The sequence below is a fragment of the Agrobacterium sp. T29 genome, from assembly GCF_006970545.1.
In the GTDB taxonomy this organism is placed as follows: Bacteria; Pseudomonadota; Alphaproteobacteria; order Rhizobiales; family Rhizobiaceae; genus Agrobacterium; species Agrobacterium leguminum.
The window spans coordinates 57,672-172,344 of sequence record NZ_CP040640.1 but is presented as its reverse complement, the minus strand read 5'-3'; the positions used below and the strand labels follow the sequence as shown (position 1 = coordinate 172,344).

General features: G+C 60.1%; 105 protein-coding genes, 4 tRNA genes and 1 riboswitch (2 of these 110 only partly in view). Of the genes, 39 read left to right on the top strand and 70 right to left on the bottom strand.

From position 1 onward, the window contains the following. A protein-coding gene (locus tag FGF54_RS00845) for a hybrid sensor histidine kinase/response regulator (protein ID WP_142778659.1) crosses the window boundary here: on the top strand, window positions 1-2,443 show its 3' portion. It extends 1,067 nt beyond the left edge of the window; only the last 2,443 of its 3,510 coding nucleotides appear in the window; its start codon lies off the left edge, out of view; it ends in the stop codon at window positions 2,441-2,443. A 56-nt stretch (window positions 2,444-2,499) separates the two neighbouring features. Here FGF54_RS00845 and FGF54_RS00840 read toward each other — a convergent pair whose 3' ends face one another. From FGF54_RS00840 to FGF54_RS00780, 13 genes are all read right to left on the bottom strand, one after another. Beyond that, window positions 2,500-4,347 carry a methyl-accepting chemotaxis protein gene (locus tag FGF54_RS00840; RefSeq protein WP_080817891.1) on the bottom strand — a complete coding sequence of 616 codons (1,848 nt, stop codon included), beginning with the start codon at window positions 4,345-4,347 and terminating at the stop codon, window positions 2,500-2,502. 143 nt (window positions 4,348-4,490) lie between these two features. Then, window positions 4,491-5,192, bottom strand: coding sequence for a transcriptional regulator VisR (gene visR, locus FGF54_RS00835; RefSeq protein WP_003522758.1), 702 nt, complete (start codon window positions 5,190-5,192; stop codon window positions 4,491-4,493). 53 nt (window positions 5,193-5,245) lie between these two features. Continuing rightward, the gene (gene visN / locus FGF54_RS00830; RefSeq protein ID WP_035262791.1) at window positions 5,246-5,977 is read right to left on the bottom strand and encodes a transcriptional regulator VisN; all 732 of its coding nucleotides are present in this window, start codon (window positions 5,975-5,977) and stop codon (window positions 5,246-5,248) included. Window positions 5,978-6,347: 370 nt separating this feature from the next. Then, window positions 6,348-8,030 (bottom strand): flagellar basal-body MS-ring/collar protein FliF, encoded by a 1,683-nt coding sequence (fliF, locus tag FGF54_RS00825; RefSeq protein WP_035262795.1) that lies wholly within the window; start codon window positions 8,028-8,030, stop codon window positions 6,348-6,350. A 129-nt stretch (window positions 8,031-8,159) separates the two neighbouring features. After that, window positions 8,160-8,543 carry a hypothetical protein gene (locus FGF54_RS00820; RefSeq protein WP_003522761.1) on the bottom strand — a complete coding sequence of 128 codons (384 nt, stop codon included), beginning with the start codon at window positions 8,541-8,543 and terminating at the stop codon, window positions 8,160-8,162. A gap of 14 nt (window positions 8,544-8,557) precedes the next feature. Beyond that, a complete protein-coding gene (cheD, locus tag FGF54_RS00815) occupies window positions 8,558-9,103 on the bottom strand; it encodes a chemoreceptor glutamine deamidase CheD (protein ID WP_003522762.1) in 546 nt (181 codons plus the stop codon). Further along, window positions 9,100-9,489, bottom strand: a complete 390-nt coding sequence (gene cheY2, locus FGF54_RS00810; protein ID WP_003503467.1) for a chemotaxis response regulator CheY2 — start codon at window positions 9,487-9,489, stop codon at window positions 9,100-9,102. The genes cheD and cheY2 overlap by 4 nt, the downstream gene beginning before the upstream one ends. After that, window positions 9,489-10,544 carry a protein-glutamate O-methylesterase CheB gene (gene cheB, locus FGF54_RS00805; RefSeq protein ID WP_003522763.1) on the bottom strand — a complete coding sequence of 352 codons (1,056 nt, stop codon included), beginning with the start codon at window positions 10,542-10,544 and terminating at the stop codon, window positions 9,489-9,491. Before cheB ends, cheY2 begins: the two co-directional genes overlap by 1 nt. Next, window positions 10,541-11,449, bottom strand: a complete 909-nt coding sequence (cheR, locus tag FGF54_RS00800; RefSeq protein ID WP_003522764.1) for a protein-glutamate O-methyltransferase CheR — start codon at window positions 11,447-11,449, stop codon at window positions 10,541-10,543. The genes cheB and cheR overlap by 4 nt, the downstream gene beginning before the upstream one ends. 13 nt (window positions 11,450-11,462) lie before the next feature. Continuing rightward, the gene (locus FGF54_RS00795) at window positions 11,463-13,730 is read right to left on the bottom strand and encodes a chemotaxis protein CheA (protein ID WP_142778658.1); all 2,268 of its coding nucleotides are present in this window, start codon (window positions 13,728-13,730) and stop codon (window positions 11,463-11,465) included. Between the two features lie 16 nt (window positions 13,731-13,746). Then, window positions 13,747-14,112: a chemotaxis response regulator CheY1 gene (gene cheY1 / locus FGF54_RS00790; protein ID WP_003493773.1), complete on the bottom strand. Its 366-nt coding sequence runs from the start codon at window positions 14,110-14,112 to the stop codon at window positions 13,747-13,749. Beyond that, complete coding sequence (locus FGF54_RS00785) at window positions 14,109-14,408, bottom strand: STAS domain-containing protein (protein WP_003503483.1); 300 nt, start codon at window positions 14,406-14,408, stop codon at window positions 14,109-14,111. Before FGF54_RS00785 ends, cheY1 begins: the two co-directional genes overlap by 4 nt. Continuing rightward, window positions 14,408-15,952: a globin-coupled sensor protein gene (locus FGF54_RS00780; protein ID WP_142778657.1), complete on the bottom strand. Its 1,545-nt coding sequence runs from the start codon at window positions 15,950-15,952 to the stop codon at window positions 14,408-14,410. Before FGF54_RS00780 ends, FGF54_RS00785 begins: the two co-directional genes overlap by 1 nt. Window positions 15,953-16,520: 568 nt before the next feature. On the opposite strand from FGF54_RS00780, the gene FGF54_RS00775 reads away from it, so the two are divergent. The 7 genes from FGF54_RS00775 to mnhG all read left to right on the top strand — a co-directional run bounded on the left by FGF54_RS00775 (window position 16,521) and on the right by mnhG (window position 23,005). Next, window positions 16,521-16,898: a hypothetical protein gene (locus FGF54_RS00775; protein ID WP_142780088.1), complete on the top strand. Its 378-nt coding sequence runs from the start codon at window positions 16,521-16,523 to the stop codon at window positions 16,896-16,898. Window positions 16,899-17,004: 106 nt separating this feature from the next. Beyond that, the gene (locus FGF54_RS00770; RefSeq protein ID WP_142778656.1) at window positions 17,005-19,923 is read left to right on the top strand and encodes a monovalent cation/H+ antiporter subunit A; all 2,919 of its coding nucleotides are present in this window, start codon (window positions 17,005-17,007) and stop codon (window positions 19,921-19,923) included. Continuing rightward, window positions 19,923-20,258, top strand: a complete 336-nt coding sequence (locus FGF54_RS00765; RefSeq protein WP_020810384.1) for a Na+/H+ antiporter subunit C — start codon at window positions 19,923-19,925, stop codon at window positions 20,256-20,258. Before FGF54_RS00770 ends, FGF54_RS00765 begins: the two co-directional genes overlap by 1 nt. Beyond that, on the top strand, window positions 20,255-21,901 hold the full coding sequence (locus tag FGF54_RS00760; protein ID WP_035239397.1) for a monovalent cation/H+ antiporter subunit D: 1,647 nt from the start codon (window positions 20,255-20,257) through the stop codon (window positions 21,899-21,901). Before FGF54_RS00765 ends, FGF54_RS00760 begins: the two co-directional genes overlap by 4 nt. Then, window positions 21,898-22,386, top strand: a complete 489-nt coding sequence (locus tag FGF54_RS00755; protein WP_020810386.1) for a Na+/H+ antiporter subunit E — start codon at window positions 21,898-21,900, stop codon at window positions 22,384-22,386. The genes FGF54_RS00760 and FGF54_RS00755 overlap by 4 nt, the downstream gene beginning before the upstream one ends. Further along, window positions 22,383-22,664 (top strand): K+/H+ antiporter subunit F, encoded by a 282-nt coding sequence (locus FGF54_RS00750; RefSeq protein ID WP_078051276.1) that lies wholly within the window; start codon window positions 22,383-22,385, stop codon window positions 22,662-22,664. Before FGF54_RS00755 ends, FGF54_RS00750 begins: the two co-directional genes overlap by 4 nt. Beyond that, window positions 22,661-23,005, top strand: coding sequence for a monovalent cation/H(+) antiporter subunit G (gene mnhG / locus FGF54_RS00745; RefSeq protein ID WP_003522773.1), 345 nt, complete (start codon window positions 22,661-22,663; stop codon window positions 23,003-23,005). The genes FGF54_RS00750 and mnhG overlap by 4 nt, the downstream gene beginning before the upstream one ends. Window positions 23,006-23,014: 9 nt before the next feature. Here the strand turns inward: mnhG and FGF54_RS00740 are convergent, their stop codons facing one another. Beyond that, a complete protein-coding gene (locus FGF54_RS00740) occupies window positions 23,015-23,347 on the bottom strand; it encodes a helix-turn-helix domain-containing protein (RefSeq protein WP_142778655.1) in 333 nt (110 codons plus the stop codon). Between the two features lie 78 nt (window positions 23,348-23,425). Here FGF54_RS00740 and FGF54_RS00735 point away from each other — a divergent pair, with 78 nt between their 5' ends. Both FGF54_RS00735 and FGF54_RS00730 read left to right on the top strand, forming a co-directional pair. After that, window positions 23,426-23,704, top strand: coding sequence for a hypothetical protein (locus tag FGF54_RS00735; protein WP_142778654.1), 279 nt, complete (start codon window positions 23,426-23,428; stop codon window positions 23,702-23,704). A gap of 53 nt (window positions 23,705-23,757) precedes the next feature. Further along, a complete protein-coding gene (locus tag FGF54_RS00730; protein ID WP_142778653.1) occupies window positions 23,758-24,018 on the top strand; it encodes a helix-turn-helix transcriptional regulator in 261 nt (86 codons plus the stop codon). On the opposite strand, the gene FGF54_RS00725 is transcribed toward FGF54_RS00730, so the two are convergent. From FGF54_RS00725 to FGF54_RS00695, 6 genes are all read right to left on the bottom strand, one after another. Beyond that, on the bottom strand, window positions 24,019-24,609 hold the full coding sequence (locus FGF54_RS00725; protein ID WP_142778652.1) for an alpha-ketoglutarate-dependent dioxygenase AlkB: 591 nt from the start codon (window positions 24,607-24,609) through the stop codon (window positions 24,019-24,021). It lies immediately after the preceding gene. A gap of 159 nt (window positions 24,610-24,768) precedes the next feature. Then, a tRNA-Phe gene (locus tag FGF54_RS00720) sits at window positions 24,769-24,844 on the bottom strand. 239 nt (window positions 24,845-25,083) lie between these two features. Continuing rightward, entirely contained in the window at window positions 25,084-25,509 is a 426-nt protein-coding gene (locus FGF54_RS00710) for a hypothetical protein (RefSeq protein WP_142778651.1), read from the bottom strand. A gap of 155 nt (window positions 25,510-25,664) precedes the next feature. Then, window positions 25,665-27,881, bottom strand: coding sequence for a 3-hydroxyacyl-CoA dehydrogenase NAD-binding domain-containing protein (locus FGF54_RS00705; RefSeq protein WP_142778650.1), 2,217 nt, complete (start codon window positions 27,879-27,881; stop codon window positions 25,665-25,667). A gap of 144 nt (window positions 27,882-28,025) precedes the next feature. Continuing rightward, window positions 28,026-29,234, bottom strand: coding sequence for an acetyl-CoA C-acetyltransferase (locus FGF54_RS00700; protein ID WP_142778649.1), 1,209 nt, complete (start codon window positions 29,232-29,234; stop codon window positions 28,026-28,028). A 36-nt stretch (window positions 29,235-29,270) separates the two neighbouring features. Next, window positions 29,271-31,067 carry an acyl-CoA dehydrogenase C-terminal domain-containing protein gene (locus tag FGF54_RS00695; RefSeq protein WP_142778648.1) on the bottom strand — a complete coding sequence of 599 codons (1,797 nt, stop codon included), beginning with the start codon at window positions 31,065-31,067 and terminating at the stop codon, window positions 29,271-29,273. Window positions 31,068-31,444: 377 nt separating this feature from the next. On the opposite strand from FGF54_RS00695, the gene podJ reads away from it, so the two are divergent. From podJ to FGF54_RS00670, 4 genes are all read left to right on the top strand, one after another. Next, window positions 31,445-35,179 (top strand): cell division protein PodJ, encoded by a 3,735-nt coding sequence (gene podJ, locus FGF54_RS00685; RefSeq protein WP_142778647.1) that lies wholly within the window; start codon window positions 31,445-31,447, stop codon window positions 35,177-35,179. A 264-nt stretch (window positions 35,180-35,443) separates the two neighbouring features. Further along, complete coding sequence (locus FGF54_RS00680; protein WP_003522786.1) at window positions 35,444-36,370, top strand: sulfite exporter TauE/SafE family protein; 927 nt, start codon at window positions 35,444-35,446, stop codon at window positions 36,368-36,370. Next, window positions 36,367-37,194, top strand: a complete 828-nt coding sequence (locus FGF54_RS00675; RefSeq protein WP_035265149.1) for a TIGR02186 family protein — start codon at window positions 36,367-36,369, stop codon at window positions 37,192-37,194. The genes FGF54_RS00680 and FGF54_RS00675 overlap by 4 nt, the downstream gene beginning before the upstream one ends. Window positions 37,195-37,354: 160 nt before the next feature. Then, on the top strand, window positions 37,355-37,792 hold the full coding sequence (locus FGF54_RS00670) for a universal stress protein (protein ID WP_003522788.1): 438 nt from the start codon (window positions 37,355-37,357) through the stop codon (window positions 37,790-37,792). A gap of 49 nt (window positions 37,793-37,841) precedes the next feature. Here FGF54_RS00670 and pdeM read toward each other — a convergent pair whose 3' ends face one another. Together pdeM and FGF54_RS00660 are read right to left on the bottom strand one after the other, a co-directional pair. Then, window positions 37,842-38,570, bottom strand: coding sequence for a ligase-associated DNA damage response endonuclease PdeM (gene pdeM / locus FGF54_RS00665; protein ID WP_065654494.1), 729 nt, complete (start codon window positions 38,568-38,570; stop codon window positions 37,842-37,844). A gap of 34 nt (window positions 38,571-38,604) precedes the next feature. Continuing rightward, window positions 38,605-41,124: a ligase-associated DNA damage response DEXH box helicase gene (locus tag FGF54_RS00660; RefSeq protein WP_142778646.1), complete on the bottom strand. Its 2,520-nt coding sequence runs from the start codon at window positions 41,122-41,124 to the stop codon at window positions 38,605-38,607. A 121-nt stretch (window positions 41,125-41,245) separates the two neighbouring features. On the opposite strand from FGF54_RS00660, the gene FGF54_RS00655 reads away from it, so the two are divergent. Continuing rightward, window positions 41,246-41,749, top strand: coding sequence for an Rrf2 family transcriptional regulator (locus FGF54_RS00655; protein ID WP_142778645.1), 504 nt, complete (start codon window positions 41,246-41,248; stop codon window positions 41,747-41,749). A 106-nt stretch (window positions 41,750-41,855) separates the two neighbouring features. After that, window positions 41,856-42,317: a carboxymuconolactone decarboxylase family protein gene (locus FGF54_RS00650; RefSeq protein ID WP_006698962.1), complete on the top strand. Its 462-nt coding sequence runs from the start codon at window positions 41,856-41,858 to the stop codon at window positions 42,315-42,317. 26 nt (window positions 42,318-42,343) lie between these two features. On the opposite strand, the gene FGF54_RS00645 is transcribed toward FGF54_RS00650, so the two are convergent. From FGF54_RS00645 to FGF54_RS00635, 3 genes are all read right to left on the bottom strand, one after another. Next, on the bottom strand, window positions 42,344-42,985 hold the full coding sequence (locus FGF54_RS00645) for a YitT family protein (RefSeq protein ID WP_142778644.1): 642 nt from the start codon (window positions 42,983-42,985) through the stop codon (window positions 42,344-42,346). Window positions 42,986-43,058: 73 nt separating this feature from the next. Next, the gene (locus FGF54_RS00640; RefSeq protein WP_035236585.1) at window positions 43,059-43,670 is read right to left on the bottom strand and encodes a YitT family protein; all 612 of its coding nucleotides are present in this window, start codon (window positions 43,668-43,670) and stop codon (window positions 43,059-43,061) included. A gap of 134 nt (window positions 43,671-43,804) precedes the next feature. Then, a complete protein-coding gene (locus tag FGF54_RS00635) occupies window positions 43,805-44,746 on the bottom strand; it encodes a class I SAM-dependent methyltransferase (protein ID WP_168207959.1) in 942 nt (313 codons plus the stop codon). A 168-nt stretch (window positions 44,747-44,914) separates the two neighbouring features. On the opposite strand from FGF54_RS00635, the gene FGF54_RS00630 reads away from it, so the two are divergent. Beyond that, complete coding sequence (locus FGF54_RS00630) at window positions 44,915-45,181, top strand: DUF6460 domain-containing protein (protein ID WP_003493739.1); 267 nt, start codon at window positions 44,915-44,917, stop codon at window positions 45,179-45,181. A 1-nt stretch (window position 45,182) separates the two neighbouring features. Further along, window positions 45,183-45,680, top strand: coding sequence for a CAP domain-containing protein (locus FGF54_RS00625; RefSeq protein WP_142778643.1), 498 nt, complete (start codon window positions 45,183-45,185; stop codon window positions 45,678-45,680). 190 nt (window positions 45,681-45,870) lie between these two features. Here FGF54_RS00625 and FGF54_RS00620 read toward each other — a convergent pair whose 3' ends face one another. Together FGF54_RS00620 and FGF54_RS00615 are read right to left on the bottom strand one after the other, a co-directional pair. Continuing rightward, window positions 45,871-46,962 carry a quinone-dependent dihydroorotate dehydrogenase gene (locus FGF54_RS00620; RefSeq protein WP_142778642.1) on the bottom strand — a complete coding sequence of 364 codons (1,092 nt, stop codon included), beginning with the start codon at window positions 46,960-46,962 and terminating at the stop codon, window positions 45,871-45,873. Next, window positions 46,962-47,315, bottom strand: a complete 354-nt coding sequence (locus FGF54_RS00615; protein WP_142778641.1) for a DUF952 domain-containing protein — start codon at window positions 47,313-47,315, stop codon at window positions 46,962-46,964. Before FGF54_RS00615 ends, FGF54_RS00620 begins: the two co-directional genes overlap by 1 nt. Window positions 47,316-47,558: 243 nt before the next feature. Between FGF54_RS00615 and FGF54_RS00610 the strand changes: the two genes are divergently transcribed. Further along, on the top strand, window positions 47,559-48,209 hold the full coding sequence (locus tag FGF54_RS00610; protein WP_035265127.1) for a response regulator transcription factor: 651 nt from the start codon (window positions 47,559-47,561) through the stop codon (window positions 48,207-48,209). A 112-nt stretch (window positions 48,210-48,321) separates the two neighbouring features. Further along, complete coding sequence (locus FGF54_RS00605) at window positions 48,322-48,972, top strand: helix-turn-helix transcriptional regulator (protein ID WP_003519935.1); 651 nt, start codon at window positions 48,322-48,324, stop codon at window positions 48,970-48,972. Window positions 48,973-49,027: 55 nt separating this feature from the next. On the opposite strand, the gene FGF54_RS00600 is transcribed toward FGF54_RS00605, so the two are convergent. After that, window positions 49,028-49,780 carry a polysaccharide deacetylase family protein gene (locus tag FGF54_RS00600; protein ID WP_142778640.1) on the bottom strand — a complete coding sequence of 251 codons (753 nt, stop codon included), beginning with the start codon at window positions 49,778-49,780 and terminating at the stop codon, window positions 49,028-49,030. Between the two features lie 26 nt (window positions 49,781-49,806). Then, window positions 49,807-51,102, bottom strand: coding sequence for a Wzy-type polysaccharide biosynthesis protein UppY (gene uppY, locus FGF54_RS00595; RefSeq protein WP_142778639.1), 1,296 nt, complete (start codon window positions 51,100-51,102; stop codon window positions 49,807-49,809). Between the two features lie 287 nt (window positions 51,103-51,389). Here uppY and uppX point away from each other — a divergent pair, with 287 nt between their 5' ends. Continuing rightward, on the top strand, window positions 51,390-52,682 hold the full coding sequence (uppX, locus tag FGF54_RS00590) for a Wzx-type polysaccharide biosynthesis protein UppX (RefSeq protein WP_168207958.1): 1,293 nt from the start codon (window positions 51,390-51,392) through the stop codon (window positions 52,680-52,682). A gap of 37 nt (window positions 52,683-52,719) precedes the next feature. Here uppX and FGF54_RS00585 read toward each other — a convergent pair whose 3' ends face one another. Then, window positions 52,720-53,481: a transporter substrate-binding domain-containing protein gene (locus FGF54_RS00585; RefSeq protein WP_035265120.1), complete on the bottom strand. Its 762-nt coding sequence runs from the start codon at window positions 53,479-53,481 to the stop codon at window positions 52,720-52,722. Between the two features lie 170 nt (window positions 53,482-53,651). On the opposite strand from FGF54_RS00585, the gene FGF54_RS00580 reads away from it, so the two are divergent. Further along, window positions 53,652-55,574, top strand: coding sequence for a glycosyltransferase family 2 protein (locus tag FGF54_RS00580; protein ID WP_168207957.1), 1,923 nt, complete (start codon window positions 53,652-53,654; stop codon window positions 55,572-55,574). Window positions 55,575-55,786: 212 nt separating this feature from the next. Here FGF54_RS00580 and FGF54_RS00575 read toward each other — a convergent pair whose 3' ends face one another. From FGF54_RS00575 to FGF54_RS00560, 4 genes are all read right to left on the bottom strand, one after another. Then, on the bottom strand, window positions 55,787-56,080 hold the full coding sequence (locus tag FGF54_RS00575) for a hypothetical protein (RefSeq protein ID WP_168207956.1): 294 nt from the start codon (window positions 56,078-56,080) through the stop codon (window positions 55,787-55,789). 52 nt (window positions 56,081-56,132) lie between these two features. Beyond that, entirely contained in the window at window positions 56,133-56,858 is a 726-nt protein-coding gene (gene aqpZ / locus FGF54_RS00570; protein WP_142778636.1) for an aquaporin Z, read from the bottom strand. A 137-nt stretch (window positions 56,859-56,995) separates the two neighbouring features. Next, window positions 56,996-57,069, bottom strand: a tRNA-Gly gene (locus tag FGF54_RS00565). Between the two features lie 56 nt (window positions 57,070-57,125). After that, a complete protein-coding gene (locus FGF54_RS00560) occupies window positions 57,126-58,223 on the bottom strand; it encodes a 2'-deoxycytidine 5'-triphosphate deaminase (protein WP_080818826.1) in 1,098 nt (365 codons plus the stop codon). A 73-nt stretch (window positions 58,224-58,296) separates the two neighbouring features. Then, window positions 58,297-58,375: riboswitch (SAM riboswitch) on the top strand. Between the two features lie 43 nt (window positions 58,376-58,418). Between FGF54_RS00560 and FGF54_RS00555 the strand changes: the two genes are divergently transcribed. Beyond that, entirely contained in the window at window positions 58,419-59,603 is a 1,185-nt protein-coding gene (locus tag FGF54_RS00555) for an O-succinylhomoserine sulfhydrylase (RefSeq protein ID WP_003519978.1), read from the top strand. 233 nt (window positions 59,604-59,836) lie between these two features. Continuing rightward, a complete protein-coding gene (gene apaG / locus FGF54_RS00550; protein ID WP_107674989.1) occupies window positions 59,837-60,229 on the top strand; it encodes a Co2+/Mg2+ efflux protein ApaG in 393 nt (130 codons plus the stop codon). Window positions 60,230-60,278: 49 nt separating this feature from the next. Here the strand turns inward: apaG and FGF54_RS00545 are convergent, their stop codons facing one another. The 3 genes from FGF54_RS00545 to FGF54_RS00535 form a co-directional block, all read right to left on the bottom strand. Further along, complete coding sequence (locus FGF54_RS00545) at window positions 60,279-61,268, bottom strand: Hsp33 family molecular chaperone (protein ID WP_065654528.1); 990 nt, start codon at window positions 61,266-61,268, stop codon at window positions 60,279-60,281. Window positions 61,269-61,510: 242 nt separating this feature from the next. Continuing rightward, the gene (gene argF / locus FGF54_RS00540) at window positions 61,511-62,428 is read right to left on the bottom strand and encodes an ornithine carbamoyltransferase (RefSeq protein WP_142778635.1); all 918 of its coding nucleotides are present in this window, start codon (window positions 62,426-62,428) and stop codon (window positions 61,511-61,513) included. 58 nt (window positions 62,429-62,486) lie between these two features. Further along, window positions 62,487-63,686 carry an aspartate aminotransferase family protein gene (locus tag FGF54_RS00535; protein ID WP_035265073.1) on the bottom strand — a complete coding sequence of 400 codons (1,200 nt, stop codon included), beginning with the start codon at window positions 63,684-63,686 and terminating at the stop codon, window positions 62,487-62,489. 431 nt (window positions 63,687-64,117) lie between these two features. On the opposite strand from FGF54_RS00535, the gene FGF54_RS00525 reads away from it, so the two are divergent. Further along, window positions 64,118-64,651, top strand: a complete 534-nt coding sequence (locus FGF54_RS00525; protein ID WP_003519984.1) for a GcrA family cell cycle regulator — start codon at window positions 64,118-64,120, stop codon at window positions 64,649-64,651. Between the two features lie 381 nt (window positions 64,652-65,032). On the opposite strand, the gene phoB is transcribed toward FGF54_RS00525, so the two are convergent. The 7 genes from phoB to phoR all read right to left on the bottom strand — a co-directional run bounded on the left by phoB (window position 65,033) and on the right by phoR (window position 72,967). Then, window positions 65,033-65,716 (bottom strand): phosphate regulon transcriptional regulator PhoB, encoded by a 684-nt coding sequence (phoB, locus tag FGF54_RS00520; RefSeq protein ID WP_003493692.1) that lies wholly within the window; start codon window positions 65,714-65,716, stop codon window positions 65,033-65,035. Between the two features lie 30 nt (window positions 65,717-65,746). Next, on the bottom strand, window positions 65,747-66,472 hold the full coding sequence (gene phoU, locus FGF54_RS00515) for a phosphate signaling complex protein PhoU (RefSeq protein ID WP_003519985.1): 726 nt from the start codon (window positions 66,470-66,472) through the stop codon (window positions 65,747-65,749). Between the two features lie 96 nt (window positions 66,473-66,568). Next, window positions 66,569-67,384, bottom strand: a complete 816-nt coding sequence (gene pstB / locus FGF54_RS00510; protein ID WP_003519986.1) for a phosphate ABC transporter ATP-binding protein PstB — start codon at window positions 67,382-67,384, stop codon at window positions 66,569-66,571. Between the two features lie 14 nt (window positions 67,385-67,398). Further along, the gene (gene pstA / locus FGF54_RS00505) at window positions 67,399-68,721 is read right to left on the bottom strand and encodes a phosphate ABC transporter permease PstA (RefSeq protein WP_142778634.1); all 1,323 of its coding nucleotides are present in this window, start codon (window positions 68,719-68,721) and stop codon (window positions 67,399-67,401) included. Continuing rightward, window positions 68,718-70,202, bottom strand: a complete 1,485-nt coding sequence (gene pstC / locus FGF54_RS00500) for a phosphate ABC transporter permease subunit PstC (RefSeq protein WP_142778633.1) — start codon at window positions 70,200-70,202, stop codon at window positions 68,718-68,720. Before pstC ends, pstA begins: the two co-directional genes overlap by 4 nt. A gap of 263 nt (window positions 70,203-70,465) precedes the next feature. After that, window positions 70,466-71,500, bottom strand: a complete 1,035-nt coding sequence (locus FGF54_RS00495; protein ID WP_035265067.1) for a substrate-binding domain-containing protein — start codon at window positions 71,498-71,500, stop codon at window positions 70,466-70,468. A 195-nt stretch (window positions 71,501-71,695) separates the two neighbouring features. Next, complete coding sequence (gene phoR / locus FGF54_RS00490; protein WP_142778632.1) at window positions 71,696-72,967, bottom strand: phosphate regulon sensor histidine kinase PhoR; 1,272 nt, start codon at window positions 72,965-72,967, stop codon at window positions 71,696-71,698. Between the two features lie 233 nt (window positions 72,968-73,200). Between phoR and ppk2 the strand changes: the two genes are divergently transcribed. After that, window positions 73,201-74,082, top strand: a complete 882-nt coding sequence (gene ppk2, locus FGF54_RS00485) for a polyphosphate kinase 2 (protein WP_080855890.1) — start codon at window positions 73,201-73,203, stop codon at window positions 74,080-74,082. Window positions 74,083-74,131: 49 nt separating this feature from the next. On the opposite strand, the gene FGF54_RS00480 is transcribed toward ppk2, so the two are convergent. Then, the gene (locus FGF54_RS00480; protein ID WP_142778631.1) at window positions 74,132-75,277 is read right to left on the bottom strand and encodes a hypothetical protein; all 1,146 of its coding nucleotides are present in this window, start codon (window positions 75,275-75,277) and stop codon (window positions 74,132-74,134) included. A gap of 255 nt (window positions 75,278-75,532) precedes the next feature. On the opposite strand from FGF54_RS00480, the gene FGF54_RS00475 reads away from it, so the two are divergent. The 4 genes from FGF54_RS00475 (at window position 75,533) to FGF54_RS00460 (ending at window position 78,134) form a co-directional block, all read left to right on the top strand. Further along, window positions 75,533-76,495, top strand: a complete 963-nt coding sequence (locus FGF54_RS00475) for a nitronate monooxygenase family protein (protein ID WP_020811427.1) — start codon at window positions 75,533-75,535, stop codon at window positions 76,493-76,495. 136 nt (window positions 76,496-76,631) lie between these two features. Then, window positions 76,632-76,707, top strand: a tRNA-Thr gene (locus tag FGF54_RS00470). A gap of 312 nt (window positions 76,708-77,019) precedes the next feature. Then, window positions 77,020-77,745, top strand: a complete 726-nt coding sequence (locus FGF54_RS00465; RefSeq protein ID WP_210247425.1) for a hypothetical protein — start codon at window positions 77,020-77,022, stop codon at window positions 77,743-77,745. Next, entirely contained in the window at window positions 77,742-78,134 is a 393-nt protein-coding gene (locus FGF54_RS00460; protein ID WP_142778630.1) for a DUF5615 family PIN-like protein, read from the top strand. Before FGF54_RS00465 ends, FGF54_RS00460 begins: the two co-directional genes overlap by 4 nt. Before the next feature lie 42 nt (window positions 78,135-78,176). Here the strand turns inward: FGF54_RS00460 and FGF54_RS00455 are convergent, their stop codons facing one another. Continuing rightward, window positions 78,177-78,488, bottom strand: coding sequence for a hypothetical protein (locus FGF54_RS00455; protein ID WP_142778629.1), 312 nt, complete (start codon window positions 78,486-78,488; stop codon window positions 78,177-78,179). A gap of 116 nt (window positions 78,489-78,604) precedes the next feature. On the opposite strand from FGF54_RS00455, the gene FGF54_RS00450 reads away from it, so the two are divergent. From FGF54_RS00450 to FGF54_RS00440, 3 genes are all read left to right on the top strand, one after another. Further along, a complete protein-coding gene (locus FGF54_RS00450) occupies window positions 78,605-78,823 on the top strand; it encodes a helix-turn-helix domain-containing protein (protein ID WP_168207955.1) in 219 nt (72 codons plus the stop codon). A gap of 106 nt (window positions 78,824-78,929) precedes the next feature. After that, window positions 78,930-79,088, top strand: coding sequence for a YqaE/Pmp3 family membrane protein (locus FGF54_RS00445; RefSeq protein ID WP_020811433.1), 159 nt, complete (start codon window positions 78,930-78,932; stop codon window positions 79,086-79,088). Between the two features lie 317 nt (window positions 79,089-79,405). After that, window positions 79,406-79,648, top strand: coding sequence for a DUF982 domain-containing protein (locus FGF54_RS00440; protein ID WP_003519998.1), 243 nt, complete (start codon window positions 79,406-79,408; stop codon window positions 79,646-79,648). A gap of 93 nt (window positions 79,649-79,741) precedes the next feature. Here FGF54_RS00440 and FGF54_RS00435 read toward each other — a convergent pair whose 3' ends face one another. From FGF54_RS00435 to FGF54_RS00410, 6 genes are all read right to left on the bottom strand, one after another. Further along, window positions 79,742-80,134: a PRC-barrel domain-containing protein gene (locus FGF54_RS00435; RefSeq protein ID WP_142778628.1), complete on the bottom strand. Its 393-nt coding sequence runs from the start codon at window positions 80,132-80,134 to the stop codon at window positions 79,742-79,744. A 130-nt stretch (window positions 80,135-80,264) separates the two neighbouring features. Continuing rightward, complete coding sequence (locus FGF54_RS00430; protein WP_168207954.1) at window positions 80,265-81,146, bottom strand: AraC family transcriptional regulator; 882 nt, start codon at window positions 81,144-81,146, stop codon at window positions 80,265-80,267. Between the two features lie 109 nt (window positions 81,147-81,255). Then, window positions 81,256-83,427: a TonB-dependent siderophore receptor gene (locus tag FGF54_RS00425; RefSeq protein ID WP_246666979.1), complete on the bottom strand. Its 2,172-nt coding sequence runs from the start codon at window positions 83,425-83,427 to the stop codon at window positions 81,256-81,258. A gap of 197 nt (window positions 83,428-83,624) precedes the next feature. Beyond that, complete coding sequence (locus tag FGF54_RS00420) at window positions 83,625-85,301, bottom strand: iron ABC transporter permease (protein ID WP_142778626.1); 1,677 nt, start codon at window positions 85,299-85,301, stop codon at window positions 83,625-83,627. A gap of 73 nt (window positions 85,302-85,374) precedes the next feature. Beyond that, window positions 85,375-86,391 carry an extracellular solute-binding protein gene (locus tag FGF54_RS00415; protein WP_003503602.1) on the bottom strand — a complete coding sequence of 339 codons (1,017 nt, stop codon included), beginning with the start codon at window positions 86,389-86,391 and terminating at the stop codon, window positions 85,375-85,377. 149 nt (window positions 86,392-86,540) lie between these two features. Next, window positions 86,541-87,596 (bottom strand): ABC transporter ATP-binding protein, encoded by a 1,056-nt coding sequence (locus FGF54_RS00410; RefSeq protein ID WP_142778625.1) that lies wholly within the window; start codon window positions 87,594-87,596, stop codon window positions 86,541-86,543. A 359-nt stretch (window positions 87,597-87,955) separates the two neighbouring features. Between FGF54_RS00410 and FGF54_RS00405 the strand changes: the two genes are divergently transcribed. Together FGF54_RS00405 and pgi are read left to right on the top strand one after the other, a co-directional pair. Next, window positions 87,956-89,668: a long-chain fatty acid--CoA ligase gene (locus FGF54_RS00405; RefSeq protein ID WP_059759415.1), complete on the top strand. Its 1,713-nt coding sequence runs from the start codon at window positions 87,956-87,958 to the stop codon at window positions 89,666-89,668. A gap of 139 nt (window positions 89,669-89,807) precedes the next feature. Next, a complete protein-coding gene (gene pgi, locus FGF54_RS00400) occupies window positions 89,808-91,433 on the top strand; it encodes a glucose-6-phosphate isomerase (RefSeq protein WP_142778624.1) in 1,626 nt (541 codons plus the stop codon). A gap of 61 nt (window positions 91,434-91,494) precedes the next feature. Here the strand turns inward: pgi and FGF54_RS00395 are convergent, their stop codons facing one another. From FGF54_RS00395 to FGF54_RS00310, 17 genes are all read right to left on the bottom strand, one after another. Then, a complete protein-coding gene (locus tag FGF54_RS00395) occupies window positions 91,495-92,223 on the bottom strand; it encodes an esterase family protein (protein WP_142778623.1) in 729 nt (242 codons plus the stop codon). Further along, window positions 92,220-93,185 carry an acetylxylan esterase gene (locus FGF54_RS00390; RefSeq protein WP_142778622.1) on the bottom strand — a complete coding sequence of 322 codons (966 nt, stop codon included), beginning with the start codon at window positions 93,183-93,185 and terminating at the stop codon, window positions 92,220-92,222. Before FGF54_RS00390 ends, FGF54_RS00395 begins: the two co-directional genes overlap by 4 nt. A gap of 124 nt (window positions 93,186-93,309) precedes the next feature. Then, window positions 93,310-94,236 (bottom strand): carbohydrate kinase, encoded by a 927-nt coding sequence (locus FGF54_RS00385; protein WP_003520009.1) that lies wholly within the window; start codon window positions 94,234-94,236, stop codon window positions 93,310-93,312. 100 nt (window positions 94,237-94,336) lie between these two features. Continuing rightward, the gene (locus tag FGF54_RS00380) at window positions 94,337-95,035 is read right to left on the bottom strand and encodes an orotate phosphoribosyltransferase (protein ID WP_003520012.1); all 699 of its coding nucleotides are present in this window, start codon (window positions 95,033-95,035) and stop codon (window positions 94,337-94,339) included. Between the two features lie 167 nt (window positions 95,036-95,202). Continuing rightward, a complete protein-coding gene (gene pyrC, locus FGF54_RS00375) occupies window positions 95,203-96,240 on the bottom strand; it encodes a dihydroorotase (protein ID WP_142778621.1) in 1,038 nt (345 codons plus the stop codon). 113 nt (window positions 96,241-96,353) lie between these two features. Further along, complete coding sequence (locus FGF54_RS00370; RefSeq protein ID WP_142778620.1) at window positions 96,354-97,391, bottom strand: 4-hydroxyproline epimerase; 1,038 nt, start codon at window positions 97,389-97,391, stop codon at window positions 96,354-96,356. 126 nt (window positions 97,392-97,517) lie between these two features. Continuing rightward, window positions 97,518-98,840: an alpha/beta hydrolase gene (locus FGF54_RS00365; protein WP_142780082.1), complete on the bottom strand. Its 1,323-nt coding sequence runs from the start codon at window positions 98,838-98,840 to the stop codon at window positions 97,518-97,520. A gap of 186 nt (window positions 98,841-99,026) precedes the next feature. Then, entirely contained in the window at window positions 99,027-100,523 is a 1,497-nt protein-coding gene (locus FGF54_RS00360; protein WP_142778619.1) for an acetyl-CoA hydrolase/transferase family protein, read from the bottom strand. Between the two features lie 291 nt (window positions 100,524-100,814). Continuing rightward, entirely contained in the window at window positions 100,815-101,615 is an 801-nt protein-coding gene (locus tag FGF54_RS00355; protein WP_142778618.1) for a phosphodiesterase, read from the bottom strand. Between the two features lie 66 nt (window positions 101,616-101,681). Next, window positions 101,682-102,974, bottom strand: a complete 1,293-nt coding sequence (locus tag FGF54_RS00350; RefSeq protein ID WP_003503651.1) for an ABC transporter substrate-binding protein — start codon at window positions 102,972-102,974, stop codon at window positions 101,682-101,684. A gap of 42 nt (window positions 102,975-103,016) precedes the next feature. After that, entirely contained in the window at window positions 103,017-103,838 is an 822-nt protein-coding gene (locus FGF54_RS00345; protein ID WP_003520023.1) for a carbohydrate ABC transporter permease, read from the bottom strand. After that, the gene (locus FGF54_RS00340) at window positions 103,838-104,764 is read right to left on the bottom strand and encodes a carbohydrate ABC transporter permease (RefSeq protein ID WP_142778617.1); all 927 of its coding nucleotides are present in this window, start codon (window positions 104,762-104,764) and stop codon (window positions 103,838-103,840) included. Before FGF54_RS00340 ends, FGF54_RS00345 begins: the two co-directional genes overlap by 1 nt. Beyond that, window positions 104,761-105,906 carry an ABC transporter ATP-binding protein gene (locus tag FGF54_RS00335; protein ID WP_168207953.1) on the bottom strand — a complete coding sequence of 382 codons (1,146 nt, stop codon included), beginning with the start codon at window positions 105,904-105,906 and terminating at the stop codon, window positions 104,761-104,763. Before FGF54_RS00335 ends, FGF54_RS00340 begins: the two co-directional genes overlap by 4 nt. A 215-nt stretch (window positions 105,907-106,121) precedes the next feature. After that, entirely contained in the window at window positions 106,122-106,934 is an 813-nt protein-coding gene (locus FGF54_RS00330; protein WP_142778616.1) for a class I SAM-dependent methyltransferase, read from the bottom strand. 172 nt (window positions 106,935-107,106) lie between these two features. Continuing rightward, window positions 107,107-107,183 (bottom strand) — tRNA-Arg (locus tag FGF54_RS00325). A 217-nt stretch (window positions 107,184-107,400) separates the two neighbouring features. Continuing rightward, window positions 107,401-108,819, bottom strand: coding sequence for an ATP-binding protein (locus tag FGF54_RS00315; RefSeq protein ID WP_035263949.1), 1,419 nt, complete (start codon window positions 108,817-108,819; stop codon window positions 107,401-107,403). 249 nt (window positions 108,820-109,068) lie between these two features. Beyond that, the gene (locus FGF54_RS00310; protein WP_059759392.1) at window positions 109,069-111,117 is read right to left on the bottom strand and encodes a methyl-accepting chemotaxis protein; all 2,049 of its coding nucleotides are present in this window, start codon (window positions 111,115-111,117) and stop codon (window positions 109,069-109,071) included. 352 nt (window positions 111,118-111,469) lie between these two features. On the opposite strand from FGF54_RS00310, the gene rpmH reads away from it, so the two are divergent. From rpmH to yihA, 4 genes are read left to right on the top strand one after another with little or no spacing between them, the layout of a single operon-like run. Further along, window positions 111,470-111,607 (top strand): 50S ribosomal protein L34, encoded by a 138-nt coding sequence (rpmH, locus tag FGF54_RS00305; RefSeq protein WP_003493611.1) that lies wholly within the window; start codon window positions 111,470-111,472, stop codon window positions 111,605-111,607. A gap of 36 nt (window positions 111,608-111,643) precedes the next feature. Then, on the top strand, window positions 111,644-112,027 hold the full coding sequence (gene rnpA / locus FGF54_RS00300; protein ID WP_142778615.1) for a ribonuclease P protein component: 384 nt from the start codon (window positions 111,644-111,646) through the stop codon (window positions 112,025-112,027). Next, window positions 112,027-113,829: a membrane protein insertase YidC gene (yidC, locus tag FGF54_RS00295; protein WP_003520032.1), complete on the top strand. Its 1,803-nt coding sequence runs from the start codon at window positions 112,027-112,029 to the stop codon at window positions 113,827-113,829. Before rnpA ends, yidC begins: the two co-directional genes overlap by 1 nt. Continuing rightward, window positions 113,826-114,479, top strand: a complete 654-nt coding sequence (gene yihA / locus FGF54_RS00290) for a ribosome biogenesis GTP-binding protein YihA/YsxC (protein WP_035263945.1) — start codon at window positions 113,826-113,828, stop codon at window positions 114,477-114,479. The genes yidC and yihA overlap by 4 nt, the downstream gene beginning before the upstream one ends. Before the next feature lie 12 nt (window positions 114,480-114,491). On the opposite strand, the gene FGF54_RS00285 is transcribed toward yihA, so the two are convergent. Continuing rightward, on the bottom strand, window positions 114,492-114,673 hold the 3' portion of the coding sequence (locus FGF54_RS00285; protein WP_020812283.1) for a hypothetical protein. 196 nt of this gene lie beyond the right edge of the window; only the last 182 of its 378 coding nucleotides appear in the window; its start codon lies beyond the right edge, outside the window; it ends in the stop codon at window positions 114,492-114,494.

Here is a 114,673-nt window from a genome sequence, read left to right as displayed (position 1 = left end):
GATCATGATTTCCAACGACATCGTCATGCCGATCTTCCTGCGGCAGAAGCTGCTGAACCGTTCTCCGCACCGGGACGACTTCGCCAAGACGCTGCTCAACATCCGCAGAACGGCAATCTTTGCGGTGCTGCTTCTGGGCTATGGCTATTATCGCGCCGCCGACAGCGCCACGGGCCTCGCCTCCATCGGCCTCCTGGCATTCGCCGCCATCGCTCAGATGGCCCCTGCCTTGTTCGGCGGGCTGTTCTGGCGGCGCGCCAATGCGCGCGGCGCAATCGCCGGGCTGAGTTCCGGCTTTTTCGTCTGGGCCTATCTGCTGTTCCTGCCGAGCTTCGGCGGGCCGGATAATTCCGAGGTCGCGGCGAATATTCTCGGCTTCCTGTTTTCCGGCAGCACGGTATTCAACGGGCCTGAAGCCGACCCGTTCGTGAATGCGGTCATTCTCAGCCTGCTCGTCAACAGCCTTGCCTTCGTGCTCGGCTCGCTTTCGCGCAATCCGAGGCCGGTGGAGCGCATCCAGTCCGGCATCTTCGTCAAGCGCCACTCGAAATCGCAATTTGCGACGCGCGGCTGGAAAACCCGTGTCAGCGTCGGCGACCTCAAAAGCGCGGTGGCGCGCTATCTCGGCGAGGAGCGCATGTTGCGGTCACTCGCGACCTATGAAAAGACAGCGGGCAGGAAGCTCAATGACGATCAGCCGGCGGACATGGCGCTGATCCATTTCTCCGAACAGTTGCTGGGCAGCGCCATCGGCTCCTCCTCCGCCCGCCTGGTGCTTTCGATCATTCTTCAGAAGGCGGAAGATACCAGCGCGGACACGGCATGGCTGCTCGATCAGGCAAGCGAGGCCCTGCAATATAATCAGGACATGCTGCAGACCGCGCTCGCCCAGATGGATCAGGGCATTGCGGTTTTCGACAGTTCGCAGCAGCTCACCATCTGGAACCGGCGCTTCCGCACGCTGCTGGATTTGCCCGAGCAATTCGGGCAGGTCGGCGTACCGCTGACGGATATCGTTTCGATGCTGCAGGAACGCGGCGACATGCCTGACGGCGACACGAACGAGCTGATTACCAGCTTCCTGACAATGGACCTGCCCTTCTCGCTGGTGCTGGCGGGCGGCGAGCGCATCATCGAAGTGCGCTCCAACACCATGCCGGACAAGGGCATCGTCGCCACCTTCACCGATATCACCCAGCGTGTTGCGAGCGATCAGGCGCTGAAACAGGCAAACGAGACGCTGGAGCAGCGCGTGGCGGAGCGAACAGTGGAGCTTACCCGCGTCAACCGCGAACTGGCGGAAGCGAGGGCATCCGCCGACGAGGCGAATATCGGCAAGACGCGGTTTTTCGCCGCCGCCGGCCACGATATTCTCCAGCCGCTGAATGCCGCCCGCCTCTATTCCTCCTCGCTGGTCGAACGGCTTGGCGCATCGGGAGAAAGCGATCTCGTCCACAATATCGATTCGGCGCTGGAATCGGTCGAAACCATTCTCGGCGCGGTTCTCGATATTTCCCGTCTCGACACCGGCTCGATGAAGGCGCGCATGACATCCGTGCCGCTGAATGAGCTGCTGAAACGCATCGAAACCGATTTCGCGCCGATGGCGCAGGAAAAGAACCTCGACCTCGTGGTGATGCCGACCTCGCTCACGGTCCGCTCCGACCCCAATCTCCTGCGGCGTCTGATACAGAACCTGGTTTCCAACGCCATCAAATACACGCTGAAGGGCAAGGTGGTCGTCGGCGCGCGCCGCCGGGGCGGCGAAGTGGTCATTCAGGTGACGGATTCCGGTATCGGCATTCCTTCATCCAAGTTTCGCACCGTCTTCAAGGAATTCGCCCGGTTGGACGAGGGTGCGAGAACGGCGTCCGGCCTCGGGCTCGGTCTTTCTATCGTCGACCGGCTGTCGCGCATGCTGCACCATCCGGTCCAGCTGATTTCCACCCCCGGAAAAGGCACAACCTTCCGCATCCACCTGCCGCGCGAGGCGGATCGCCTCGAACCGGCCAAAGTCGATGGCGGGATAACCAGTCCGGCAGCCAGCGACCGCCTTCAGGGCGTCCGGGTGCTCTGCATCGACAACGAGCCGAAAATCCTCGAGGGCATGACGCTGCTCTTGACGGGATGGGGTTGTGAGGTTTTACCCGCAGGTTCCGTGGCGACGCTGGAGGAACCCTTCCTCACTTTGAGCGAAGCTCCCGACGTCATCGTCGCCGATTACCACCTGGACGATGGCGACGGCATCAGCGCCATCCGTCTCATCAGGGCATTTTACGGCAAGACGATCCCTGCCCTGCTGGTGACGGCGGATCGCAGCCCGGAAGTGCGCAGCGATGCCGAAAAATACGGGATTTCGGTTCAGCACAAACCGGTCAAACCGGCGGCACTGCGGGCCTATATCAACCAGATATCCAGTACGGTGCGGGCAGCGGCCGAATGAAAACTCCCGGACCTTGCGGATCCGGGAGCGGTTTTGACCTTCAAAAAACAGACCTATCAGGCCGCCTGATTGTAGCGATCCCTGCCGGTCGCCGAACCCTGTTCCATCTGGAACCGCTGTACCAGATCGAGCAGCGCTTCCACCTCGCCTGACAATACCCGGCTGGCCGCGCTCGACTGTTCGGCAAGCGCCGCATTCTGCTGCGTCATCTGGTCCATCTGGTTGACGGAGCTGTTAACGTTATGAAGCGCGGAGGACTGATCCTGCGTCGCCGTCGCGATGGTTTCGACATGCTGGCTGACGGTAACGATCTGCTGGCTGATGGCGGAAAGAACCGTGCCCGCCTCCTGCACCAGCTTCGAACCGGAGCTGACCTCATGCGTCGACTGGTTGATGAGCTGCTTGATCTCGCGGGCCGCGTCGGCGGAGCGCTGGGCAAGCTCGCGCACTTCCTGCGCCACCACCGCAAAACCCTTGCCCGCCTCACCCGCACGCGCCGCCTCGATGCCGGCATTGAGCGCAAGGAGATTGGTCTGGAAGGCGATGTCGTCGATGACCTCGATGATCTGCTCGATCTTGCGCGAGGCGTCTTCGATGCGGCCCATGGCGTCGACGGCGTTGCTGACGACCGAACCGGAACTGTCGGCGCTCTGCTTGGTGATGCGCACGGCCTCATTGGCCTCCCGCGCCCGCTCGGCCGAGGATCTGACGGTAACCGTGATTTCGTCCACGGCGGCGGCAGTCTCTTCCAGCGAGGCGGCCTGATTTTCGGTACGCTTCGACAGATCGACCGACGATTGCTCGATTTCAAAACCGCTATGCTGGATGATGAGCGTGCGCTCGCGGATCTGCCCCAGCGCATCGCGCAGATTGAGAAGGGATTCGTTGAAATCCGTGCGCAGACGGTCGAGACGGCCAGCGAAAGGCGTCTCGATCGTGCGGCTCAGATCGCCACGCGACAGCCTGCCGAGGCCTGAAGCAATCTCGCTGACCGCAAATTCGATCTGGCCGTCGAGCTCCTGTTTCTCGGCGTCGTTGCGGTGACGTTCGGACTCGGCTGCGGAGCGTTCCTCGGCGCTTTTGCCCTCAATCGCCAGTTTCTCGATCGCATTCTCGCGGAAAATCACCAGCGCGCGGGCGATGTTGCCGAATTCATTGGTGTTGGTGGCGTAGGGGATCGGCGTGTCGAGATTGCCGTCCGAAAGGGACTTCACCGCATCGGTCAGCTTGCCAAGCGGCTGAAGCGTGCGCTTGATGACGAAATAGGCGAGCAATCCGACGCCAAGCATGGCGAGCGCGCCGCAGATCAGCATCATGTCGCGCAGGCTGTATATCTGCGCATCGTAGACATCCATGGGAACGCCCACGAACAGGATGCCGACGGTTGCGCCGGTCTTGTTCGTAACCGGCATATAACCGGTCATGTAGCTGGTGCCGAACAGCGTGGCGGTGCCAAAATAGGCCTCTCCCTTGGAAACTTTCGGGAAAGCGGGATGATCGGTAGCAAGCTTGGTGCCTGCTGCTCTCTCACCCTTTTCGTTCTTCAGATTGGTGGTCAGGCGAATGAACTCGCCGGCCTTGGCTTCAAAAACAGTGGAGATACCGCCGTTGCCGGCTGCCGTGCGATCGACGAGGTCATTGTCACGCATCGTTCCGATGCTGGCGCGACCGACGCTCTTCAACTCGCCATCCACCATTTCGAGGGCAACGCCGCCGACCTTCATCTCATAGAGGATGGCCATGCCGCGCATTGCGCTGTGCGTATCACGCAGCGCGGTGGTGATGATGTTGTCCTTCAAGCGAATGTAGGTCGAAAAACCAACTGCCGCCACGCTGAGCGTGATCAGGCCGATCGTCAACGCGACGACCTTGCCGGCAACGGACTTAAAGAGCCGGTTGTGCATGAAACAGTTCCCCAAAGCCAAACTTATAAAAGTTCTAGTAGGCAACTGTTAAAAAAACGCGAAGTGTCGATAGCGCCTTTTAGGGGGGCACAAGGCGGGCCGGCGCCTACCGGCTTATGAGGGACGGGAAAACCCGTCCGCCATCAGTGGATATAACCGAGCCGGATGGCCTTGGCGATCGCCTGGATACGGTTGACGGAATCGAGCTTGATCGTCGCCGAACCGAGATAGGCGTTGACGGTATGCACGGAAAGCCCGAGCTTGACCGCGATTTCTTCGCTGATACGGCCGTCACCCGCCAGTTGCAGGCAGGCGATTTCCCTCTCGCTCAGCGCCTCGGAAGGCGCCGCCTTGCGCTCGTCCAGCGCCAGCATGTCCACCATGATCTCGCAGCACTTGATGTGCTGTTCGATCACGACCTCATTGTCGAGAACGAGGTTGGTGCCGCAGAAGACGATGTAACCGTTGCCGATGGTGCCGAGCCGCACCGGAAGCGCGAGCCCCGCATAGGGCAATGTGTCGTTCTCGATGCGACGCAGAAGTGCGGGCACATCGGGAAGATCGGCAAAGCCGCCGGCATTCTTGTTGCGCCAGATAACCGGCAAAAGCGATGTCTCGATATGATCGAGAAGAATGTCGCCGACGGCGCGGATGAACTGCGCGCTCTGCTCTGCGGCATTCATGCCCCAGTTTTCCAGCTCGCAGGTCAGCTTCTTCTTGTTGGGGAAACCGGAAGCGGCAGCCTTCGTCACCACGAAATTGCGCGCGCCGACCAGCTTCTGCATGGCGACGAGCTTCGGAAAAAGATCCGACCGGCTCGTCACGACAGGGCTGCGGTAAAACATGCCCGTCTGACCTGAACCCTCATTGTCTTTCGTCTGTACCATCCGTCCGACCATTATACGAGGTTGTTGCGCACGGCATAGGCAATTGCCTCCGAGCGGGTTTTCGTCGCGGTTTTACGCATCACGCTTGTAATGTAATTATTGATCGTATTGCGCGAAATGCCAAGGATCATCGCAATTTCATCGCTCGTCTTGCCTTCCGCGATCCAGAACAGGCATTCAAGCTCGCGCTCCGTAAGATCGATATCGCGCACGGTCTTTGCTTCGCTGGCAATGCCGAAGCTGACGCAATAGCCCGTCAGCAGGGCGATTTCGCGAAGCCTTTCCGGCGAAGGCACGGCTTCTTCGGGAAACAGCAGCAGCAGCGAAAGCCGGATGCGGCCCACACAGAAAGACAGCGCCGAATATTGCCGGTCTATGCCGTAGGGAACAGAAACATCGTCGGGAAGGAAGAGCAGCCGCGGCTGCAGAAGCGAAAGGCATTTCTCCATTTCGCTCGATCTGTTCTGGCTGTTGGCCAGTTCGATACCAAGCCTGCGGACCAGATCGAAAGGCCAGTCGGAGGTGACGATGAATTTCAGTCCGGTTTCTTCGAGAAGATCATCCCGCGCCAGCAGATAATGCGAGGCGCCAGCGTAGGTTACGAGCAGATCCAGTGCGCCTGCAACGTTACCGGCAGCAGCCGTGGCTGCGACGTTTTTAGCAAGCTGATCGCGCGGCAAGGGCTTACCCATGCCCTCCATAGGCTTGGCAGACAGCCTGCGGATATCAACATCGACTTTCAATCGCCTACGCCCTCTTGCTCCCAGTGGGAGATTATACCTCGGGATGGAATCATTCCATTCGAGAAGCTTACCAAAATGGGACGGCAAGCCCCCGGAGACCGAATCACTTCATTTTATGGAACGGACTGGGATTTGCCATTACCTGACACCAGCCTTTCCACGTATTTCCCTGCTCGTCTATTACTAAAAAAACATACTGAAAAGCTGTTCAATCCATAAACGGCATTCTCAGCCAATTCCCAGCAAACTGTATCGTTGCTGAATTTTTTGTAAACACTGTCCTGAAACGAGATTGCCACGGCTCGCCCGCCAAGCATAGCAAAAAGCCCAAAAACGGAAAAAAGGCCGGGTAAAACCGGCCTTTTCGATATTATGCTGCTTTTTCCACCGCCCATTTGCGCAGGATCTTGGCGGCTCTTTCCTCGCTGATTTCCACCATGCGGGAGAGCCTGCGTTCCGGTCCTTCGCGAACCCGGCGGTTGAATGTGCCCTCGCCATCGCCACCCGCCAGAAGGTCGTCGGTGCTGTCGAAGCCGAAATCCGCCCCGAAACCTTCCATGAGACCGCCTGCGCCCGCATCCATGCCGGGAGAGAAATCCGGCAGTTCGAGACCCGCGGCCTCCTGGCTGAGCTGACCTGCGGCGGCACCGTTGCCGGTCACCGTGCGAACCAGAGGGCGTACACCGAGCCAGACGACAAGGAAGGCGACCGCGACAAAGGCAAGCGAGTTGATGATGCCGGCGGAATTGCGGCTCAGCACTTCCATGATGCCCGGTCCGGTTGCGGCCTCATCCAGCAATTGCGTTTCGAGGAAGTCCATCGCCGTCAGCGAGACGATGTCGCCACGGTCGGAGGAAATGCCCGCAGCCGACGTGACGATCTTCTGCATTTCGGCAAGATAGGCGTCGATCTTCGCCTGATCGGCTGGCTCGCCGACCATCTTGGCGATCCGGCCCTTGTTGACGACGACCGCGACCGAAATCTTCTCGACGGTGTAGCCGTTCTTGACCGTGGCTACCGTCTTGGAATTGATCTCGTAATTGGTCTGCTCTTCCTTCTTGGCCGACTGGTCGGAGGACTGCGGACCGCCGCCGCCGCCCTGGGGTGCTGCCTGCGGTACGTTCTGTTCCACGGTCGCGGCCGTATCCGGCTGCGTTTCCTGGGATTTCTGGTCTTCCTTTACCGTGCGCACGGAGCGCTCGACGCGCGATTCCGGGTCGTAGACGGTTTCCTGGATCTGGCGGCTGTCGGTATTGAGCTGCGCCGTGACGCTGGAGCGGAAATTGTCCATGCCGAGGAAAGGCGCCAGCGCCTTGTCGATATTGGTTTCGATTTCCTGCTGCACGTTCTGCGCCAGCGTCAGCGAGCGGTTCATGGCGGCATTGGTGACATCGTCGCCGGAAGCGAGAAGCTGGCCGGTCGAATCAAGCAGGGTCACATCATCGACTTCAAGGCCGGGAACGGCCGAGGCGACGAGGTGACGGATGGAGGCGGACGCCTTGCGGCCGGCCGAAGCACTGGCGCGGATCATGACCGATGCGGTGGGCTTCTGTTCGCCACGGCGGAAATTGCCGACGTCAGGCATGACGATATGGACCCGTGCGGCCGCAATGCCGTCGATCTGCTGGATGGAGCGGCCGATCTCGCCTTCAAGGGCGCGAACGCGCGTCACTTCCTGCATGAAGGAGGTCAGGCCGAGAGAGCCGACATTGTCGAAAAGCTCATAACCGGCATTGGCGCTGTCGGGCAGGCCGCGCTCAGCCAGAAGCAATCTTGCCTTGCTGGTGAGGCCTACGGGAACCTGAAGGCTGGAACCATCGGTCCCCACCTGAAAGTCCAGACCCGATTCGGCGAGCGCAATGCTGATCTTGTTAAGGTCGCTTTTTTCAAGCCCCACATAGAGGGTCTCGTAAGCGGGACGGTTCACGTAAAGAGCTGCGGCAAGGATGATGGCCATGGACACAACGCCCACGCCGCCCAGCATCAGCAGCCGTGTCTGCCCCAGCGCCGCGACATTCTTCAAGACCTGAGGGATTTGATTTAACAGATTCATTCTGTTCCGCACCGTCATTCATAGAGTCCGAGACCTTTTGGCCCCGTCGTGACAATAGGGTGCGAAGCTTGCGCGAGCGTTGCCTTTCTCCGCATTCCGCGAAGGACGGCAACGCTGGCCGAAATAGTTCTAGAAGAGGTCGAAGTCGCCCGAGGCCTTGTCGAGCGGCTGGGAATGGCCATGGCGGAAGGCCGCGCCGAGCGCCTTCTGCATCTCGGCCAGCTTGACCAGGCTGAGGGCGGTGGAAACATCCACGATCCAGTTTCCGGGGATGGAACCGGTGATGGTATCGATGAATTCCGCAAGGCCGCGGGTTTTCTGGACGGCAAGGTCGATGCCCTGCAACAGCTTGACGCCTTCACTGGACAATTGACCGCTGGTCACTTCAAGCAATTGCGGCTCGATGCGCTCGATGAGATAGGCGACGTCGTGCAGTTCCGATACCACGCGCATCAGAACGTCCGGCAGGGCTTCTTCGAACGGAGTGGCGGCGGTGTGCTCTGCAAGCTGCATTGGAAACTCCGTGACTAGAAAAATTCGATGTCGTTGGCGACTGGCTTGGGGGCCGGCACCGGACGCGTTTCCATGGCAACCGTCTTCTGGGTTTCCGCGCCGCTGAGCGGATGCTGACGCGCGCGCCCGGAGACCGGCCAGAATTCGATCTTTCGGCCGTGGTCCCCGCCCGTGGAGGAGCTTAAGACCGGAATACCTTCATCCTTGAGAAACTGCATGGCGAAGATGGCATTCTGCTCGCCGACATTGGAGAAGCTGGCAATCGTCTTGGCGCCGCCGAAAACCTTGGCTTCCAGCCGGTCGCGCCGCGCGCCCTGCTTCAGGAGGCCGTTGATCAAGAGCTCCATGAGATGCACGCCGTAACGCGTCGCATCTCCGCCGGTCACATTTCCCGTTCCCGGCAGCAGGAAGTGATTCATGCCTCCCAAGCCGGCAACGGGGTCTCTCAGACAGGCAGCCACGCACGAACCGAGTATCGTCGTCAGCACCACATCGGGATCGCTGACGACCTTATACTCGCCCTGAATGATATGTACGCGCTTGGCCGCAGCTTCAATCATTTCAGCGATCCGAAAACCGCTTCGATGGCAGCGCGCATCTTGTCGATCGTGAAGGGTTTGGCCAGCACGTTGTTGGCGCCGAGCTGGGCTGCCTTCTGCACCAGCGCGCGGTCGCCCTGCGCGGTGAGGATGATGAAGGCGGCTTTCTTAGTGGTCGGATTGGCCCTGACGGCATGCAGGAAACCGAGACCGTCCATCTTCGGCATGTTGAAGTCGGAAATGACGAGATGATGGGGCTGCTGCTCCATGATCTTCATTCCCTGCTCGCCGTCACCGGCGGCGGTGATCTGCTTGAAGCCGAGCTGTGTCAGCGCATCGCTGAGGAGCAGCCGGCTGGTCACCTGATCGTCGACGATCAGAACTTTGATCTTTTCTGCGAGAGACATTAGTCAGCACCTTCTTTACGGGCAGTGGTTAGTTTCAGGATTTCTTCGCCGATGGAGGCCAGCGGGAGTTGCTGTTCCACGGCGCCAAGTTCATAGGCCACGCGGGGCATGCCGTAGACGACACATGTTTTTTCGTTCTGGCCGACGGTGCGCGCGCCGGCATGACGCATCTTCAACAGCCCGGCTGCGCCATCGCGGCCCATGCCGGTCAAAATGACGCCGACGGCGTTACGGCCGGCAAGCTCAGCCACCGAATCGAACAGCACATCGACGGAGGGTCGGTGGCCGTTGACGGGATCGCGTTCGACGAGCCGGCAGCAGGGTGCGGACCGGTTGGCGATCTGCAAATGGCGCTCGCCGCCCGGCGCAAGATAGATCTTGCCGGTCTGAAGACGTGCACCGTCCGTCGCCTCTTCCACCACGGGGGCGCAGATGCGGTTCAGCCGTTCGGCGAAACTCTTGGTGAAGGTCGGTGGCATGTGCTGGGTGATGACGGTCGGCGGGCAATTGGCCGGGAATTTCTGCAGCACGGCGATCAGCGCTTCGACACCGCCCGTGGAGGAACCGATAGCCACGACCTTGCGCCCAGCCCGATATTCACTGACCGGGACCGGCTGCGGCGCGGCGGCGGCTTCCGGGCGCGCCGCACGGTAGGCGGCGTGTTGCGAGCGAGCGGCGGCCTTCACCTTGTCGGCCAGATCGCCGAAGGGGCGCGCATCGCCCGGCGCCGGCTTGCCGACACAGTCGAAGGCGCCGATTTCAAGCGCGGCCAGCGAAGCATCCGCGCCGCGATGGGTCAGCGACGAGACCATGATGACCGGCATGGGCCGCAGGCGCATGATCTTTTCGAGAAATTCCAGCCCGTTCATTTCCGGCATCTCGATATCGAGCGTCACGACATCGGGATTGAGCTGCTTGATGGCCGCGCGTGCTTCCATGGCGTTGCCGGCCTGCCCGACCACCTCGACTTCCGGATCGGCCTTGAGGACAGCCGAAATCAGGCCGCGCATGGTGGGGCTATCATCGACGACGAGTACCCGTGCGAGTGCGCTCATGCCTTCCTCCCCGAAGCGTGGCCAGTGAAGCGGTAGGTGGTGATGCCCGTATTATCGAACAGGTTCTTGGCGTCACCGGAGACGCGTTCGGAATGCCCGATATAAAGATGACCGCCTTCAGGCAGCAGCCCGGCAAAACGCGACCAGATACGCATCTGCGTCGGCTCGTCGAAATAAATGACGACGTTACGGCAGAAGATCACATCGAAATTGCCCTTGAAGGGCCATTGCGTCATCAGGTTCAATTCGTTGAAGGTGATGAGGCGTTTGACCTTGTCGTCGATGCGGAACTTGCGGCGACCGCCGGCATCGACTTCCGTGAACCATTGCTTGCGCATGGCGGGAGACACGGTTTCGAGCGCATTGTCGTCATAGACCCCTGCCCGGGCCTGCGCCAAAATCTTCGGGTCGATATCCGTCGCGAGAATCTTGAAATCGTAATCCGCCGCATTCGGAAACATGGCGAGCACGGTGAGCGCGATGGAATAGGGCTCCTGCCCATCCGAACAGGCGGCCGACCAGATGCGGACACGTCCGCCGCTCTTCGCCCGGGCGATGAGGCCCGGCAGGACCTCGTCACGCAGATGTTCGAAATGATGGTTTTCACGGAAGAAGCGGGTGAAATTCGTCGTCAGGTGCGACAGCATTTCGCGCCGCGCCTGCGCGCCATCCGGCGAAGACACCAATGCGCAATATTCGCGGAAACCCGACAGGCCGAGATTGCGGATATGCTTCGACAGGCGGGAATAGACCAGCGACGCCTTGGTGTCGTTGAGATAGATGCCCGCATCGGCATAGATCATCGCCGCGATTTCCGACAGGTCGCGTCTCGTCAGCGGGTATTCGCCGCTGGCAAGAACCTCGTCGGGAGACTGGCGCTGATCGCTGAAATTAAGTGCTGCCATGAACGATCCGCTTTCAACCTGTCGCCGCAAGCGACATTTCCTGCTTCAGGGGCTGTCCGCGCGAGGCGCTGACGATGGCATCGACATCCAGGATGAGCGCAACGCGGCCGTCACCGAGGATGGTGGCGGCGGCAATGCCCGGAACATGGGTATAGTTGGCTTCCAACGACTTAATGACAACCTGACGCTGGCCCTGGATCGCATCCACCATCAGGGCACGCTGGCCGCCGCCTTCCGATTCCACCAGAAGGGCGACACCTTCGACCGGATCGGCCTGGGTCGGGCGGAAGTTCAGCACGCGGCCGACATCGACCAGCGGGCAGAAGGAGTTGCGGATGGAGATCAGCCGCTGGTTCGCGCCGAAGGAGTGAATGTTCTTCGCTTCCGGCTGCAGGGTTTCGACGATTGCCGTCAGCGGCACCACCAGCGTCTGGCCGGCAACGGTCACCACCATGCCGTCAAGAACGGCGAGCGTCAGCGGCAGGCTCATGGTGAAGGTCGAGCCATGGCCGGGGCGCGAGGAGATGCTGATGCGGCCGCCAAGCGCCTGAATGGAGCGCTTGACCACATCCATGCCGACGCCACGGCCGGAAATGTCGGAAATCTTGTCCGCCGTGGAGAAGCCCGGCGCGAAGATCAGATTGTCAATCTCTTCATCGGTCAGGTTCGCATCGGCGGCGATGAGGTCGTTGTCGATTGCCTTCTGGCGAACGCGCTCGCGGTTGATGCCCGCGCCATCGTCCTGAAGCTCGATCAGGATGCGGCCCGAACGGTGCTTGGCCGAAAGCTTGATGGTGCCTTCCGGGTTCTTGCCCGCCGCTTCGCGTTTTTCCGGCGTTTCGATACCGTGGTCGACGGCGTTGCGGATCATATGCGTCAGGGGTTCGGCCAGCTTGTCGATGACCGTCTTGTCGACTTCCGTGTTCTCGCCTTCGGTGACGAGGCGGATCTGCTTGCCGATCATGTCGGCGACTTCGCGGACGATACGCGACATGCGCTGGAAGACCGGCTTCACCGGCTGCGCGCGGATCGCCATGACGCTGTCCTGGATTTCGCGCGTCAGCTGCTGCAGCTCGTCGAGGCCCATATTGACGGCGGAGGTGCCGCTCGCATCGTTTTCGATGACGCTCTGCGACAGCATCGCCTGATTGATGACGAGTTCACCGACGAGGTTGATGAGGCGGTCGACACGGTCGAGGTCGACGCGGATGGTCTGGCCGGCGCTGGCATTGGCCGCCGCATTGGCATTCGCCTGGGCTGCGGCAGGCGCTGCCGCCGCCTCACGCTTTTCGATGGCGGCATTGACGCTCTGGGCGATCTGCGTCGTCGCGACGGCCGTTTCGACGGCTGCGGCAACGTAGGACGCTTCAGCCGTGGCGATTTCAACAGCGGGCTGCTCTTCCGGTCCGCTATCGAGGGCCGAAAGATCGAACGGCACCGGGATCATCGGAAGCTCTTCCGCGTCGTCTGCGGCATCCGAAACAACCGGCACGATTTCCAGATCGCAATCCCATTCGGCGAATTCGAAGACGCTGCGGATGCCCTCTTCGCCCTTGTCGGTCGCAATCGAAACCGTCCAGGAAAGATAGGATGCTTCAGGATCGAGCTTGTCGAGCGAAGGCAGCTCCGACATGTCGCAATTGATGCTCATATCGCCGATGCGCGAAAGATCGCGCAGGAGAAGTGCCGCCTCGTTGCCCTTCGAATAGAGCGACGCATGCGGCTTGAAGGTGATCTGGAAGGACGGCGCTTCCATCAGCGGCGTGGTTTCGTCGGCAAAGTCCGTGAAGGAGAACGGGATCGGTTCGAAGCCGCTCTCATCCGTCGGCTTGGGTGCGACGGGTTGCGGCGCCTTGACGGCGGCCGGCGCTGCCACGGGCGCGGAAACCTGCACGGTTTCGCCGTTTGCCAGCGCTTCCAGCTCCTTGACGAGGCCGCGGGTGCGGCTTTCATCGACGCTGCCGCCGTCTCTGGCCGCATTGGTCAGGTCCGCCAGCACGTCGGCGGAGCGCAGCATGACTTTCAGAACATCCTGTGTCGGCTCCAGCTTGTTGGAGCGGACGCAGTCGAGAGTCGTTTCAAAAACGTGGGCGAAGGCCACGAGATCATCGAGACCGAAGGCACCCGCCCCGCCCTTGATGGAATGAACGGCACGGAAAACGGCGTTGACGGTTTCCGGATCGCGGTCGCCGTCATTCAATTTAAGAAGCCCCGATTCCAGTTCGGCGAGCTGCTCCTCGCATTCCTGGAAAAAGATTTCCTTGATTTCGTTCATATCCATCGTGAAATGTCCCGTATCAGGCGGTTACGCGTTCAATGGCATCGATGAGTTTTGCAGGATCGAACGGCTTGACGATCCAGCCCGTCGCACCGGCCTGACGGGCGCGGTTCTTCTTCTCTGCGTCGCTTTCGGTCGTCAGAACGAGGATCGGGATCGCACGATACTTTTCGTTGCGCCGTACACCCTCGATAAAGCCGAAACCATCGAGACGGGGCATGTTGATGTCCGTCACGATAACATCGGGGTTGCTCTGCTCGAGCACTTCGAGGCCCTCGATGCCGTCTTCAGCCTGAATGGTTTCGAAACCGGCATTGTTGAGCGTGACCAGGAGCATGTTCCTGATCGTCCGGGAATCATCCACGGTAAGAACTTTTTTCTTCACTTTTGCATCTCCTTGGGGAGCAAATGGTCAATATCGACGCCTATCAGTTTCATCGTCTTGTCGAATGCATCGGACACCCTGGCAAAACCGAAGGGCTTGCCATCCTCTTCCCAGGATTTCGCGCCGGCCATGAGGACCTGGGCGCAAAGCGCACCGATACGCTCCACCTCGGACGCGTCTACCGACAAAGGTGCTCCCCTCAGCGTCATCAGCTTGCCGTGCAGGGCCGATGCTTCGTTGAGATCCAGCACCGGTGACAGTTTCAGCGTCGCCTCAGCTGCTTTTCTGGCTGCCATTACATGACTCCCTGACGTCTGAATTGTTGGTAATCCTGGCCGTAATCCGTGCGATTGTCCGCACGGGCCATAAATGAAGTGTCCTGCCGGTCCGCACCGGACGCCGCTTTCGCCTGCCCCTGACGGGCGATGCGGAATTCGCGGATGGTGCGGCCGAGTTCGAGAATGACGGTTTGAAGCGCGTCCGCCTCGGAGGCGCTCGCGCTGATATCGACGGCGTTCCGGCCGGCCTGCCTTTGCTGCTCGCCGATATTGGCGGCAACCGATTGCAGTTCGCCGGCCTGTTCGGCCGTATGCCGGGAGACTTCCGCGATCATGTCGTTGATGCCTGAGACCTGCCGGACGACGCCGCCGATTGCGTCCTGCGTGCGGTTGACCATGCGCACGCCGCCCTCGACCTGCGTCTTCGTGGTGCCGACAAGGCTCTTGATTTCCCTTGCAGCGTCGGCGGAACGCTGGGCGAGCGCCCGAACCTCCTGCGCGACGACCGCGAAACCACGTCCGCTTTCACCCGCGCGCGCCGCCTCTATGCCGGCATTGAGGGCGAGAAGGTTGGTCTGAAAAGCGATCTCGTCAATCGTGCCGATGATCCTGCCGATCTGTTCGGCGGATTGTTCGATATCCGACATGGCGTCAATCGCCTCGCCGATCGCCTTGCCGCTTTCGACCGCCGCCTCACGGGCGCGGGAAACAGCCGTTTCCGTGGCCGATATGCGCGCGCCGTTTTCAGCAACGTTCCCGATCATCGTCTGGATGGCGCGGGAGGTTTCGGCAAGCGCTTCGGCCTGCTGGCGGGAGCGCTCGGCCATGGAGCGGCCCATATCGGCAAACCGCGCACCGAGCGCCTCGGCCTCGCCGATGCTGTTTTGCGCCGCGATCAGCGATGCGCCGATCGTTTCCAGAGCCGTGTTGAAGGAAGCCGCGACATCTCGATAGGCTTCCGGCACTTCGCCGCCGATGCGGGCCTGCAGATCGCCTGCGGCAAAGGCCGTCAATGCCGTGCCCAGCAACTTCGCCGCTTCGGAGCGGTCATTGTCACGCTGTTCCGCCAGTTCGCGGCCATGGCGCAGGCGCAACTCGTTGAAGCGCAGCGAGACGGCGATCTCGGTATCGACCATCACCAGACGGACGACATTCTTGACGGCTTCCGCCAGTTCACGGGTTTTCTTGCGGTTGCCGGGCAGGATGGAGCGCGGCGCATGTTCGGCCACCAGCCCACCGACGAGATGTTCCAGAACCACCGCGTGGCTGGCGATCTGCCAGCGCGGATCGAGACCCATGCGGCTGGCATTGTCGGAAAGAACCTTCACCCGCTCAGCATAGAGCGCATCGAAACGCGCATCGGTCAGAACGCTCCAATGCGAGGATTGCAGATCGTGCAGGCGGTCGAGCTGGTTTTCGCTTTCGAAAGACGGAGAACAGTCCGGCATGGACTGGAAACGGGTCATCACGTCCCGCAGGCCGGCCTTGACGTAAGGCTCCAGCATGCTGCGATAGCTGCGCAGGAAATCGGATTGCGTCTCGTCGAGGCCGGCAAAACGCAACCGTCCCGCCAGGCTTCCGCCTGCCGATCTGCGCGCTTGATCTGATGGCAAATCCTGCCCCAACCGACGTCCCCAACAACATGACGGCCGGTAAAACCCGGCCAAATTGGCCAAGGTTCAGAACGCCAGCACCCTGAGGGGATTTTTGAACGAACATACCCATCGCGGACGATGCGGCATCGACGCCTGCCAGACCTTCTTGAACCAAGAAACAAAAATACCGGATCGGCACCGGTACGGCAGTGCGGCGTCATGCCTGGAAGGGGAGAGAACCCCATTCCGCCGTGGAAATACCATCAATCTTTATGGTTAATTCCTTGCTTGAAAGTTAAGAAACACAGGCGTCGGCGTCAAACGGTAAAATTTGTAAAAGCTTTTAGCCAATGCCGCCCTCACTTTGCCGCAAACGGGCAAAAACGAAAAGGAATCGGACGGTGCGGGCGGTTTTTCCCGCATGCGCGCTGGACAAGCATGTCCGGCTTCCCCTAAAACAAATCAACAGGATATTCGCTCAACGGTGATGCTTTAAAGAGACCTTTACGATCAAGGAGATGCCAACTTGCCATGGATGGAGAAAGGCCGCAGTTCAAGGCGCCATCCGCAAGTGTTGATCGGTCTTGTGGTCGCGAGCCTGCTGGTCATGATCGGCTTTCAGGCACCGGCCGGCGTCAAGCCCCTTTCCAAAACCAGCCGCCTCGAACGATTGCAGAGCGTCGATCCCGGCCGTTCCCTTTCTCTTCGCGAAAAGGATTGCGATAGCGGCAATGATTTCGGCTGCAGGACCGGCGATGCCGGCTCAGGCTTTCGCCTGGACGCGTTTGCCTCACCCGCCCCGAGCCTCAGGGATAATGCCGACGTCTCGCTCGTCGCTGTTGCCATCGTGCCACAAGCTTTCCGAGACTTTGCCAGCGTGGTTCCACGCGCGCCTCCGCATATTATGTATTAGTCATTCCGGCGGTCCTCATCATTCGGTTCATTGCGAACCTTGAGGGATCGGAGTCGTCGGAAACCCGCCGTAGGCTCCCATTCCAGAGAGAAAACCGCCGCCGCATATGACACTTGCAACCATTCTTCCATTCATTGTCGCATTGCCCTTCGTTGGCGCGCTTCTGACGGCCTTCATGCCGCGCGAGGGTGCGGCCGCCGGTCCCGCCTCCGTTGCGGGCGGCGTCGCCCTTTTCGGCCTTGTCAGCAGCATTTTTCTCTATACGAGCGTCAGCGGCGGCGCGGTTCTCAAGTATGATGTGGAATGGCTGCCCCAGCTTGGCCTGAACTTTACCCTGCGGCTGGACGGATTTGCCTGGATTTTCACGATGCTCATTACCGGCATTGGCCTGCTGGTGGTGCTCTACGCGCGTTATTATATGTCGGCCGAAGACCCGATCCCCCGTTTCTTCGCCTTCCTGCTCGCCTTCATGGGCTCGATGCTCGGCGTGGTGCTCTCCGGCAACGTCATCCTGCTGTCGATCTTCTGGGAAATGACCAGCATCTTTTCGTTCCTGCTGATCGGCTACTGGCATCAGAACGCCGGTGCGCGCGACGGCGCCCGCATGGCGCTGACCGTGACCGGCATCGGCGGCTTCAGCCTGCTGGCTGGCCTGCTGATCCTCGGCCATATGGCGGGAAGCTATGACCTCGACAAGATCATCGAGGCCGGTGCGGCCATCCGCGCCCATTCCCTCTATGTACCGGCGCTCATCCTTATTCTCGGCGGCGCGCTGACCAAGAGCGCACAGTTTCCGTTCCATTTCTGGCTGCCCAACGCCATGGCGGCGCCCACACCCGTTTCCGCCTATCTGCATTCGGCCACCATGGTGAAGGCCGGGGTTTTCCTGCTGGCGCGGTTCTGGCCGGTGCTGGCGGGCACGCCGGAATGGTTCTGGCTGGTGGGCGCGGCCGGCATCATAACCCTGCTGCTCGGCGCCTGTTTCGCCATGTTCCAGCAGGACCTCAAGGGTCTGCTCGCCTATTCCACCATCAGCCATCTCGGCCTCATCACCACGCTTCTCAGCCTCGGCAGCCCGCTTGCGGCAGTGGCGGCCATATTCCACATGGTCAACCACGCCACCTTCAAGGCCTCGCTCTTCATGGCGGCCGGCATCATCGACCATGAAACCGGCACCCGCGACATGCGGCGCTTAAGCGGGCTTTATACCTATATGCCCGCAACCGCGACGCTCGCCATGGCGGCAAGTGCGGCCATGGCCGGCGTGCCGTTGTTCAACGGCTTCCTTTCCAAGGAAATGTTCTTTGCCGAGGCCGTCGAGACCCATGCCGACTCGCTGCTGGACCGGGCGCTGCCCTATGTCGCGACGCTGTCGGGCGCCTTCGCCGTCGCCTATTCGCTGCGCTTCATCCATACGGTCTTCTTCGGCCCCAAGCCCGTCGATCTGCCGAACCCGCATCCGCACGAGCCGCCGCGCTGGATGCGTTTCCCCATCGAATTCCTCGTCTTCGCCTGCCTGATCGTCGGCATCGTTCCGAGCCTCTCCATCGGCCCGTTCCTGCACTCGGCCGTGCTTTCGGTTCTGGGTGCGCAAACGCCGGTCTACAGCCTGTCGATCTGGCACGGTTTCAACCTGCCGCTGATCATGAGTATAGCGGCGCTGATCGGCGGGGTTACGATCTATGCCCTGCTCGGCGGTTATTTCTCGCGCTGCGACGATGGCCCGCCGGTCTTCCGGCATTTGCGGGGACAGCGCATCTTCGAGCGCATTCTCGTCACCGTGTCCTGGAAATGGGCGCGGTGGCTGGAAAGCACGCTCGGCACGCGGCGTCTGCAGCCGCAGCTGAGGCTTCTTATCCTCGTGGCGCTTCTCGCCGGTTTCTCGCCTCTCTTCCTTTCGGAATTCTCCCTGTCGCTGCCGCGCGTCACGACCTTCGATCCGATCTTCGCCATTCTCTGGCTGATCGGCATGATCGCGGCCATGGGTGCAGCCTGGCAGGCGAAATATCATCGCCTCGCCGCGCTCGTCATGCTCGGCGTCTCTGGCCTCGTCACCTGCCTTACCTTCGTCTGGCTTTCCGCGCCGGATCTGGCGATCACCCAGCTGCTGGTGGAAATCGTCACCACGGTTCTCATCCTGCTCGGCCTCAGATGGCTGCCGAAACGCGTCGAGAAGGTCGACAGCAGCGATGAGCTGCCGGCGCAGCTTCGCCGCGCCCGTGACTTCCTGCTCGCCGCAGGCAGCGGTATCGGCATGTCCGTCATCGCCTATGCCGTGATGACGCTGCCGGTGCCGAACGCGATTGCGACCTATTTCCTCGAACGCGCCTATACCGAAGGCGGCGGCACCAATGTCGTCAACGTCATTCTGGTCGACTTCCGTGGCTTCGATACCTTCGGCGAAATCGCGGTGCTGGCCATCGTGGCGCTCACCGTCTTTGCGCTGCTTCGCCGTTTCCGCCCCGCCCATGAAAGCATCGGGGTGCCGGAACAGCAGCAGATGCAGAACGCCTTCGATGCCGAACGGCCGGACCGCAGCAATGGCGATACGGTTCGCGATTATCTCTATGTGCCGTCCATCGTGATGCAATGGATGTTCCCGGTCATCATCACCTTCTCGATCTTCCTGTTCATGCGCGGCCACGACCTGCCGGGCGGCGGCTTTGCGGCCGGCATCACCATGGCCATCGGCTTCCTGCTGCAATATCTCGCCGGCGGGGCGCGCTGGGCGGAGGATCGCATCCGCATCCTGCCGCTGCGCTGGATGGGTTTCGGCCTTTTGATGGCGGCGGCGACTGGTATCGGCTCCTGGTATTTCGGCTACCCGTTCCTGACCTCCTATTTCCAATATACGGAGATACCCTATATCGGCAAAATGCCGACGGCATCCGCCCTGCTGTTCGACCTCGGCGTCTTCTCGCTGGTCGTCGGCTCCGTTGTTCTTATCCTGATAGCACTGGCACACCAATCGTTGCGTAACTACCGCGTTCGCACGCCTGACGCCGCAAAAGCGGAGGACGTGTAATGGAACTCATTCTCGCCATCGGCATCGGCATCATGACCGGCTCCGGCGTCTGGCTGGTGCTGCGGCCGCGCACCTATCAGGTCATTGTCGGGCTTTCGCTGCTGTCTTACGCCGTCAACCTCTTCATCTTCGGCGTCGGCGGCATCAAGACCAATGCGCCGCCGGTGCTGGTGAACGGCGTCGACAGTTCGACGCTCGCCGACCCCGTGCCGCAGGCGCTGGTGCTGACGGCCATCGTCATCGGTTTTGCCACCACCGCATTGTTCCTCGTCGTGCTGCTCGCCGCCCGCGGCCTTACCGGCACCGACCATGTGGACGGGAGGGAGACGAAATGATGTCGTTCCCCTTCCACATCGTCATCGCGCCCATTCTTCTGCCGCTGATTACCGCCGCCCTTCTGCTGTTCTTCGACGAGCGCCAGCGCGTGGCGAAAGCCGCCATCAGCCTCACCTCGACCGTGCTGTTGCTGGTGGTCGCCATATTGCTGTTCCGCGAGGTGAACTCGACGGTCAATACCGAGATCGCCGCCGTGGTGTCGAGCGGCGTCTATCTGCTCGGCAACTGGCCGGCACCCTTCGGCATCGTGCTCGTCGCCGACCGTCTTTCGGGCCTGATGGTGCTGCTGACGGCGCTGCTTGCCATCCCGTCCTTGATCTATTCGATGGCGAAGTGGCACAGATCGGGCGCGCATTTCCATTCGCTATTCCAGATGATGCTGATGGGCGTCAACGGCGCATTCCTGACCGGCGACCTCTTCAATCTCTTCGTCTTCTTCGAAGTGATGCTGGCCGCTTCTTACGGTCTGCTGCTGCACGGCTCCGGCCAGCAGCGCGTCAAGGCCGGACTGCATTATATCGCCATCAACCTCGTCGCCGCCCTGTTCTTCCTGATCGGCGTCAGCCTCATCTACGGCGTTACCGGCACGCTGAACATGGGCGATCTTGCCCATCGCATCGAGGGGCTCAACCCCGATCAGCGCATGCTCTTGGAAACCGGCTCGGCCATCCTCGGCATCGCCTTTCTGGTCAAGGCCGGCATGTGGCCGCTGAATTTCTGGCTGCCCTCCGCCTATGGTGCGGCGTCGGCCCCGGTGGGCGGGCTCTTCGCCATCATGAGCAAGGTCGGCATTTATGTCATCGCCCGCCTGTCCTTCCTGCTTTTCGGGCAGACGGCCGGGGAATCGGCCGGTTTCGGCCATGATGCGCTGCTGGTCGGCGGCATCGCCACCATCATCTTCGGCGCCATCGGCGTTCTGGCGTCGCAGGCGCTGGGGCGGCTTGCCGGCTTTTCGGTTCTCGTCTCGTCGGGAACGCTGCTTGCCGCCATGGGCACCGGCAATCCCACGGTTGCGGCCGGCGCGCTTTATTACATGGTCAGCTCCACCCTCACCATCAGCGCATTCTTCATGTTGATCGAACTCGTCGAGCGCGGGCAGGATGCCGGCGCGAACGTTCTTGCCGTGACCATGGAGGCCTATGGCGAGGGCGACGAGGAAGAGGAGGAAGAGGAAGTCGGCGTGACCATGCCCGCCACCATGGCGGTGCTCGGCGCCTGTTTTGCCGCCTGCGGCATTCTTCTGGCCGGCCTGCCACCGCTTTCGGGCTTCATCGCCAAATTCTCGATGCTGACCGCCATTCTCAATCCTTCCGGGCTCGGCGCCAATGACAGCGTTTCCACACTCTCCTGGTGGCTGGTTTTCCTGATCGTCTTTGCCGGTTTCGCCTCGCTTATCTCGATGACGCGCGCCGGCATCCGCACCTTCTGGGCTTCCATCGAAGGCACCGTGCCGCGCGTGCTCGTCATCGAAATCGCCCCCGTGATGCTGCTGCTCGGGCTGACCCTTGCCATGACCGTGCAGGCCGGGCCGGTAATGCGATACATGCAGGAAACGGCGCGTATTCTCGACCTGCCGGCAAGCTATATTCAGGGCGTCATTTCCGCACCCCGAGCGGGAAGCAACCCGGAGGCCGAGCCATGATAAGCCGTGTCCTGCCCTACCCGCTGCTGACGATCTCGCTGATCTTTTTCTGGATGACGATCAACAGCTTTTCGCCCGGGCATCTGCTGCTCGGCACCGGGGTTGCGCTTGTCGCCTCCTGGGCGATGGCGTCGCTCAGGCCCGCCAAGCCGCGCATCCGCAACTGGCACAGGCTCGCGCAGCTCATCCTGATCGTGCTTTACGATATCGTCAGGTCCAATCTCTCGGTCGTGAAGATCATCCTGTTCAAGCGCGAGAGGGACCGCAAATCCGGCTTCCTGGCTGTGCCGCTCGATATTCGCGACCCTATGGCGCTTGCGGTTCTGGCGACGATCCTGACTTCGACGCCGGGAAGCGCATGGCTCGAATATAATTCCAGCCAGGGCACGCTGCTGCTTCACGTTCTCGACGATGTGGATGAGGCGGCCTGGATAAGCCTTATCAAGAACCGTTATGAAAAACTGCTGATGGAGATATTCGAATGAGTTCGATTATCCTTTTCTGGTCCTTTTCGCTGGCACAGTTCATGCTCGCCATCGCCATGGCGATCTCGGTCTATCGCATCGCCATCGGCCCGCGCGCGCAGGACCGGGTGCTGGGCATGGATACGCTTTATGTCAACGCCATGCTGCTTCTTTTGACCTTCGGCCTGCGCACCGGCAACGACATCTATTTCGAGGCATCGCTGCTGATCGCCATCCTCGGCTTCGTCTCCACCGTCGCCCTTTCCAAATTCCTGATGCGCGGTGAGGTGATCGAATGAGCGAGGCGCACGAATTTCCCCTCTGGGCCGCCATTGCCGTGGCCTTCTTCGTCCTGCTCGGCGCCTCGCTGACACTGATCGGCACCATCGGCTTTGCCAGGCTCAACAGCTTCTATGAGCGCCTGCATGCGCCCACACTGGGCACCAGCTGGGGCACCGGCGGCATCGTCATGGCCTCGATCATCTATTTTTCCGTCTCCGGCGACCGTTTCGCCTTCCACGAAATCTTCATCGGCATTTTCATGACGGTGACGACGCCGGTTTCCCTGATGCTGCTGGGGCGCGCTGCGCTTTATCGGGACCGGGCGGAGCAGAATACGGATAATCGGGAGCATCTTTAGAGCGCCGGGCTACTTTGCCCGGCTGTTCGCCACTGCCTCAATTGCGATGGCCATGACTTCCAGATCGCTTTCCGGCAGTGCATTTGCTGCCGCAGCGATCTTTGCTTTCAGCAGATCATGGCCCGTCAGCACGGCTGTTTTCTTTTCAAAATCAAGCAATGCGTTCGGAGTGCTATCCAGAACGGTGGCTATCCGAACGAGTGTCGCGAGATCAGGCTCCCTTCGGCCCATGATGTAATTGCCGTAACGACGCTCCGTAAGCCCCGCTCGGCGGGCAACTTCCGCATTAGAGAGACCAAGCTCCTTCGCGCGCTTTTTCAGATTTGCTGCAAATGATTCCATAGGAACAGATTGTTCCTGACAGAAACCACGGGTCTATGTACATTATGGCGTTAACGATCACGTCATTATAGGTAGGCCATGCCGCTCAGCGCCGATTATCTCTATCTCATCGCGGGCTGCAGTTTCGTCCTGGCAGCTTACCTCTGGCTCGAATGGCAGACTCGCATTCGACCCATGCTCTTACTAAGCTCGGAGATTAAACGCCTTGCCGATGACCTGATTGAACGACATGGCGAGCGCGCGGAGGAATTCGCCGCCATGGAAGAAGACCGGGCATGGCGCTATTCGCGAAACTTCGAGCAGGGCAAATGGCGGCGTGTGCGCAGAGAACTTGAGTGCCGCGACAATATCCCATAGCAGGATAATTCAGGACGGACCCTTGGCACTGCGATTTTGAGATTTTTCGGCACATGACAAAGTCTACGCATACACCCGAGTATCGGCTTCTTGTTGAGATACTGACCGACACCCGGCGAAAAACAGGGTTAACCCAGCAGCAAGTCGCAGAACGGCTGGGTAAGCCACAGTCCTATGTCGCAAAGGCTGAAGGAGCTGAAAGGCGAATAGACGTCGTTGAATTTGCAAAATTGTCGGCCGCAATGGGCGAAGACCCGACCGCGCTTCTTCAGCTGTTGCTCACAAGAATGGAGGAACGAGGCGTTCCTCTCTGATCAAGACTGTTTCGACGCGATAACCTTGCGAAAAGTGAGGGAAATTCGCCTGTCTCGGGCTTTCCTAACTCCGTTCACGATATCCGATTTGCGAGCCGGAATTTCATGGGTCCAGCCGTAGCGGCCAGCGTCTCTCAGCAAGACGCCGGAGCGAGGTTGAAGCAAGACGCCGCATATGGCTGACCCACGCAATTCGCGGAAAACCATCTCGCAAGCAGATAGAAGGCTTAGCGATACGATCCCATCGTCAAAACAGGGCACACAATCGACATGCGCACTGATGCCCTGCCCCGGAAGATATTCATTAGCGATAACCTGATCGGGCAAATCCCGGCAATATCCTGCGGCAACCAGCCGCTTAGCGAACACGCCGAGCCAGGGCGGCAACGGCCCGAGATACGCATCCGCGGTAACAACGCGCGCCTTATAGTCGTACCGATAACCGAAATGCTGCACGCGGCGTTTCAACTCCGTGCTCCACGCATCCGCATCCAGTCTGTCGGTGACGGCGGCCTCCTCCTCTGGAGAGAGAAAGCCGTCAAAATAGACAATGCCGGGCGGTAGAAGAGGTGGGCTTGTGACACGATCCATTTGTGGACTGCTCTCCAACTGCCTGCAACAAACAGGGTTGGCCTATGGCTACACCGCGCCTGTCAAAAGCATATGATGGCTGTAGCTACTCATCGAAATTTGCTTGCAAATGGACAAGTCACCAAGCACGCAATTCATCAAAAATGAGGTTGAGATAAATGGTGCCCGGAGGCGGATTTGAACCACCGACACGCGGATTTTCAATCCGCTGCTCTACCAACTGAGCTATCCGGGCACTTCAGGTCCTTGAAGAACCTCCGCTTTTGGCGGGCGGGGCTGTTTGGTGCCCCGAAAGTGAGCGGGGTTATAACATCTTGTTCGGACATGGCAAGCGCCATCGCGAAGTTTTTTGACAGTTTTTTCACGGCGCCTGTGGATGGCTTGAAAGTCTGCCCGGCGAAGGCAGGATTGCGGCGGAAAACCCGCTCCTGGGCATCCGCCGGGCCGGCGGGTGGCGGCACGGCAGGTGGCGGCTTACGCCCCTTCGCTGCGCCGTGCAGCAAAGCCAAGAGCGATTGGCACAACGGCCACCAGCGCCGCCATGACGGGCGAGGAGGCGAAGATGCGGCTTGCCAGCGAGGTGACGGCAACGGAGCGCACCACCGTCATCAGCCGCGAATTCTCGCGATCGCGCTCATGCCGGGCATTGGCGGATTCATGATGCGACGGGTTGGCGGCGGCTTCCAGCCGTTTGACGTCGCGGCGAATTTTTTCGAGCTGTTTGCGCAGGTCTTCAAGTTCCGCGCGCAAGGATGATTCCGGCGGAGCGGCGGCACGCGCCCTTCGGGCAGCAGCGGGTTTTGCAGCCTTCTTCTCCACGGCCTCTTCGTCCAGTTCGGCCAGATGGTCGTCAAGGTCCGAGGGCTTGTCGAAACCGTGGGATCGCAGTGGTGCTTTCATCGCTGTCTCCTGAGGCGTGCTGAATTGCGGCGGCGGGCACTTTTGCCCGGTCAGCCTTTTCAACGCCTCAGCCGGGCAAAGGATGCACGGAAAGCAGGGAAACAGGCATAATAAAACAGGCCCCGAAGGGCCTGTTCAATGTCTCGCTTGAAGCCTCAGGCCGCCTTGGCGGCGCTGGCATAGGGATCGAAGCGACCGTAGAAGGTCTCGCCCTTGGCGGCCATATCCTTCAGCAGCGGTGTCGGCTTGAAGCGCGGGCCATAGGTCTCGCTGAGCTTCTCGGCGAGTGCCACGAAGTTCTTCACGCCCATGCCGTCGATGTAGGACAGCGCACCGCCGGTATAGGGCGCGAAACCGAAACCGAGGATGGAGCCGACATCCGCCTCCCGCGGATCGGTGACGATGCCTTCTTCCACCGTGCGGGCGGCTTCCAGCGCCACGGTGACGAGGAAGCGCTGTTTCAGCACCTCCATATCCACCGCTTCAGGCTTCTGCTGCGGATAAAGGTCCTTCAGGCCGGGCCAGAGGGATTTCTTGGCGGGCTTTTGCGGATAGTCGTAAAAGCCCTTGGCGTTCTTGCGGCCAAAACGGCCCTCGCCTTCCACCAGCTTCTTCACCAGCTCCATATGGCGCGGGTCGACGGCCTTTTCGCCGAGATCGGCGACGGTGGCTTTCAGGATCTTGTAGGAAAGATCGATGGCCACCTCATCGTTCAGCGCCAGCGGGCCGACCGGCATGCCGGCGAATTTCGCGGCATTTTCGATCATGGCGGCGGGTACGCCTTCGATCAGCATGTCGTAGCTTTCCGCCATGTAACGCAGCACGCAGCGATTGACGAAGAAGCCGCGCGTATCATTGACCACAATCGGGGTCTTCTTGATCTTCGCCACATAGTCCAGCGCGACGGCAAGCGCCCTGTCGCCGGTTTCCTTGCCGAGGATCACTTCCGTCAGCATCATCTTCTCGACCGGCGAGAAGAAGTGGATGCCGATGAAATCCGCCGGGCGCTTCGAGTTCTTCGCAAGGCCGGTGATCGGCAAAGTGGAGGTGTTGGAGGCGAAGATCGCGCCCTGCGGCAGCACGGCTTCCACGGCCTCGATGACTGCCTTCTTCACATCGCGGTCTTCGAAGACGGCCTCGATGACGAGATCGGCATCGGAGAGCGCCTTGTAATCCGCCGTCGGGGTGACGAGGTCGAGCAGGGCCTTGCCCTCATCCTGCGTCAGCCTGCCCTTGCCGATGGCCGCCTTGACGCTTTCCTCGCAATGGCCCTTGCCCTTGTCGGCGGCTTCCTGATCGCGGTCCACCAGCACAACGGGGATGCCGGCGGCAGCGGTGACATAAGCGACGGCAGCGCCCATGAAGCCCGCGCCGACGACGCCGACCTTCCTGAACTCCGTCTTCGGCTGGCCGGCGGGGCGGCGCGCGCCCTTGCCCAGTTCCTGCATGGAAATGAACAGCGAGCGGATCATGCCGAAGGCTTCCTTCGAGCGAAGGATTTCGGTGAAATAACGCTGCTCCACCTTGAGCGCCGTATCGAAGGGCAATTGCAGGCCTTCATAGACGCATTTGAGGATGGCGAGTGCAGCCGGATAGTTGCCGGCGCTTTCACGGCGCAGGATGGCCGGTGCTGCGGGCCAGAGCTGGGCTGCTGCCGGCGTCCAGATGCCGCCGCCGGGGGCCTTGAAGCCCTTTTCATCCCAGGGGGCGACCGGCTTCAGGCCGTCCTTGATCATCTGCTTTGCGGTTGCAACCAGCTGATCCGGCTCCACCACCTGATGCACCAGACCCATGGCCTTGGCGCGCGCGCCGGTCAGCGACTGGCCGGTCGTCATCATCTGCAGTGCCGATTGCGCGTCCGTCAGGCGCGGCACACGCTGGGTGCCGCCGGCGCCGGGGAAGATGCCGACCTTGACTTCCGGCAGGGCGATCTTGAGGTTCTTGGCGCTGGAGGCGACCCGGCCGTGGCAAGCAAGCGACAGCTCAAACGCGCCGCCCATGCAGGTGCCGTTGATGGCCGAAACCCAGGGCTTGCCGTTGGTCTCGATCTTGCGGAACAGGCCCGTCATGCGGCGGACGAGTTCGAACAGCTTTGCCGCCGCCTGATCCGGGTTCTTCGTCTTCTCGTCATTATAGAAGGAGAACATCGACTTGATCATCGAAAGATCGGCGCCGCCGGAAAAGGTGCTCTTGCCAGATGTGAAAACGACGCCCTTGACGGCGCTGTCGGCGACGGTCGCGTCAACGATGGCGTTGAGCTCGTCCATCACTTCTGATGTGAAGACGTTCATGGATTTTTCCGGCATATCCCAGGTGACGAGGGCGATGCCGTCTGCGTCCGTCTCGATGGTGAAATTGGTATAAGTGCTCATTTGGGATTCCTCTTCCCTGAATTTCCTGACGCGTCTAACTCCTCCTTCCCGTCATGGTCGGGCTTGACCCGACCATCCAGCACCTCGGCGTGGATCCTCGGGTCAAGCCCGAGGATGACGGAAGCGGGGGTTGTTACCGCTGCCTCAAACCCGCTCGATAACCGTCGCCGTGCCCATGCCAGCGCCGATGCAGAGCGTGACGAGCGCGGTGTTCAGATCGCGCCGCTCCAGCTCATCCAGCACCGTGCCGAGGATCATCGCGCCGGTTGCACCGAGCGGATGGCCCATGGCGATGGCGCCGCCATTGACGTTCATCCGATCGTGGTCGATGTCGAAGGCCTGCATGTAACGCAGGACCACGGCGGCAAAGGCTTCGTTGAGCTCGAAAAGGTCGATATCGGCAAGCGACATTCCGGTCTTTTTCAGGAGCTTTTCGGTCACATCCACCGGGCCGGTGAGCATCAGCGCCGGATCGGAGCCGATATTGGCGAATGCCTTGATGCGGGCACGCGGTTTCACGCCCATTGCCTCACCGCCCGCCTTCGAGCCAACCAGCACGGCGGCAGCGCCATCGACGATACCGGATGAATTGCCGGCATGGTGGACGTAGTTGATCCGCTCTACTTCCGGATGGGCCATGATGCCGACGGCCTCGAAGCCGCCCATTTCACCCGGCATCTGGAAGGATGGGTTGAGGGAGGCGAGCGCCTGCATGTCCGTGCCGGGGCGCATGTGCTCGTCACGGTCGAGGATCGTCAGGCCGTTTGAGTCCTTCACCGGAATGACCGACTTGTTGAAATAGCCTTTTTCCCAGGCGTGCGCCGCACGCTTCTGGCTTTCGACGGCGTAGGCGTCGACATCGTCACGGGAGAAACCATATTTGGTGGCGATGAGATCGGCCGACACGCCCTGTGGCATGAAGAAGGCCGGGAAGTTAACCGAGGGGTCCATGTACCAGGCGCCGCCAGACATGCCCATGCCCACGCGCGACATGCTTTCGACACCGCCGGCGATGACGATATCGTCCGACCCCGCCTTGACCTTGCCGGCGGCGAAGTTGATGGCATCGAGACCAGAGGCGCAGAAGCGCGAGATCTGCATTCCCGGCGCCCTGTTGGAATAACCGGCCTCGAAGGCGGCGGCTTTCGGGATCACCGCGCCGGCATCCATAACGGGATCGACGCAGCCCATGATGATGTCGTCTACCGTGGATGTATCAAGTCCGTTGCGGTCGCGGAGGGCTTCCAGTGTCTTGGCGGCAAGGCGAACGGAAGGCACCTCATGCAGGCTGCCATCCTTCTTGCCGCGTCCGCGCGGGGTGCGGACATGGTCGTAGATAAATACGTCGGTCATAACTCTCTCCCTGTGGCGTTATGAACGCCAGATTTCTCAGAATGCTTCCGCAGCCAGTTCCATCATGGTGTCCGCGCCGGTTTCGATGCGGGCCTTGCGCAGCGCCGTTTCCGGCATGATGCGCTCCATAAAAAACTTCGCCGTGACAAGCTTGGTCTTGAGGTAATCCTCGTCCGAAGCGCTGCCGGCTGCAAGCGCTTCGCTGGCGGCTTTCGCCATGCGCGCCTGCATGTAGCCCAGCACCACGATGCCGAAGAGATGCATGTAATCGGTCGAGCCGGCACCGGCATTGTCGGGTTTCGCCATGGCGTTCTGCATGAACCACATGGTTGCGGCCTGCAGGTCGTTCAAGCCCTTCTTCAGGCCCTTGGTGTAAAGGCTAAGCTTTTCATCGGCGCGGTTTTCCTCGCAGAAATCGCCGATTTCCTTGAACAGCGCCATGACGGCGCGGCCGCCATTCATGCCGAGCTTGCGGCCAACCAGATCGAGCGCCTGAATGCCGTTCGCGCCCTCATAGATCATGGTGATGCGCGCATCGCGAACATATTGGCTCATGCCATGTTCCTCGATGTAGCCATGGCCGCCGAAGACCTGCTGCGCCATCACGGCGTGTTCGAAGCCCTTGTCGGTCAGGACACCTTTCAGGATCGGGGTGACGAGGCCGAGCAGGTCGTCCGCCGCCTGGCGCTGCTTTTCGTCAGTGGCGCGGTGGGCGATGTCGGATTGCAGCGCGGTCCACAGAAGGAAGGCGCGGCCGGCCTCATTATAGGCCTTGATGGTCATCAGCGTGCGGCGGATATCGGGATGCACGATGATCGGGTCGGCCTTCCTGTCGGGGAATTTCGCTCCGGAGAGCGAGCGGCCCTGAATGCGCTCACGGGCATATTCGACCGCGTTCTGGTAGGCGATCTCGCCAACGGAAAGACCCTGAAGGCCGACGCCGAGGCGGGCTTCGTTCATCATCACGAACATGGCCGAAAGGCCCTTGTTCTCAGCGCCGAGCAGATAACCGGTCGCGTCATCGTAGTTCATGACGCAGGTGGCGTTGCCGTGAATACCCATCTTGTGCTCGATCGCACCGCAGGTGACGCCGTTGCGCTCGCCCGGCGTGCCGTCTTCCTTCACCAGGAACTTCGGTACGATGAAGAGCGAAATGCCCTTGGTGCCTTCCGGCGCGCCTTCGATGCGCGCGATCACCAGATGGACGATATTGTTCGTCATGGAATGTTCGCCGGCGGAGATGAAGATTTTCTGACCGGAAATTTTGTAGCTGCCATCAGCCTGCGGCACAGCCTTGGTGCGCAGCATGCCGAGATCGGTGCCGCAATGGGGTTCGGTGAGGTTCATGGTGCCGGACCATGTGCCTTCCACCATCTTCGGCAGGTAGGTGTCCTTCTGCTCCTGCGTGCCATGCACCAGAATGGCGGCAATCGCACCCTGCGTCAGGCCGGGATACATCATCAGCGACAGGTTGGCCGACGACATATATTCGCCAATTGCGGCGTGCAGCGTATAGGGCAGGCCCTGACCGCCGAATTCCGGCGGAACGGCAAGACCGATCCAGCCGCCCTCGCAATAGGCGTCATAGGCATCCTTGAAACCATCCGGCACAGAAACCGAACCGTCATCGGCGCGCTTGCAACCCTGTTGGTCGCCGGAAAGGTTGAGCGGAAAAAGCCGCTCTTCGGCAAGCTTTGCGGCTTCACCGGTGATAGCCTCGATCATGTCGGGGGTTGCATCCTCGAAGCCGGGCAGGTTGTTATACCGCTCCAGGCCGAGAACGTCGTTCAGGATAAAAAGCGTGTCTTTAACTGGGGCCTTGTAAACAGGCATTACCGATGTTCCTCCGCATCGTGGGCGCCGGCGATAATCCGGCCGATATGGGATGATAATATTTGACGTGCGCGTAAACGTCAAATAAATTTCGGCGGAATATCCCTTCTCCTTTTTCGCGGAATGGACGTCCGGCCCGGCGCAGGGCTGCCGCGTGCCGTAAAAGTTAAAAAATTCCGACCACAGTTAACCACTTCTTTACCACGTTTCGTGAATTCTCCCGACAGAGGTAACTGCTTCGTACTCCGGCGCATTTTCCTCAACGGGGGCGAATACCGGCTCTAGGATTGCTGCATGTTGCGGCGACGGCGTGTCCAGGCAGGCAACGTCGCGACAGATAACCGGGCACGGCGGGCGGAAGCGAAGCGAGCGAAAAGATGAACGGATTGCGATCGAAAACCCAACAGCCAAGCGACAGATCGTCTCTTGATGCGCTCAATCGCACCATTGAAGGCCTTGAAGCTCGTATCGAAGGGCTGATGAGCCAGAAGTTCCCGCGCGACCCCCGGGCCGCGAGCGCTCAGCCCGAAACGAAAAGCGAGGCTTATGCCGCGCGCGCCGCCGTCACGCCGCCGCAGCTCGATCCCGTCAACGAAATCCGCCAGCGCCAGCGCCTCCTCGAGGCGAGCTTCCAGCGCCCGCAGGAATCCGCCGCCCGCCCGGAACGGACGATTACCAGACCGCTTGCACCGGAATACCGGCCGAGGGACGCGCAGCAGGCAACAGCCGCTCCCGCACCGCGCGCGCGTTCCATCCCGCCCTATCAGGAGCCGCAGCGCAATGATGCAGCCTTGCAGGAAATCGCACAGGCGCTCGTCAATCTGCGGCATGAGCTGAAGCACGACATTGCCGAGGGCGTTGCCCGCGAAGCGCAGGGCCTGCGCACCGAGATCCGCAATATTCGCGCGGTGGCGGAAGACCAGCAGTTCATCGGCGATCTGCGCGACGATATCGCACGGTTGGCCGGCAGCATCGACCAGCTCGGCAATCTGGCATCTCCGGATGCCTACGGGCTGCGCAACGAATTCGAGGACCTTCGCCTGACGATCGATCAGCTTGCGCGCGAAGACAGCGTGCACCGGATCGAAAGCCGCTGGAACAATGTGGAAGACACGCTACGCGGTTTCGACGCCGGCGCGTTGCAGGATGAGATCGTTTCGCTCGCCTATCGTCTCGATGACATCAAGACCCAGCTCGGCGGCATGAGCAACAATCCGGCCGTGCGCGTGCTCGAAGACAAGCTGATCGCCATTGCCAGCGCCGTGGAGCAGCTCGGCAAGCACATGCAGCCGAACGAAGCGGCCTTTACCGAACAGTTTTCCGGTCTCGACCAGCGGCTGGACGAAATAAGCCGCGCCATTGCCGCAACCGGCACGCGCGCCAATGCGCAGGCAACGGACAATGCGCTGGCGCAGCGTCTGGAAACCCGGCTGAACGGCCTTGCCGAACAGCTCGGCGACATCAACCGCCTTGCCGCCGCAAAACCTGAACCGGCGCTGGACCTGACCGCCCGTCTTGAAGCGCTGGCCGGCAAGATCGACGAACTCAGCACCGCCCGCGACGCCGCCCAGTTGCATGAGCGGCTGGACCAGCTTTCCCTGCTTCTGGAGCGTTCGCAGCGCCCCTCGCAACAGGCGGAGCTGACGTCTTTCCTCAGCGATATTTCCCGCAAGATCGATGCGCTGGATCACGGCGCCGTCAATGACGGTCTGGCAGAGCGGCTCGATACGCTCTCGCGCCGCATCGAGGACCTCGATTATCGTTACAGCCAGCCGGCATCGGGCCTCAGCGAAAGCGCCTTCTCGCGTCTGGAAGAGCGGCTCGGCAATATTGCCGCCCGTCTCGACGAGACCGCCCATGCCGCGCCTGCCGACAGCCACGCGCTGGCAAGCCTCGAAAACCAGATCGCCCATCTCTCGACGCTGATCAGCCAGCCGGTGCAGATGCAGGCCGCGGGCATGCCGCCTGAACTCGATGCCCGCATGGCGGCCATCGAAGACTATATGGCATCCAACGACGAATATATCATCGAGGCAGCCCGGCAGGCGGCCGAGGCCGTTCTCGACGCTTATACCCGCAACAATCTCTCGGCCGGCGCAAACCTTGCCGACATGACCATGCTGACCGATCTTGCGACCGATCTGCGCAATCTCGAAGCCTTGAGCCGCAACACCGAAGAACGCACGCACCGCACATTCGAAGCGCTGCATGAGACGCTGGTGCAGATCGCCGGCCGGCTGGATAACCTCGACAATGCCCCCGTCTACCGCGAAGAGGCCGCGCCCCGCAACGTCGCGAAACCTGTGGCGGCCCCCGCGCACGAAGATGTGTCCATGCCGGCCGCCATCTTCCCGGAAGAGGGCTATATCGCCGAAGAACAGGCCATTCTCGACGCCGACGGTAAAGATGGGGATGCCATCGTGCCTCCCGCTGCGGCGAAGCCCGCGAAGGCGGAAAAAAAGAGCCTGCTTGCCGGCCTGACGAAGCGTTTCAAGACGGGTACTGCAAAGACGGTCAAAGCCGCAGAAGAACCCGTATCGGCCTCCTCCTCCGCTCGCACGCAGGTCGAGCCCGCCCCGTCGCTCGATCCGATCGACGTTCTGCCGGCGGGTCAGGAGAACGAACTTCTGGAGCCGGGTTCGGGTGCGCCCGATATCAAGAAAATCCTCGAGCGCGTGCGCGCCAGCCAGGTGGCCGCCAGCGGCAAGGCCGCAGACGCCGAAGGACGGACGGATTTCATTGCCGCCGCCCGTCGTGCGGCGCAGGCCGCCGCCATGGAAACATCGCCGGAGAAGCTCGATACCGGCAAGAAGGGCCGCAAGGCCGAGGCATCGGGGCTCTCGCGCTATCGCCGCCCGCTGCTGCTCGGCATCGGCGCCATTCTTCTGGCAATGATGGCCATGCCGCTCGTCAAGACGCTGATCGGCGGCGCGGAAGCCCCGGCTCCGGTCATCGAGCAGAAGCAGGACAATGGCCCGGTCTCCGCGCTTCCCGAAGCGGGCGACAAGGCCGTGACCATTCCGTCCGATCTCGTCATCGATCCGGAACAGGCAGCATCCGCTGACAGCATCGAAAACACCGCACCGGCGGAAAACATCATCGATCCCCGCACCGTCGGCGGCGCGCCGCTGCCTGACGAGCCGCCGGTTGCCGACGTTCCCGCCGTGGATGCGCCAAATTCCGGCACCGTCGCGCAGAACGAACCTTCGGCTCCGGCACAGGTCGCAGCCACGGCTGTTCCCGCCCAGGACGCCATCGCCGTTCCCGCCGGCATCGAGCCGGCATCGCTTGCCGAAGCGGCCGCCAAGGGCGACACGCAGGCGCTGTTCGAGATCGCAGCCCGCTACACCGATGGCCGCGGCGTTGCTGCCGACCGCACCGAGGCGGCAAAATGGTACAAGCTCGCCGCTGATCGTGGTCTTGCACCCGCGCAATATCGTCTCGCCAATCTCTACGAGAAGGCGAACGGCGTCGAACGCAACCTTCCCGAAGCCAAGCGCTATTACACGCTGGCCGCGGAACAGGGCAATGCGGGCGCCATGCACAATCTTGCCGTGCTGCTTGCTTCCGATGCGGCCGGCCAGCCGGATTTCGCCGCCGCCGCGCAATGGTTCATCAAGGCTTCCGACCTCGGCGTTCGTGACAGCCAGTTCAACCTCGCCATTCTCTATGCGCGCGGCAGCGGCGTGAAGCAGGACATCGAGGAATCCTACAAGTGGTTCGCCATCGCAGCTAAGGATGGCGACGCCGACGCCGCCCAGAAGCGCGACGAAGTGGCAGGGGCCCTGAACCCGCAGCAGCTTCAGAGCGCCAAGGCCAAGGTGGAGGCCTGGAAGGTCAAGCCGCTTTCGGAAGACGCCAACAGCGTCAACCCGCCCGAGGAATGGGCCGGCAAGGAAGGCGTGAAGACCGCTTCCGTGGACATGGAAAAGGCGATCCGCAACATTCAGGCGATCCTGAACAAGAACGGTTTCGATGCCGGCCAGCCTGACGGCAAGCTCGGCAAGAACACCGTGACGGCCATCAAGGACTTCCAGAAGTCCGTGGGCCAGACGCCGGACGGTCGCATTACCAACGAGCTGGTGACCGCGCTTCTCGCCCGCAACAAATAAACATTCGAGAACCGACTAAGCGGCCCCTTTGGCCGCTTTCGCTCAGCCCGGCGCAGGAATGTGGCCGGCTGCCGACACACGGCCGCTATCTTTCCAAATTATCAACGTATTTACCGTTGAATGTTGACAGGTCAGGCCCTCGCGGGCATGACGGATGAAGGCTGGGCATGCCCGGTCTTTTCAGACAGAAAGTGTAAATCGCGGCGCGGCCCCCTCACCCGGACAAGCCCTGCCGCCCGGAACCATTTGCCCGAGGTCCGAGCCGTGACTGTCTATCTGCCGATCGCAGAACTGTCGGTGAATATTTTCATCATTCTCGGCATGGGCGCGGCCGTCGGTTTTCTTTCCGGCATGTTCGGCGTGGGCGGCGGCTTTCTGATTACCCCGCTTCTGATTTTCTACAATATTCCGCCTGTGGTGGCCGTGGCGACGGGTGCAAACCAGGTGGTCGCCTCTTCCGTGTCAGGCTCGATCACGCATTTCCGGCGCGGCACGCTCGACGTCAAGCTCGGCAGCGTGCTGCTTGTGGGCGGTCTGGTGGGGGCGACGGTCGGCGTGTGGATATTCTCCTTCCTGCGCAGCATCGGCCAGCTCGATCTCATCGTCTCGCTGCTTTATGTCATCCTGCTCGGCACCGTCGGCGGGCTGATGCTGAAGGAAAGCATTTCGGCGCTTCGCCGCGCCGCCCGCAACGAAACCGTGACGCTGCGCCGGCCGGGCCATCACAACTGGGTGCACCGCCTGCCGCTGAAAATGCGGTTCAAGAAATCGAAGATCTATCTCAGCATCATTCCCATCGTCACGCTGGGTTTCGGCATCGGCATCCTCACCTCGATCATGGGTGTGGGCGGCGGCTTCATCATGGTGCCGGCGATGATCTATCTCTTACGCATCCCCACCAGCGTGGTTGTCGGCACCTCGCTGTTCCAGATCATTTTCGTAACCGCCTATACGACCGTGGTTCAGGCGGCGACCAACTATTCCGTCGATGTAGTGCTGGCCTTCATTCTGATGGTGGCGGGCGTCATCGGCGCGCAATATGGTGTGCGCGTCGGCCAGAAACTGCGCGGTGAACAGCTGCGCGCCCTGCTGGCGCTTCTCGTTCTCGCTGTTGCGCTTCGCCTTGCCGTATCGCTGGTGGTGCGCCCGGAAGACCTGTTTTCGGTGGCCGTCGGGGGGTTAGGTTATTGACCCGCCATTTGCTGCTTGCCGCCCTTGCGCTGGCCTCATGTCTCACCTTCGGGCAGACCGCTTCGGCCCAGACACCGCCGCTTGCCCTGCCGCCCGGCCCGCAGCAGCGATCCCTGCTGGAAAATATCGAAATCGGCGCATCGACGACCGAAATTCCCATTGCTTCCGATTTTCGCGGCGCGGATTTCACGCTTTTCGGCGCGCTGAACAATACCGACCAGTTGCTGCTCGCCATCGGGCAATACGACATTGTCGTGACGCTCGAGGGACCGAGCGACTATATGACGGTGCGCAAAAAGGAACGCGTTGCAGGCATCTGGATCAATACCAGCGCCATCACCTTCACGCCGCTGCCGGAATCCTATTCCATGGCCAGCACGCGCAATATCAGCGATGTCGCCTCGCCCGGAACGCTCCGCGCCATGGGGCTTGGCGTCGACCATCTGTCACTGAAAAGCGCGGTCTTCTCCGGCGTGCCCGACAATGTCTTCGATTTTCAGGAAGCCTATCGGCGTCTGAAGCTTTCCAGCGGCATCTATCGCAACGACACGACCGGGGTGCGGCTGGAACGCACCGGCCTGTTCTGGGCGACCCTGCGCCTGCCCGCCAACGTGCCGAACGGCGTGCACACCGCACGCGCCTATCTCTTCAAGAGCGGCAAATTCATCGCCCAGCGCGAACTGAAACTGCGCGTCGTCAAAACCGGCATGGAGCAGGCGATCACCGACGCCGCGCATCAGACGCCGCTTGCCTATGGCGCGCTCTGCGTTCTGCTTGCCGTCGTGACCGGCTGGGGCGCCAGCATCATCTTCCGCAAGGACTGATCGGTTTTCATCCCGCAAAAGAGAGCGTCTGCCGCCCCTGCCGGCAAAGATAGCATTCGCTTCCGCCATCGGTTTGCAGTAAAATTCAAGGCGTTACAAACATACATGCAGCTCAAGGCAAGCATGTGCGGTTGTGACCGGGATGAAAAGGAGAAATGTCATGTTCAAGCACATTCTCATTCCCACCGATGGCTCGCCGCTGGCGCAGATCGCAATCGACCAAGGGTTCGCTCTCGCCAAGGAGGCAGGCGCAAAGGTGACCGTCGTGACGGTATCGGAACCCTTTCACGTGATTGCCAGCGATGTCGAAGACATTGCCGCCATTGCCGAAGAAGAATTCCACCGCTGCGAGGAAGCGGAACATCTGCTGAGGGATACGCAGGCGCAGGCCACGTCCATGGGGCTGGATTGCGAAGCGCTGCTGGCGCGAGCGGGAAGGCCCGACGAGGCGATCATCGAAGCCGCCAACAGGAGCGGCTGCGATCTCATTGCCATGGCCTCGCACCGGCGCAGGAGCTTCGTGGAAATGCTGCTCGGCAGCGTCACGGCCAAGGTGCTGAAGAATTCTAAGATACCGGTGCTGGTCTACCGGCAATAAAGCATTTCCAGTAAAGCTGCGTAAGCGGTTTTACGTCCGGAAAATACGCTCAGCCGAGAAGATTTGAAAACCGCACCGAATAGATGCGGTCCCTCCCCATCAGATGGGCGACGAGAGCGGCATGATCGAACAGGCCGCGCATGGCCTTGTGCCGCAAATCCAGCCCGCCGCTCATGACCCCGAAAGCCGGCATCAACAGACGCGAACCGTCGGTGGCGAAACAGGGCCGCCGCACCGTCTTTTCACGGCGGCGGACCGTGGCGGAGGGATGCAGATGCCCGGCGATTTCGCCGGCGGCATCACCCGGTTTCGGCTCGTGGCGGAAGACGAGAGTGCCGTAAAACATCTCGTCCACCGAAGAGCCCGGCAGATCGACCGTGCCGTCGGGATCGTGATTGCCGTTGATCCATATCCATTCGCGGCCACGGGCCATGTCGCGGATGAGCTCGCGCAACGGCAGCGGCAGATGCTCGGAACCGACGCGATCATGGAAATTATCGCCAAGGCTGACGACGATCTTCGGATCGTAACGGCTGACGAGGGAGGAGAGGATTTTAAGCGTGGCGATGGTGTCGTATGGCGGCAGCATGCGTCCGCGCCTTGCAAAGGCCGCGCCCTTTTCCAGATGCAGGTCGGAAACGACGAGCAACGACAGGTCCGGCAGGTAAAGCCCGCCCAAAGGATCGCACCAGGCGGCGACGCCATTGATGGCGGTTTCGCTGCCGAGGCATTCGAAGCCATTGGAAAACCTGTCGCTCAATGTCAGCCGGCTCAGCACTTTTGCCTTTGTTCCTTCATTCCGCCCAGATGTTTCAGGACATGGCCTCGGCGATCAGCTCGTCTGCGGCCTCGGCCAGTACCTGATCCATCGCCTCGCCCGCCACCGTCTCGCGGCCGATTTCCAGCATGACAGGAACGGCAAGCGGCGAGACATGCTCCAGCGCGCGGTGGGTGGTGTGGCCCTTGATTCGCCTCAGCATATCGCCAAGACGGCCAATGTCCAAAAGTCCCGCCGCCGCATCGCGCCGCGTCGCTTCCAGCAGAATATGATCCGGCTCATGGCTGCGAAGAACGTCATAAATAAGATCGGCGGAAACAGTGACCTGCCGTCCGGTCTTTTCCTTGCCGGGATGGCGGCGTTCGATCAGACCGGAAATGACGGCGCAATTGCGGAAGGTGCGCTTCAGCATGAAGGATTCATCCAGCCACGCCTCCAGATCGTCGCCCAGCATGTCCTCGTCCAGCAGGTCTGCAAGCGACAGGCGACGGGATTTCAGCCGCCTGCCGATATCTTCCATGGCCCAGATGGCGAGCGAATAGTCGGTGGCGACGAAACCCATCGGCTTGGCGCCGGCCCGCTCTAGCCGGCGCGTCAAAAGCATGCCGAGCGTCTGGTGCGCCAAACGTCCCTCGAAGGGATACATGACCATGAAGAAGCGCTTGCGGAAGGGGAAGGTCTCGACCAGCAGCTCATCCCGCTTGGGAATGATCGACTTTTCCTTCTGGATCGCCAGCCAGTCGCGCACCTGATCCGGGATGGCATGCCAGCGCGTCGGGTCTGCCAGCATGGAGCGCACTTGATCCGCTAGGTAGGTGGAGAGCGGGAACTTGCCGCCGGCATAGGAGGGTATCTTCGGGTCCATGGAGAAGGCCTGCGAGACCAGGCATTCATTCTCGCGGATACCTTCAAAACGCAGCACCTTGCCGGCGAAGAGGAAGGTATCGCCCTGCACCAGCTGCTCGAGGAAATATTCCTCGACCTTGCCGAGCGACATGCCGCCGCGCCCGACCGTGCCCTTGGCATTACGCTTGACCATGCGGACATTGAGTTCCGCCGCCTCGACAATGGTGCCGAGGTTGAGGCGATATTGCTGCGCGACCGCCGGATTGGAGACGCGCCAGCGGCCGTCCTTCATCTGGCGGATGCGGGCGTAACGTTCATAGGTGCGCAGCGCATAACCACCGGTGGCGGTGAAATCCACCACCCTATCGAAGGTAGTCCGCGGCAGGTCGGCATAGGGCGAAGCGCTAGTCACTTCACGATAGAGATCATCCGCATCGAAGGGCTCGGCGCAGGCCATGCCGAGCACATGCTGGGCAAGAACATCGAGCGCGCCCTCGGCAATCGGCGGCGTATCCTGCGCACCGATATAGTTCGCATCAAGGGCTGCCCGGCACTCCATCACCTCGAAACGGTTGGCGGGAACGAGGATCGCCTTTGACGGCTCATCCATGCGATGATTGGCGCGGCCGATGCGCTGGGCCAGGCGGCTTGCGCCCTTCGGCGCGCCGACATGCACGACGAGATCGACATCGCCCCAGTCTATGCCGAGATCGAGCGTGGAGGTGGCGACGACGGCGCGCAATTTGTTTTCCGCCATGGCCGCTTCCACCCTGCGGCGCTGGCCGGCATCCAGCGAACCGTGATGCAGTGCAATCGGCAGATTGTCGTCATTGATGGTCCAGAGCTCCTGGAAGATCAGCTCCGCCTGCGAACGCGTGTTGACGAAGATCAGCGTCGTCTGATGGTCCTTCAGCGCGGCGTACAAATCCTTCATGGCATAACGCGCCGAATGGCCGGACCACGGGATGCGCTCTTCCGTGCTCAGGATGGAGATATCCGGCTTTGCCCCGCCTTCGACGGTGATGAGGCCGGCGGGCGGCTCAGCCTGTCCCTGCGGCGCGAGGTAACGGCGCAAATCCATCGGCTCCGCCACCGTGGCCGAAAGGCCGATGAAGCGCACATGCGGAGCGTGCCTGCGCACCCGGGCCAGCGCCAGCGACAGCAGATGGCCGCGTTTTGAGGTGACGAGCGAATGCAACTCATCGAGCACCACATATTTCAGGTCACGGAAAAAGCGCTCGGCCTCCTTGTTGGCGAGCAGCAGCGAGACCTGTTCCGGTGTCGTCAGCAGAATATCCGGCGGTTTGACCTTCTGGCGCTGGCGTTTGCCCTGCGGCGTATCGCCGGTGCGGGTCTCGATGGAAATCGGCAGGCCCATTTCAGAGACGGGCCTGGTGAGGTTGCGTTCGATATCCACCGCCAACGCCTTGAGCGGCGAGATATAGAGCGTGTGCACGCCGACGAAGCCGGAGCCCGGCGGCACCTTGCCGCGCTCTGCCAGATCAGTTAGCGAGGCCATGAAGCCGCCCAGCGTCTTGCCGGCGCCCGTGGGCGCGATCAGCAGCATGTTCTCGCCGCCGCGCGCCCGCGCCATCAGCTCCAATTGATGCGCGCGCGGAGACCACCCCTTTTCGGCAAACCATTTCTGGAATGGAAGGGGCAAAGCGCCGACATGCGTGCCGGAAATGGGAGACTCGGTGTGTTTCACGTCTTCAAGGTAGTGAAAAACCTGCAAAAAAGAAGGGCGGAACGGGGCCGCTTGACAGAAAGCATAATCGCGGATAAATTTTATCCATGATATTGAAACGAACTGCACAGGGACAAGTCGGATGAAACTCGGCGACGGCGTGGAACAGGCCATTCACAGCGTAGGCATGCTGGCGGGACTTTCCGAAGGCGGCGTGCTGTCGGCAGCGGCGCTGGCGGAATTTCACGGCGTTTCCACGAGCTATCTGCTGAAGCATCTCCAGTCGCTGTCCAATGCCGGGATTGTCGCCACCGTGCCGGGGCCGAAGGGAGGTTACCGTCTGGCCCGGGCGACCGACAGGATCACCCTGCTCGATATCGTGCTGGCCGTCGAAGGCCCGCAGCCTGCCTTCCGCTGCGCCGAAATCCGCCAGCGCGGGCCGAACCCCTTGCCGGGGCGTTATTTCACCAAGCCCTGCGGCATCAATGCCGCGATGCTGAAAGCGGAGAAGGCCTATCGGGCGGAACTCGCCAAAACCACCATCGCCGATATTCTGGACGATCTCGCCGCCAATGATGATGGCGGGATTGCCGCGCGTGGCTGCGCCTTTCTGGAGCTGAACGAGCGCAAAACAGCGACGCGCTGAGACTGGAAACAGGCACCAAAGAAAAACCGACCCACACCGGAAAGCTTCATCGCTTTCCGGACCGATGACGCATGACTTCAAACAGACCCAACCAATGGAGAGACCCATGAAAACCCGTATCAACTATGCCAAAGCATCCCCCGAAGCCTTCAAGGCCGTCATGGCTCTGGAAAATTACGTTCAGGGCAGCGGGCTAGAGCGCCGCTTCGTTCACCTCATCAAGCTGCGTGCCTCGATCATCAACGGCTGCGCTTTCTGTGTGGACATGCATGTGAAGGAGAGCCGCCATGACGGGCTTTCCGAACAATGGATCAACCTGATGAGCGTGTGGCGGGAATCCCCCGTTTATACCCAGCAGGAAAGGGCGCTGCTCGGCTGGGTGGACGCGGTGACGAAGATTGCCGAAACCGGCGCCCCGGATGACGCCTTCGAGACGCTGAAGGCGCATTTTTCCGATGAGGAGATCGTGAAGATCACCGTCGCCATCGGCGCGATCAACACCTGGAACCGCATCGCCGTCGGCTTCCGGTCGCAGCATCCGGTGGATGCGGCTGCGAAGGCGGCGTGACCTCTTAAACCCAAAATGGGCGGCCGCTACATGGCGATGTAGCGGTCGTTTCTGTGATTGATGGCGAGCGTGAGGTTCATGACCAGCGCGCCGAGGATGGAGCAGATGATGACGAAAGGTGTGGCCACGAAGAACGAGCAGGCCAGCACCATGCCGTCGAAGGCGAGCTGCACGAGGCCCGCGCGCCAGCCGAAACGATCCTGCAGATAAAGCGCCAATATGCCGAAACCGCCGAGGCTGGTGCGGTGGCGAAATAGCGCCAGCATGCCGGCCGCAACCGTCAGCCCGCCGAAAAGTGCAGCGGCAACCGGGTTGATGCTCTGAAAGGCAAAAAACCCAGGCATATATTCCGACAGCAGCGCCGTCATGGCGATGGCGCAGAAGGTCTTGACCGTGAAGGCAAGGCCGAGGCGACGGAAGGCGAGATAATAAAACGGCAGATTGACGAGGAAGAACACCGCGCCGAAGCTGAAGCCGGTGGAATAATGCGCCAGAAAGGCAAGGCCGACGGTGCCACCGGTGAGCAAGCCCGCGGCGGAAAGCAGCGTCACACCGAGCGAGACGAGCATGCTGCCAGCCAGAACGCCCTGGGCATCCTCCAGCAGCGAATGACGATCGGGCGCGGAAGCCCAGATATTCAAGCGCTTGCGTGCAGTCGTATCGACCATGCCTGTTCCCCTGATTTTCCGGCCTTTGTCGAGCTATTGCGCAAAAGCGCGATGGATTTCAAGCGTGCTTCGCTCAACGCACAACGATGTATCTGTCCGAGCGGTGATTGATGGCGAGAAACATGTTGAGCACGAAAGCGCCGACAATCGAATAAACAACCGTGGCCGGATCGATGACGAGGAAGGCGCAGAGCATCACGAAGGCATCGAAGGCCAGCTGGATGAGACCAGCGCGGATGCCGAAGCGGTCCTGAATATAGATGGCGAGAATGCCGATGCCGCCAAGACTGGCGCGGTGGCGATAAAGCGCCAGCAATCCATAACCCAGCAACAGACCGCCGAGCAGCGCCGCCCAGAGCGGATTGATACTGTCGATCACCATCCAGCGCGCTTCCACTTCCGTCAGCACCGAAACGAGGCCGATGGCGATGAAGGTCTTGAAGGAGAAGGCAAGACCGAGGCGGCGGAAGGACAGGTAATAAAACGGCAGATTGACGAGGAAGAACAGGAGACCGAAGCTGATGCCGAAAGCATAATGAAGCAGGAAGGCGACGCCGGCGGTGCCGCCGGTCAGAAGGCCAACCTTGTTCAGAAGATAAAAGCCGAGCGCCGAGACGATGGCACCGGTGACGATGCCCTGCACGTCTTCCACCGGCGCATGTTTGGCCGGATCGGAACTCCACATGCCGTAAACGCTTCTCGTTCTGCTCACGCTTTTTTCCTCAGCTTCAGGCATATTTTGCACTGCAAAAAACATCTGAGCAAGATGGATACGTAAGGAAGCCTGACCTATCGCGAAAATGGCAAGAAACGGAATGTTCAGGCTTTGGCACGGGCAAGAAAAAGAATGCCGGAAAGGGGTTTTCCGGCATCCTTGCGAATGGTGGTTTTGCTAATTTCGATGAGGGAAAAGCCCGTCCGCTCAAGAAGCTCGCTCACGTAGCTCTTCGAATGGGCGTAACGAAGGGATTCCCGAAGCACAAAGCCGTCTTCCTCCCCCGCATCCTCCACCGAAAAGGCGAAAAAGCCTGAAGGCGAAAGCAGGGCGGAAACAAGCGGCATGACGGTTTCGAGACTGCCGAGATACATCATCACATCGGCGGCGGCCACAAGGCCGGCGCGGTGCTGCGCAAGCGTGGGGGTGAAGAGCCCCGAGGCCTCCGGCTCCAGCGAAAGATCGGCCTGGTCTAGATGATCGTAAAGCCCCTTTTCCTCCGCCTTGGCCAGCATGTTCTGGGAAATATCGAAACCTTCCAGCCGGTTTGCGAAGGCGCGGATTTCAACGCCAAGGAGACCGGTGCCGCAGCCAATATCGACAATGGTGTCGAACACGCCGCTTCCCGCCGCCTTGCCAATTAGTTCCGCCAGCTTTTGCGGCACGCTGTAATCCAGCTTTTCCACAAGCGAGGTTTCGAAACGGTCGGCATAATCGTCGAAGAGCCCTTCCACATAGCGGCTCGGCGGTTGCTCCGGCGTTTCGGCGGCGCCGAGAACCGCGAGTTTCAGCTCGGCTGCAAACAGTCCTTCGGTGTCCAGCTCGGCGACCTTCCCGTAGGCCGCCACTGCTTTTTCCGTTTCGCCCGCTTTTTCGTGATATTCCCCGAAGCGAAACCAGCCCGCCGTCCACCGCGGCGCAAGCTCCAGCGCCTGTTCCATGAGTTCGGCGGCGGCGGGAAAGTCACCGCTCTCCGCCAGCATGCGGGCATAATCCGCCCGGCGGTCGGCAATGACGTCACCGGAAGAAAACTGGTTTGGGGCCATTCAAGATTCCTGAGAAGATGTCGGCTGTCATTTATCAAGCCATAAAAAAACTCAAGTCCTATTTCATGGCGGCCTCGTGGAATTGGCGAATTTGACGCGATATAGTGCGCCGAAACTTGCATCGAAGCGTCGTGCTTCATATGTCAGGACAAAACAGGAGACGTGCTGATGGCCGGTGAGGTCAACAAAATGCTGGGTGACACGGTGGCCCGTACCGTGGTGAAGCTGCTGGTGGTTTCATTGCTCGTCGGCTTTCTGATGGCGATCTTCGGATTGACGCCATGGAACATCATCTACGGCGCGCGCGATTTCGTGGTCGATCTCTGGCGCAGCGGTTTCCATGCGCTGGGCGCAATCGGCGACTATCTGATCCTCGGGGCAACGATCGTCATTCCGGTTTTCATCATCCTGCGCCTGCTGAGCTACCGCCGCTGACATGACACACTCCCCGTTTCAAACGCTTTCACGGCGCGGCTTCGTGCTGCTTTCCGCCGGCTCCGTTCTTTCCGCCTGCGTCTCCATGCCCACCAACAAGGGCATGCCCTCCGGCACCCGCGACGAGACGGCGGCGGCCCTTCCCATGGTCAACGATCTGCGCCGCTCCAAGGGGCTTTCGCCGCTTGCCATCAATGGCGCGGCAAGCGGTGCTGCCGCCTATCAGGCCGGCCGCATGGTCAAGGCGCAGAAGATGGCGCATCTGATCGGCCTGACCGACAGTTTCCTGATCCGCATGAAAGACGGCAATGTGCCGCTTCCGGCAGCGGAAAACGTGGCCGCCGGGCAGGACAGCGTCGAGCGGGTGGTGAAGGCCTGGATCGGCTCACAACATCACCTCGAAAACATGCTCGGGCCCTATAACGGCCTCGGCGTCGCGGTCGCCTATGACGCGGCCAGCCGCAACCGGCCCTATTGGGCGATGGTGCTCTGCGCCTGAGGTAACGCGGCGGGAACCACCATCTTCCCTCATTCCTGTGCTTGTCACAGGAATCCAGCCGACGCGCGTCTGCGCGGCGAGAGGACTCTTCTCAGCCCAAGTACTTGGGCTGGCTGGATCCCTGTGACAAGCACAGGGATGAGGAAGGAGAGCCCCTGAGGACGCGCTGCCGACCGTCTAAGCTCTGCGCTCAGCCGAGCTTGCGATCCGCCCAGCGGTCCACCGCGCTGTCGCGCAGGTCGCGAATGGACTGTACGCCCTCGCGGGCGACCAGCTTCGACAGGCCCTTGACGATGGCCGAGGGCAGGCCGGGGCCTTCATAGACCATGCAGGAATAGAGCTGTACGAGATCGGCCCCTGCCCTCACCTTTTCCAAAGCTGTCTCTGCGGATGACACACCGCCGACACCGATGATCGGCAGGTTACCGCCGACGCGGCGGCGCATCTTGGCGAGAACCGTGGTGGAAAGCTCGAAGAGCGGCTTGCCCGAGAGACCGCCTGCCTCGCCCTTGTGAGGACCGGGTCGCAGGCCTTCGCGGGAGAGCGTGGTGTTCGAAACGATCAGGCCATCGAGATCATGGGCGAGCGCCTCTTCGGCAACGTCGTCCAGCCCCTCTTCGGTCAGATCGGGCGCGATCTTGAGGAAGATCGGGATGCGTTTGCCGAAACGTTCGGCTTCCACTTTCCGGCGCTCCAGCACGGCGGCGAGAAGGGCGGCAAGGCTTTCGCGCGCCTGAAGATCGCGCAGGCCGGGCGTGTTGGGCGAGGAAATATTGACGGTGAAATAGGATGCGACCGAATAAAACGCCTCGATGCCCTGTACATAATCGGCGATGCGGTCTTCGCTATCCTTGTTGGCGCCGATATTGACACCGACGATACCGCGCAGCTTTGCCTGCTTCAGACGCTCCAGCGCAGCGGCATGGCCTTCATTGTTGAAGCCGAGGCGATTGATGACACCTTCGTCTTCGACCAGACGGAAGATACGCGGCCTGGGATTGCCGGATTGCGCCTTGGGCGTGACGGTGCCGATTTCGGTAAAGCCGAAACCGAGCCTCAGAAGCGGCCCCGGCACTTCCGCATTCTTGTCGTAACCCGCCGCCATGCCGAGCGGATTGGGGAAGACGAGGCCAGCCACCGTCTGTTGCAGACGCGGATCGTGCGGCACCATGCAGGTGGGCAGGAAACCGCTTTTCAGCGCCGCAATGGACAGGCCATGCGCCTTTTCCGGATCGACCAGAAACAGGCCCTTGCGGCCGATAGAGGAAAATAATCCGCTCATCACAAAATCTCCGGAAACTGGTGCTGGCCGTCGTGACCGAGCGAAAGCGGCGTTTCCCAAAGCACGGCGGTCAAGGGAAGAGGCGCATATAGATGCGGGAAAAGACCGCCGCCTCTGGAGGGTTCATAAACCAGCTTGTCGCCGAGGGCCGCGCCGTCGACCGCGATCAGAAGCAGATCGACCTGGCCGGAAAAATGCCGTGCGGCGGTCTCTGCCGCCTGTTTTGCCGTTGAAAAATGAATGAAGCCGTCAGTCAGGTCGATGGCCGCACCTTCGAAGACGCCCTTCGCCTTTGCCGCGCTCCATAACGTCTCCGGCACGATTTTATAGATGATCGCGGGCGTTTCCTGCATAGGGCTCTCCAAGGCTTTCCACTCAGCGGGATTTGCCGCAAAGCTCGAAGATTGTCCACAGTTTCCACGGCATTTTTATTGCGGAGAGCCTGAAAGGCCGCCTGTCCACAAGCTTTTCCTTGTAATGCGGGACCGATTGGCGCAACCTTTCGCGGAGGAGCCGGACGTGTTTCGACCACCGGCAAATGGGAGTGAGCCAGTACCAGAAAAAGAACCGCATAACGCCCTTGGGAGGGGGCCAGAATGTCGGAACTTGTCATTATCATAGCAGATGACCACCCGCTTTTTCGCGGCGCCCTGAAACAGGCCGTATCCGGCCTCGACGGGCAACAGAGCATTATTGAAGCCGGGGATTTCGAGGCCGCCCGAAGTGCAGCCGCAGCGCGCAACGACGCCGATCTCATGCTTCTCGACCTCGCCATGCCGGGGGTGAGCGGATTTTCAGGCCTGATGGCGCTCCGGGCGGAATTCTCCAGCCTGCCGATCGTCATCGTTTCGGCAACGGACGATGCGACCACCGTGCGCCGCTCCATCGAACTCGGTGCTTCCGGTTTCATTTCCAAATCCTCCGGTATCGACGATATCAGGGACGGCATCCGTGCGGTTCTGGAAGGCGACGTCTGGATACCGGCGGGTCATCAGGGCGACAAGGAACAGGATCCTGACGTGGCCGATCTCATCGGCAGGCTCAGAACGCTGACGCCGCAGCAAAGCCGGGTTCTGGGCATGCTGGCCGAAGGGCTGCTCAACAAGCAGATCGCCTATGAGCTCAATGTTTCCGAAGCCACCATCAAGGCGCATGTCTCCGCGATCCTGCTGAAGCTCAAGGTCGACAGCCGCACCCAGGCGGTGATCCAGCTCGCCAAGATAAATACATCGGCCATGGTGGCGTAGAAAAGGATTTTATTCCTTTCCTTGCTTTACTCCTGACCGGATATGGTCTAGATTCCGGTCAGTAAACGACAGGAGCTTTTCCGCTATCGGCTCCACTTGCGGGCTTTCTATCATGCTGTCACACGAGACGATCTGGAGCGCCATCGATACGCTTGCCGAACGCCACCAGCTAACGCCTTCGGCATTGGCGAAGCGCGCCGGCCTCGATCCCACCTCGTTCAATAAATCGAAACGTTTCGGGCCGGATGGCCGCAAACGCTGGCCTTCGACGGAATCCGTCTCCAAGGTGCTGGAGGCGACGGGGGCAAGCGTCGACCAGTTTTTCGGTTATGCTTTCGGCAGGGCGCAGACCATGCAGCCTTCCGGCGCCGACAACGCCATTCCCCTGCTCGGTTTCGCGCAGGCGGGCTCCGGCGGCTTTTTCGACGATGGCGGTTTCCCGGCGGGTCAGGGCTGGGATGTGGTGGAATTCCCCTCCTCTCCCGAGCGCAGGCAGGGCGTCTATGCGCTGGAGGTGCAGGGCGAGAGCATGATGCCGCTCTACCGCGACGGCGACATCCTCATCGTGGAGCCCGGCGCACAGGTGCGGCGCGGCGACCGCGTGGTGCTGAAAAGCCGCGACGGCGAAGTGATGGCCAAGGTGCTGGCGCGGCAAAGCCCAAAAAACATCGAGCTTCTTTCGCTCAACCCGGAACATCCGAACCGCAGCTTCGACATGGCCGATGTGGAATGGATCGCCCGCATCATCTGGGCCAGCCAATAACCCGCAACTGCGTTTTCCGCGGTATCGACCGGGCAGGCGCGCTGAGAATATTCCTTTAAAGACCGAGTGCCCTTGCGGCGGCATCGACCGTCATGATCTTCGCACCGCCCGACACCGCCCTGCGGACGAGACCCTGAAATCTGCCTTCCGGGCAACCGTAAAAGCTCGGCGTCTGCGAAACATCATGGGTGAAGATGATGAGCCAGCCGCCTTTTTGCAGAACATCCTCCAGCCAGCCATCGGCGGCGTCGAGGTAGTTTTGATCCGAACGCAACTCGACTGCGGCAAGATTATGCGGATCGACACTGCCCCGGTTGATCCCCGGCATGATGCCGCGCGCCGTCCTGAACCGGCGTCGCAGCAGCGGCTGCATGACCGGTGAAGCCATGCCGAAAGGAACGGAGAAATTGCGCCCGTGGCGGCTTCCATCGAACGAGCCGAGCACGCGGTCATTGCGATCGAGATCCTCCTCCAGCCCCCGTCGGGAAAAGCTCGAGAGTTTGCGATGGGAAAAGGTGTGGCAGGCGAGCTCATGGCCGGCCGCCGCCAGTTCCGAGCAGCCTTTCGCGGAAATCATCTGCTGCTGTTCATCGTATTGGTCGATAAACACGCCGGCGATGTAAAACGTGCCGCAAACGCCCTCGTTTTCCAGAATGCGCGCACCCGCCGTCCAGGCGCTTGCCGGCACATCGTCGAATGTGAAGGACACGATCGGTTCGGACGTTTCGATCCGCACCGCCGGTCCCGGGAAATAGCGCACCAGCCGGTTATTGATCCGGTCGGTAAAAGTCCCGATTTTTTGCGTCATACAAAGCCCCCCGGCCTGTCTGCAAATTACTGTCCCTCTTCGAGTATGTCGTAAGCCTGATGCCTCAAACAATAGATTGCGATTAGAAGAGAAGACCAGATAGGCCCGGTTCCGGTAAAGAAATTGCTCTCTAAACACGAAGAAAGTAACGCATACACCCAAATTCTGGCAAAAAGTCGGGTAAGTGCCGGGTCCGTGCCCTTGTCCACCGCCGTGCGGAAATCGTTCGCGGGTATGATGACCAGCCAGATGACGGTGAGAATGAAGGCCGGCAGGCCGCCGTTCAGCAGACTTTCGATATAGCCATTATGGGCATGGAAGGCCGTGACCGCCCAGGTGCCGGCAATATCGGCCTGTGACAGAAGCCGGTCGCTCGTCCAGAATGCCTGGAACCCCTGCCCGAAGATCGGCGACTGCGCGAAAGTGTCGAAGGATAGCCGCCATATGTCCGTCCGCCCGGTGAAGGTGGAATCGATGCCCAGGCCTTCGACAAAATTCTGTATACTTGGAAAATAGGTGGAGCCGACCGCGGATATGTTGATGAAGGCCAGAAGGCCGCCGATCATCAACAAAGTACGGTTGGCATGCCTTTCCATGATCCAGATCAGCGCCACCGTGACGGGCAGCAGCATGGCCGCGGTTTTTCCGTTGGTCTTCCAGAGGAAGAACCCTGCCAGCAGCGTGATGGCGATGCCGCCCAGCGTCGACCAGGCGTTGCGCAGGTAAAGCCCGATCATGAAGAGAATGATCATGGCCGGCGCGGCGGCGTTCTTGTGATTGAAGATACCGCGCCAGTCACCTGCCAGCGCTTTTTCATCGAGATCATAGGGCTGATGGATCGAGCGCGAGCTGAGGAAGATCACCCCCAGATAACACAGCGCCAAGAGAATGATGGCGAAGATGGCCATCATCCGGTCGAACTGCCGCCGGTCGCGCGGCATGACGACAAGGACGCTGGTTATGAAGCACAGAAGCGCCGTGAAGATCAGACGTTGCAGCGACGTGCCGGGCTGGGTTCCAACCACCGAGCATATCGCCAGCCAGAAGAACAGCAGCAGAATGGGCAGCCGAGGCCGCAGCAGAAGCCCCGTCAGCCGGTGGCGCAGTGCAAAAACGCCGAGGATCAATGCGATCACGAGGCCGGTCAGCTGGTTTGCGGCGGCGTGCGGCACCGGCGGTGCTGCGAGATTTTCGAAAGGCGCGACGGAAATCCAGATATAGAGCATGGTGGCGACGAAAAAAAACGCGTCGCGCCGGCTGCCGGCAAGGGAAATGGCGCTGCCTTGCGCAGAGACGGGCTGCGTATCAGCCAAACGCGGCATGGTCGCCTGCATCGAAAATGGATAGTCGGATCATTGGCCTGCCTTGTGACGAACAACGAAACCCTTCTGAAACAGGGCCATGTCCAAATAACCATAAACAGTCATTATCATCATTATTATGCAATTGCTTTAACCCTCTCTTACCTCAAGAGGGATAAGACAGGATAAACTGCCATTCATTCGGGTCGCGGACTTTCACTTTATTGGCCGGTTGCGGCTTTTTCAGTTCGCCAGATTTTAAAAAGCAGCGCAGTCATTTTTGAATTCGCCCGGCAATGCCGGAAAACATGGAGAATGAGGTGTCGTTCAATACGCCGCGGCTCGGCCATCTAGTCAGACTGGGATTGACCTACATGGCATCCGGCGGAGCGCTCCTCATGTCCAGCGCCGCCCAGCTTCTGACCTTCGCGCTGCTTGCCCGCCATCTCGGTGTCGAACAATTCGCGCTTTACGCCTCCATCACGGCCGTCACCAATCTCGGCGTCCAGATCTGCGGCATCGGTTCGCAGGAATCGCTGATCCGCCGTGTCGCGCAGGATCGCAGCATGTTTCCCGTCATGCTCGGCCACAGCTATCTTTTAAGCGCCGCGACAGGCGTGGTGCTGACCATCATCGGCATGGTGACGATCCCGGTATTTTTCCCGACCTCGGAAACATTGCTGCACACGCTGATCACCACCTTCCTGATCCTGTTCACGAACCTCGTCCTCCTGAAAGTCATCTCGCTTTCCACGCAGAGCTTCATCGCCCATTCCGACTTCGCCTCCGCCAACAAGCTGGAAGTGATGTTTGCCGTCGCCCGCACCATTGCCGCGGTGGTCGCCTGCCTCATCTTCAAGGTGGAAACGGTGGAGGCCTGGGCGCTGTGGAACCTTGCGGCCCACACCATTGCGGCCATGATCTCGGTCAAGGCGATAGCAAGACTCGGCAGCCCGGTATTCCGCATCGTGCGTGAGGAAATCCGCATCGGCGTCCTGTTTTCCACCCAGTTCCTGTTCAAGGCCGTGCGCGGCAATGCCGATATTCTCGTTCTCGGCGCCATCGCCAGCGCCGAGGTGCTGGGCAGCTATTCCATCGCCCGGCGCATTCTCGACAGTTCCTATCTCTCCGTCGAGGCCCTCAACCGGCTGATCTATCCGGGTTCGGCTTCCGCCGCCCTGCAGGGCATCAGCAAGACCATAGAACGCGCCTATAACGTGCTGAAGGCCGCACTTTTCATCGCGACCGGCAGTGCGCTCGTCATTTTCATCATCGCGCCCTTCCTGCCGCTTTTGTTCGGCGATGAATATGTTTCGCTGCCCATCATCACCCGCGTGCTTTGCTGGGCGGTTCTGCCCATGGCCGTTGCCGCCACCGCACTCGAGGCGCTCGGCGCATCCGGACGGCAGGATATTCGCGCGAAGATCTGGAACAGCGGCAACCTCATCGGCTCCGTCATCGTCGCTTTCTTCACCTGGTCATTCAGCATTTCGGGAACGATCGGCAGCTATTTCATGGTGGAAACCGCCATCGCCGCCGCCGTATGGATCGCGCTGCTGCGCCTGCGCCGCAATGAAGAGGTTTTCGCGCCAGCAAAATAGGAGCTGGCGCAGGAACCGATCCGGTGGCCGGCTCTCCCTAATAGAGCCCATAAGGGAAATAACGCCGGTAGATTTCTTCCAGCCGGCCGTTGCGGGAAAGGGCCGCCAGCGCCTGATCGAAAGCCGGAACAAGCACGTTGTCGGGATCGACGGTCATGATCGACAGGCCTTCACCGAGAAACCTGTCGGACATATAGGGACCGCCGAAGAGTGCGCAGCAGCCTTCGGAAGCGCTTCCCGAAACCCAGAAAGGCAGTCGCAGACCATCGGCGAAGATGGCATCCACCTTGCCTTTCTTCAGCGCGTCATACATCGGCTCGTAGCCATCGAAGCCCTCGGCCGCGGCCTTTGGAAAGAACGCCTTCAGCATCTGTTCGTGCCGCGAGCCGGCAACCACACCCACCTTCTTTCCCGACAGCGCATCGGCACCGGAGCCGGTGAATTTCGCCGCCTTGTTCACCGCAAGACGGGCGGGCATCAGGAGATAGGGCCGCGAGAAGGTAAAACTCTTGCGCAGGTCGGCAGTGGTGGCGAGACCGGAAATCACCGCTTCGCCCTCGCCCATTTCCAGAGCAGCCTCCAGCTCGTCAAACGGCAGCGCCTGCACCTGGCATTTGCTTTCGACCTTCAGCTGGGCGCAGATTTCACGCACCAGATCGACATGGAAACCCGCAAGCCGGCCTTCCTGATCGGTAAAATTGAAGGGCGGGAAATCGACCGACATCAGAAATCTGATGCGGGGAACGGAAGAAAGATCGCCGCCTGGAAACCGCTCCTGCGCATCGAACAGCACCGGCATCCGGTTCCCGTCCGACAGGCCCTCCGCACATACATCGCTAAAAAAACCAGTAAATTGTAAAGCAAAAGCTAAAGTAAATCCGAGACTTATATTCCGCGTTACATTCGTCATTCTCATCTATACTATCCGTGACAGGAAGTGGGGCGTTACCATGACGGCGGCGGCGATGCATGGATTATTTTAGGCAATATACACGAGATTCGTTTTGCACGACGCCGGCGACACGAAAAATTGCATTTTCCCATCTCAATGAAAATCCACTCTCAACCGCTTCCGAACAGGACCAAGCCCGCTTTCTCTCTTCGCTGGGATTTGGCAGGCCCTATATCGAGGCATTCGAACAGCAGGCTCTGGAAAATGGCTCGACTTTGGAGGACGAATTGCTGGCAAGCGGCCTCGTCACGACGGATGCCTATTTCGGTGCCTTCGCCAGATTCCTGCGGTTGCCGTTTCTCCCGGAAATCGATCCGGATCGTGTGACAGACTTAAATAAGCTGGACACTCAGCTCTCCGAACCAAGATTCCTGCGGCTGACACCGCTGAACGGCACGTCAACGCTGCTGATCGTGCCGGAACTGGCGCGAATGGCGTCGCTGAAAAACATGCTGGATCAGCGTCCGCGTCTTCTCGACGACTTTGCCGTGACAACCCCGCAGGCCATGCGCAGCGCAATCTGGAAAGCGGGCGAGGCCCGCCGCTCGGCGGAAACCCAGCAGCGGCTTTTCAACACGGCGCCGCACCATTCCGCCAGGATCACGCTGCACGGCCAGCAGGGTTTTTGCAGCGGCGTTCTCCTTACCCTGCTCATTCTGTCGCTGCTGTTTTACACGGATGCGGCATTTACGTATCTGCATGTCACCCTGACGATGCTTTACCTTTTGACCCTGCTTTTCAGGCTGTTCGCGCTCGTCCATCTACCCTTGGAAAAGGACGCCATCTTGCCTCTTCGGCAAGAAAACGAATTGCCTGTCTATACCGTTCTGGTGGCGCTTTACCGGGAGGAGGCCGTCGTCGAGCAGCTCATCGGCGCATTGGAACGTCTGGACTGGCCCAAATCCCGGCTGGACATCAAGCTTGTCTGCGAGGCGGACGACGGCGCGACGATCGAGGCGATCCAGCGGATGAATCCCGGCCCGCATATGGAGGTCGTCAGGGTGCCGCCTTCCCTGCCGCGCACCAAACCCAAAGCCCTCACTTACGCGCTTTCCGGCGCGCGTGGCGCATTCGTTGTGGTCTATGATGCCGAAGACCGGCCCCATCCGCAGCAATTGCGCGAAGCCTATGCCACCTTCCGCAACGAGCCGGACGAGGTGGCCTGCCTGCAGGCGCCGCTTATCATCAGCAATGCCTCTTCTTCCTGGCTCAGCGCCTGTTTCGCACTGGAATATTCCGGTCTCTTCCGCTGCATGTTACCTGCCCTTGCCGCACACGGCTTGCCGCTGCCGCTTGGCGGTACCTCAAATCATTTCCGGACCGCCGTGCTGCGGAACGCCGGCGCCTGGGACCCCTATAATGTAACTGAGGATGCCGATCTTGGCCTCCGGCTGCATCGGCTGGGTTATCGTTGCGGCGTTATCCGGCGACAGACGCTGGAGGATGCGCCGACCTCGCTATCCGTGTGGCTGAACCAGCGAACACGCTGGTATAAGGGCTGGCTGCAAAGCTGGCTGGTGATGACCCGTGCGCCCTTTGCGACCGCGCACGACATGGGATGGTTTGCCTATGTGGTCTTTCAACTGCTGATCGGCGGCATGCTTCTGTCGTCGCTGGCGCACCCCCTGCTCTTCGTTTCGCTCGCATTCATGACCATCGCCCTCCGGGAAAATGGCGCGAACCTGCTACTCACCTGGCAGGGTCTTCTGTTTTTTATCGATGTGCTGAATATCGTCGGAAGCTACACGATCTTCGTGCTGATGGGCCGCAGCAGAATGATCGCCTATGAAAGAAGGCATGTCGGAAGGCGGTGGCTGGCGATGCCCGCATATTGGCTGATGCTGTCCATCGCGGCCTGGCGGGCCGTGGTGGAACTCAAAACCAAACCCTTCGCATGGAACAAGACGCCACACGCGCCGGTCGCCAAAAATACCTCATGATCCGGCATCTTCGGCAGAGCCAAAACGGTCCTGATACTTCTTTCGACCAGCCGCGGCAGCGGCTCATGGCTTCAGTCACATTGCTGCTACCGGCAAAGCCGCTTCAGGCCTTACGTTACCGCCGTCATCGATAACAGGAGCCAGTGCCTTGCCGAACGAAGCTCTTCCTTCGGCAAGGTCCGTCATTTCATCCTGAAGGCGACCGAACCGCTCTACTTGGTAACGAGCTTGTTCTTGATCAGGCCGACGATGATCTGCACGATCAGACCGCCGACACCGCCGCCAACAAGCTGGCCGGCGAGAGCGCCGATATCCCCGCCGCCGGCTGCCGCGTCTCCCGCCGCGCCGAGCAGCGAACCGAGCACGGTTCCGCCGCCGAGACCGCCGATGGCGCCGGCGATCAGATTGCCGAGCGAACCAAGATCGGAGTCCTTCACTATCTTTCCGCCTGCCGTGCCGCCTACCGCACCGCCGACGATCTGGGCCAATATCGAAGCAAGATCCATGTCATCCTCCTCAGTCGTTTCCCCGACCATTCGAGGAAACAAAGCCGCTTATTCATGTCTGCGCAGGTTGAACCGAACCGGCATGGCCGGCCTTCTCTTCCTCGCCGAAGATTTTCCAGATCACGGCCCCGATGGCGCCGCCGAGGATCGGAGCGAGCCAGAACAGCCAAAGCTGCTGCAGCGCCCATCCGCCAACGAACAATGCCTGTCCCGTGGAGCGGGCCGGATTGACGGATGTGTTGGTGACCGGAATGGAAATCAGATGAATAAGGGTAAGGGCAAGACCGATGGCGATCGGCGCGAAGCCGGCAGGAACCCTGCCGTGCGTTGAGCCCAGAATGACGATCAGGAAAAACGCCGTCAGGATGACTTCGATCAGCAGCGCCGATACGAGAGAATATCCGCCCGGCGAATGTTCACCATAACCATTGGCGGCAAAACCGCCGATTTCAGCCCCCGCCTTGCCGGTGAGGATGACATAAAGCGCCGCAGCCGCGACGATCGCCCCCAGAACCTGCGCCACTATGTAAGGCACGAGGTTCGCCGTCGGGAACTTACCGGCAACGGTGAGGCCGACTGAAACGGCCGGATTGAAATGACCGCCCGAAATGCCGCCAACCGCATAGGCCATGGTCAGAACCGTCAGACCAAAAGCGAAAGCGACACCAAGGAGGCCAATGCCGAGTTCAGGAAAAGCGGCGGCAAAAACCGCACTGCCGCATCCTCCGAACACGAGCCAAAAGGTTCCCAGAAATTCCGAAAGAAGTTTGCGACTCATAACACTTCCCCCATGTTACGACCGCATCAACTATTACGTGCAATTTAATCGTAGTCAAGCTAAATTGCATATTCGCGTGGCTACCGACACAATGGTGGCTAAACGCAGCACAGGAAGAGTGTCAGATGTCTGGAAAATGGAGCGGGTGAAGGGAATCGAACCCTCGTATTCAGCTTGGGAAGCTGCTGCTCTACCATTGAGCTACACCCGCGCCGCGCATAAGACATCGGATAGTTCGCAGCGGGTGTCAAGCACCCGCCGGGGTCGTTATTCGGCGCGAAAATGCTTGGAGAGCTTCAGCCCCTGCGCCTGATAATTGGAGCCGAGGCCGGTGCCATAGAGGCCTTCCGGTTTCTGCAACATGTGCTCGTAAACCAGCCGGCCGACGATCTGGCCGTGTTCGAGGATGAAGGGAACCTCGTGGCTGCGGACTTCGAGCACGGCGCGGCTGCCTGTGCCGCCGGCCTGCGCATGGCCGAAGCCGGGATCGAAGAAGCCGGCGTAGTGTACGCGGAATTCGCCCACCAGGGGGTCGAAGGGTGTCATTTCCGCCGCATAGAGCGGCGGAACGTGGACTGCTTCGCGCGAGACGAGAATATAGAATTCATCCGGGTCGAGGATCAGTTCGGCGCGGCCGCGGGCGTAGAGCGGCTCCCAGAAATCGAGAACGTCGTGCTGGGCCTTCTTGTCGACATCCACCACCGCCGTGTGATGTTTGCCGCGATAACCGATCAGTCCGTTTTCACCGAAACCCTTGAGGTCGATCGAGAGTGCGATGCCGCCGCCGGTCACGTTGGGCGTGTCGCTGGCAACCAGCGTTTCCGTCTCGTGCAGCTTCAGCAGTTCACTTTCGTTGAGCAGCGAATGGCCGATGCGGAAGCGGATCTGCGACAGGCGCGAGCCGCGTCGCACCACGATTGGGAAGGTGCGCGGGCTGATTTCCAGATAAAGCGGGCCGGCATAACCGGCCGGTATTTTGTCGAATTCCTGCGCGCTGTCAGTCATGACGCGGGTGAAGATATCGAGACGGCCGGTCGAGCTTTTCGGATTGGCCGAGGCCGACATGTCCGCCGGCAGCGCAAGGCTTTCCATCAAGGGAACGATATAGACACAACCGGTTTCCAGCACCGCGCCCTGGGTAAGGTCGATCTCGTGCAGGCTGAGACGATTGAGCTTGTCGATGACGCGGTTTCCCGGGCCGGGCATGAAACTGGCGCGCACGCGATAGGCCTTCGAGCCGAGCCTGAGATCGAGGCTGGCGGGCTGCACCTGATCAGCATCGAGATCGGCCTCGCTCTTCAGCTTGCCGCCGGCAAACAGCGCCTTGATTGCGCCATCCGCCAAAATGCCCGTGGTTCTCGTCATGGTCATCATTCCTTTTTACGGCGACAAAACCAAAAGGAAAGCATTGACGCAAGCCGGTAACGGCAGTATGGCAAGCTTATCCCGTGGTGATTTGGCCGGTCGGCTTGCAGCCACGTTAAACAAGTGGCTAAAAAGACCGGGTGCTAGGAACCGGTCTGCTTTTGCGGCCGGTTTTTTTGTTTTGAAGGTGATCACATGAGCAATAAATGGCGCCCGGCAACCCAGCTCGTTCACGGCGGTACGCTACGCTCCCCTTACGGTGAAACGTCGGAAGCGATCTATCTGACCCAGGGTTTCGTCTATGAAAACTCCGAAGCCGCCGAAGCGCGCTTCAAGGGTGAAACGGATGGGTTCATCTACGCCCGCTATGCGAGCCCGACCAACGACATGTTCGAAAAGCGCATGTGCCTGCTGGAAGGCGCTGAAGACGCCCGCGCACTTGCCTCCGGCATGGCCGCCGTCACCGCCGCCATCATGTGCCAGCTGCGCGCCGGCGACCATATCGTTGCGGCCCGCGCCCTCTTCGGCTCCTGCCGCTGGGTGGTCGAAACGCTCGCGCCGAAATACGGCATCGAATGCACGTTGATCGACGGTCGCGATCTCGGAAACTGGGAAAAGGCGATCCAGCCGAACACCAGGCTGTTCTTCCTCGAAAGCCCGACCAATCCGACGCTTGAAATCATCGATATTGCCGGCGTCGCAAAGCTCGCCAACCAGATCGGTGCGAAGGTGGTGGTCGACAACGTCTTCGCCACACCGCTTTTCCAGAAGCCGCTCGAACTCGGCGCGCATATCGTCGTCTATTCGGCCACCAAACATATTGACGGCCAGGGCCGCTGCCTTGGCGGCGTGATCCTTTCCGACAAGAAGTGGATCGAGGAAGAGCTGCAGGATTATTTCCGCCATACCGGCCCGGCCATGTCGCCTTTCAATGCCTGGACGCTTCTGAAAGGCATCGAGACCCTGCCGCTGCGCGTCAAACAGCAGACGGCCAATGCCGGCAAAATCGCCGATTTTCTCGCCGATAGCGGCAAGGTCGCCAAGGTCATTTATCCCGGCCGCGCCGATCACCCGCAGGCCGATATCATCGCCCGGCAGATGTCCGGCGGCTCGACGCTTGTGGCGTTCGAACTGAAGGGCGGCAAGGAAGCAGCCTTCAAGCTGCAGAACGCGCTGGAAATAGTGAAGATTTCAAACAATCTCGGCGACGCCAAGAGCCTCATCACCCATCCCGGCACGACGACGCACAAGAACCTCACCGACGAGGCGCGTGCCGAACTCGGCATTTCCGGCGGCACCCTGCGCCTTTCCTGCGGCATCGAGGATACCGACGATCTGCTGGAGGATCTGGCGAAGGGTCTGGCGGCCGTTTCGGCCTGAAAATTCAATCTGCAAATCGCCATGGCCTGACCGCGTGTCGGGCCATGGTTCGCCTGCACGGTCTAAAAAGACCGCATCAGGCAACCAATATTTACCTTTACCGTTATCCCTAACGGTGGAAAACAGCGCAACAGGAGACGCCTCCTGCCCGTCAAGTCATTCATTTTCTTGACGATAGCCAGAGCCTATAGTGTAGGATGCGGCGGCAGGCATAATATCGAGGTGTGGCGCGTATGTATCGTGCTCTGACAAGGGATATCGAGGTAACGGTCGATCCGTATTATCTCGAGGAACAATCCGACCCGGATGACGATCGTTACGTCTGGGGCTACAAAGTCGTGATCGCGAACAATTCCAATATTCCGGTTACCCTCGTCAATCGCTATTGGCACATCACCGATCAGAACGGGCAGGTGGATGAGGTCTATGGGCCGGGCGTCGTGGGTGAGAAGCCGCATCTCAAACCGGGCGACAGCTACGAATATTCTTCCGGCTGCCCGCTGGACACACCTTCCGGCCTGATGTTCGGCCATTATGAAATGGAAACGGAAAATGGCGAGGTGTTCAACGTCACCATACCCGCCTTTTCGCTGGATTCACCCGGCCTGATGCGGGTCCTGAACTGACATTCACCCGGCAATGAAAAAGCCGCGCCCTTCAGGACGCGGCTTTCATTCAGGCATTCTCAAATTCGCTGACATCGTAGCGATAGGTCGTGGAGCAGAACTCGCAGGTCACGGCAATGGCGCCGTCTTCTTCGCTCGCCTCGATCTCCTCCGCGGTGAAGCCGGACAACACGCCCTTGATCTTGTCGCGCGAGCAGCTGCAACGGTCGAAAACCGCCTGCGGATCATAGATGCGCACACCGCTCTCGTGGAAAAGCCGGAAGAGAAGACGTTCCACCGGCACCTGCGGATCGGTCAGCTCGTCGGTATCCACCGTGTTCAGCAGCGTTACCGCTTCGGTCCAGGCATCGTCTTCCTGCACCTCGTGACCGCCCTCATCGCCATCGCCGCCATGCAGGTCGCGCATACGCAGCCGCTCAGGCGCCTGCGGCAGGAACTGCGCGATAACGCCGCCCGCACGCCAGCCATGACGCGGCTTGCCTTCGCCATCACGGTCGAAGAATTCGGCAACGCCCAGCCGCACGCGGGTGGGAAGCTGTTCCGACTGACGGAAATAAACCCCGGCAATGTCTTCCAGCGAGGAGCCATCGAGCGGCACGATACCCTGATAAGGCTGCATGCCCGCACCCTGATCGATCGTGAAGGCCAGAATGCCGTTGCCGAGCAATTGCTCCGGCGACGTCGCCCCGGCCGCAATCGCCTCCGCCAGCCGCTCCTCATCGAAACGGGCATAAGCGCGCATGCTTTCCGGCGCGGTGAAATCCGCAACCAGCAGGTCGACCGGGCCGTCACCCTTGGTCTGGACGGTCAGCTTGCCGGAAAACTTGAGCGACGTGCCGATCAGCGCCGTCAGAACGGTCGCTTCCGCCAGCAGGCGGGCGACCGCCGGGGGATAGTCATGCCGCTCGAGGATGGCATTCAGCAGCGGACCCACCTGCACGGCGCGGCCGCGCACATCCAGACCTTCGACCTGAAAGGGCACAACCTTGTCGTCGCCAGCAAAATCGAGATCGTCCAGTTCAACCGTTACATCTGCCATGTCATACTCCCTGGCGCAGCCGTGGCGCCGCTACCGTCCAAAAGTCCGGCTTTTAAAATGTGCTTTTTTCGCTTGTCGCACAGAGACCCGGGAAGAGAAACCGCTTCCGGGGAAAAACGTGCAAATCGTGATGATGGCCCGCCAGCAAAACCGACGAGCCTCTTCGAAGTCCCACAGATGGTAATCTATGCGGTCAAGTTCAAGCACCCGGCGTGACGCGTGTCAGGCCGGGCGATTGCTCATCAGATGACGCCCATGCACCATGCGATGATGGACTTCTGCGCGTGGAGGCGGTTTTCGGCCTCGTCGAAGACGACGGATTGTGGACCGTCGATCACGGCATCCGTCACTTCCTCACCGCGATGCGCCGGCAGGCAATGCATGAACAGCGCGTCTTTTTCCGCCCTGGCCATCAGGGCTTCATTCACCTGATAGGGCTGGAAGATGTTGTGGCCGCGCGCCTTGTGTTCCTGGTTCATGGACACCCAGGTATCGGTGACGACACAATCAGCACCCGCAACGGCCTTGTCGGCGTCGTGGCACAGCATGATCTCGCCGCCATTGTTGCGCGCCCAGTTCAGGAACTTGTCATGCGGTTCGGAACCCATCGGCACGGCCATCGTCATGCGGTAACCGAAGCGCGCCGAGCCTTCGACGAAGGAATGCAGGACGTTATTGCCGTCACCCGTCCAGGCAATGGTCTTGCCTTTGACCGGGCCGCGATGTTCCTCGAAGGTCATGATATCCGCCATGATCTGGCAGGGATGCGTGTCATCCGTCAGGGCGTTGATGACCGGCACGGTCGCGTGTTCGGCAAGCTCCAGCAGGCGCGAATGATCCGTCGTGCGGATCATGATGGCGTCGACGTAACGCGACAGCACCTTGGCCGTATCGCCGATCGTTTCGGCGCGGCCGAGCTGCATTTCCGTACCGGAGAGGAAAAGCGTCTCGCCACCGAGCTGGCGCATGCCGACATCGAAGGAGACGCGGGTGCGGGTGGAAGGCTTTTCGAAGATCATAGCCAGCATCTTGCCGGCAAGCGGCTTTTCCGCCGTTCCGGCCTTGGTGGCGGCCTTGCGTGCGCGGGCATCGTCGAGAATTGCCCGCAGGTCCTGCGAGCTGACGGCCGACAGGTCGAGAAAATGTTTAGGTGAAGCCATTTCAAACTGTCCCATGCTCGCGAGCCTCCGGGGAAGAGGCCCGCCCTTTATTGTTTCCTCAGGCGATTTTTGCCTGTTTCGCTGTCAGGGAAGCGGCGGCCGCTTCCACGCGTGACAGACCCTCGCGGGCCTCTTCCGCCGTGGTGACGAGCGGCGGCAGAAGACGGATGACGTTGTCGCCCGCCGGCACACCAAGCAGATGCTCGGCGCGCATGGCCTGCAACAGCTCGCCCGATGGAACCTTGGCCTTGATGCCGAGAAGCAGGCCTTCGCCACGGATTTCCTCGATAACGTCAGGATAACGATCCTTCAGCGAAGCAAGGCCCTGGCGGAAGACCAGCGCGACATCACGAACCTTTTCCAGAAAGCCCTCGGAGAGGACGACATCGAGCACGGCATTGCCAACAGCCATGGCCAGCGGGTTGCCGCCATAGGTGGTACCATGCACGCCCGCCGTCATGCCGGAAGCGGCATCCGCCGTCGCAAGGCAGGCACCGAGCGGGAAACCGCCGCCGATACCCTTGGCAACCGCCATGATATCCGGCGCAACGCCTGTCTGCTCATAGGCAAAGAGCTTGCCCGTACGGCCAACGCCGGTCTGGACCTCGTCGAAAATCAGCAACATGCCATGCTCGTCGCAGAGCGACCGCAGCAGCTGCAGGAATTCCTTGGCTGGTGCGCGAATGCCACCCTCACCCTGAATGGGCTCGATCAGAAGCGCGGCCGTCTCGGCCGTGATGGCGGCTTTCAGCGCATCGACGTCACCGAAGGGCACCTGGTCGAAACCTTCGACCTTGGGGCCGAAACCTTCGAGATATTTCTGCTGGCCGCCGGCGGCAATCGTCGCCAGCGTGCGGCCATGGAAGGCGCCTTCGAAAGTGACAATCCGGAATTTCTCCGGATGCCCCTTGGAATAATGATAACGGCGGGCGGTCTTGATCGCGCATTCCAGCGCTTCCGCGCCGGAATTGGTGAAGAAGACCTTGTCTGCGAATGTCGCTTCCGTCAGGCGCTTTGCAAGCTTTTCCTGGCCCGGTACTTCATAAAGGTTCGAGACGTGCCAGACCTTCTCGGCCTGGGTCTTGATCGCTTCCACGAGGTGCGGATGGGCGTGGCCCAGCGAGTTGACCGCGACGCCGGCTGCAAAATCCAGATATCGTTCGCCGCTTTCCGTGAACAGCCAGACGCCCTCGCCTCGCTCGAAGCGCAGGGGGGCTCTTGCAAACGTATCGAACAATGGCGCGGCGGCTTCGGCCATGGCTGTATCACTCCTTGCGCGGATGCGCTGTCAGACGGTTGTCAATAGGCTTTCGGGGTTATCCCTTGCCTGAAAATCAAAAATGCCGCCTCGCGGCGGCAGGGGCACTATTGTCACTTCGCCTGCCGATGTCAACAAAAGTCCGCGTTTCCCGGGCTTCTCAAGCCCTAGTAGGCGGCGGCGGATGAGGCCCAAGGTGTTGCCTTTCAGACTCAACTCGCCAGCAAGTTGGGGAAAACCGGAAAATCGATTCGAGATGATTCCCGCGACTCTTGCCACGGAGTCTGCGTGGCACTAGGTTAATCGCTAATTACTAGACTGCATTGCGGCGGAACTAGTCACCAAAAATCAGGCAGAAACCACGCTCGCGGCACGCCCGCGAGGCGGAGAGGGATTCTGCCGACATTATACGCGACGAGCGGAGAAGCGGCATGAACTGGACAGACGAACGGGTCGAAAAACTCAAGAAATTGTGGTCCGAGGGGCTTAGCGCCAGCCAGATAGCAGCACAGCTGGGTGGCGTGAGCCGCAATGCCGTCATCGGCAAGGTCCATCGCCTCAACCTGCCGGGACGCGTGAAGGCCGGCGGCCCGGTTACTTCGGCGCGTTCCGCGCCCAAGCGCACCGCGGCCCCTGCCCCACGCGCGACGAATTTCGCAACCCGCGTCAGCGCAGCACCTGCACGCGCCTTGAACCGCTCGAGCGCGGCAACGGCGCTGCACGAGGAGATCGATATCGAGACCGCCGAAGTTCTCGATTACGTTCCCTCCAAAAATGTCGTTACGCCGATTTCCCGCCGCCTGACGCTGACGGAACTGACGGAGCGCACCTGCAAGTGGCCGGTCGGCGATCCGCTGAAGGATGATTTCCATTTCTGCGGTTGTGAAGCACTGGAATCTTCGCCCTATTGCAAGTTCCATGCAAAGCTTGCCTACCAGCCGGTAAGCGAGCGTCGCAAGGCTTGAGTGTTGCGGCACGCATTCGACACTCAAAAACTACGGGCCTTCGGGCCCGTTTTTTTATGGCGGAATCCAAAGTGGTTCAGACGCGGAGCCCGCGTTGTTTAAGAGGCGCTCCCAATCCCTGTTCTTGCGCATTCTCCGGATGTAAAACCGCGATGGGCCCTTGCGGCAAATGCTCTGAATTCGTCGGCGACGTGCCGCGCCCTTCCTACTGTCAGGTTTCACCGCGCAATCCGGCTTTCAGCAGACCGTCTGTCACCTTCAAAAGAACGAGGATACGCGTTTGCGGAAGGTTCAAAATCGAAAGGCCCGACACCGTTCCGGTCTCGGGCCTTCTGATTTTGGGGGAATTTATCCCGGGTGAAACCATCGGTTTCGGTTTTCTCAGGCTTCCATTGAATATCCGGCGCCGCGCACGGTGCGGATGACATCCTGCATGTGCGAAAAATTGAGCGCCTTGCGCAGACGTCCGACATGCACGTCGACGGTACGTTCATCCACATAGATATCGTGACCCCAGACGCCATCCAGCAATTGTGAGCGGGAAAACACCCGGCCGGGAGAGGTCATCAGGAATTCCAGCAGGCGGAACTCCGTCGGGCCGAGGCGCACTTCGCGGCTCTTGCGGTGAACGCGATGGGTCTCGCGATCCAGTTCGATATCGCCGCATTTCAGCACCGAAGACAAAACCTCGGGGCGGGCCCGGCGCAGCATCGCCTTGACGCGGGCCATGAGTTCCGGCGTCGAAAACGGCTTGACGACATAATCGTCGGCGCCGGTGGCGAGACCGCGAACCCGTTCGCTTTCCTCGCCGCGCGCCGTCAGCATGATGATGGGCAGGCGCTCGGTTTCCGGCCGCATCCTGAGCCGACGGCACAGTTCGATACCGGAAACGCCGGGAAGCATCCAATCCAGGATAAGAAGGTCCGGAATACGTTCCTGCAGCCTGATTTCTGCCTCGTCTCCACGGGGTATCGTGTCGACGTCATATCCCTCAGCCTCGAGATTGTAACGAAGCAGGACGCTCAGCGCTTCCTCGTCTTCCACAACTGCAATCTTGGGCACCATATACTAACTCCGCAAGCCGCTGCCTGTCTGTTACTCGGTCACCGAACCGAGGGTGTTGGAACTGTCGTCCTTCGGACGCTCGCCTTCCGGCTGGCTGCCGGTGGTCATGTAATAGATCGTCTCGGCGATATTGGTGGCGTGGTCGCCGATACGCTCGATGTTCTTGGCGCAGAACAGAAGATGCGTGCAGGTGGTGATGTTGCGCGGATCTTCCATCATGTAGGTCAGAAGCTCACGGAAGAGCGACGTGTACATGGCGTCGATTTCCTCATCGCGCTCGCGAATGGCATTGGCCTTCTCGGCGGAACGCGTGGAATAGACGTCCAGCACTTCCTTGAGCTGGACCAGCGCCAGTTCCGACAGATGCTCGATGCCACGGGCAAGCTTGCGCGGCACGCCGGTGCCGGCAACCGCAATCACACGCTTGGCGGTGTTCTTGCCAAGGTCGCCAACGCGCTCGAGGTCGGCGGCGATACGCAGCGTGCCGATGATCTCGCGAAGGTCTGCCGCCATCGGCTGGCGTTTGGCGATGGTGACGATGGCCTTGTCGCCGATCTCGCGCTCGGCGTGGTCGAGGATCGCATCGTCGGAAATGACCTTCTGGGCGAGCGCGGCATCGGAATTGACGAGCGCACGCACGGCGTCGGCGCACATCTGCTCCGCAAGACCGCCCATTTCGGCGATGCGGCGCGTCAGAAACTTCAATTCATCGTCATAAACGGAAACGATGTGCGAATGGGTCGTTGTCTGTGTCATGGTCTAGTCCTCCGGCTTGGCCTGCATGCGCGTACCCGGAAGCGGGCACGGCAGAAGCACCAGTCTTGTTCGGTTTCGATAAAGCGCCGGCCGGGATCAGCCGAAGCGGCCCATGATGTAATCCTGCGTGCGCTGGTCGTCCGGATTGGTGAACATCTTGTCGGTTTCGTTTTCCTCGACAAGATGACCAAGATGGAACATGGCCGTGCGCTGGGAAACACGCGCCGCCTGCTGCATGGAGTGCGTGACGATGACGATGGTGTAATTGGTGCGCAGCTCGTGGATCAGTTCCTCGACCTTTGCGGTCGCGATCGGGTCGAGAGCCGAGCAGGGCTCGTCCATCAAAATCACTTCCGGGCTGACGGCAACTGCGCGGGCGATGCACAGACGCTGCTGCTGACCGCCGGAGAGACCGGTGCCGGATTCGTGCAGACGATCCTTAACCTCGTTCCAGAGACCCGCCTTCTGCAGGCTCTGCTCGACGATCTGGTCCATATCCGCCTTGTTGCGGGCGAGACCATGGATGCGCGGACCGTAGGAAATGTTTTCGTAGATCGACTTCGGGAAGGGGTTCGGCTTCTGGAACACCATGCCGACGCGGGCGCGCAATTCCACGACATCAATCGCCTGATCGTAGATATCGTCGGTGTCGAGCGTGATCTTGCCGGTGACCCGGCAACCGTCGATCGTGTCGTTCATACGGTTCAGGGTACGCAGGAAGGTGGATTTGCCGCAGCCGGACGGACCGATAAGCGCGGTCACCGTATTTTCCCGAACGTTGAGGTTCACGTCGTAAAGCGCGCGCTTTTCGCCATAATAAACCGAAACGTCCTTGCCGATCATCTTGTATGAGACTTCATTCATTTTCTTGTCCAGCGCCTTTTCAACTGCTGCTTCCGACAACATGTTCATTGCTCAAGCTCCCTCTACCAGCGCCGTTCGAAGCGGCGACGCAACAGGATTGCGCCAACATTCATGACGATGAGGAACAGAAGCAGGATGATGATAGCGCCGGATGTCCTTTCGACAAAGGCGCGCTCGGCTTCGTTCGCCCACATGTAAATCTGCACCGGCAGGGCCGTGGACGGATCCATCGGCGTTGTCGGGTAATTCGCAACGAATGCCACCATACCGATCAAAAGCAGCGGCGCCGTTTCGCCCAGCGCGTGGGCGAGGCCGATGATGGTGCCGGTCAGAATGCCGGGCATGGCGAGCGGCAACACGTGGTGGAAGATCGTCTGCATCTTGGAAGCGCCGAGACCGAGGGCGGCGGCGCGGATAGACGGCGGCACGGCTTTCAGGGCGGCGCGCGTCGCGATGATGATCGTCGGCAGGGTCATCAGCGTCAGGACGAGGCCGCCGACCAGCGAGGCCGAGCGCGGAAAGCCCATGAAGTTGATGAAGACCGAGAGGCCGAGCAGACCGTAGACAATCGAAGGAACGGCCGCGAGATTGTTGATATTCACCTCGATAAGATCCGTCAGACGGTTCTTCGGGGCGAATTCCTCGAGATAGATGGAGGCCGCGACGCCAATCGGCAATGACAGCACCAGCACGATCAGCATCATGTAGAAGGAGCCGATCAGCGCCACACCGACACCCGCCGCTTCCGGACGGCTTGAGGCGCCGTTGACGAAGATGCCGGTATTGAAATGTTTGCCGAGCTGGCCGCTTTCGGCGAGCTGGTTCATCCAGCCGAGCTGCTGGTTCGAGATGCGGCGGTTGGCTTCATCCGCCGTCAGGTCGACCTGGCCCTTGAAGGCGCTGTCGACATCGCCCGAAGCGAGAAGCGTGACGGTGCGCGTGGTGCCGATGACGGCTGGATCGGCGACGACGATGTCGCGAAGCTGCGTGCGCACGCTGTCGGAAATCAGGAGATTGACGGCGCGAAGACCGGCGCGGTCAGTCGGTGCAACGCCAAGGACCTTGGCGACCGCATCTCGGGCGATGACGGGATAATTGGCCGTCATCAGCTTTGTGGGATTGCTGGCGCGCTCATTTTTCGGATCGATGATCTGTTCGGAGAACTCGACCGGAACGGTGATCATCGTCTGCTGGAAGGCGGTGTAACCCTTGGAAACCACCGAGAAAAGCAGCAGGAAGAGGAAGATGAGGCCGAAGGAAATCGCTGCCATGCCGTAGGCACGGAAGCGACGTTCGGCGGCATAGCGGCGTTTGATGCCGATATCACGGCGCGTGGCCTTGTTGACGGCGCTCGCGCCGGCTGCGGGAGAGACGATGTCGGTCATTCATATTGCTCCCGGTATTTGCGCACGATGTAAAGCGCGTAGATATTCAGGCAAAGCGTGATGGCGAAAAGCGTGATGCCGAGTGCAAAGGCAACCAGCGTCTGCGGCGAGGTGAATTCAAGGTCGCCGGTGAGCTGGCTGACGATCTTGACCGTCACCGTGGTCATGGGCTCGAAGGGATTGAGCTGCAGACGGGCAGCAACACCGGCCGCAAGAACCACGATCATGGTTTCGCCGATGGCGCGCGAAGCCGTCATCAGCACGGCGCCGACGATACCAGGAAGAGCGGCCGGAATAATGACCCTCTTGATCGTCTCGGAGCGCGTGGCGCCAAGGCCGAGCGAACCGTCACGCAGCGAGCGCGGCACGGCGGTGATGATGTCATCCGACAGCGACGACACATAGGGGATCAGCATGATGCCCATGACGAAGCCGGCGGTGATGACGCTCTGCGCCTGGATGAAGTTGGCGTAGTTGCCCGTCGCCAGACCGTTGATCTGCGTGGAAATGTCTCTGAGGAAAGGACCGACCGTCGTGAGCGCGAAGAAGCCGTAGACGATGGTGGGAATGCCGGCGAGCACTTCAAGCAGCGGCTTTGCCATGGAGCGGAAGCGCGGCGAGGCATATTCCGCCATGTAGATCGCCGAGAAGAGACCGACCGGAACCGCAACCAGCATGGCGACGAGGCCGATATAAAGCGTGCCGGCGAGCAGCGGGATCAGGCCGAACTGGCCGGAGGAGTCGGTGGCGCCTGCCGCCGCAAAACGCGGATCCCATACCGTTCCGAAGAAGAACTGGTGCGCCGGAACCATGGTGAAGAACTGGATCGCCTCGGTCAGCATCGAAAGGACGATGCCGATGGTCGTGAGGATGGCGATGGACGAGGCGACGAGCAGGGCCGCGAGAATAACTTTCTCGACCTGGTTGCGCGCCCGGAAACGCGGCGCGATTGCACGCAGCGCATAGGCGCCGCCGCCGAGCGCGGCCAGCAGCACGACGGCGATCATCGCGATACGGCTGGTGGAGGTCATGCTGTTGAGCGTGTGGGCGGCATCGACCATGAACCGCTCGGGATCGCCGGCGATTGCAACACCCTTCGATGCCAGAAGCGGCCGGACCGTAGCCGTGTCCGCCTCGACCTGCGCGGTTTCCTCCGGCGTCAGCCGCTGGAGGCCACGGGCGATGGAGGTCACCATACCGTAGGTCAGGCTCTGCTGCGCTTCGGATTGCGCCCGGACATCCTCGGGGAAACTACCGCGCACCGCCGAGGTGACGAGCAATGGGCTGACAATGAGCCAGGCACAGAGAATGAACGCCGCGGGCAGCACCGCCCAGACGACCGCGTAGGAACCGTGATAACCGGCACGGGAATGCATGCTGGAGGGGCGGCCGCCAGACAGGGCAACGGCACGGCGGCTGCCGAGCAGATAGCTGCCGATGCCGATGAGCGCCAGTATCAGCAAAAGGATCGATGTGTTCATTAGAGTTCCCTCGGCGTGCCTCAAGAGCACGGTGCGATATCGGGCAAATCAAAAAGTCATCAAAACGAGACCGCTGGACCATCCCATGATGCCTGCCGCCTGACTGTATCATAGTCTGGCAAGCGTCAAGGTTGATACATCCTATCCATCTGTAATCCATCGACAATCATGTGGATGGCGATGGTTAGGAACTGTCAACCGCGGACGACGGCCCAAGCGAAGCCGAATGAGGGGCACGGCAAAGCCGCACCCCTCTTTCTTCATTACATCGTGGAGCCGGCCGAGAACTTCGAGCGGATTTCTTCGCGCTCTGCGTCCGGAGCAGCAACCAGGCCGTAGTTGGCGAGCGGGGAATCCGGGCCGATCATTTCGTCGGAAACGAAGAACTCGACATATTCCTTAAGGCCCGGGATAACGCCCAGGTGAGCCTTCTTCACGTAGAAGAACAGCGGGCGGGAAACCGGGTACTTGCCGCTGGCAACGGTTTCGGTGGACGGAACGACGCCCGAAACGGTCGCGACCTTCAGACGGTCAGCGTTGTTTTCATAGAAAGCGAGGCCGAAAACGCCGAGGCCGGTCTTGTTGGCGTCGATACGGGCGAGCGTTTCGGTGTAGTCGCCGTCGATGTCGACTGCAGCGCCGTCCTTGCGGACTGCAACGCACTTGGCAGCAGCCTGCTTGGCATCGGTGACGATCTTCTTGATGGCGTCGGTGGCGCCGGCTTCCTTGCAGCCGTCAGCCATGATCTTCTCTTCGAAGACTTCGCGCGTGCCGTGCTTGGAGCCCGGGATATAAGCTGCGATCGCGACGTCAGGCAGTTCCTTGTTGATTTCCGACCACTTCTTGTAGGGGTTGGCAACGAGCTTGCCGTCCTTGACGATTTCAGCGGCGAGAGCGAGGTAAAGGTCCTTCGGCTCGAGCTTGATGTCCTTGTTGGACGAGTCCATCGCAAAGACGATACCGTCGTAGCCGATCTTCACTTCCTGAACGTCGGCAACGCCAGCAGCCTTACAGGCGGCCAGTTCGTCGCTCTTGATCTTGCGCGAAGCGTTGGCAATGTCGATGGTGCCTTCGCCGACGCCGGAGCAGAACGCCTTCAGACCACCGCCCGTGCCGCCGGACTCAACAACCGGAGCCTTGAAGTTCGGGAAGGTTTCGGCAAAGGTCTCGGCAACGATCTTGGCGTAAGGCAGAACCGTGGAGGAACCGGCAACCTGGATCTGGTCGCGAGCAGCGGCGGCGCCAGCGAAGGCGACAGAAGCCACCAGAGCTGCTGCGGAAAATTTAACGATGTTCATTTGTCTCTCCCGTCGTGGGCTTTGTTGTGGACGCAGCCGATAGCGACACTCGCTCTTAGCTTGCGCTCGGCGACCTTTTCTTAACCACCGTAGCCCCATCCTTTTATGTCACTTTGACGAAAGATTTGTGACAATCTAATGTATTGATTTTATTTACAAATATCCACGACATTAAAAGCAGATGCATATTTTATGTCAGAATCTCACAGTGAAGTCCGTGCCGCTGCCCAATTCCGATTTAATGATGAGGCGGGCGCGGTGGCGGGTGAGGATGTGCTTGACGATGGCAAGCCCGAGACCCGTGCCCTTTTTCGAGCGGCTGTCGGCGACGCTGACACGATAAAAACGCTCCGTCAGGCGCGGCACATGTTCGGCGGGAATGCCAGGGCCTTTGTCGATGACGCTCACCTCCACCGGCTTGCCGGGTTCGGCGCGCAGCCAGACATCCACGACCTTGCCTTCCTGGCCGTATTTGCAAGCATTTTCAACAAGGTTCTGGAATACCTGCACCAGCTCGTCGCGGTCGCCCTGCACCTCTGCCGGCCGGTCGGGCAGATGCAGCGTGATGGTCACATCCAGCTCGTCGGCAAGCGGCAGCAGGGTATCGCGCACATGGCCGATGACGGGAACGAGATCGACCTTCTGGTCGGGCGCGATGTTGGCCCGCAACTCCAGCCGCGACAGGGACATGAGATCGTCCACCAGCCTGCTCATGCGGGTTGCCTGATCCAGCATGATGGCAAGGAAACGTTCCTGCGCCTTCGGGTCGTTGCGCGCCGGCCCCTGCATGGTTTCGATGAAACCGCGCAGCGAGGCGAGCGGTGTGCGCAATTCATGGCTGGCATTGGCGACGAAGTCGCTGCGCATGCGGTCGATGCGGCGAAGCTCCGAGACGTCGCGGAACGACAGGATGTAGAATGGCGGGCCTGCCCCCTCTCCCACATCCGCACGGGCGATGCGGACGATGAAGACCCGTTCGGAAGGGAAGCGCTCCGAATGTTCGACCTGGTTGGGCTGGCCGGTGGCGATGGTTTCACGAATGACATCCAGGAGGCCGGGAGAGCGCAGCCGGGCGGAAATATGCGCCCCGGCGGGCAACTGGCCGAAGGCGCGCTCGGCCGCGCCGTTCTGAAACAGCACGCTGGCGTTCCTGTCGAGAATGAAAACGGGGGTATCCAGAACCGCGAGGCCCGCCCTTACGCCGGAAATGACGCTTTCGCCGGGCATTTCCTGCTCATCTGCCTCCGCAACCGGGCTCCCATCCTTTGCGGAAGCCGCCGCCGGCCCTTCCCGAGCGGCGAGGATGGCAATGACGGCGCAAAGCCACAGGGCGGCGGGCATATAGGGCGTGTTGAGCTCGGCAACGGCCACGATGGCGAGCATGCTGACGATGAGAACGGGCAACCAGTTTCGGCCGAGCTTCCTTCCCAAACGCCTTAATCCACCATCGCCTTCCATGACTGCCATTTCAGCCTGCTCTTTCCACTTTCATCTGACAGCGCATCGAAATCTCATAGGCCAGCTTCATGACAGAGATTCATCATCGCGCATTTTCCACAACGTATATGCGCAAAATCGACGCCGCAATCGCTGCCGCCGCAGCACCCCGGTCAAGCGCTCCTGTTTCACTTGAATTCTGGCAATGGATGTGAACTCATTGGCGTCGAGTTGCCTTTACACAACAACAGCCGGAGGAAACCATGGGCGAAGAAACGAAGAAGCGGACGGTCGATATCACCATAGGCGGCAAACTGCGCAGCTTCGACATCGACGATCCGGTTCTTCCTGACTGGGTTGAGGAAAAGAAACTTTCCGCCGGCGATTTTCCCTACGACAAGAAGATGAAGCGGGAAGACTACGACAGCACCCTCGAGGCGCTGCAGGTGGAGCTGGTCAAGGTGCAATTCTGGCTGCAGGCCACCGGCAAAAGGGTCATGGCGGTTTTCGAGGGCCGCGATGCGGCGGGCAAGGGCGGCGCGATCTTCGCGACCCGGGCCTATCTCAACCCCCGCTATGCCCGCGTGGTGGCGCTGACCAAACCGACGGAAACCGAACGTGGCCAATGGTATTTCCAGCGCTATATCTCACATTTTCCGACCGCCGGCGAATTCGTTCTGTTCGACCGCTCGTGGTATAACCGCGCAGGCGTAGAGCCGGTCATGGGTTTCTGCACGCCTGAGGAACACAAGCGTTTCCTCAAGGAAACGCCGCGTCTGGAAAAAATGCTGGTCCATGAGGACGTTCATCTGTTCAAGTTCTGGCTCGACATCGGCCGCGAAACGCAGATCGAACGCTTCCATGACCGCCGCCACAGCCCGCTGAAATGCTGGAAGCTTTCGGATATGGACATAGCGGCGCTGACGAAATGGGACGACTACACGCAGAAGCGCGACGAAATGCTGGAAAAGACCCACACCGACGCCGCCCCCTGGACGGTGGTGCGCGCCAACGACAAGCGCCGCGCGCGGGTAAACCTCATCCGTCACATTCTTCTTGCGCTCGACTATGAGGGCAAGGACAAAAAGGCAATCGGCGAAATCGACGACAAGATTTTGGGATCTGGGCCGGATTTTCTCAAATAGGACCGGAAGACGCTGACAGGCGCCTCCATTCGAGACGCCTGTCTTTCCCTTACTGGCCCGGCAGAATGCGCACGGAATAAAGATTGACCGGGCGGCCGCTGCCATCGATGTCGCTGTTGATGAAGATCCTGCCCGGCGCATTGGGGGCGAGAGATCGTTCGAATGTCGCGTTCAGCAGCATGTCCGCACGCTCGGCCGTGGCGGTGAAGCGGTGGCGGGAGCAATCGCCCAATGTCGCGAAATCGCAGGCGACGGACACCTGGGTCTGACGGTCGCTGGAGGATTGCAGCGTGATCGAAATGGTCGAGGACTTGCCTGCCATATCCCGCATCACCTCCACCGGAACCTCGACGCTGACGGCGCCATCCTGCGAGACACTTCTCGAGGTTACCTTTATCGCCTTGCCAGCGGGTGTGGCGATGTTTTCGACATTGGCGCGTGGACCAGCCGAAACACCGGAACTGCCACGCTCCGCATTGAAGACTTCCACCCAGTCATCGGAAAAACCACGGCCGGCGGAAAGGCTCGGCGCGGGCTCCGTCCCGTTGAAATCCTCCGCCTGCACCTGCGCCGGCGGATTGGGCACGCTGGTATCGCGCTGCTCCGGCGACAGCAGGAGGCCTGAGGAATAGACCCACCAGGCACCGAAACCGATAAAGGCCAGAAGCGTCACGTAGATGAAAAGCCGGGCGAAAAGCCCCCGGCGCTTGCGGCGGCCAACCGCGCCTTCCGGCCGGAAGGCAAGCGAGGAGTCGCCCGCGCGGGAGCTTCTCTTCGGCGGCTTGCCATTGCGCTGCCCCGCACTCAGCGGCTCCGGAGCAGCGGCAGCGCCCGGCCGCACATCGCGCGTTTCGCCACGCAGCTCCGGCTCAACACCCATATCGCCGTGGTGAGGCGTCTGCGAAACGGGATCGACGGAGTGATCGTCCTGCGCCGGACTTTCCGGTGCGGGCGGGCGCAATTGCTGCTCCACCCTGTCCAGAAGCCGGTTGCGCTCTTCATTCTCGATCTGGTGGATCAGGCCTTCAAGCCGCTGGCGCTGCTGGGAGACAACCTGCGGATCGTCTATGCCCTGCTTGCGCAGGCCCGCTTCCAGTGCCTGGCGGGAGGATTGGTAAATCCGTGCACGAACTTCGGCGTTCGATCTGTCCGATTTTTCCAGAGCATTTCTGATTGCCGTTTCCAGTCCGCTCACGACCGATCCTTGTTCTATTGCGCTTTGCAAAAAATATGCGGCGCTGCGCCATGGGTTCACGATTCGGTAACGGCTATACCGCCCCTCCGCAAGCATCGTTTGTGATAAAGACCGGATTGCCTTGGGGAAAATCAATTCATTGTGGCGCTACGAACGCAGATTCGAGAGGCGAATGCCACGCTGTTTTCGCTTTCAATCTGCTGCTGAACGCGATATTGACTTACGTGCGCGTAAACGTAATTCGTGGGAGGAGACATGCTACCGTCCGTGCTGAAAGACAATCTGCGTCTTCCGGTCATAGCATCACCGCTATTCATCATTTCACATCCGCAACTGACGCTGGCGCAGTGCAAGGCCGGCGTCATCGGCGCTTTCCCGGCGCTCAATGCGCGGCCCGAAAGCCAGCTCGACGAGTGGCTGGCAATGATCACCGAGGAGCTTGACGCTCACAACCGGGCCAATCCCGAGCGCCCGGCGGCGCCCTTCGCGGTCAACCAGATCGTGCACATGTCCAACCGGCGGCTGGAGCACGATCTCGGCCTTTGCGTGAAATACAAGGTGCCGGTGGTGATTTCCTCGCTTGGCGCGGTGCCGGAGGTCAATGCGGCCGTGCATTCCTATGGTGGCATCGTGCTGCATGACGTCATCAACGACCGCCATGCCCGCTCCGCCATTCGCAAGGGCGCGGATGGGCTTATCGCGGTGGCGACGGGTGCCGGCGGACATGCGGGCACGCTTTCGCCCTTCGCCCTCGTTCAGGAAATCCGCGAATGGTTCGACGGCCCGCTGCTGCTGGCCGGCGCCATCGCCAATGGCGGCTCCATTCTCGCGGCGCAGGCTATGGGCGCGGATATGGCCTATATCGGCTCCCCCTTCATCGCCACCGAGGAAGCGCGCGCTTCCGAAGGCTACAAGCAGGCGATTGTGGACGCGCAGGCCAAGGATATCGTCTATTCGAACTATTTCACGGGCGTACACGGAAACTACCTGAAAAGCTCGATCGTCGCCTCCGGCATGGACCCCGACAATCTGCCCGAAGCCGATCCTTCGAAAATGGACTTCGAAACGGTCTCCGGCGGCGCCAAGGCCTGGAAAGACATATGGGGCGCGGGGCAAGGCATCGGCGCCGTCAAGGCGGTGGAACCGGTGGCGGCGCTCGTCGATCGTCTGGCAAATGAATATGAAACGGCCAAAAAGCGCATCTGCGGGAAAGGCTGAAGGCTCCGGTAAACAATGGACAGGCAAAGCTTTTTGCGGAAATTTCAAAACCAGCACATTCAAGGCTTGAAATCCGTCAGCATTGCCTGTATCAGCCCGCCATGAAGCTGATCCGCACCAAACGGGTCACAATCGGGCCGCTTTAGCTCAGTTGGTAGAGCACGTCATTCGTAATGACGGGGTCACGTGTTCGAGTCACGTAAGCGGCACCATTCGTCTCTCTACTACGATCATTACCATTAAGTAATTTAAAGGGTTTCGGCTGTCGTACTAGATACATGCGTTCGGTCCAGAGACAGGGCGTCCGTCGAAACGAAAATATGGTTCTAACGTCGTAATCATTCTCCTGGTTACTATAGCTACATAGTTCACAGCAGCCTATAGCGTGAAATTCTTTCGATTTTTTGGAGGACATTGGGCGGGTTTACATTGGGGACGAGATTTCCCCTCAGCATTTGGAAATAATCCTACCGCATGGTGGAAATCCGTCTTGCGGGAGTTGGATATATTGGTAGGTTGCCGCTATGATTTCGACACAGCATCACGCTCTACCTTCGGAGGCAATCGGCGTAGGCTCCTACACCTCGCCTGAGGCTGCGCGCCTGCTGAGAACGACCCCGCTTAATGTAAATCGCTGGTTGCGGGGATACACCTATAAGCGCTCGGGCGAGGCTCGACAGATACCGCCGCTCTGGACGACACAGCACGTGTCAGTCGAGGACCACCTTGAGATCGGTTTTCGTGATCTGATCGAGCTTCGCTTCGTCAAGGCTTTTATTGATGCGGGTGTTGGCCTGCTCGCTATTCGCAATTGCCTCGAATACGCGAGAGAATGCGCGAAAGATGATCGCCCCTTTTCGACTCGCCGTTTCCAGACGGACGGTCGGACGATCTTTCTCGAAAGCATCGAGAGGGTCGGTAACCAAATCGACGAACCGAAATTGCTTGATCTGAAAAAGAAGCAATATGCCTTTAAGCAGGTTATCGAGCGGACGTTCAAAGATCTCGATATCGAAGACGATGCAGTAGCCCGCTGGCGACCGTTCCATGGAAAAAAATCCATCATCATTGATCCGGGCCGCTCCTTTGGGCAGCCGATTGCGTCAGAATATGGGGTTCCGACAGTAGCGCTCGCCGACGCGGTTGAGGCTGAAGGGTCGGTCGAAGATGTCGCTCGAATATTCGATGTGCCAGTATCCGTCATTCGCGATGCTGTCCAGTTCGAAACTGATTTGAAGAGAGCAGCTTGAAGGTTCTGATTGATGAAAACCTTCCTCCCGCTCTCGCTCGTTCTCTGAACGCATTATTTGCTGGGAAACACGAAATCATACATGTCCGCGAGCGATATGGTCCAGGTGTAACGGATTTACAGTGGATCACCGAATTGAGCACCGAGGGGCGGTGGATCATAGTCTCGGGTGATCGCCGTATTACTCGGAACAAGGCAGAGTACAATGCCTTCCGAACCTCCAATCTGGTTGGGTTCTTTCTGTCGAAAGGGCTGTATAAATCTCCGCTCATCAAACAGATGGAGCGGCTTCTCGCGTTGTGGCCGACTATTGAAGCTCAATCGACGCTTGTACAAGGAGGTGCAATGTTCGAACTGCCTATGAGCAGCACGCGCCTCAAGCAACTATAGCCCTATAGGGAAACGCGCTCGATAGGCGGCGGTTGCCTCCGGCTATTTGACTGATATGCCACAGTTCTCCAGCCGCAATCGGACGATTTTACGCACACGATACCAATAGGCTTGTCCCGCACCATCACTTTCATGCCACGCGCGTTCTTGTCGGGCGAAAGCTTCAAGTTCGGGTTCCAAGTAGCTGTTGATGATATCGTCAGCGACAGTGCCAATATCATCGGCGGAGATCAGCATCGGCTCTATCGCATTGTTCCAAAACGCCCACATGACCAAGCCAACAAAAACGATTGCCTGCCCACCGAAAAAGATTAGCAGTAACCATGAAATCCCGTGAACAAAAGCGTCCCACATCGCACCATCCTAACGAAAGCTCGATGTAGTCTATAGTCAACATTTACGAAATTAAAGCCCAAAATGAGACTCATCGTCCGTGGGCATATCGTCTTCATTCGCGACTTATTGCGATCATGGAAGATGTGCGCGCGATACTTGCCCAGAATATCAAATCAGCCCGGAAACGGCTGAATATCTCGCAGGAAGAGCTTGCCTCGCGAACAGAAATCGACCGAACCTATGTGTCGGGTATTGAGCGGCAGGTAAGAAATCCCACAATCACTGTGGTCGCAAAATTTGCCGAAGCCCTCGATACGACGACAGCTGACCTGCTGCGCAACAAAGAAGAATGAGCACATCCCCCTCTGATTTTCTGGTCGGCGCGCAGTTAGATGCGTGAAACCAAACCGCCCACCACACGTTCTCCGGCAGTCACAAACAACTGGAAAGCCTGTCATCGTGGACGTCATTCGTATCCTGATCGCCATCATCCTTCCGCCCGTCGGCGTGTTTCTTCAGGTCGGGCTCGGCCTGCATTTCTGGCTGAATATTCTCCTGACGCTGTGCGGTTATGTTCCCGGCATTATCCACGCGATCTGGGTGATCCTGCGGAGGTGACATCCGCTCTCACCGGCGATGGGACGTCCGCAACATTTTAGTACGTGATTAAATTCTCATTGGCTGCTGGAACCTCGTCTTCTCCCTCACGTTATGGTGATGACACCAGCCAAGGAGAAAATCATGAACCAGATCATCTACATCGTCGGCCTCGTCGTCATCGTTCTGGCGATCCTGTCGTTTTTCGGCTTCCGTTGATCCCCGTTGTCAATTCGATCGCTTGCGCATATCCTAAGCAGCAGTGACACACGACTGCGTTCATGGGTTGCTTCGCTGTCGGGTGTATTTCGGGATCGCGTTGCTCTGGGAGGTGCACGATGAAGAACGAGAGATGGACAGAGCCTGTCGAGGTCAATCTCGAGGCGAATGGCAAGAGTGTCATCGCCGGCCCCTTCGAAGCGTTGACATTATTGACCGAAGGCTGGCCCAAAATTGGCGGATTGAGCTTCGTGAGAGCGAGAAGCGCCTGCCGTGCCGCCCTTGACGGACGTAAATCGCCCGAAGAAGCACGCAAGTGCTTCACCGACGCGGTTTCCGAGATGCAGAAAAACCCGCATTGACGCACCCAAAAGAAAACGGCTCCTGAAAAGGAGCCGTTCTTTTATTTGCGACGCTTTCGGTGATCAAACAGCCGGAAGCGCTTTTCCTTGGCCTTACATCCAATAGGGTGCGACGCCGTAATAATCGTAGACCTTGCGGTCCTTGGCGTTCAGCAGGTCGTTATCATCGAGATTGGCGAAATGCGGCGCATTTTCGATCTCTTCCTTGGTGAGATCGATGCGGTAGCCGTCGAGTTCTTCGTCGTAATGCAGCTTTTCCCAGGGCAGCGGATAATAGTCGTCGCCGATGCCGAGGAAGCCGCCAAAGCTCAACACCGCATAGGCCACGCGCCCGCCGCGCTTTTCCAGAATGATGCGCTGGATCGAGCCGATATGCTTGCTGTCGGCGCCGTAAACACGGGTGCCTTCCACCTTGTCGCTGGCGATCAGGCTCGGCGTATCCTTGACATAGGGGTCCTGTCCGACGCGGGGTTCCTGATGCATCATGTGCCTTTCCTCCTTGATTTTCCTCGTTTGTGTCACGTCTGGTAAACCCCTCGACGGACAATTCGTTCCGCGGCGTTTCAGGCGCTTCGGCGGGAATTTTTTTGAAGGAGAATGGAACGAAAACGCGCCTTTATTGGCGGATTTTCTGCCAGACGGAGGGAGAAACACCCACCATCTTGCGAAAGACGCGGGAGAAATGCGCCTGATCCGAAAAACCGGCGGCAATGGCGATGTCGGTCAGCGCCATGTCGGTCCGCATCATCAGTTCCTTGACGCGATCGATGCGCGCCTGCATCTGCCATTGGTGGGGCGGCACGCCGGTGGAGGCCTTGAAAGCATGGCTGAAATGCGATTGCGACAGGTTGGTGAGTTCCGCCAGCTCCTCCAGCCGGATCGACCGCAGGCAATGTTCGCGGATGTAATCCGTCGCCGCCCTCAACTGCCAGGCGGCGAGCTTGCTGCGTTTTTTGACCGGCTCCCGTTTCACTTTCAGGAAATCCGTCAATAGCGCCAGCACGAGGCTTTCGCCATAAAGGTCATGCAGCGGATCGGGATTATCGCATTCGGCGGCAATCAGTCGCGCCAGCGCCAGCAGGCGCTCATCCTCGAACATGAGATGCGGATCGAGCAGGCTGTGCGGATCGAAGCCCTGCACCAGCCGCCCGCCCAGCAATCCCGCATCGAAATGCAGATCGAGGTGGCGCACGAAGGAGACGTTGCTCAGTTCGGCATGCACATCCAGATCGGCAGGCACGAAGGAAATACGGTTCGCCTTGGACGACCCGTAATTGTCGCGGCGGCAGCGGTTCATCATGAACCGGCCGCCATCCGTCCCGTCCATATCCAGCAGGAAAACGAAACGCGGATCCTTGCCGACATAACGGCCGCCCGCCTTCGGGGCGCAACGCACATCCCAGAGATCGGCGACGATGCCGTTCCAGACCCGCGAGCGTGGGCCGCCAATGACGGCAAAACCCTCGATCTCATTTTCCATCCGCACGCGGAAAGCCATGGCCTCTCGATCCCGCAGGGCGCCATGGCGCCACTATAAACATGATAAATCTATTCATGTTTATAGTGGCAAACTGCTTTCCCCGCAACTGCCGGCCTTCGGCCAAGCCTTACCACTTCTTGGAAAGCTTGAAGGTGATTGTGCGGCTATCGCCCCAGCCGCAGACGGAGACGCCGGCGCAGCTCTTCACATATTCCTTGTCGAAGACATTGGCGACGTTGATCGATGCGGTCCAGTCGTTCTTCTGGTAGCGGATTGCGGCGTCGAAGACGGCGGCATCCGGAACGCGCAGCGTATTTGCCTCATCCGCCCAGGACTTGCCCTGATACCGTACGCCTCCGCCGAGGCTGAGACCTTCCAGCGCGTCTGTGGTAAAGGCATAGTCCAGCCACAGCGAGGCGGTGTGGGCGGGCACGATCCATGGCGATTTGCCGATAAGGTTAGGATTGGCATCGCGGGTAATCTCCAGATCCGTATAGGAATAGGAGGCGAGCGCCTTCCAGTTCTCGCTGAGATTGGCCTTGGCCTCCAGCTCGAAGCCAGTGGATTCCACCTGCCCGAACTGGCCACTCGTGGTGACCCCGCCAGCCGTATAGGAAACGATGGCATTGTCCTTGACCAGCTTGAAGACCGAGGCGGTGATGCTGCCATCGAAGAATGTCGGCTCATATTTAACGCCGGCCTCGAACTGGTGTCCCTCTTCCGGCGAAGCGGGAGTGCCATCCGCAAGCGTATCGATGAGCGGATTGAAGAAAGTGGCTGCCGAGACATAAGGTGTCAGGCCATTGTCGAATTCATAGGCGAGACCGGCGCGGCCGCTCAGTGCATCGTCATTCGAGCGGCGGGAAAGACCCGCAGGGAGCCTGTTGTTCAGCTCGGTGTCGACATAGTCGTAACGGCCATTCAGCGTGACCAGCCAGCCATCGCCGAAACGCAGCTGGTCCTGCGCGTAGATGCCGATCTGCTGTTGGGTCACGATATTGTCGGCGTAAACGAAATTCGTTCCCTGCGTCGAGCCATAGACCGGGTTGAGCGCACCGATTGCATTCGATCCGCAGCAGGCCTGCACCTGGTCCAGCCGGTAATATTTATAGTCGAGACCGAAGAGCAGCGAGTGATTGACCGCGCCGGTATCGAACTGGCCTTCGACCCGGTTATCCACGCCGAAACTGTCGACTTTCGACACGCCATCATAACCGAAGCGGGTCAGCATATAGTCGTTGGTGGTGGCATCGAGAATCGGCTGGCCGTTTGCATCTGTATTGGCCCAGCCGCCGGCATAAGGTCCGGTCTCATGCTTGTAGAGGTGGCCATAGCGGGCGTTCTGGCTGATCTTCCAGCCATTGTCGAATTCATGGCTGACCTCGTAACCCACCATGGACTGGTAGACGCGGCCATTGTCGATATCCGGCTCGCCATAAAAGGCCTTGCGGTCGAGCTTGCCGAAGGGCGCGTCGACCACCGTGCCGACATAGGGCAGGAAGCCGTTGCCGATATGAACCTGATCGAGCGCCGAGAAATAGCCGTAGAGCGTGGCACTCGTCTGCGCGTCTGGCTCGAAGGTGATCTGCGGCATGATAAAGCCGCGCAAATCCTCGGAATAATCGGTGTAATTGTCGCCGCCGGAGACCTTGCCGGTGACGCGGTATTTCCACACGCCTTCACCATCGACCTTGTCGCCGAGATCGAAGCCGAAGAAGGCATTGCCGAAATTATTGATGCCGATTTCCGTTTCGCGCACCGGCTCATCCTGCGTGCGCTTGCGGACCATCTGCACGATACCGCCGGGATTGGCGCCCCCATAAAGCACCGAGGCGGGGCCTTTCAGAACTTCCACGCGCTCCAAACCGTAGGCATCCATCTGGAAACCGCCGAAACCGTAGCTGAACAGGTTCAAACCATCCAGAAACACGCCGGTCTGGGTGGCCTGAAAACCGCGGATGTAAATCCAGTCCGTATCCGGGTCGGTGCCGAAGGGCTCCGCCGTCACACCGGGGGTATAACGCAGTACCTCATCGATTTTCGTCACCGCGCCCCGGTCATCCATTTCCTGGCGGCCGACGACCGATACGGATTGCGGAATATCCCTGGTTTCCGTTTCGGTTTTCGAACCGGTCGCACTTTTCTTCGCAACATAACCCCGGACCGGACCAGTCGCGTTTTCCGCGCCCTGCCCTTCAACGGTAATCTGCTGCAGAACGGTCGTGTCCTGCGCGCGGCCCATCGCTGGCGCCAGCAAAACAACGGCGGCCGTGCCCAAAGCCAGACGGCTCAAAAACATCCCATGCAAATTTTTCAAGATATGCCCCGAAACAGATCGCGGCCGATGTCCAAATTCGACAGGCCGCGGCACCTCAATTAAGCTGAGTATTTACATCAGGATTAAGGCAGGATGCTTGTCGTTTTCTGGCGGGATTTGAAGCTTATTGGCCTCTCGCACAGTTTTGCGCCCGTCATTTATCGGGCAGGGCTCCGATATCAGCCCTTGCGCCGGCCGATCCTTGCAAGCTGCATGACCGGAAGCATGCCGATGACGACGATTGCCAGCGCTGCGATTGCCGCTTCCTCATAGGTGCCGCGCGCCGCTTCGCCATAAAGATGGGTAGCGAAGGTTTCAAAATTCAGCGGCCTCAACAGAAGCGTGGCGGGAAGCTCCTTGACGCAATCGACGAAGATCAGCAGCGCCGCTGCCGCAAGCGACGCCTTGGATAGCGGCAGATGAATCTGGCGGAATGTCTGCGTCGCGGATCGCCCGAGCGTTCGCGAGGCGTGATCGAAGGATTGCGGTATGCGGCTGAGGCCGGCATCCACACCGCCCGCCGCAATGGTGAGGAAACGCGCCGAATAGGCATAGATCAGCGCCGCGCCGCTGCCGATGAAGATGAGGCCGGTAGAGATGCCGAACCAGTCACGCATGGTCTGGTCGACAAACCGGTCGAAGCCGCCAAGCGCGATCAGCACGCCGATGGCGATGACCGTGCCAGGGGCCGCATATCCGACCGTCGAAAGGCGGTAGGACCAGAGCGAGAGACGTCCCGGTGCAAGGCGCATGGCGTAAGCAACCGCAAGGCCGAGGATAAGGGTGATAACCGTCGCCAGGCCGGCAAAGACGATGGTGTTCAGAGCTTCATCGGCAAAGCGGGCGGAGAGGCCGCTGAAGCGGAAGCGCTTCCATGCCTCGATGACGAGATAGCTGGCCGGTGCCACAAAGCCGATCAGGACCGGCAGGCCGCCGAGTACGAAAGCGGCCCAGCCCTTCAGGCCGTTGAGTCGCAGCGGCTCCAGTTCCCTGCTTTTCTGCGCCGAAACGGCATAACGCTGCTTGCGCCGCGCCCAGCGCTCGAGCGCCACGAGCGCGACAACGATGAAAAGCATGGAAAGCGCGATCTGCGCCGCACCCGGCAGGTCGGATTTCGTGACCCAGGTGGTGTAGACGGAAACGGTGAGCGTGCGGACGCCGAGGAATTCCGATGCGCCTATATCGTTCAGCGCTTCCATCAGAGCAAGACTGATGCCGACCGCAATCGCCGGGCGCGCCAGCGGCACTGCCACCTTGAAGAAAGCTGCGCGTCTGGAAACGCCGAGCGTGCGTGCCGCTTCCAGCAGGTTGCCCGCCTGCGTCAGGAACATGGCGCGTACGGGAATATAGACATAGGGAAACAGCACGAAGCCGAGAAGGACGATGCAGCCCGTCATGGACCTTATGTCCGGCAGACGAAATTCGCGCGGGCTGGAATAACCGAGCAGCCAGCGGATCGCACCCTGCACCGGTCCGATGGGATGCAGAATATCCAGATAGGCGTAAGCGACGATATAGGTGGGCATGGCCAGCGGCAGCAGCAGCGCCCATTCCAATATTTTGCGGCCGGGAAAATCATAGGCGGTGACCAGCCAGGCGGCATAGGTGCCGACGACACCGGCCAGCAGCCCGACACCGGCCAGAAGGATCGCCGTATCCGGAAGCGCCGTCCAGAGCACGGTCGAGCCGAGATGCACCCACAGGCCTTCAGAACCCTGCAACGCCTGCGACACAAGCGCCAGAACCGGCACCATGGCGCCGCAGACCGCCAGCACGGAAAGGCACAGCCACCAGAAGGAGGATGAAAACCTGGCTCGGGCACGAGGTGTCAATGGCTGGATGGCGTCTGGATTCATGTGCTTTCAGAAAATACGCGGAAAGGCGCCCGCAGATGCGAACGCCTTCCACCAAGTTATCGCTGATTGGCCCTTACTTGTCGAAACCGACCTTGTCGACCAGCTCGCTCGCCTGCTTGCGGTGCGAGACGATTTCCGTCAGCGGCTTGTTATCGATCTTCAGCGTGCCGAAGGAAGCGATGATCTCGTTGAGAGCCGCCCCCTGCTTGACCGGATATTCGTAGTTGGCTTCGGCATAAATCTTCTGGGCTTCGTCGGAGACGAGATATTCCAGCAGCTTGACGGCTTCCGCCTTGTTCGGTGCATTCTTGGCCACGGCAGCGCCGCTGATATTGACCTGCGTGCCGCCATTCTTGAAGGTCGGCAGAACCACCTTGATGGCGTCGCCCCACTTCACCTGCTCCTCGCCGCCCTTGCCCGAGCGCATCAGGCCGACATAATAGGAGTTGGCGATGCCGATATCGCAAATGCCGCCGAGGATGTCCTTGGCAACGTCGCGGTCGCCGCCGCCTGCCTTGCGGGCCAGATTTTCCTTGACGCCGGCAAGCCACTTCTCGGTGTCCGCAGCGCCGTAATGGGCGATGTAGTCGGCAAAGAGCGCCGTGTTATAGGGGTGCTGGCCGGCGCGAATGCAGACCTTGCCCTTCCACTTCGCATCCGCCAGATCTTCATAGTTGAAGGAGGCGAGATCGACATCCTTCGCCGCATAAAGAACGCGGGCGCGCATGGAGAGCGCGAACCAATGGCCCTTGGCATCACGAAGTTCAGCCGGGATAGCCTTGGTCAAGGTTTCGGATTCGACCGCCTGGGTGACACCCTTTTCAGCGAGATCGACGAGGTTGCCGGCATCCACCGTCATCAGAACGTCGGCAGGCGAGCTTGCGCCCTCGCTCAGAACGCGCTCGGCAAGACCGTCCTTCAGGAACACGGTGTTGACCTTGACGCCGCTCGAGGCGGTGAAGGATTCCAGAAGCGGCTGGATCAGGCCCGGTTCGCGGGTGGTGTAGATGTTGAGTTCCGCAGCGCTGGCCGTTCCGGCTGCAAAGGCAACCGTGCTGGCAAGCAGGGCAAATCTGGTAAATTTCGTCATGTTTTGTCTCCCTCTCCGATAGCGGCAATATAGAGGGAGCAGACATCATACCTGATGACCCAAATCAAGTTTTATTTCTCTGTTTTTCGCGCGGATTTGATCACCAAGAGTTGAAAATGGAGAGGAAATAAACATACAAATCCGCTCACTCAACTTGCAGTAAATATCAGCACTCCCTTGGGATCGATACCGAAACGCACCGCCGTCGTCCGGGCGGGTGTGCGCTGCATCGTCCTGACACGCAGATCGGCCGACAGTCCGGGCACGGCTATGCCAAGCTGCTCGATCTCCCCGAGGAACACACGGCTCGATATTTCGCCGGCAATTCCTTCTTTCGCGGCCCCGTCCTCAATGATCGAAATCGCATTTGGGCGAACATAGGCAATGGCGGCGAGACCGTCAGGCAGATCGGACGCGTCGCCCAGAAGCCCGAGCGGCGTTTCGACGCGACCCTGTCTTACCCGGCCTTCGATCTTGTTGAAGGCGCAGAAAAAATCGGCGGCATAACGGGTTTTGGGATGATCGTGGATTTCGTAACCCGTGCCGCTCTGCACGATGCGCCCGCGCTGCATCAAAACCACACGGTCGCCTGCCGAAAGCGCCTCCTCCGGATCATGCGTCACCATGATCGCCGTCGTGCCCAGTTGCCGCAACAGGCCGAGCGTTTCCTCGCGCACGCTGTCTCGCAATCCCCTGTCCAGATTGGAAAAGGGTTCGTCCATCAGGAGCAGGCCGGGCTGCGGGGCAAGCGCGCGGGCAAGCGCCACACGCTGCTGCTCGCCGCCCGAAAGCGTATGCGGATAACGTTTCGCCAGTTCCTGCAGATGAACATGTTCGATCATCTCTGCAGCGCGGCGGCGGGCTTCCACCTTCGGCAAAGACCGAAGACCGAACATGACATTCTGCTCGACGGTCAGATGCGGAAACAGCGCATAATCCTGAAAGACAAAACCGATATTGCGCTTTTCCGGCTCGATGAAAACAGCGGGACCGGCAACGACAGCGCCGTTCAGGGAAACGCTGCCATGGTCCGGCGTCTCCACGCCCGCCACGATGCGCAGCAGGGTCGATTTTCCACAGCCGGAGCGTCCCACCAGACAAATGATTTCGCCGCGTTCGACGGAAAGATCTATATCGGACAGCACTTCCGTATCGCCGAATCTCTTCCCGACCGATTTCAGTTCAAGCGCTGCCCTGCCTGCCATTTCCAATCCTGCCCTGCTTTGCGAATTATGTTGATCGCTCAAATCAGGATTAAAGTCAAAAAAGCAGGGCAAAATGCTTTTCCCTTCACGAGTTGGCGAGATGTGCGGCAGCAATATTGACGTTTACGTTAGAGTTAAATAGGCTTTGCCGACGAGATGGACGTCAAGGGATTACGCGTCTATCATTCGTCACCGGGGAGCGAGAGGAGCGGTCGATCCGGTGACGCCACAGGGAGTTCCCTCAACCCGGCCGATTGAGCCGGCTGAATGCGGGAGCTTCGTGAACATCAGGCAGCCGAAAGCGCCCTTCACGCGTTTCAAGGAATGCGCGGCGCGACAAAGACTCTGGGAGGAGAAGCATGAGTGAACTGTCCCTGGGACACCCGGAAAATGTCAGCGCAGAGAAGCGTTGGCTGGCATCCTATCCGCCGGGCGTACCTTCCGAAATCCCCGCATCCGCCCATGCCTCCCTTGTCGAACTTCTCGAAAAGAGCTGTGCGCAATTTGCCGACCGCAAGGCCTTTTCCAGCATGGGAAAGTCCCTGACCTATCGGGAACTGGACGCTGAAACCCGCGCAGTCGCTGCCTGGCTGCAATCCAGAGGGCTGGAAAAAGGCGACCGGGTTGCCGTGATGATGCCGAATATCCTGCAAAATCCCGTCGCGGTATACGGGATCCTGCGGGCGGGCATGATCGTGGTCAATGTCAATCCGCTCTATACCCCGCGCGAGCTGGAACATCAGCTCAAGGATTCCGGCGCAAAGGCGATCTTCGTTCTGGAAAACTTCGCCCATGTGGCCCAGCAGGCGGTGCCGAAAACCGCGGTGCGGCATGTGGTCGTCGCGGCGATGGGCGATCTCCTCGGCCTGAAGGGACATATCGTCAATCTGGTGGTTCGCAAGGTCAAGAAACTGGTGCCCGCCTACACCATTCCCGGCTCCATCAGCTTCAAGGCGATGCTGAAGGAAGGTCAGGGATTTTCGCTGAAGCCGGTCAGCCTCACGGCGCAGGACATCGCCTTCCTGCAATATACCGGCGGCACAACCGGCGTATCCAAGGGTGCGGTTCTCACCCATGCCAATCTTCTGGCCAACAAGCTTCAGATCAGCCTGTGGCTGGACGCCGCCTTCAACGGCCGAAAGGACCGTCCGGAAGTTCTCAACTTCATCTGCGCGCTGCCGCTCTGCCACATCTTCGCATTGACGGTGAATTCGCTGATGGGCATTGCGCTCGGCGGTCATAATCTGCTCATCGCCAATCCACGCGATATTCCCGGCTTCGTAAAGGAGCTGACGCATTATCAGCCGCATATTTTCCCCGGCATCAACACGCTTTTCAACGCGCTGATGAACAATGAGGATTTCCGCAAGCTCGATCTGTCGTCGCTTATTCTGGTTCTCGGCGGCGGCATGGCGGTGCAAAGGCCCGTTGCGGAGCGCTGGCTTTCCATCGTCGGTTGCCCGATTGCCGAAGGTTACGGTCTTTCCGAGACATCGCCCGTTGCAACGGTCAATCGTCTCGATTCGACGGAATTCAGTGGCACCATCGGTCTGCCGATTTCCTCGACCGAAATCGATATTCGCGACGAGGACGGCAACAGCCTGCCAACAGGCGAAGTCGGCGAGATCTGCATTCGCGGGCCACAGGTCATGGCCGGCTATTGGCAGCGGCCGGATGAAACCGCAAAAGCCATGACCGCCGACGGCTTCTTCCGTTCCGGCGACATGGGTTTCATGGACGAGCGCGGTTACACCAAGATCGTCGACCGCAAGAAGGACATGATCCTCGTTTCCGGTTTCAACGTCTATCCGAACGAAGTAGAGGAAGTGGCCGCCAGCCATCCGGGCGTGCTGGAATGCGCCGCCATCGGCGTTCCGGATGAACATTCCGGCGAAACCGTCAAACTTTTCGTGGTCAAGAAGGACCAGTCGCTCACGGAAGCGGAGCTCAAGGCCTTCTGCGCCAAGAACCTGACGAACTACAAAAGGCCGAAAATCATCGAGTTCCGCACCGAGTTGCCGAAGTCGAATGTCGGCAAAATCCTGCGGCGCGAATTGCGCAATCTGAACTGATTGTCTCGCGCAATGGGGAGAGCCGGGCGACCGGCTCTTTCTTTCATCCCGGCCCTTTTCTTTTATCAAAGTCGCCTTGATTTGGCCGCCTGAAAAAGAATAGTTTCCTCATCCTTCCACGGAAGCCGAGGAGCACAAGATGCAGGCCACCATCGAAAAACTGAAAGCAACGGCGAGCAGCACAGCCGCAACCGATCTTCGCGCCGCGTTTGCGGCCGACGACAAGAGATTCAGCCGTTTCAGCGCCAAATTCGATGACCTGCTGATGGACTATTCCAAATGCGCCGTGAACGAGGAAATCGTCACGCTTCTCGAACAGCTCGCACGCGAAGGCGGCGTCGAGGCCAAGCGCGAGGAGATGTTCTCCGGCAAGGCAATCAACTTCACCGAGGACCGCGCCGTGCTGCATACCGCGCTGCGCAATCGCTCCAATACGCCGGTTCTCGTGGACGGCAAGGACGTGATGCCTGACGTGAACGCCGTTCTCACCGCCATGGGCAAATTTGCCGACGCGATCCGTTCCGGTTCGCTGAAGGGCGCGACCGGCAAGAAGATTACCGACGTCATCAATATCGGCATTGGCGGTTCCGATCTCGGCCCCGTGATGGCGACTCTGGCGCTCGCGCCTTTCCATGACGGCCCGCGCGCGCATTTCGTCTCGAACATCGATGGCGCCCATATCGCCGATACGCTGAAGCTCGTCGACCCGGAAACCTCGCTGTTCATCGTCGCGTCGAAGACCTTCACCACCATCGAAACCATGACGAATGCCGCCACCGCGCGCCGCTTCATCGCCGAAAAGCTGGGTGAAGGCGCCGTCAAGCACCATTTCGCCGCTGTTTCGACCGCGCTGGACAAGGTCGCCGCCTTCGGCATCGAAAGCGACCGCATCTTCGGTTTCTGGGACTGGGTTGGCGGACGTTATTCGATCTGGTCGGCCATCGGCCTGCCGCTGATGATCGCCATCGGGCCGGATAATTTCGGCAAGTTCCTGGATGGTGCGCATGCCATGGACAGGCATTTCCGCGAAGCGCCGATCCGCGAAAACCTGCCGATGCTGCTCGGCCTCATCGGTTTTTATAACCGCAACGTGCTGAATTATCCGACCCGGGCGATCCTGCCCTATGACCAGCGGCTCTCGCGTTTCCCGGCCTATCTGCAGCAGCTAGACATGGAATCGAACGGCAAGGGCGTCACCATCGACGGCACGCCCGTCGAAGGTCAGTCCGGCCCGGTCGTCTGGGGCGAGCCCGGCACCAACGGCCAGCACGCCTTCTACCAGCTCATCCACCAGGGCACGAGCGTCATTCCGGCGGAATTCATGATCGCGGCCAACGGTTTCGAGCCCGAACTGCGCCATCAGCACCAGCTTCTTATCGCCAATTGCCTGGCGCAATCGGAAGCGCTGATGAAGGGCCGCACGCTCGCCGAAGCGAAAGCCCAGCTCACCTCCAAGGGCATGGACGACAAACTCGCCGATTTCATCGCGCCGCATCGCGTCTTCACCGGCAACCGCCCATCCATCACTTTCGTCTACGACAAGCTGACGCCGTTCGCGCTCGGTCGCCTGATCGCGCTCTATGAGCATCGCGTTTTCGTGGAAGGCGTGCTGTTCCGCATCAACTCCTTCGACCAGTGGGGCGTGGAGCTTGGCAAGGAACTGGCGACCGGCCTGCTTCCCGTCGTCGAAGGCAAGGAAAGTGCAGCCGGCCATGACAGCTCGACGCAGGGGCTGGTGAAGGCGCTGGCGGGACTGGCGGGCTGAGGGACGTTACGACCGTCATCTAAAAAGCCGGAGACACCTCCGGCTTTTTTAATGTGGCGGCTCAAATATAAAGCGCCGCCATCTTGCGCCACGCGCCCGCCCGGTGGGCGCGGCCGTCCCAGACATGCATGCGATGCCCCACATGCTTGTCCGATAGAACCCGGCTGAGGTGATGGTTGTTGTCCAGAAACGGGTCGGCATCGCCGATGGTGAAAACCATGTCGATGCGGCGCAGGTGTTCAAGCCGCCATGGGCAGGCGAGGCCCGGCAGGAAATGGCTCGGCATGTGGAAATAGATGTCGTCGTCGTAATAGCCATCGAACAGATCGCCGAAGGATTCCACCTTCATCGTCAGGTCATATCGGCCGGAAAAGGCGACGAGCTTGCGAAAAAGATGCGGGTGGCGAAAAACGAGGCTGGCGGCCTGAAACGCACCCAGGCTGCAACCCTGCACGATCGTATCGCTATTTGGGTTTTTCTCGGCCATCAACGGCAGCACTTCGTTCAGAATATAGTCTTCGAAGGCGGCATGACGGCGAATGCGATCGGCGGGATGATGCCAGGCCGCGTAGAAGGTCTCTCTCGCCAACCCCTCTATGCAATAGAGCTGAAGGTGGCCCGCCTCCAGCTTGTCGGCCAGACTGCCGACAAGACCAAGTTCCTCATATTCGAAGAAACGCCCGTCGCGGGTAGGAAACATCAGCACCTTGGCGCCGGAATGTCCGAATATTAGCAGCTCCATGTCGCGATGGAGCCTTTGACTATACCAACGGAGATATTCGCGTTTCATGGCACCTTGAAAAACCGTCTGACCTTGTCCTTATGGACCGCATCTTGCGATGCGCTGTCAGGGTAATCGAAATGCCCGGCGTCGAGGATGAATATTTCATTAAATTTTGATTTTGGCAGCGCATTGGCCACCGCGAACTGGCAGGGCGGCGCGACCGCCGGGTCGAAAAGCGCGGGCGCAACCAGCATCGGCACTTTTATGCGGGTAGCGGCACAGGCGGCATCGAACAGGCGCAGCGTCTCAAGCAGGTTGGCGTGGGTCTTCTGGTAGGTCTGAACCGAATCCGCGCTGCCGACGGTGGGCAGCGTCAGCCAGAACGGCCGGTGTCCGAATGTCGGCACGACAAGATGGCCGCGGTCTATGCGCTCGTCGAAAGGGGTGGCCAGGGCACCAATGCCGCCGCCGAAACTGATGCCGCTGTAACCCACCTGCCCTTCCAGCCACGGATAGAGGCTGATGAGCGTGGAAACCGCAACCCACAGATCGTCGACGCAGCCGCCGATGATGTAGTCGTCTTTCCTGTCGATATTATAGAGAACATGAAGGGCGGGATCGGACGAGATCGGCGGACAGGCGCTCAGCGAAAGCCCGCGAAAACAGGGAAACAGCACGGCCGTTTCTTCCACCGGCACGTCGAAATCGGGTTCCCCTCGTCCACCATAACCATGGCCGACTACGAGACCGCGACGCACCTGCCCTTCGCGCGGCAAAAGCAGCCACCCGCCGATGCGAAAACCGCCGGTGGAGGTGTAGGTCATATCGAGGACATGCCAGCGGGGGTCGCTGAGCATGCTTTTGCGCAGCACCGGCCGGGGATCCGTGGCGAGCGCGCGGCGATAGCGCTTTTTCCAGAAATCATCGAAGCCCGGCGGCGCTTCGGGCGGGGTGATGGCCAGCAGCTGCTCGCGCTGCATGCCATAGGTCGGGTCGAAATCGAAAGGATGGGACTTGGGAACGCTCATGCGATGCTTGTTTCGTGAAAAAACAGCGGACACAAGCTTCATAATATCGAAATAACGGTTTTTTACGGTTCTAAAGCCGGGAAGAGTGTTGAACCACCTTTTCAAAATGGTTCAACCGCGCTCATCACAAGCCGATTTCGTGCGCAAAGGGCGGATTCGCGCCCGCCCGCGAAACGGTGACAGCGGCCGCTTTCGCGCCCAGCGCCAAAGCCTTCCTGATCTGGTCTTCCGTCAGCGAGGCAACCTGCGCCTTGGTCAGAAGGCCCTGCATTTTCAGCGAGGCGAGAATGCCGGCATCGAAGGTATCGCCTGCGCCGACAGTGTCGACCACTTCCACCCGCTCGGAGGCCACTTCAACCTTAAGATTGGCGCTATACCCCACCGCGCCCTTGGCGCCACGGGTGACAACGACGAGTTTCGCACCATGGTGCAGCCAGTGGCGGGCAAGCGTGTCCTCATCGCCTTCCAGCCCGAACCAGGCGAGGTCTTCATCCGAGAATTTCACGATATCCGACATGGCCGCCATGCGACGGATGCGGGCCATGTGGGACTGCTTGTCCTTGATGAAGCCCGGGCGGATATTCGGATCGAGCGAGATGACACGGCTTTCATGCTCGCGCGTCATCAGCGCCTCATAGGTGCTGCCGCAGGGTTCGGGGATAAGGCTGATCGCGCCGAAATGCAGCGCCTCGCAATCGGCGCCCAGCGCCGGAAGCTCTGCCTCGGTGATCATCCGGCCGGCGGTGTTTTCGTCATAGAAGGCATAGGTCGCATGGCCATCCACCAGCTTCACGAAGGCGATGGTGGTCGGCCGCGAAAGGGTGGCGCAATAGCTGAAGTCGACATTGCTGGCGCGCAGTGTTTCCCGCAGGATATCGCCCATCATGTCATCGGAAAGACCCGTGAAGAAGGCGGAAGGGACACCGAGACGCCCCAGCGCAATCGCCGTGTTGAAGACCGCTCCGCCTGCATAGGGGGCAAAACCCGCCTCACCCAGCGTCGTCTGCCGGGGCAGCATGTCGATCAGGGCTTCACCACAACACAGGATCATTACGGTCCTCCTCAAAACAGCAAATCAAATGGACTTAAATCGATTTAGACGAAGATCGATCGGAAGGCCAGCCGCAAAACCGGGCTGGCCGCATCCGAAATTAAGATTGCGGCAATTCGCTGACACCGCCGCGTTTTGCCGACCATGGCAGCGGGTTATCGAGGAAGGCTTCGACCTCGGAGAGGGTCTTTTCGTCGAACAGTTTTTCAGCCCGGGCAACCGCCAGAACATCGCGCCAGGTGGTAAGGTAATGCAGCTTGACATTGCCATTGGCGAAGCGCGCTTCAGCTTCTTCGAAGATGCCGTAATAAAACAGCGCGATGCCGTGATCGACAATGCCGCCCGCCGCACGGATGGCGTCGATGAAGGTGAACATCGAGCCGCCGGCCGTCGTCAGATCCTCGATGACGAGAACGCGGGCTCCCTCCGGCATATGGCCTTCGATCTGGGCATTGCGGCCATGGCCTTTCGGCTTCTTGCGGCAATAGATCATCGGCAGGCCGAGGCGCTCGGCAAGGAAAGCGGCAAAGGGAATGCCCGCCGTCTCGCCGCCTGCCACACAGTCGAACTTCTCGAAACCGGCCTCGCGCATCACCGCCGCCGCCGCAAAATCCATCGCCGCCGAGCGGATGCGCGGGAAGGAGATGAGCTTGCGCATGTCGATGTAAACCGGACTCTTCATGCCCGAAGCGAAGGTGTAGGGGCTTTCGGAATTGAAGTGGACCGCCTTGATTTCCCACAACATCTTCGCAACCAGTTCCGCAACGACGGCGCGGTCAGTGAATGTGAAATGGTTCATAGGCGTTCTCCTTTTTCGGCCTTGGTTTATCGCTCCGAAAACCCGGATCGGTTTTCGGAAAGCACAACATCTCGGTTCAGTATCGCAGGCATCCGCAGGCGGCGCCGAAGGGCGAATGCCTGGGGACCATAACAAAACCGCCGGCAGTGCCGGCGGTCATCAAAAAATCAGCTCACATCCCAATGGAGCGGGAACATCGGGTCAAACACTGTGACCGGCCCAGCGCCCGTTTCGATTTTTTCGGGAAAGGCCACCACTTCCTCGCGCTTGACCAGCGTGATCGTTTCCTCGTTCGGCGCAAGACCGTACCAGGCCGGGCCACTGAGCGAAGCGAAGGCTTCCAGCTTATCGAGGGCATTTTCATCCTCGAAGACATGGGCAAGACAGCTCATGGTGTTGATCGAGGTATAGATGCCGGCGCAGCCGCAGGCGCATTCCTTCAGCGGGTCCACATGCGGGGCGGAATCCGTGCCGAGGAAGAAGCGTGCATCGCCCGAGATCGCGGCAGCCCGCAGCGCCAGCCTGTGCTCCTCGCGCTTGGCGACGGGCAGGCAGTAATAATGTGGCTTGATGCCTCCAACCAGAATGGCGTTGCGGTTGATGATGAGATGATGCGTGGTGATTGAGCCGGCCAGATTGGCCTTGGAAGACTTGATATAGTCGACGCCGTCACGGGTGGTGATGTGCTCCATCGTCACCTTGAGTTCCGGCAGGCGCTGGCGCAGAGGCTCCAGAACCGTATCGATGAACACCTTCTCGCGGTCGAAAATATCGACTTCCGGCGTCGTTACCTCACCATGCACGCAAAGCGGCAGGCCGATCTTCGCCATGCGCTCCAGAACCGGCATGGCCTTGTTGAAATCGCGCACACCACCATGGGAATTGGTGGTCGCACCGGCCGGGTAGAGCTTTACGGCAGTGATGAGGCCGCTTTTTTTGCCCTCTTCCACATCGTCGGCCTGCGTGTCCTCGGTCAGATAGAGGGTCATCAGCGGCTCGAAACGGTCACCCGCGGGAATTGCCTTGACGATGCGTTCGCGATAGGCGCGGGCATCGGCCGTGGTGACGACCGGCGGCACCAGGTTCGGCATGATGATGGCGCGGGCGAAGTGGCGGCTCGTATCCCCGATCACCCCTTCCAGCATTGCCCCATCACGCAGATGCAGGTGCCAGTCATCAGGGCGGCGCAGGGTGAGCGACTTCATCGGGATACCTCGGAGCATGACGGAATTGGCGCCCGCTTAGCATCTTTTGCCGCGGGAAAACAGCCGCCAAAGTCCATCCGGCGGCTGTAAATGTCATTTTTTTAAAGCGTGCCTTAGATGTTGCCCGCTTCCGGGCCCCAGACATCGGTCATGGCGAAACCATCGGCCAGCGGATCAAACGGATCGAGACCCACCTGATGCAGCCCGAAGGTGAAGCCGCGCCCGGCAATGGTGGGGATGACAGCCGGGCGGCCTGCCACCTCGGTGACGGCGGAAAGGCCGACATCGAATTCCGAACCGATGATCGAGCGGGATTTATACTCGTCTCCCACCTTCACCTTGCCGCGCGCATATAGCGTGGCGAGATTGGCGGAATTGCCGGTTCCGCAGGGCGAGCGATCCGCCCGGCCCGGCCACATGGTGGTGCAGGTGCGGATGGAGCCATCCGCATCCACATCGCGGAACATGACATAGGCGACACCGGAAATGGCCGGGATTTCCGGATGAACGACGGTCATTTCACGGTTGACCAGATCCTTCAGGATCATGCCCGCCGAGACCAGCTTTGCCGCATTGGCCTTTTCGATCGTCAGGCCGATCTGGCGGACATCGACCAGCGCATAAAAAATGCCGCCATAGGAAATATCCATCGTCACCCTGCCCCATTCGGGCGTGTCGATGCCGACATCCAGCGCATGCACGAAAGACGGCACCATGGTCAGCTTGACCTTTTCGCAACGACCGTCGCGGCAGGTGGCCGTGGCCTTGACCAGACCGGCGGCCGTTTCGAGGATGACAACGGTTTCCGGCTCCTGCATTTCCACCATGCCGCTTTCCAGAAGCGCCGTCGTCGCGCAGATGGAATTGGAACCGGAGCTGGCATGCGCCTGATCCGGCTGGAGAATGACGAAAGCGGCGTGCGCATCCGGGTGCTTCGGCGGCAGGAGAAGATTGACCGACCCCATCGGCGTGCCGCGCGGCTCCAGTGTCAGAAAGCGACGAAGCGCCTCACCCTGCGGATCGGTATTCATCCAGTGAAGCTGTTCGGCCACCGTGTTGCCGGGAATTTTCGGCGCGCCGCCGGTGACGACACGGCCGATTTCGCCTTCGCAATGAACATCGAGAAGCTGGAGGGTGCGTTTCCAACGCATGGGGGTCTACTCCGGAAGTTGGGTTGTTGACCCGACCATACAGATAAAAATACAAGCTGTATACAAATCTACAAGGGTGCGGCCTCGAAAACGCGGAAAGTTCGAAGTCGCCCCTTTAATCACGATTTAGCGGCTACGGCATTCCGCCCGATTTCGGTTGGCGACCGCCTCGCAATTCACTCTCGATGACTGAACAGCCTGATCGTCCACCACGGAACCGGCGGTATCGCCCACCGATCCGACGGTATTTTCCACGGATCGGCCGAGCCGTTCCACCTGCCTGCCGTAATTTTCACGCGTGCGCGGATCGAAGACCGCAATCGGCGCGCTGACCACGACGCTGGCCGCCGTTCCGACGGTTTGCGCCGCCCCGATGCTGACGGCACCCAGCGCCTCACCCAGACCGACATCGGAATCCGTCACCGTCTGGCCGGCGATAAGGCGGTCGCCGATAAGCCGCACAACTTCGGGGCTTTCGGCGAATTTTCCATGGTTCAGGCGGTCGCCGGATTGCAGCTTGGTCAAATCCAGAACGGTGATGCCGGCCTTTTCAAGCTCGCTGCGATAGGGTTCGACCGATGGGTCGATCTGGCCGAGACGATCGACATTGCCGGAAATGCGGCGTGACAGGCTGAGAGCCCTATCATCCTGTGAAACGAACAGAGTGAATTTCGGCGGGGTTTTGCCGAGGCTTGCGAATTGCCGGCTGAACACGTCCACATCCAGATCCGGCGCGGCGAGAATGACATTGCCGATCTTCGGATCGACGCGGCCATTGCGGATGGCCATCTGGCGCAGCGCCTCCACCGCAAGCCAGGTGCCCATGGAATGGGCCATGACCGTGACCTCGCCGATGGACTTGTCCTTGGCGAGTCGCGTCAGCATCTCCTCCAGCGCATCGCGCGAGTAGTTGGTGCTTTCCTTGTCGTAATTATAGTCGAAAATGCTCGCCCGCGACGGCCAGGTGAAGACCACCGGCACGACATCCGTGCCGGAATCATGGACGATCTGGGCGAAGCGATAGACGGATTCTTCGTAACGGTTATTGAAACCATGCACGAAGACCAGCACGCGGCGGTCCTTCTGGATATGTTTGCTGATCCAGCTTCGTGTCTCGGCTTCGGAGCGAATGGGCTCCACCGCAACCGTGGTGAAATCCTTCAGCGGGTTCGGCGGCAGTTTCTTCGGCCATTGCACCTGCCCCACCTTGCGGTTGGCATTGGGCGGAATGGAAACCGTCACCGCATCCACCTTCAGACCCGTTCCACGCTCGCCGCCAAAAAGCACGGCGGCGTTTTCCGATGGCGCGCGGGTGGTGGCAACCAGAAGATTGACCGGTGTGGTTCCCGCCACGGTCTGCCCCGTGGGCGTCATGACCCCAATCGGACGCCCCCCGCAGCCGGCGAGCAGGGCGACAATGGCGATCATGGCCACGAAGCGAATGGGCATCACTTTACTCTCCTACAACCCAGAGGCAGCCGGACAGCAGCCGGGGGAGAGGATTTTCTACCGGAGGCGGAACAGACGCGCCAGCAACCACAGCACGGGAGCGGACAATTTCCGCCCCGGTGTGTCCAAACGGACCCAATTGCACGGCTGTCACACCGGCAACGGGGTGCCTCGTAAAATGCAGGCCTATTTCTGCGGCAGCATCGTGCCCCTTTCGCGCAGAGCCGCATGCCAGGAGAGCGCTTCTTCGATGAGATGCGGCGTATGCCCACCCCGCGCTGCCGCCCGCTGGTAATAATCCATCAGCGCATCGCGATAATCAGGATGCACGCAGTTCGCGATGATGACCGCCGCGCGCTCGCGAGGCGCCAGCCCACGCAGATCGGCAAGCCCGATTTCGGTGACGAGAATATCGACATCATGTTCGGTATGATCGACATGGCTGACCATCGGCACGACGCTTGAAATGGCCCCGCCCTTGGCGATCGATTTGGTGACGAAGATGGACATATAGGCGTTGCGGGCGAAATCCCCCGAGCCGCCGATGCCGTTCATCATGTGCGTTCCGCCGACATGGGTGGAATTGACGTTTCCATAAATATCGAATTCCAGCGCCGTGTTGATGCCGATAATGCCAAGGCGGCGGATGACTTCCGGGTGGTTGCTGACCTCCTGCGGCCGCAGGATAAGCCTGCTCTTATATTCCGCCAGTCGCGGCATCACCCGCTCGTTCATGGCGGAAGACAGCGTGATCGACGAGCCGGAGGCGAAAGTCAGCTTGCCCGCATCAAACAGTTCGAAAGTCGAATCCTGTAGGACCTCCGAATACATTTTGAGATCGTGAAACGGCGTACCGATGAAACCGTGCATCACGGCATTGGCAATGGTGCCGATGCCAGCCTGGAGCGGCTGGAGTTCATGGGTCATGCGGCCATGACGCACCTCGTTCAACAGAAATTCGGTGAGATGGCCGGCAATGGCCTTCGTCTCGTCATCCGGCGGCAGCACGGTTGAAAAACTGTCGCTCTTGTCACTCAGCACGATGGCGGCGATCTTTTCCGGCGGCACCGGAATGAACGGCAGGCCGACACGGCTATCCGTCGCCACAACCGGAATGGGCATGCGGGTCGGGCGCCTGGCGGGAATGAAGATGTCGTGCAACCCCTCCAGCACCTCGGGCTGCGACAGGTTGATTTCGACGATCACCTTATCGGCCAGAATAGCGAAGCTTGCGGAATTGCCGACGGAGGTGGTGGGCACGATGCCGCCTTCCGCCGTGATCGCCACAGCCTCGACAATGGCGATATCGACCCCGTGAATCTGGCCGCCGCGCAATTGCTCCACCGTTTCGGAAAGATGCTGGTCGATGAACATCACCTTGCCGTCATTGATCGCCCTGCGCAAAGCCGGATCGGACTGGAACGGCATGCGACGCGCCAGCATGCCCGCCTCCACCATGGTCTTGTCGAGATCGTTGCCGAGCGAGGCGCCGGTCATCAGGGTGATTTTCATGGGGTTCGTTTTGGCGCGCTCGGCCAGCGCCAGCGGCACCGCCTTCGCTTCGCCGGCGCGCGTAAAGCCGCTCATGCCCACCGTCATGCCGTCCTGAATGAGACTGGCGGCCTCTTCGGCGCTGACGATCCTGTTCAAGAGGGACGCGTTGCGGATACGCTTTTCAAGCATGCAATTCTCCATGATCTGTCATCACGATGGCACGGCATTCGGCTGGCCACCTTTCGGCGACTATGGCGTGCAGTTTCATCGATGAAACTGACATAGATCAAGGGTGCGCACGGAACCATGGTTCCGATGCATCACATCCCGTTCAACAAACCAGAAGTGGCGCATCGGCGCGACAGGCCACGGGGGTCTTCTCGCCACCGCAGCCTTGCAATCGTCAAAAATCTCTCCCTCACCACCGGCAACAGGCGACGAGGCGAAGGTCATCTCCGTGCAATACGGAAACGTCCGGTGTCAGGGGCCTTCGCAGACAGGCGCCTGACCGAGTACGACCTGCCCCGCTTCCGCATCATAGGCACGCAGACCAAATGCGCCGAGGCTTATGACCCGGTAACAGGGATTGCCGCCCGTCCACAGCGGATCGACAACATCGATATCGGTGATGAAACGGTGCGCGCAGGCCTGACCGGAACTGTAGGCGATGCCTTCGGCGGTCGTACCTGCCATCGGCACATGGATATGGCCAAAAATGATATGACGTATACCGGCCGGATGAGCGGCGAGACGGCGCATGACAGCACCGTCATCATGCATGCCGATATGTTCGAAATGGCGGATGCCGCAATCCATCGGCGGGTGATGAATGAACACCGTCACCGGCAGGTCGCCCGCGCTTTCCAGCGCACTCTCCAGCCATGCCAGACGATCCGCACCATACATGCCGCCGATCACATCGGCCTCGTGGCTGTCGAGAAACAGCAGCCGACCGAATTCGGTATCGATGAATGACTGGATGTAGCCGTTATCGTCACGCGGCTGTTCCGGAAAGGCGGCCACGAATTCCGGGCGGCGGTCGTGATTGCCGAGCATCAACTGCACGGGGATCGAGACGGGCGCGAGAATATCGCGAAGCAGCTCATAGGCTTCCGGCTCGCCGTAATTGCAAAGATCACCCGTCATCACAAGAAGATCGGCGTCGGCATGTTTTTCGACAATATCGGCCACCGCCGCGCGCAGCTGCTTTTCCGGGTCGACGCCGTTTACAGCAATGCCGGGGGGTACGAGATGGGTGTCGGTGATCTGGATGATCTTCATAACAGGTCTTTCTGCGCAAAATGGCTGCGGGAACGGATTTCCCCGCAGCCTTTTCGATGGTTTTGCTTATTTCAGCAGGGCGTTGGTCTGCTCGACGATCTGCTTGAGACCGGCTTCCGGCGTCACCTCACCGCGCATGACGGTGCCGATGATGTCGCGCTGGGTGCGCCAGATGCGGACGGAATCGCCACCCGGATAACCGGCCCAGGGCAGAGAACGGTCAGCCTGAAGCGAAGCGGTCTTCACATTCGGGTTCTCGACATAATAAGGAGCAAGGAAGTCCGGGCCGGTGGCCAGCTTGTTGGTCGGCAGGTAACCGGTGATGCGAACAATGGTGTTCTGCGCTTCCGGACCGGTGATCCACTTCAGGTACTTCCAGGCGGCGTCCTGCTTGGCCTTTTCCTGGGTCAGGATAACAGCCGAGTTGCCGCCGGTCGGAACGCCGCCCTTTTCCTTGTTGTCGAGCGGGAAGGTCGCGGTCTTCAGCTTGAAGCGGTCGCCGACCAGACCCTGGATCGTCTGAACATGGGCAGGCGTCGAGAAGATGAAACCGGTGAGGCCTGCACCGAACTGCTGGCGCGACTGATCCCAGTCGAGCAGGTTCTGGCCGCCTTCGGTGACGAACTGACGGGTCATCTTCAGGGCGTTGAGGCCGATCTCGTTGTCGAAGCCAACGGTCTTGGCCTTCTCGTCAACGAGCTTGCCGCCCTGTTCGACGATGAGCGCCTGCCACAACCAGTCATCCGGCCAGCCGTTGATGTCGTAGCTCATGCCGGCGAACTTCGGGTCGAGAGCCTTGATCTTCTTTGCGAGAGCAATGAGTTCCGCAAAGGTCGTCGGCATTTTGTCCGGATCGCCGCCAGCCTTGGTGACGAGGTCGGAGTTGATGTAGATGATCGGCGAGGAGGCGTTGACCGGCAGACCATACTGCTTGCCGTCGATCTGGCCGAGGGCAGCCATCTTCGGGCTGTAATTCTTGTCGAGGAAGGCCTGGCCGCCTTCAGCCTGAATGAACGGGCCGAGATCGGTGATCTGGTTGCGCGGTGCGAGCGTGTGAACGAGTTCCGCCGTCAGGTTGTAACCCGAGAAATAAACATCCGGCAGATTGCCCGTTACGGCGGAGCGCAGAACCTGCTGCTGGCCTTCATTATAACCGGCGGCCGGAGCGAGGAAGTTGATCTTCACGTCCGGGTTCTTCTTCATGAATTCATCGGCCAGCGGCTGATGAAACTTGGTGAAGCCCGGCAGGTTGTAAAGAACGTTGAGCGTGATTTCATTGGCCAGAACCGGCTGAGCGAGGCCCGCAAAAGCCATGCCGAGAGCCAGACCGCCCATCACAGCGCGTCGGTTGAGTTTCATGTCAGTCTCCAGAGAGGTTGGGAGGAGGAAATCTGAACGGCGTCACTTGACGCCGGTCATGGTAATACCGGCGATGAAGTGCCGTCGTGCGAGGAGGAAGCACAGCACCATCGGCGCGGTAATCAGTGTGGCGCCCGCCATCAGCGCACCGTAATTCGCGCCGGATTCGACATCGGCGAAGAGCATCATTCCAAGCGGCGGCGGGGCGAGATTGGTGTCGGAGACCACGATCATCGGCCAATAAAGGTCGTTCCAGTGGGCAACGAGCGAAAAGATCGAGAAAGCCGCGAGCGAAGGCAGCGATCCGCGAAGGACCAGCCCCCAGCAAATCTCCATTTCCGAGAACCCATCCATGCGGGCAGCCTCGATGATTTCATTCGGATAGCTGCGGAAGGACTGATTGAACAGGAAGATGGCGAAGACCGAAAGGAAGAACGGCATCATCATCGCGAAATAGGTATTCAGAAGCTCCGTCTTGGCGAGACCGACAAAAAGCGGGAGAGCGAGCGCCTGAATGGGAACGCAGAGCGCCGCAATGACGAGGCCCAGCAGCAGCTTGCGGCCCGGGAACCGGAGCTTTGCCAGCGCATAGGCAGCCGGAACCGACGTCAGGATCTGCACGACGAGAATGCCGACGCAGACGATGACGCCGTTGAGCATGAAACGCGCCATCGGCACCTGACCCGCCGCCCGGGCATAATTATCCACAGCGTCGAATTTTTGCGGGATCGGCCAAAGCGAGACATCGAAAATCTCTGCTGGTGAGCGGATCGAGGTCAATACCATCCAGTAGAACGGCAGGAGCATCACGAAAGCGCCAAGGGCAAGCACGAGATGTGGGAGATATTTGCGGAGTGCGGCCATCAGTAGTGCACCTTCCGGTCCATGTGCAGCGTCTGGCCGATAGACAGGACCAGCACGATCGCAAGGAAGATAATCGTCAGCGCGGCGGCATAACCGGTGTTCGAATATTCGAAACCTTCGAGATAGAGATCGAACAGCAGGGTTTCCGATCCGAAGCGGCCCTTCGTCAGGACAGCCACCGTCTCGAATACCTTGAAGGCCGAGATGGAGGTGGTGACCACCACGAACATGGTCGTCGGCCCAAGCATCGGCCAAGTTACGGTCAGGAAGCGGTCGATCGGGTTTTTGGCGCCATCCAGCCGCGCCGCCTCGTGCAGATCCTTCGAAATGGCGGTGAGGCCCGCGAGGAACAGCACCATGTTGAAACCCAGGATCTGCCAGACGCCCATCAGCGCCATGGTGGGAATGAGGAGGACGGGATTGGAGAGGAAGGCGACCGGCTCGAAGCCCAGCCATTTGATCGCCGCATTCACCGGACCGAGCGAAGGATGCAGCAGGAACTGCCACACGGTCGCCATGGCGACGAGGGTTGCGGTGACCGGGAGGAAATAAGCCACCTCCCAGAAAGCCCGGCTGCGCTTGCGGTTATAAACGAGCAAAGCCACGCCGAGCGCCAGAAACACACCGAAGGGAATGACGATGAGCGCATAGATGGCGGTATTGGCCAGAGAGCGCAGGAAGACCGGATCCTGAAATGCCTTAACGAAGTTTCCAAGGCCGACAAAGCGGGTGGAGAGCGAACCGAGCTGGTAATCGGTGACGGAAAAACCGGCCAGAACGAGCATCGGAACGATATAGATCGCCAGAAGCAGCAGGCTTGCGGGCGCTGCGAACATCAGGCCGCGCCAGATCATCCGCCGGTCCGCCTTTGACAGCCGCGGGCGAGCCTTCGCGCGCGCGGCCTTGGAAAAATCGACCGCCGTCATGCCGGCACCCGTTCGCGCACCGTCACCTTGCGGCGCAGGCCATCGGCCGCGAAAAGATGCGCGCGTTCCGGCGCAAAGCCGAGATTCATCACGCCATTCATATCCGCGCCCACGGCATCGCCGGCGCCCTGACGCAGGGTGATGGCGACCGTCTCGTCGCTCAGCAGGCGGCAACTCACAAAGCGGTCGGCCCCGTGGGTTTCGCTGCGCACCACGCGCACGGCAAAACCTTCTTCGCCCGGGCGCAAATCTTCGGCACGAAGGCCGAGCGTCGCCGGGCCGGCATCGCGGCCCACACCCTCGATGCCAAGATCGCGTCCAAAGGCCGTGACTTTACCCTGCGTGTCGATTTCGACCGGCAGCAGGTTGATCGATGGCGTGCCGATGAAACGCGCGACTGTCAGCGTCGCGGGCTTGCGATAAAGCTCGTCCGGCGTGCCCAGCTGTTCGATGCGGCCTTCCGACATCAACGCGATGCGGTCGGACATGGTCATGGCTTCGATCTGGTCATGGGTGACATAGATGAAGGTCGCCCCCAGCCGACGGTGCAGTCCGGCCAGTTCCTCACGCATATGGGCGCGAAGCTTCGCATCGAGGTTGGAGAGCGGCTCGTCCATCAGGAAGGCGGCGGGCGAACGCACCAGCGCCCGGGCAAGCGCCACACGCTGGCGCTGGCCGCCGGAAAGCTGCGCCGGCTTGCGATCCAGCAGATGCGCGATCTGTAGCGTCTCGGCCGCCTGTTCGACGGCGGCATCGATCTGGCTCAGCGTTTCTGCCGGGGCCACAAACCGTCCGACCAGCGGCAGGCGCGCGGCGAAGGGCAGACGCCGCATCCTGAGCGGTGTGGCAATGTTCTGGCGCACGCTCATATGCGGATAAAGGGCATAGGACTGGAAAACCATCGCCAGATTGCGATCGCTCGGATCAACCTCTGTCACATCCTGATCGCCGATGGAGACCGAACCGCGATCCGGTGTTTCCAGCCCCGCAATGATACGCAGAAGCGTGGACTTGCCGCAGCCCGACATGCCGACGAGAGACAAAAACTCTCCGGGACGGATGGAGAGATCGATCTCTTTCAGAACATCGTCAGCCCCGAAGCCTTTGCCGATGCCCGAAAGTTCAAGTGATTGTGGCGTCATTCTGCGCTCCTTTTCTGGAGCGCATATGCTTATATTGTATGACAATATGACGAAGGTTTGCGGAAAGTTCGATGACACTCGAAAGCCCGATAATCTCGGACTATCGGAAAACCCTTTGGTACAGGCCTCCACCCAAAACCACTAATATTTAGGGGTATTGCTCAAATATTCCCCGTTCGCATTTATAGACTGAGAACCGGGCCGGCAGCGCCGGTTTAAACGGCGGCGAGAATCACATGCGCCTGAATTTTCGCGGCAACCGCGCCACCGCCATGCCGTGCTTCAATGGCCGCGGCGGCGCAATCTGTCGCGGTGTCGAGCCCTCCCGGTGCTCTCGCCTCAATTTCCGTCCGAAGCACGGTTCCCTGACAATAAGCCACGGCCGGAATGCGCGGTGAAGAGGCTCGGCTCTGCGCGGTCACCGTCTCAATCGTCACGCGGGAAAAACCGGCCGCCTCCAGCTCGCGGCGAATGAGTGCCGTGTCATGATAACCGTGCGGAGTACGGGCCATGAAGCGCGGCGGATCGTCGGGGAACAGGCGCGCCAGGGCGTTCGTCACGTCATCCGCGAAGTGATTTTCCTCGATGCGATCCCATACATTGAATAAATAATGTCCGCCGGGCTTCAATACCCGCTTTGCCTCGCGATAGGCCGACAAGCGGTCATTAAAGAACATCGCGCCGAACTGGCAGAAAACGAGATCGAACACAGCGTTTTCAAAAGGCAGTGTCTGGGCATCCACCTGCTGCCATTTTATGCGGCGATCCGGCGCCTGTTGCGACGCTGCAAAATCGAGCATCGGCTGGTTGAGGTCGGTTACCACATAGTTTGCCGCGGGCAATAATCGGGAAGCCAATTCGCGCGTGACGGCGCCGGTGCCTGCGGCGATTTCGAGAATATCAATCGGCATCAAGGCCGCCGCCCGACGCGCCAGATCGGCGGCGAATGGCGCAAAAATCAGCGGCACCATATAGCGGTCGTAATTTTCCGGAATCGAACCCGCAAATACCTTGTCCGCTTCCAACATGGCTTTCACCCCGGGGACATCTGATGACGGGGTGACTTTAGCACATATTCGGGATGTTCGGAATTCACGCGGTCCTGGGGAGCGTCGAAGCATCCGCCTGAGGACTTGCCGATATCAGCGATATCGCGCGTGACGGCGATTGTCTCGGGACTTAATTTTATGGGAAGAGAAATGGCGCACCCGAAGAGATTCGAACTCCTGACCCCCAGATTCGTAGTCTGGTGCTCTATCCAGCTGAGCTACGGGTGCGTGCCGTTCCGGTCGTTTCCGGTGGCGTGGCGATCCTCTAAAACGTCCTCATTCCGAATGCAAGCGATTTCGCTTCGAAATTGTCATTTTTCCGCAGCAATTCATGTATCACATTGATTTTATTGGAAATTCCATGAGGGTCATTTTCCACGGGCCAGATACCCTGTCCGTTTGGGCGGGAAGAATGATTGCGCGAACCGGCTGCAAAGCAGGTTTTTCAGGCGGTTCTGGCCGCCTGTACGGACGCGGCGCGGTCGGCGATCTCGATGCGGAACTGCGTGCCGGGACCGGGCTTTTCGACGAGCGCGATCGTGCCGCCATGGGCAAGCACGAGTTCGCGGGCAATGACCAGCCCGAGGCCCGTGCCGCCGGAGCGAGCCGAACCCCTGAAAGCGGAAAACAGGTTCTCCTTGGCCTTGCGCGGCATGCCCGGCCCATTGTCGTCGATGACGATGCTGACGACGCTGCCGGCCCTCTGGGCCGAGATGGAGAGATGCCGAAGCCCGGCATTCGCGGTATCCGATTGCAGGGCCTGAACGGCATTGCGACAGAGATTGTGGATGACCCGGAAAAGCTGCTCTGAATCCGCATCGACCGTGAGATCGGATGGGACGCTGTCCTGAAACTCGATGCCGCTGTCCGGATCGAGCGCCAGAATATCGCGCACATCCCGCACCAGAAGGCTCAACTGCACCATCTTGCGTTTCGGTGCGCCTTCGGTCGCCTGGCCATAGGCCAGAACCTCACCGGTATAGGCCACGGCGCGGTCGATGGTGCGCAGCAGTTTCGGCGCGAAGCTCCTGACCATCGGATCCTTTGCATCCACCAGACGGTCCGACATGAGCTGCGCGGAAGACAGGATGTTGCGCATGTCGTGATTGATCTTCGAGACCGCGAGGCCGAGATCTACGAGGTTCTTCTGCTGGCGCAGGGTTTTCTGCAATTCGGTCTGCATGTCGGCGAGGTGGCGGCCCGCAACCGCCAATTCGTCTGCCCCCTGCTCGGGCACGAAAATCCGCTCGGGATTACCCGGATCCTCCGAGAAGTTCTGCATGCCGAGCGTCAGCCGGCGTATGGGCCGGATCATGATGCGGTTGATGGAAATGAAGATCAGGCCTGCGGTGATCAGCGACAGGACGATGGAAATCAGGAAAACGTTGCGGGCATAGGCAAGCATTGCCGCCCGCAGCTTGTTTTCGCCGAGCACCAGTTCGATGATCGTGTCGCTGTCGCCGACGACATCGAAAACGCGGATGACGCGGTTGCCGCCGAACAGCAGGGTGGAAAAGGCGTCCCGCACCGCCGCCACCTGCGAAACGTCGGAAAGGTCATATTGCTCATCGACGCCAGGCGGCGTTTCCGCCACGGCGAGCAGGCGTGAGGTGCCGTCCTTGCGCAGCGCGATAAGCTTCGCCCCGGTTGCCATCAGCGTGTCGTTCTGCACGCTTCGCGGCAGTTCGGCCTGCAGGCCGTCGATAACAGCGCCGGCGGCCGCAGCCGTGTTCAGACGGTCGCGCAACCATGAAAGACGCATATTGGCGACGGAAGGCACGAAGATCAGCACTTCGGCGATCATCACGAAGATGACCGTGAGCAGCAGCAGCCGTCCCGAAAGACCGGCGGTCAATCCCGGCATGCAATGCACCGGATCGTCTTGCGTGCGGTCCAAGCTGTCTACGCCTTTAGAAAACACCGGGCCATGATCCTGTATGCGCGCCGCTGCTTGCGTGAAACGGCTCGGTTTATATGCAGCGATGATAATAGGACCTAATGGATATTTTTCCAATGCGCTGCAAAATAAAGGTTTTCATCGCCGGAAAAACAAACGCCGCCCGGCAGGGGCGGCGTTCGAAGATGATTCGGTTTGAAGCGGACCGCTGGTCGCCTAGAATTCCTGCCAGTCGCCATGCGCGGGTGCTGCCGCAGGCTGGGCGTTAAGCGCGCGGCTAACGCTGTTCATCAATTTGCGGGCCGGAGACGCCACCGCCGGCGTCCTGCCGGAGACTGCCACCGGTCCGGCGGAGACCGTCATCGGCCTCGCGGGCTGCTCGATGCGGGGGCTGCGCTGCACATTCTCCGCGCCGACGTTGAAGCGCGCCACGAGCGTCACGAGATGGTCGGCCTCGCTGCTCAGCTTGTGGGTTGCGGCCGAGGTCTCCTCCACCATGGCGGCGTTGCGCTGCGTTACCTGGTCCATCTGGTTGATGGCGGTATTCACCTCATGCAGGCCGGTGGACTGTTCCCTGGCGGCCGTGGCGATCGAATGGATGTGCTCGTTGATTGCCAGAACGCGTGTCTCGATCTCGCTCAGTGCGCCGCCGGTTCTCTGCACCAGCGATACGCCACGCCCGACCTCTTCGCCGGATTTGGTAATCAGCGCCTTGATGTCCTTCGCGGCCGTCGCGGATCGTTGCGCAAGCTCCCGCACTTCCTGCGCGACGACGGCAAAGCCCTTGCCCGCTTCACCCGCACGGGCGGCTTCCACGCCGGCATTCAGCGCCAGCAGGTTCGTCTGGAAGGCGATTTCGTCGATGACGTTGATGATCTGGCTGATTTCGCGCGAGGCGTGCTCGATGCGATCCATGGCGGACACGGCATCGCGCACGACATTGGCGGACTCTTCCGTCTTCTGCTTCGTTTCGGCGACCATGGCGCTGGCTTCCTGCGCACGGTCGGTCGAGTTGCGAACAACGGCGGTAATCTCATCCAGAGCGGCGGAGGTTTCCTCCAGCGCCGCCGCCTGCTGTTCCGTCCGCTTCGACAGGTCATCGGCCGCCGAGCGCAATTCGTTCGCGTTGCCGCTGATGCCTTCCGTGCTGCCACGCACTTCGCGCATCGTCTCGCGCAGCTTGGTCAGCGTCTGGTTGACGTTCCCCTGGAGTTCGGCAAAGACGCCGCGGAACTCGCCATCCATTCTCTCCGTCAGATCGCCCCGCGCAAGGCCTTCGATGACGCGGCTGGTCTCGGATACGCCATTATGGACGCCGGTGAGGAGCGAATTGATCGTCGCGGCGAAACGATTGAGGTTGTCGTCGCCATAGTCCTTGTTGATGCGGCGACTGAAATCGCCCTGGGCCGCAGCGTCGACGACGATGGCCATGCCGGCCTGCAGATCGTCGCTCTTGGCGCGCATGGCGGCTTCCTGCGCATTCATGCGGCGCACTTCGCTGCCGTTTTTCTTGAAGACCTCGACGGCCGCAGCCATTTCGCCGATTTCGTCGTTGCGGCCGAGATAGGGGACGTCCGCGTCGAGATTTCCATCGGCCACGGCATTCATCACCTGCGAAACCCTGCGGATCGGCGCGCTGAGCTGCCGTGTTCCGATGTAAAGGCCGAAGGCGGCTCCCGCGCCGACACCGGCAACCGTCACCGCGACGATCACCCAGAATATGGCAGTGCTGAAAGAATCGACTCCTGCCTTCACGACTTCAAGTTCGGCAAGGTCGTTTTTCACGACACCATCGATCTCCGCCTGATAGGCCTTGCGATTGGCGCGGTTCGCCTCGTTATTGCCCTGCTGGCTGGCCGCCTGCGGTCCGTTTTCCTTCGCCAGTCGCACGGTCTCCAGACGGAAGGTACGGAATTCCTTGGACCGACCGACAAGCTTGTCGAAACTCGCCTGCTGTTCCGCCGGCACGAGCGGCGCCCAGCTGGCAATGAGCTTTTCCATGGCGTCGAGGTTTTTGACCATGCCGTCGGCAAAGGGGGTGGCTGCCGCCACATCGGCTGCCGCGTAGACACCGCGTGCCTCCATGACGACCGCCGTTACCAGACGGTTGAGCGCCTCGCCCTTGTAGGCCCTCTCGGCGGTTTCCTCGAAATGATGCGACCGAACCCGGAATTCGTTGATCGCATAGATGGACAGCCCGCCAATAGTACAGGCCACAAGGCTCATCAGCCCGACAAGTAGATTGATACGACCGCGAATTCTCAACTTCGTTCCCCCCAACAAAAACCAGCCGCGCGATGAAAATGGGAAGCTGGCATAACTTTTCGCGTCACAAGATTTATCAATGCTGCGTTAAGAAAGAATTTCAGATTTTATCGATTGCGCGCCGGAATCGGCCTCTATCGGCAGTCGGCGAAGGAGATGGCGGTGCGTTTTCCGCAAAAGGTGAAGCGCGAAAACCCCTTCGGCAATTGACTTTGCTCGGCCTATGCCCTTATAAGCCGCGCACGCTCGGCCATTGAAAGCTCGCCCAGGCGGGGTTAGCCGTGCAAAAAACGAAACGCTCTTGCAAATTATTGCAAATTCAAGAAGGGCCGCACACCGCGGTATTAAATAAATGTCGAAGCGTACTTACCAACCGTCCAAGCTTGTCCGCAAGCGTCGCCATGGCTTCCGCGCCCGTATGGCTACCGCCGGCGGCCGCAAGGTTCTCGCAGCCCGCCGTGCGCGCGGCCGCGCTCGTCTTTCGGCTTAATTGCCGCCTCTGTGACCCGGTGAAAGTCGCGGGCACATGAGTAAGACAGGAAAACTGCCCGGCCGGCTTAAAAACCGGTCGGAGTTCCTTGCCGTTCAGGCGGGGGAAAAACGGCGGGGAGGCACCTTTCTTCTGGAAGTGCTTGACCGGAAAGCCCCGGAAACCGAGCCTCGCGTCGGTTTTACCGTAACGAAAAGACAAGGCAACGCGGTAGAGCGAAATCGCATGCGCCGCCGTCTCAAGGAAGCCGTCAGGCTTTCTGCCGGATTCGCAATGAAGCCCGGTCATGACTATGTGATTGTCGCCCGCAGGGACGTGCTCGATACGGCCTTCCCGAAACTTCAGTCTCTCCTTAACGAGCGAATTGAAGGAACGGCGAAACCGAAACGGTCCCAGGAGACCCGCTCCAGGAAAGAATGATGGAAAAGAACCGTAATTACTTCATCGCGATAGCCCTTTCGGTTGTCATCGTCCTCGCCTGGCAATTCCTTTACATGAATCCGCGTATCGAGCAGCAGCGCCGCGCCGAAGAGGCCCGCCAGGCGCAGCAGCAGACGACGCAACAACAGCAGCCGGCGCCGGGCGCCGCACCAGGTGCTGCCGTTGAAGGCGCACCGCCCGCTTCCTCACCGCAGACTGCCGCCACGGCGACCCGCGAAGAGTCGATTGCGAGAACCCAGCGCGTCGCCATCGAGACCAACGCCATCGCCGGCTCGATCAACCTTACCGGCGCCCGCTTCGATGACATCCGGCTCAAGGACTACCATGAGACCGTCGATGACTCGAGCCCGATCATCACGCTGTTCTCGCCCTCCGACACCAAGGACGGCTACTTCACCGAACTCGGTTACGTTGCGGCACAGGAAGTCGGCGGCGTTCCCGGCCCGACCACCGTTTGGACGCTGGCAAGCGGCGACAAGCTGACGGAAACCACCCCGGTCACCCTCACCTACACCAATTCCAAGGGCGTGATTTTCTCCCGCACGGTTTCGATCGACGAGCATTACATGATCTCGGTCGCCGACAAGGTGGAGAACCCCGGACAGGCGGCGATCTCCTTCGCCACCTATGGCCGCGTGACGCGCAACAACAAGCCCGCAGTTCCTCCGGTCTTCGTCATCCATGAAGGCTTTCTCGGCGTTTCGGGCAAAGACGGCAGCCTGACGGAAGAAAAGTACAAGGACGTCGAAGAAGCACCGGTAACGGTTGCCAAGGCGACCGGCGGCTGGCTCGGCATCACCGACAAATATTGGGCCGCGGCCATCGTCCCCCCCCAGACGACGCCGTTCGAAACCCGTTATTCGCACATTACCGGCAATCAGCCGAGCTATCAGGCCGATTTCAAGAGCGACCCGCTGACGGTCGAGCCCGGCCAGTCGATCGAGCTGAAGAGCCTCGTTTTCGCCGGCGCCAAGGAAGTGCCGCTGGTCGACCGTTACGAGACGACCTACGCCATTCCGAAGTTCGACCTTCTGATCGACTGGGGCTGGTTCTACTTCATCACCAAGCCGATGTTCAAACTGATGGATTTCTTCTTCCGTTATTTTGGCAATTTCGGTGTGGCGATCCTGCTCACCACCATCGTCGTCAAGGCTCTCTTCTTCCCGCTCGCCAGCAAGCAATATGCTTCCATGGCGAACATGAAGCGCGTGCAGCCGAAGATGGAAGAGTTGAAGGCCAAGCATGGCGATGACCGCATGGCCATGCAGCAGGCGATGATGCAGCTCTACAAGGAAGAGAAGATCAATCCTGTTGCCGGCTGCTGGCCGATGCTGTTGCAGATCCCGGTCTTCTTTGCGCTCTACAAGGTCATCTACGTCACCATCGAAATGCGGCATGCGCCGTTCTTCGGCTGGATTCACGACCTTTCCGCGCCGGATCCGACATCGCTGTTCAACCTCTTCGGCCTTCTGCCCTATGATGTTCCGCACTTCCTGATGATCGGTGTCTGGCCGCTGGTCATGGGCATCACCATGTTCCTGCAGATGCGCATGAACCCGACGCCGCCCGATCCGACGCAGGCGATGATCTTCAACTGGATGCCGCTGATCTTCACCTTCATGCTGGCCTCCTTCCCGGCAGGTCTGGTCATCTACTGGGCATGGAACAATACGCTCTCCATCACCCAGCAGGCCGTCATCATGAAGCGCCAGGGTGCCAAGATCGAGCTGTTCGATAACATCAAGGGACTGTTCAAGCGAAAGCCGGTGCAATCGAAATGAGTGAGACCGGCACGGCAACCGAAAAGCCCCTGTTCGGGCGACCCTGGATTTTCATTCGCGGCGTTCCCGCAATGAAATTCCTGCCGCCCGAAGGCCCGCCGGAGATTGCCTTCGCCGGTCGTTCGAATGTCGGCAAGTCCTCGCTCATCAATGCGCTGGTGGGTCACAAGGGGCTTGCCCGCACGTCCAATACGCCCGGACGCACGCAGGAACTGAATTATTTCGTTCCGGATGGCTATTCCGGCGAAGCGGGCGATCTGCCGCCGATGGCGCTGGTCGACATGCCCGGTTACGGTTATGCGCAGGCCCCGAAGGATCAGGTCGATGCCTGGACGAAGCTCGTCTTCGATTATCTGCGCGGCCGTGCGACGCTGAAGCGCGTTTACGTGCTGATCGATTCTCGCCACGGCGTGAAAAAGAACGACGAGGAGGTTCTGACTCTGCTCGACAAGGCGGCCGTTTCCTACCAGATCGTGCTGACGAAGACGGACAAGATCAAGGATGCCGGCGTTCCGCGGCTGATCGGCGAAACGCTGGAGAAAATCCGCAAGCGTCCCGCCGCCTATCCGGAAGTTCTCGCCACATCCTCGGAAAAATCATTCGGGCTGGATAGCCTGCGGGCCGAGATCGTCAGAACGATCTCTCTTTGAGAGGCACGCCTCTCAGGCGATGGTGAAAAGCAGAACGGCGGTCCAGAGCGTCGCCGTCAACGCCAGAAGGCGCCAGAAGCGCACGGAATGCCAGACCTCCGAAAGCATGGCTGCGAACATGCTGCCACCCCGTAGCGGCTGGCCCCTGAATGGCAGGCCGGAGCGGCTTGGATCGCGTTCCAGCAGCGCGGCGA

Coding starts and splice junctions, on each gene's coding strand:
- FGF54_RS00840 (WP_080817891.1), bottom strand. CDS start 4,347: ATGCACAACCGGCTCTTTAAGTCCGTTGCCGGCAAGGTCGTCGCGTTG.
- visR (WP_003522758.1), bottom strand. CDS start 5,192: ATGTTTTACCGCAGCCCTGTCGTGACGAGCCGGTCGGATCTTTTTCCG.
- fliF (WP_035262795.1), bottom strand. CDS start 8,030: ATGAATCTGTTAAATCAAATCCCTCAGGTCTTGAAGAATGTCGCGGCG.
- FGF54_RS00820 (WP_003522761.1), bottom strand. CDS start 8,543: ATGCAGCTTGCAGAGCACACCGCCGCCACTCCGTTCGAAGAAGCCCTG.
- cheD (WP_003522762.1), bottom strand. CDS start 9,103: ATGATTGAAGCTGCGGCCAAGCGCGTACATATCATTCAGGGCGAGTAT.
- cheY2 (WP_003503467.1), bottom strand. CDS start 9,489: ATGTCTCTCGCAGAAAAGATCAAAGTTCTGATCGTCGACGATCAGGTG.
- cheB (WP_003522763.1), bottom strand. CDS start 10,544: ATGAGCGCACTCGCACGGGTACTCGTCGTCGATGATAGCCCCACCATG.
- cheR (WP_003522764.1), bottom strand. CDS start 11,449: ATGGCAGCACTTAATTTCAGCGATCAGCGCCAGTCTCCCGACGAGGTT.
- FGF54_RS00795 (WP_142778658.1), bottom strand. CDS start 13,730: ATGGATATGAACGAAATCAAGGAAATCTTTTTCCAGGAATGCGAGGAG.
- FGF54_RS00785 (WP_003503483.1), bottom strand. CDS start 14,408: ATGGCAGCCAGAAAAGCAGCTGAGGCGACGCTGAAACTGTCACCGGTG.
- FGF54_RS00775 (WP_142780088.1), top strand. CDS start 16,521: ATGGAGAAAGGCCGCAGTTCAAGGCGCCATCCGCAAGTGTTGATCGGT.
- FGF54_RS00770 (WP_142778656.1), top strand. CDS start 17,005: ATGACACTTGCAACCATTCTTCCATTCATTGTCGCATTGCCCTTCGTT.
- FGF54_RS00765 (WP_020810384.1), top strand. CDS start 19,923: ATGGAACTCATTCTCGCCATCGGCATCGGCATCATGACCGGCTCCGGC.
- FGF54_RS00760 (WP_035239397.1), top strand. CDS start 20,255: ATGATGTCGTTCCCCTTCCACATCGTCATCGCGCCCATTCTTCTGCCG.
- FGF54_RS00755 (WP_020810386.1), top strand. CDS start 21,898: ATGATAAGCCGTGTCCTGCCCTACCCGCTGCTGACGATCTCGCTGATC.
- FGF54_RS00750 (WP_078051276.1), top strand. CDS start 22,383: ATGAGTTCGATTATCCTTTTCTGGTCCTTTTCGCTGGCACAGTTCATG.
- mnhG (WP_003522773.1), top strand. CDS start 22,661: ATGAGCGAGGCGCACGAATTTCCCCTCTGGGCCGCCATTGCCGTGGCC.
- FGF54_RS00740 (WP_142778655.1), bottom strand. CDS start 23,347: ATGGAATCATTTGCAGCAAATCTGAAAAAGCGCGCGAAGGAGCTTGGT.
- FGF54_RS00735 (WP_142778654.1), top strand. CDS start 23,426: ATGCCGCTCAGCGCCGATTATCTCTATCTCATCGCGGGCTGCAGTTTC.
- FGF54_RS00730 (WP_142778653.1), top strand. CDS start 23,758: ATGACAAAGTCTACGCATACACCCGAGTATCGGCTTCTTGTTGAGATA.
- FGF54_RS00725 (WP_142778652.1), bottom strand. CDS start 24,609: ATGGATCGTGTCACAAGCCCACCTCTTCTACCGCCCGGCATTGTCTAT.
- FGF54_RS00710 (WP_142778651.1), bottom strand. CDS start 25,509: ATGAAAGCACCACTGCGATCCCACGGTTTCGACAAGCCCTCGGACCTT.
- FGF54_RS00705 (WP_142778650.1), bottom strand. CDS start 27,881: ATGAGCACTTATACCAATTTCACCATCGAGACGGACGCAGACGGCATC.
- FGF54_RS00700 (WP_142778649.1), bottom strand. CDS start 29,234: ATGACCGACGTATTTATCTACGACCATGTCCGCACCCCGCGCGGACGC.
- FGF54_RS00695 (WP_142778648.1), bottom strand. CDS start 31,067: ATGCCTGTTTACAAGGCCCCAGTTAAAGACACGCTTTTTATCCTGAAC.
- podJ (WP_142778647.1), top strand. CDS start 31,445: ATGAACGGATTGCGATCGAAAACCCAACAGCCAAGCGACAGATCGTCT.
- FGF54_RS00670 (WP_003522788.1), top strand. CDS start 37,355: ATGTTCAAGCACATTCTCATTCCCACCGATGGCTCGCCGCTGGCGCAG.
- FGF54_RS00655 (WP_142778645.1), top strand. CDS start 41,246: ATGAAACTCGGCGACGGCGTGGAACAGGCCATTCACAGCGTAGGCATG.
- FGF54_RS00650 (WP_006698962.1), top strand. CDS start 41,856: ATGAAAACCCGTATCAACTATGCCAAAGCATCCCCCGAAGCCTTCAAG.
- FGF54_RS00645 (WP_142778644.1), bottom strand. CDS start 42,985: ATGGTCGATACGACTGCACGCAAGCGCTTGAATATCTGGGCTTCCGCG.
- FGF54_RS00640 (WP_035236585.1), bottom strand. CDS start 43,670: ATGTGGAGTTCCGATCCGGCCAAACATGCGCCGGTGGAAGACGTGCAG.
- FGF54_RS00635 (WP_168207959.1), bottom strand. CDS start 44,746: ATGGCCCCAAACCAGTTTTCTTCCGGTGACGTCATTGCCGACCGCCGG.
- FGF54_RS00630 (WP_003493739.1), top strand. CDS start 44,915: ATGGCCGGTGAGGTCAACAAAATGCTGGGTGACACGGTGGCCCGTACC.
- FGF54_RS00625 (WP_142778643.1), top strand. CDS start 45,183: ATGACACACTCCCCGTTTCAAACGCTTTCACGGCGCGGCTTCGTGCTG.
- FGF54_RS00620 (WP_142778642.1), bottom strand. CDS start 46,962: ATGAGCGGATTATTTTCCTCTATCGGCCGCAAGGGCCTGTTTCTGGTC.
- FGF54_RS00615 (WP_142778641.1), bottom strand. CDS start 47,315: ATGCAGGAAACGCCCGCGATCATCTATAAAATCGTGCCGGAGACGTTA.
- FGF54_RS00610 (WP_035265127.1), top strand. CDS start 47,559: ATGTCGGAACTTGTCATTATCATAGCAGATGACCACCCGCTTTTTCGC.
- FGF54_RS00605 (WP_003519935.1), top strand. CDS start 48,322: ATGCTGTCACACGAGACGATCTGGAGCGCCATCGATACGCTTGCCGAA.
- FGF54_RS00600 (WP_142778640.1), bottom strand. CDS start 49,780: ATGACGCAAAAAATCGGGACTTTTACCGACCGGATCAATAACCGGCTG.
- uppY (WP_142778639.1), bottom strand. CDS start 51,102: ATGCCGCGTTTGGCTGATACGCAGCCCGTCTCTGCGCAAGGCAGCGCC.
- uppX (WP_168207958.1), top strand. CDS start 51,390: ATGGAGAATGAGGTGTCGTTCAATACGCCGCGGCTCGGCCATCTAGTC.
- FGF54_RS00585 (WP_035265120.1), bottom strand. CDS start 53,481: ATGCCGGTGCTGTTCGATGCGCAGGAGCGGTTTCCAGGCGGCGATCTT.
- FGF54_RS00580 (WP_168207957.1), top strand. CDS start 53,652: ATGGATTATTTTAGGCAATATACACGAGATTCGTTTTGCACGACGCCG.
- FGF54_RS00575 (WP_168207956.1), bottom strand. CDS start 56,080: ATGGATCTTGCTTCGATATTGGCCCAGATCGTCGGCGGTGCGGTAGGC.
- aqpZ (WP_142778636.1), bottom strand. CDS start 56,858: ATGAGTCGCAAACTTCTTTCGGAATTTCTGGGAACCTTTTGGCTCGTG.
- FGF54_RS00560 (WP_080818826.1), bottom strand. CDS start 58,223: ATGACGAGAACCACGGGCATTTTGGCGGATGGCGCAATCAAGGCGCTG.
- FGF54_RS00555 (WP_003519978.1), top strand. CDS start 58,419: ATGAGCAATAAATGGCGCCCGGCAACCCAGCTCGTTCACGGCGGTACG.
- apaG (WP_107674989.1), top strand. CDS start 59,837: ATGTATCGTGCTCTGACAAGGGATATCGAGGTAACGGTCGATCCGTAT.
- FGF54_RS00545 (WP_065654528.1), bottom strand. CDS start 61,268: ATGGCAGATGTAACGGTTGAACTGGACGATCTCGATTTTGCTGGCGAC.
- argF (WP_142778635.1), bottom strand. CDS start 62,428: ATGGCTTCACCTAAACATTTTCTCGACCTGTCGGCCGTCAGCTCGCAG.
- FGF54_RS00535 (WP_035265073.1), bottom strand. CDS start 63,686: ATGGCCGAAGCCGCCGCGCCATTGTTCGATACGTTTGCAAGAGCCCCC.
- FGF54_RS00525 (WP_003519984.1), top strand. CDS start 64,118: ATGAACTGGACAGACGAACGGGTCGAAAAACTCAAGAAATTGTGGTCC.
- phoB (WP_003493692.1), bottom strand. CDS start 65,716: ATGGTGCCCAAGATTGCAGTTGTGGAAGACGAGGAAGCGCTGAGCGTC.
- phoU (WP_003519985.1), bottom strand. CDS start 66,472: ATGACACAGACAACGACCCATTCGCACATCGTTTCCGTTTATGACGAT.
- pstB (WP_003519986.1), bottom strand. CDS start 67,384: ATGAACATGTTGTCGGAAGCAGCAGTTGAAAAGGCGCTGGACAAGAAA.
- pstA (WP_142778634.1), bottom strand. CDS start 68,721: ATGACCGACATCGTCTCTCCCGCAGCCGGCGCGAGCGCCGTCAACAAG.
- pstC (WP_142778633.1), bottom strand. CDS start 70,202: ATGAACACATCGATCCTTTTGCTGATACTGGCGCTCATCGGCATCGGC.
- FGF54_RS00495 (WP_035265067.1), bottom strand. CDS start 71,500: ATGAACATCGTTAAATTTTCCGCAGCAGCTCTGGTGGCTTCTGTCGCC.
- phoR (WP_142778632.1), bottom strand. CDS start 72,967: ATGGCAGTCATGGAAGGCGATGGTGGATTAAGGCGTTTGGGAAGGAAG.
- ppk2 (WP_080855890.1), top strand. CDS start 73,201: ATGGGCGAAGAAACGAAGAAGCGGACGGTCGATATCACCATAGGCGGC.
- FGF54_RS00475 (WP_020811427.1), top strand. CDS start 75,533: ATGCTACCGTCCGTGCTGAAAGACAATCTGCGTCTTCCGGTCATAGCA.
- FGF54_RS00465 (WP_210247425.1), top strand. CDS start 77,020: ATGATTTCGACACAGCATCACGCTCTACCTTCGGAGGCAATCGGCGTA.
- FGF54_RS00455 (WP_142778629.1), bottom strand. CDS start 78,488: ATGTGGGACGCTTTTGTTCACGGGATTTCATGGTTACTGCTAATCTTT.
- FGF54_RS00450 (WP_168207955.1), top strand. CDS start 78,605: ATGGAAGATGTGCGCGCGATACTTGCCCAGAATATCAAATCAGCCCGG.
- FGF54_RS00440 (WP_003519998.1), top strand. CDS start 79,406: ATGAAGAACGAGAGATGGACAGAGCCTGTCGAGGTCAATCTCGAGGCG.
- FGF54_RS00435 (WP_142778628.1), bottom strand. CDS start 80,134: ATGATGCATCAGGAACCCCGCGTCGGACAGGACCCCTATGTCAAGGAT.
- FGF54_RS00430 (WP_168207954.1), bottom strand. CDS start 81,146: ATGGCTTTCCGCGTGCGGATGGAAAATGAGATCGAGGGTTTTGCCGTC.
- FGF54_RS00425 (WP_246666979.1), bottom strand. CDS start 83,427: ATGTTTTTGAGCCGTCTGGCTTTGGGCACGGCCGCCGTTGTTTTGCTG.
- FGF54_RS00420 (WP_142778626.1), bottom strand. CDS start 85,301: ATGAATCCAGACGCCATCCAGCCATTGACACCTCGTGCCCGAGCCAGG.
- FGF54_RS00415 (WP_003503602.1), bottom strand. CDS start 86,391: ATGACGAAATTTACCAGATTTGCCCTGCTTGCCAGCACGGTTGCCTTT.
- FGF54_RS00410 (WP_142778625.1), bottom strand. CDS start 87,596: ATGGCAGGCAGGGCAGCGCTTGAACTGAAATCGGTCGGGAAGAGATTC.
- FGF54_RS00405 (WP_059759415.1), top strand. CDS start 87,956: ATGAGTGAACTGTCCCTGGGACACCCGGAAAATGTCAGCGCAGAGAAG.
- pgi (WP_142778624.1), top strand. CDS start 89,808: ATGCAGGCCACCATCGAAAAACTGAAAGCAACGGCGAGCAGCACAGCC.
- FGF54_RS00395 (WP_142778623.1), bottom strand. CDS start 92,223: ATGAAACGCGAATATCTCCGTTGGTATAGTCAAAGGCTCCATCGCGAC.
- FGF54_RS00390 (WP_142778622.1), bottom strand. CDS start 93,185: ATGAGCGTTCCCAAGTCCCATCCTTTCGATTTCGACCCGACCTATGGC.
- FGF54_RS00385 (WP_003520009.1), bottom strand. CDS start 94,236: ATGATCCTGTGTTGTGGTGAAGCCCTGATCGACATGCTGCCCCGGCAG.
- FGF54_RS00380 (WP_003520012.1), bottom strand. CDS start 95,035: ATGAACCATTTCACATTCACTGACCGCGCCGTCGTTGCGGAACTGGTT.
- pyrC (WP_142778621.1), bottom strand. CDS start 96,240: ATGAAGTCGCTCACCCTGCGCCGCCCTGATGACTGGCACCTGCATCTG.
- FGF54_RS00370 (WP_142778620.1), bottom strand. CDS start 97,391: ATGCGTTGGAAACGCACCCTCCAGCTTCTCGATGTTCATTGCGAAGGC.
- FGF54_RS00365 (WP_142780082.1), bottom strand. CDS start 98,840: ATGCCCATTCGCTTCGTGGCCATGATCGCCATTGTCGCCCTGCTCGCC.
- FGF54_RS00360 (WP_142778619.1), bottom strand. CDS start 100,523: ATGCTTGAAAAGCGTATCCGCAACGCGTCCCTCTTGAACAGGATCGTC.
- FGF54_RS00355 (WP_142778618.1), bottom strand. CDS start 101,615: ATGAAGATCATCCAGATCACCGACACCCATCTCGTACCCCCCGGCATT.
- FGF54_RS00350 (WP_003503651.1), bottom strand. CDS start 102,974: ATGAAACTCAACCGACGCGCTGTGATGGGCGGTCTGGCTCTCGGCATG.
- FGF54_RS00345 (WP_003520023.1), bottom strand. CDS start 103,838: ATGGCCGCACTCCGCAAATATCTCCCACATCTCGTGCTTGCCCTTGGC.
- FGF54_RS00340 (WP_142778617.1), bottom strand. CDS start 104,764: ATGACGGCGGTCGATTTTTCCAAGGCCGCGCGCGCGAAGGCTCGCCCG.
- FGF54_RS00335 (WP_168207953.1), bottom strand. CDS start 105,906: ATGACGCCACAATCACTTGAACTTTCGGGCATCGGCAAAGGCTTCGGG.
- FGF54_RS00330 (WP_142778616.1), bottom strand. CDS start 106,934: ATGTTGGAAGCGGACAAGGTATTTGCGGGTTCGATTCCGGAAAATTAC.
- FGF54_RS00315 (WP_035263949.1), bottom strand. CDS start 108,819: ATGCCGGGATTGACCGCCGGTCTTTCGGGACGGCTGCTGCTGCTCACG.
- rpmH (WP_003493611.1), top strand. CDS start 111,470: ATGTCGAAGCGTACTTACCAACCGTCCAAGCTTGTCCGCAAGCGTCGC.
- rnpA (WP_142778615.1), top strand. CDS start 111,644: ATGAGTAAGACAGGAAAACTGCCCGGCCGGCTTAAAAACCGGTCGGAG.
- yidC (WP_003520032.1), top strand. CDS start 112,027: ATGGAAAAGAACCGTAATTACTTCATCGCGATAGCCCTTTCGGTTGTC.
- yihA (WP_035263945.1), top strand. CDS start 113,826: ATGAGTGAGACCGGCACGGCAACCGAAAAGCCCCTGTTCGGGCGACCC.